General features: G+C 54.8%; 104 protein-coding genes, 1 tRNA gene and 7 pseudogenes (1 of these 112 running past the window's edge). 35 read left to right on the top strand and 77 right to left on the bottom strand.

What is annotated here, in order from left to right; all coding sequences use genetic code 11:
• The 8 genes and pseudogenes from nuoI to AC07U6_RS03730 all read right to left on the bottom strand — a co-directional run.
• A protein-coding gene (gene nuoI, locus AC07U6_RS03765) for an NADH-quinone oxidoreductase subunit NuoI (protein ID WP_494763210.1) crosses the window boundary here: on the bottom strand, positions 1-199 show its 5' portion. 344 nt of this gene lie to the left of the window's left edge; only the first 199 of its 543 coding nucleotides appear in the window; its start codon is at positions 197-199; its stop codon lies off the left edge, out of view.
• A gap of 12 nt (positions 200-211) precedes the next feature.
• A complete protein-coding gene (gene nuoH, locus AC07U6_RS03760; protein ID WP_123335192.1) occupies positions 212-1,189 on the bottom strand; it encodes an NADH-quinone oxidoreductase subunit NuoH in 978 nt (325 codons plus the stop codon).
• On the bottom strand, positions 1,186-3,912 hold the full coding sequence (gene nuoG, locus AC07U6_RS03755) for an NADH-quinone oxidoreductase subunit NuoG (RefSeq protein ID WP_494763211.1): 2,727 nt from the start codon (positions 3,910-3,912) through the stop codon (positions 1,186-1,188). The genes nuoH and nuoG overlap by 4 nt, the downstream gene beginning before the upstream one ends.
• Positions 3,913-3,963: 51 nt before the next feature.
• Complete coding sequence (gene nuoF, locus AC07U6_RS03750; protein ID WP_494763212.1) at positions 3,964-5,304, bottom strand: NADH-quinone oxidoreductase subunit NuoF; 1,341 nt, start codon at positions 5,302-5,304, stop codon at positions 3,964-3,966.
• Positions 5,301-5,816: an NADH-quinone oxidoreductase subunit NuoE gene (gene nuoE / locus AC07U6_RS03745; protein WP_494763213.1), complete on the bottom strand. Its 516-nt coding sequence runs from the start codon at positions 5,814-5,816 to the stop codon at positions 5,301-5,303. Before nuoE ends, nuoF begins: the two co-directional genes overlap by 4 nt.
• Positions 5,817-5,818: 2 nt before the next feature.
• Positions 5,819-7,632, bottom strand: a pseudogene (gene nuoC, locus AC07U6_RS03740) (NADH-quinone oxidoreductase subunit C/D).
• Between the two features lie 105 nt (positions 7,633-7,737).
• Positions 7,738-8,412 carry a NuoB/complex I 20 kDa subunit family protein gene (locus tag AC07U6_RS03735; protein ID WP_105591271.1) on the bottom strand — a complete coding sequence of 225 codons (675 nt, stop codon included), beginning with the start codon at positions 8,410-8,412 and terminating at the stop codon, positions 7,738-7,740.
• Positions 8,413-8,429: 17 nt separating this feature from the next.
• Entirely contained in the window at positions 8,430-8,867 is a 438-nt protein-coding gene (locus AC07U6_RS03730; protein WP_494763214.1) for an NADH-quinone oxidoreductase subunit A, read from the bottom strand.
• A 425-nt stretch (positions 8,868-9,292) separates the two neighbouring features.
• On the opposite strand from AC07U6_RS03730, the gene AC07U6_RS03725 reads away from it, so the two are divergent.
• On the top strand, positions 9,293-9,451 hold the full coding sequence (locus tag AC07U6_RS03725; RefSeq protein WP_494763215.1) for a hypothetical protein: 159 nt from the start codon (positions 9,293-9,295) through the stop codon (positions 9,449-9,451).
• Positions 9,452-9,533: 82 nt separating this feature from the next.
• Here AC07U6_RS03725 and lrhA read toward each other — a convergent pair whose 3' ends face one another.
• Complete coding sequence (gene lrhA, locus AC07U6_RS03720; RefSeq protein WP_494763216.1) at positions 9,534-10,460, bottom strand: transcriptional regulator LrhA; 927 nt, start codon at positions 10,458-10,460, stop codon at positions 9,534-9,536.
• Between the two features lie 1,024 nt (positions 10,461-11,484).
• On the opposite strand from lrhA, the gene AC07U6_RS03715 reads away from it, so the two are divergent.
• Both AC07U6_RS03715 and yfbR read left to right on the top strand, forming a co-directional pair.
• The gene (locus tag AC07U6_RS03715) at positions 11,485-12,699 is read left to right on the top strand and encodes a pyridoxal phosphate-dependent aminotransferase (RefSeq protein WP_494763217.1); all 1,215 of its coding nucleotides are present in this window, start codon (positions 11,485-11,487) and stop codon (positions 12,697-12,699) included.
• A gap of 68 nt (positions 12,700-12,767) precedes the next feature.
• Entirely contained in the window at positions 12,768-13,364 is a 597-nt protein-coding gene (gene yfbR / locus AC07U6_RS03710) for a 5'-deoxynucleotidase (protein ID WP_494763218.1), read from the top strand.
• 147 nt (positions 13,365-13,511) lie between these two features.
• Here the strand turns inward: yfbR and AC07U6_RS03705 are convergent.
• The 8 genes and pseudogenes from AC07U6_RS03705 to yfbV form a co-directional block, all read right to left on the bottom strand.
• Positions 13,512-13,832 (bottom strand): annotated as a pseudogene (locus AC07U6_RS03705) (surface lipoprotein assembly modifier); the annotation flags it as partial.
• 128 nt (positions 13,833-13,960) lie between these two features.
• Positions 13,961-14,272: a hypothetical protein gene (locus AC07U6_RS03700; protein WP_494763219.1), complete on the bottom strand. Its 312-nt coding sequence runs from the start codon at positions 14,270-14,272 to the stop codon at positions 13,961-13,963.
• Positions 14,273-14,515: 243 nt separating this feature from the next.
• Complete coding sequence (locus AC07U6_RS03695; RefSeq protein ID WP_494763220.1) at positions 14,516-15,046, bottom strand: HupA family protein; 531 nt, start codon at positions 15,044-15,046, stop codon at positions 14,516-14,518.
• Positions 15,047-15,123: 77 nt separating this feature from the next.
• A complete protein-coding gene (locus AC07U6_RS03690; RefSeq protein ID WP_494763221.1) occupies positions 15,124-15,285 on the bottom strand; it encodes a hypothetical protein in 162 nt (53 codons plus the stop codon).
• A 709-nt stretch (positions 15,286-15,994) separates the two neighbouring features.
• Positions 15,995-17,827 (bottom strand): SLC13 family permease, encoded by a 1,833-nt coding sequence (locus AC07U6_RS03685; protein ID WP_494763222.1) that lies wholly within the window; start codon positions 17,825-17,827, stop codon positions 15,995-15,997.
• Between the two features lie 80 nt (positions 17,828-17,907).
• Entirely contained in the window at positions 17,908-18,564 is a 657-nt protein-coding gene (locus AC07U6_RS03680) for a sugar phosphatase (protein WP_494763223.1), read from the bottom strand.
• 13 nt (positions 18,565-18,577) lie between these two features.
• The gene (locus AC07U6_RS03675; protein ID WP_494763224.1) at positions 18,578-19,072 is read right to left on the bottom strand and encodes a YfbU family protein; all 495 of its coding nucleotides are present in this window, start codon (positions 19,070-19,072) and stop codon (positions 18,578-18,580) included.
• A 145-nt stretch (positions 19,073-19,217) separates the two neighbouring features.
• The gene (gene yfbV / locus AC07U6_RS03670; protein WP_105591260.1) at positions 19,218-19,670 is read right to left on the bottom strand and encodes a terminus macrodomain insulation protein YfbV; all 453 of its coding nucleotides are present in this window, start codon (positions 19,668-19,670) and stop codon (positions 19,218-19,220) included.
• 338 nt (positions 19,671-20,008) lie between these two features.
• Here yfbV and ackA point away from each other — a divergent pair, with 338 nt between their 5' ends.
• On the top strand, positions 20,009-21,211 hold the full coding sequence (gene ackA / locus AC07U6_RS03665; protein ID WP_494763225.1) for an acetate kinase: 1,203 nt from the start codon (positions 20,009-20,011) through the stop codon (positions 21,209-21,211).
• Between the two features lie 137 nt (positions 21,212-21,348).
• Positions 21,349-23,493: a phosphate acetyltransferase gene (pta, locus tag AC07U6_RS03660; RefSeq protein WP_494763226.1), complete on the top strand. Its 2,145-nt coding sequence runs from the start codon at positions 21,349-21,351 to the stop codon at positions 23,491-23,493.
• A gap of 132 nt (positions 23,494-23,625) precedes the next feature.
• Here the strand turns inward: pta and AC07U6_RS03655 are convergent, their stop codons facing one another.
• From AC07U6_RS03655 to AC07U6_RS03635, 5 genes are all read right to left on the bottom strand, one after another.
• Entirely contained in the window at positions 23,626-24,582 is a 957-nt protein-coding gene (locus tag AC07U6_RS03655; protein WP_494763227.1) for a transketolase family protein, read from the bottom strand.
• Positions 24,575-25,405, bottom strand: a complete 831-nt coding sequence (locus tag AC07U6_RS03650; protein ID WP_494763228.1) for a transketolase — start codon at positions 25,403-25,405, stop codon at positions 24,575-24,577. Before AC07U6_RS03650 ends, AC07U6_RS03655 begins: the two co-directional genes overlap by 8 nt.
• Positions 25,402-26,793 carry a PTS ascorbate transporter subunit IIC gene (locus AC07U6_RS03645; RefSeq protein ID WP_205066282.1) on the bottom strand — a complete coding sequence of 464 codons (1,392 nt, stop codon included), beginning with the start codon at positions 26,791-26,793 and terminating at the stop codon, positions 25,402-25,404. Before AC07U6_RS03645 ends, AC07U6_RS03650 begins: the two co-directional genes overlap by 4 nt.
• 20 nt (positions 26,794-26,813) lie before the next feature.
• Positions 26,814-27,086 (bottom strand): PTS sugar transporter subunit IIB, encoded by a 273-nt coding sequence (locus tag AC07U6_RS03640; protein ID WP_105591255.1) that lies wholly within the window; start codon positions 27,084-27,086, stop codon positions 26,814-26,816.
• Positions 27,087-27,157: 71 nt separating this feature from the next.
• On the bottom strand, positions 27,158-27,601 hold the full coding sequence (locus AC07U6_RS03635; RefSeq protein WP_494763229.1) for a PTS sugar transporter subunit IIA: 444 nt from the start codon (positions 27,599-27,601) through the stop codon (positions 27,158-27,160).
• Between the two features lie 241 nt (positions 27,602-27,842).
• Here AC07U6_RS03635 and AC07U6_RS03630 point away from each other — a divergent pair, with 241 nt between their 5' ends.
• A complete protein-coding gene (locus tag AC07U6_RS03630) occupies positions 27,843-28,859 on the top strand; it encodes a LacI family DNA-binding transcriptional regulator (protein WP_494763230.1) in 1,017 nt (338 codons plus the stop codon).
• A gap of 58 nt (positions 28,860-28,917) precedes the next feature.
• On the opposite strand, the gene yfcD is transcribed toward AC07U6_RS03630, so the two are convergent.
• Both yfcD and yfcF read right to left on the bottom strand, forming a co-directional pair.
• Complete coding sequence (gene yfcD / locus AC07U6_RS03625) at positions 28,918-29,433, bottom strand: NUDIX hydrolase YfcD (RefSeq protein ID WP_494763231.1); 516 nt, start codon at positions 29,431-29,433, stop codon at positions 28,918-28,920.
• Between the two features lie 123 nt (positions 29,434-29,556).
• The gene (gene yfcF, locus AC07U6_RS03620) at positions 29,557-30,198 is read right to left on the bottom strand and encodes a glutathione transferase (protein WP_494763232.1); all 642 of its coding nucleotides are present in this window, start codon (positions 30,196-30,198) and stop codon (positions 29,557-29,559) included.
• Positions 30,199-30,443: 245 nt separating this feature from the next.
• Between yfcF and AC07U6_RS03615 the strand changes: the two genes are divergently transcribed.
• The gene (locus tag AC07U6_RS03615) at positions 30,444-31,349 is read left to right on the top strand and encodes a TIGR01777 family oxidoreductase (protein ID WP_494763233.1); all 906 of its coding nucleotides are present in this window, start codon (positions 30,444-30,446) and stop codon (positions 31,347-31,349) included.
• A 168-nt stretch (positions 31,350-31,517) separates the two neighbouring features.
• Here AC07U6_RS03615 and hisP read toward each other — a convergent pair whose 3' ends face one another.
• The 15 genes from hisP to AC07U6_RS03540 form a co-directional block, all read right to left on the bottom strand.
• On the bottom strand, positions 31,518-32,291 hold the full coding sequence (gene hisP, locus AC07U6_RS03610) for a histidine ABC transporter ATP-binding protein HisP (RefSeq protein ID WP_494763234.1): 774 nt from the start codon (positions 32,289-32,291) through the stop codon (positions 31,518-31,520).
• 8 nt (positions 32,292-32,299) lie between these two features.
• Entirely contained in the window at positions 32,300-33,016 is a 717-nt protein-coding gene (locus AC07U6_RS03605; RefSeq protein ID WP_494763235.1) for an ABC transporter permease, read from the bottom strand.
• A complete protein-coding gene (locus AC07U6_RS03600; RefSeq protein ID WP_494763236.1) occupies positions 33,013-33,699 on the bottom strand; it encodes a histidine ABC transporter permease HisQ in 687 nt (228 codons plus the stop codon). Before AC07U6_RS03600 ends, AC07U6_RS03605 begins: the two co-directional genes overlap by 4 nt.
• A 74-nt stretch (positions 33,700-33,773) precedes the next feature.
• Positions 33,774-34,556 (bottom strand): lysine/arginine/ornithine ABC transporter substrate-binding protein ArgT, encoded by a 783-nt coding sequence (argT, locus tag AC07U6_RS03595; RefSeq protein ID WP_494763237.1) that lies wholly within the window; start codon positions 34,554-34,556, stop codon positions 33,774-33,776.
• Between the two features lie 261 nt (positions 34,557-34,817).
• On the bottom strand, positions 34,818-35,387 hold the full coding sequence (locus AC07U6_RS03590) for a UbiX family flavin prenyltransferase (protein ID WP_494763238.1): 570 nt from the start codon (positions 35,385-35,387) through the stop codon (positions 34,818-34,820).
• Positions 35,388-35,456: 69 nt separating this feature from the next.
• On the bottom strand, positions 35,457-36,974 hold the full coding sequence (gene purF / locus AC07U6_RS03585) for an amidophosphoribosyltransferase (protein WP_494763239.1): 1,518 nt from the start codon (positions 36,972-36,974) through the stop codon (positions 35,457-35,459).
• 35 nt (positions 36,975-37,009) lie between these two features.
• Complete coding sequence (gene cvpA, locus AC07U6_RS03580; RefSeq protein ID WP_105591244.1) at positions 37,010-37,495, bottom strand: colicin V production protein; 486 nt, start codon at positions 37,493-37,495, stop codon at positions 37,010-37,012.
• Between the two features lie 294 nt (positions 37,496-37,789).
• Positions 37,790-38,590 (bottom strand): cell division protein DedD, encoded by an 801-nt coding sequence (gene dedD, locus AC07U6_RS03575; RefSeq protein WP_494763240.1) that lies wholly within the window; start codon positions 38,588-38,590, stop codon positions 37,790-37,792.
• Positions 38,580-39,842, bottom strand: coding sequence for a bifunctional tetrahydrofolate synthase/dihydrofolate synthase (gene folC, locus AC07U6_RS03570; protein ID WP_494763241.1), 1,263 nt, complete (start codon positions 39,840-39,842; stop codon positions 38,580-38,582). Before folC ends, dedD begins: the two co-directional genes overlap by 11 nt.
• A gap of 66 nt (positions 39,843-39,908) precedes the next feature.
• On the bottom strand, positions 39,909-40,820 hold the full coding sequence (gene accD / locus AC07U6_RS03565; RefSeq protein ID WP_494763242.1) for an acetyl-CoA carboxylase, carboxyltransferase subunit beta: 912 nt from the start codon (positions 40,818-40,820) through the stop codon (positions 39,909-39,911).
• Positions 40,821-40,989: 169 nt separating this feature from the next.
• Positions 40,990-41,652, bottom strand: coding sequence for a DedA family protein (locus tag AC07U6_RS03560; protein WP_494763243.1), 663 nt, complete (start codon positions 41,650-41,652; stop codon positions 40,990-40,992).
• Between the two features lie 29 nt (positions 41,653-41,681).
• Complete coding sequence (gene truA, locus AC07U6_RS03555; RefSeq protein ID WP_494763244.1) at positions 41,682-42,497, bottom strand: tRNA pseudouridine(38-40) synthase TruA; 816 nt, start codon at positions 42,495-42,497, stop codon at positions 41,682-41,684.
• On the bottom strand, positions 42,497-43,507 hold the full coding sequence (locus tag AC07U6_RS03550) for an aspartate-semialdehyde dehydrogenase (protein WP_494763245.1): 1,011 nt from the start codon (positions 43,505-43,507) through the stop codon (positions 42,497-42,499). Before AC07U6_RS03550 ends, truA begins: the two co-directional genes overlap by 1 nt.
• Before the next feature lie 107 nt (positions 43,508-43,614).
• On the bottom strand, positions 43,615-44,742 hold the full coding sequence (gene pdxB, locus AC07U6_RS03545; RefSeq protein ID WP_494763246.1) for a 4-phosphoerythronate dehydrogenase PdxB: 1,128 nt from the start codon (positions 44,740-44,742) through the stop codon (positions 43,615-43,617).
• A 90-nt stretch (positions 44,743-44,832) separates the two neighbouring features.
• Positions 44,833-45,609: an AraC family transcriptional regulator gene (locus AC07U6_RS03540; protein WP_494763247.1), complete on the bottom strand. Its 777-nt coding sequence runs from the start codon at positions 45,607-45,609 to the stop codon at positions 44,833-44,835.
• Positions 45,610-45,715: 106 nt separating this feature from the next.
• Between AC07U6_RS03540 and AC07U6_RS03535 the strand changes: the two genes are divergently transcribed.
• Both AC07U6_RS03535 and flk read left to right on the top strand, forming a co-directional pair.
• Positions 45,716-46,612: a DMT family transporter gene (locus tag AC07U6_RS03535; RefSeq protein WP_494763248.1), complete on the top strand. Its 897-nt coding sequence runs from the start codon at positions 45,716-45,718 to the stop codon at positions 46,610-46,612.
• A gap of 110 nt (positions 46,613-46,722) precedes the next feature.
• Positions 46,723-47,736, top strand: a complete 1,014-nt coding sequence (gene flk / locus AC07U6_RS03530) for a flagella biosynthesis regulator Flk (protein WP_494763249.1) — start codon at positions 46,723-46,725, stop codon at positions 47,734-47,736.
• A 186-nt stretch (positions 47,737-47,922) separates the two neighbouring features.
• Here flk and AC07U6_RS03525 read toward each other — a convergent pair whose 3' ends face one another.
• A complete protein-coding gene (locus AC07U6_RS03525; protein WP_494763250.1) occupies positions 47,923-48,372 on the bottom strand; it encodes a rhodanese-like domain-containing protein in 450 nt (149 codons plus the stop codon).
• 90 nt (positions 48,373-48,462) lie between these two features.
• Here AC07U6_RS03525 and pdxR point away from each other — a divergent pair, with 90 nt between their 5' ends.
• Complete coding sequence (gene pdxR / locus AC07U6_RS03520; RefSeq protein WP_494763251.1) at positions 48,463-49,896, top strand: MocR-like pyridoxine biosynthesis transcription factor PdxR; 1,434 nt, start codon at positions 48,463-48,465, stop codon at positions 49,894-49,896.
• Here the strand turns inward: pdxR and AC07U6_RS03515 are convergent.
• On the bottom strand, positions 49,886-51,070 hold the full coding sequence (locus tag AC07U6_RS03515) for an MFS transporter (protein ID WP_494763252.1): 1,185 nt from the start codon (positions 51,068-51,070) through the stop codon (positions 49,886-49,888). The genes pdxR and AC07U6_RS03515 overlap by 11 nt on opposite strands.
• Positions 51,071-51,651: 581 nt before the next feature.
• Between AC07U6_RS03515 and AC07U6_RS03510 the strand changes: the two genes are divergently transcribed.
• The 8 genes and pseudogenes from AC07U6_RS03510 to AC07U6_RS03475 all read left to right on the top strand — a co-directional run bounded on the left by AC07U6_RS03510 (position 51,652) and on the right by AC07U6_RS03475 (position 59,186).
• Entirely contained in the window at positions 51,652-52,638 is a 987-nt protein-coding gene (locus AC07U6_RS03510) for an autoinducer 2 ABC transporter substrate-binding protein (RefSeq protein WP_494763253.1), read from the top strand.
• Positions 52,639-52,690: 52 nt separating this feature from the next.
• The gene (locus AC07U6_RS03505) at positions 52,691-54,190 is read left to right on the top strand and encodes a sugar ABC transporter ATP-binding protein (protein ID WP_494763254.1); all 1,500 of its coding nucleotides are present in this window, start codon (positions 52,691-52,693) and stop codon (positions 54,188-54,190) included.
• Positions 54,183-55,169, top strand: coding sequence for an ABC transporter permease (locus AC07U6_RS03500; RefSeq protein ID WP_494763255.1), 987 nt, complete (start codon positions 54,183-54,185; stop codon positions 55,167-55,169). The genes AC07U6_RS03505 and AC07U6_RS03500 overlap by 8 nt, the downstream gene beginning before the upstream one ends.
• Position 55,170: 1 nt before the next feature.
• Complete coding sequence (locus tag AC07U6_RS03495) at positions 55,171-56,124, top strand: ABC transporter permease (protein ID WP_494763256.1); 954 nt, start codon at positions 55,171-55,173, stop codon at positions 56,122-56,124.
• Positions 56,125-56,139: 15 nt separating this feature from the next.
• Entirely contained in the window at positions 56,140-57,777 is a 1,638-nt protein-coding gene (locus AC07U6_RS03490) for an FGGY-family carbohydrate kinase (protein ID WP_494763257.1), read from the top strand.
• The gene (locus AC07U6_RS03485) at positions 57,774-58,382 is read left to right on the top strand and encodes an SIS domain-containing protein (protein ID WP_494763258.1); all 609 of its coding nucleotides are present in this window, start codon (positions 57,774-57,776) and stop codon (positions 58,380-58,382) included. The genes AC07U6_RS03490 and AC07U6_RS03485 overlap by 4 nt, the downstream gene beginning before the upstream one ends.
• Before the next feature lie 56 nt (positions 58,383-58,438).
• Positions 58,439-58,621: pseudogene (locus tag AC07U6_RS03480) on the top strand (TetR/AcrR family transcriptional regulator); the annotation flags it as partial.
• Between the two features lie 298 nt (positions 58,622-58,919).
• The gene (locus tag AC07U6_RS03475) at positions 58,920-59,186 is read left to right on the top strand and encodes a YceK/YidQ family lipoprotein (protein ID WP_494763259.1); all 267 of its coding nucleotides are present in this window, start codon (positions 58,920-58,922) and stop codon (positions 59,184-59,186) included.
• Positions 59,187-59,221: 35 nt separating this feature from the next.
• On the opposite strand, the gene fabB is transcribed toward AC07U6_RS03475, so the two are convergent.
• Positions 59,222-60,445 carry a beta-ketoacyl-ACP synthase I gene (fabB, locus tag AC07U6_RS03470; protein WP_494763260.1) on the bottom strand — a complete coding sequence of 408 codons (1,224 nt, stop codon included), beginning with the start codon at positions 60,443-60,445 and terminating at the stop codon, positions 59,222-59,224.
• Between the two features lie 159 nt (positions 60,446-60,604).
• Between fabB and mnmC the strand changes: the two genes are divergently transcribed.
• The 6 genes from mnmC to AC07U6_RS03440 all read left to right on the top strand — a co-directional run bounded on the left by mnmC (position 60,605) and on the right by AC07U6_RS03440 (position 68,369).
• Positions 60,605-62,605, top strand: a complete 2,001-nt coding sequence (gene mnmC, locus AC07U6_RS03465) for a bifunctional tRNA (5-methylaminomethyl-2-thiouridine)(34)-methyltransferase MnmC2/FAD-dependent 5-carboxymethylaminomethyl-2-thiouridine(34) oxidoreductase MnmC1 (protein ID WP_494763261.1) — start codon at positions 60,605-60,607, stop codon at positions 62,603-62,605.
• A 164-nt stretch (positions 62,606-62,769) separates the two neighbouring features.
• Positions 62,770-63,243 carry a (2Fe-2S)-binding protein gene (locus AC07U6_RS03460; RefSeq protein ID WP_494763262.1) on the top strand — a complete coding sequence of 158 codons (474 nt, stop codon included), beginning with the start codon at positions 62,770-62,772 and terminating at the stop codon, positions 63,241-63,243.
• Entirely contained in the window at positions 63,240-65,492 is a 2,253-nt protein-coding gene (locus tag AC07U6_RS03455; RefSeq protein ID WP_494763263.1) for a xanthine dehydrogenase family protein molybdopterin-binding subunit, read from the top strand. Before AC07U6_RS03460 ends, AC07U6_RS03455 begins: the two co-directional genes overlap by 4 nt.
• Positions 65,489-66,784, top strand: a complete 1,296-nt coding sequence (locus tag AC07U6_RS03450) for a c-type cytochrome (protein WP_494763264.1) — start codon at positions 65,489-65,491, stop codon at positions 66,782-66,784. Before AC07U6_RS03455 ends, AC07U6_RS03450 begins: the two co-directional genes overlap by 4 nt.
• Complete coding sequence (locus AC07U6_RS03445; RefSeq protein ID WP_494763265.1) at positions 66,781-67,365, top strand: nucleotidyltransferase family protein; 585 nt, start codon at positions 66,781-66,783, stop codon at positions 67,363-67,365. The genes AC07U6_RS03450 and AC07U6_RS03445 overlap by 4 nt, the downstream gene beginning before the upstream one ends.
• Entirely contained in the window at positions 67,362-68,369 is a 1,008-nt protein-coding gene (locus tag AC07U6_RS03440) for an XdhC family protein (protein ID WP_494764786.1), read from the top strand. The genes AC07U6_RS03445 and AC07U6_RS03440 overlap by 4 nt, the downstream gene beginning before the upstream one ends.
• A gap of 126 nt (positions 68,370-68,495) precedes the next feature.
• On the opposite strand, the gene AC07U6_RS03435 is transcribed toward AC07U6_RS03440, so the two are convergent.
• Positions 68,496-68,774 (bottom strand): YfcL family protein, encoded by a 279-nt coding sequence (locus AC07U6_RS03435; protein WP_105591211.1) that lies wholly within the window; start codon positions 68,772-68,774, stop codon positions 68,496-68,498.
• Between the two features lie 34 nt (positions 68,775-68,808).
• Positions 68,809-69,354 (bottom strand): elongation factor P hydroxylase, encoded by a 546-nt coding sequence (locus AC07U6_RS03430; protein WP_494763267.1) that lies wholly within the window; start codon positions 69,352-69,354, stop codon positions 68,809-68,811.
• A 105-nt stretch (positions 69,355-69,459) separates the two neighbouring features.
• Between AC07U6_RS03430 and AC07U6_RS03425 the strand changes: the two genes are divergently transcribed.
• The gene (locus tag AC07U6_RS03425) at positions 69,460-69,978 is read left to right on the top strand and encodes a Gfo/Idh/MocA family oxidoreductase (protein ID WP_494763268.1); all 519 of its coding nucleotides are present in this window, start codon (positions 69,460-69,462) and stop codon (positions 69,976-69,978) included.
• Positions 69,979-70,020: 42 nt separating this feature from the next.
• Here AC07U6_RS03425 and AC07U6_RS03420 read toward each other — a convergent pair whose 3' ends face one another.
• The 5 genes from AC07U6_RS03420 to prmB form a co-directional block, all read right to left on the bottom strand.
• Positions 70,021-70,875 (bottom strand): MrpH family fimbial adhesin, encoded by an 855-nt coding sequence (locus AC07U6_RS03420; protein ID WP_494763269.1) that lies wholly within the window; start codon positions 70,873-70,875, stop codon positions 70,021-70,023.
• A gap of 276 nt (positions 70,876-71,151) precedes the next feature.
• Positions 71,152-71,949 carry a sulfite exporter TauE/SafE family protein gene (locus AC07U6_RS03415; protein ID WP_494763270.1) on the bottom strand — a complete coding sequence of 266 codons (798 nt, stop codon included), beginning with the start codon at positions 71,947-71,949 and terminating at the stop codon, positions 71,152-71,154.
• Between the two features lie 32 nt (positions 71,950-71,981).
• On the bottom strand, positions 71,982-72,806 hold the full coding sequence (mepA, locus tag AC07U6_RS03410) for a penicillin-insensitive murein endopeptidase (RefSeq protein WP_494763271.1): 825 nt from the start codon (positions 72,804-72,806) through the stop codon (positions 71,982-71,984).
• A 5-nt stretch (positions 72,807-72,811) separates the two neighbouring features.
• On the bottom strand, positions 72,812-73,897 hold the full coding sequence (gene aroC / locus AC07U6_RS03405; protein WP_494763272.1) for a chorismate synthase: 1,086 nt from the start codon (positions 73,895-73,897) through the stop codon (positions 72,812-72,814).
• 26 nt (positions 73,898-73,923) lie between these two features.
• Positions 73,924-74,856: a 50S ribosomal protein L3 N(5)-glutamine methyltransferase gene (prmB, locus tag AC07U6_RS03400; RefSeq protein ID WP_494763273.1), complete on the bottom strand. Its 933-nt coding sequence runs from the start codon at positions 74,854-74,856 to the stop codon at positions 73,924-73,926.
• Between the two features lie 201 nt (positions 74,857-75,057).
• Between prmB and smrB the strand changes: the two genes are divergently transcribed.
• The gene (gene smrB, locus AC07U6_RS03395; protein ID WP_494763274.1) at positions 75,058-75,609 is read left to right on the top strand and encodes an endonuclease SmrB; all 552 of its coding nucleotides are present in this window, start codon (positions 75,058-75,060) and stop codon (positions 75,607-75,609) included.
• 93 nt (positions 75,610-75,702) lie between these two features.
• On the opposite strand, the gene sixA is transcribed toward smrB, so the two are convergent.
• The 4 genes from sixA to AC07U6_RS03375 form a co-directional block, all read right to left on the bottom strand.
• Positions 75,703-76,185, bottom strand: coding sequence for a phosphohistidine phosphatase SixA (gene sixA / locus AC07U6_RS03390; protein WP_494763275.1), 483 nt, complete (start codon positions 76,183-76,185; stop codon positions 75,703-75,705).
• Positions 76,186-76,355: 170 nt separating this feature from the next.
• Complete coding sequence (fadJ, locus tag AC07U6_RS03385) at positions 76,356-78,512, bottom strand: fatty acid oxidation complex subunit alpha FadJ (protein ID WP_494763276.1); 2,157 nt, start codon at positions 78,510-78,512, stop codon at positions 76,356-76,358.
• Positions 78,512-79,822 (bottom strand): acetyl-CoA C-acyltransferase FadI, encoded by a 1,311-nt coding sequence (fadI, locus tag AC07U6_RS03380; RefSeq protein ID WP_494763277.1) that lies wholly within the window; start codon positions 79,820-79,822, stop codon positions 78,512-78,514. The genes fadJ and fadI overlap by 1 nt, the downstream gene beginning before the upstream one ends.
• A gap of 177 nt (positions 79,823-79,999) precedes the next feature.
• The gene (locus tag AC07U6_RS03375; protein WP_494763278.1) at positions 80,000-80,296 is read right to left on the bottom strand and encodes a YfcZ/YiiS family protein; all 297 of its coding nucleotides are present in this window, start codon (positions 80,294-80,296) and stop codon (positions 80,000-80,002) included.
• 372 nt (positions 80,297-80,668) lie between these two features.
• Here AC07U6_RS03375 and fadL point away from each other — a divergent pair, with 372 nt between their 5' ends.
• Entirely contained in the window at positions 80,669-81,952 is a 1,284-nt protein-coding gene (gene fadL, locus AC07U6_RS03370; protein ID WP_494763279.1) for a long-chain fatty acid transporter FadL, read from the top strand.
• Between the two features lie 85 nt (positions 81,953-82,037).
• Here fadL and mlaA read toward each other — a convergent pair whose 3' ends face one another.
• The 10 genes and pseudogenes from mlaA to ccmA form a co-directional block, all read right to left on the bottom strand.
• Positions 82,038-82,799, bottom strand: coding sequence for a phospholipid-binding lipoprotein MlaA (mlaA, locus tag AC07U6_RS03365; RefSeq protein WP_494763280.1), 762 nt, complete (start codon positions 82,797-82,799; stop codon positions 82,038-82,040).
• A 20-nt stretch (positions 82,800-82,819) separates the two neighbouring features.
• Positions 82,820-83,791: pseudogene (locus AC07U6_RS03360) on the bottom strand (tetratricopeptide repeat protein); the annotation flags it as partial.
• A 219-nt stretch (positions 83,792-84,010) separates the two neighbouring features.
• Positions 84,011-84,376: pseudogene (locus AC07U6_RS03355) on the bottom strand (cytochrome c-type biogenesis protein); the annotation flags it as partial.
• Between the two features lie 26 nt (positions 84,377-84,402).
• Complete coding sequence (locus AC07U6_RS03350) at positions 84,403-84,960, bottom strand: DsbE family thiol:disulfide interchange protein (protein WP_494763281.1); 558 nt, start codon at positions 84,958-84,960, stop codon at positions 84,403-84,405.
• On the bottom strand, positions 84,957-86,909 hold the full coding sequence (locus AC07U6_RS03345; protein WP_494763282.1) for a heme lyase CcmF/NrfE family subunit: 1,953 nt from the start codon (positions 86,907-86,909) through the stop codon (positions 84,957-84,959). The genes AC07U6_RS03350 and AC07U6_RS03345 overlap by 4 nt, the downstream gene beginning before the upstream one ends.
• Entirely contained in the window at positions 86,906-87,388 is a 483-nt protein-coding gene (gene ccmE / locus AC07U6_RS03340; protein WP_494763283.1) for a cytochrome c maturation protein CcmE, read from the bottom strand. The genes AC07U6_RS03345 and ccmE overlap by 4 nt, the downstream gene beginning before the upstream one ends.
• A complete protein-coding gene (gene ccmD, locus AC07U6_RS03335) occupies positions 87,385-87,618 on the bottom strand; it encodes a heme exporter protein CcmD (RefSeq protein WP_494763284.1) in 234 nt (77 codons plus the stop codon). Before ccmD ends, ccmE begins: the two co-directional genes overlap by 4 nt.
• Positions 87,615-88,358, bottom strand: a complete 744-nt coding sequence (locus AC07U6_RS03330; RefSeq protein ID WP_494763285.1) for a heme ABC transporter permease — start codon at positions 88,356-88,358, stop codon at positions 87,615-87,617. Before AC07U6_RS03330 ends, ccmD begins: the two co-directional genes overlap by 4 nt.
• An 81-nt stretch (positions 88,359-88,439) precedes the next feature.
• Entirely contained in the window at positions 88,440-89,099 is a 660-nt protein-coding gene (ccmB, locus tag AC07U6_RS03325) for a heme exporter protein CcmB (RefSeq protein ID WP_494763286.1), read from the bottom strand.
• A complete protein-coding gene (gene ccmA / locus AC07U6_RS03320) occupies positions 89,099-89,716 on the bottom strand; it encodes a cytochrome c biogenesis heme-transporting ATPase CcmA (protein ID WP_494763287.1) in 618 nt (205 codons plus the stop codon). The genes ccmB and ccmA overlap by 1 nt, the downstream gene beginning before the upstream one ends.
• A 271-nt stretch (positions 89,717-89,987) precedes the next feature.
• Between ccmA and AC07U6_RS03315 the strand changes: the two genes are divergently transcribed.
• From AC07U6_RS03315 to AC07U6_RS03290, 6 genes are all read left to right on the top strand, one after another.
• Positions 89,988-90,518, top strand: a complete 531-nt coding sequence (locus AC07U6_RS03315; RefSeq protein WP_494763288.1) for a formate/nitrite transporter family protein — start codon at positions 89,988-89,990, stop codon at positions 90,516-90,518.
• A gap of 69 nt (positions 90,519-90,587) precedes the next feature.
• Positions 90,588-90,662 (top strand) — tRNA-Arg (locus AC07U6_RS03310).
• Positions 90,663-90,847: 185 nt separating this feature from the next.
• On the top strand, positions 90,848-92,125 hold the full coding sequence (locus AC07U6_RS03305) for a tyrosine-type recombinase/integrase (protein ID WP_494763289.1): 1,278 nt from the start codon (positions 90,848-90,850) through the stop codon (positions 92,123-92,125).
• Between the two features lie 91 nt (positions 92,126-92,216).
• The gene (locus AC07U6_RS03300) at positions 92,217-93,086 is read left to right on the top strand and encodes a hypothetical protein (protein WP_494763290.1); all 870 of its coding nucleotides are present in this window, start codon (positions 92,217-92,219) and stop codon (positions 93,084-93,086) included.
• A gap of 108 nt (positions 93,087-93,194) precedes the next feature.
• Positions 93,195-93,395: a helix-turn-helix transcriptional regulator gene (locus AC07U6_RS03295; protein ID WP_494763291.1), complete on the top strand. Its 201-nt coding sequence runs from the start codon at positions 93,195-93,197 to the stop codon at positions 93,393-93,395.
• 111 nt (positions 93,396-93,506) lie between these two features.
• A complete protein-coding gene (locus AC07U6_RS03290; protein ID WP_494763292.1) occupies positions 93,507-95,870 on the top strand; it encodes a DUF5906 domain-containing protein in 2,364 nt (787 codons plus the stop codon).
• Positions 95,871-96,269: 399 nt separating this feature from the next.
• Here AC07U6_RS03290 and AC07U6_RS03285 read toward each other — a convergent pair whose 3' ends face one another.
• The 8 genes from AC07U6_RS03285 to AC07U6_RS03250 form a co-directional block, all read right to left on the bottom strand.
• Positions 96,270-96,674: a hypothetical protein gene (locus tag AC07U6_RS03285; RefSeq protein WP_494763293.1), complete on the bottom strand. Its 405-nt coding sequence runs from the start codon at positions 96,672-96,674 to the stop codon at positions 96,270-96,272.
• Positions 96,675-97,117: 443 nt separating this feature from the next.
• Positions 97,118-97,549, bottom strand: coding sequence for a hypothetical protein (locus tag AC07U6_RS03280; protein ID WP_494763294.1), 432 nt, complete (start codon positions 97,547-97,549; stop codon positions 97,118-97,120).
• A 179-nt stretch (positions 97,550-97,728) separates the two neighbouring features.
• Entirely contained in the window at positions 97,729-98,676 is a 948-nt protein-coding gene (locus AC07U6_RS03275; protein WP_494763295.1) for a hypothetical protein, read from the bottom strand.
• A 2-nt stretch (positions 98,677-98,678) separates the two neighbouring features.
• A complete protein-coding gene (locus tag AC07U6_RS03270) occupies positions 98,679-99,794 on the bottom strand; it encodes a DUF8606 domain-containing protein (protein WP_494763296.1) in 1,116 nt (371 codons plus the stop codon).
• Between the two features lie 10 nt (positions 99,795-99,804).
• Positions 99,805-101,571 carry a restriction endonuclease subunit S gene (locus AC07U6_RS03265; protein ID WP_494763297.1) on the bottom strand — a complete coding sequence of 589 codons (1,767 nt, stop codon included), beginning with the start codon at positions 101,569-101,571 and terminating at the stop codon, positions 99,805-99,807.
• Complete coding sequence (locus AC07U6_RS03260; protein WP_494763298.1) at positions 101,571-103,043, bottom strand: N-6 DNA methylase; 1,473 nt, start codon at positions 103,041-103,043, stop codon at positions 101,571-101,573. Before AC07U6_RS03260 ends, AC07U6_RS03265 begins: the two co-directional genes overlap by 1 nt.
• A gap of 71 nt (positions 103,044-103,114) precedes the next feature.
• Positions 103,115-105,556 (bottom strand): EcoAI/FtnUII family type I restriction enzme subunit R, encoded by a 2,442-nt coding sequence (gene hsdR, locus AC07U6_RS03255; RefSeq protein WP_494763299.1) that lies wholly within the window; start codon positions 105,554-105,556, stop codon positions 103,115-103,117.
• A gap of 100 nt (positions 105,557-105,656) precedes the next feature.
• Positions 105,657-106,865, bottom strand: coding sequence for a PDDEXK-like family protein (locus AC07U6_RS03250; protein WP_494763300.1), 1,209 nt, complete (start codon positions 106,863-106,865; stop codon positions 105,657-105,659).
• A gap of 446 nt (positions 106,866-107,311) precedes the next feature.
• Between AC07U6_RS03250 and AC07U6_RS03245 the strand changes: the two are divergent.
• Positions 107,312-107,431, top strand: a pseudogene (locus AC07U6_RS03245) (Arm DNA-binding domain-containing protein); the annotation flags it as partial.
• A gap of 6 nt (positions 107,432-107,437) precedes the next feature.
• Here AC07U6_RS03245 and AC07U6_RS03240 read toward each other — a convergent pair.
• Positions 107,438-107,611: pseudogene (locus AC07U6_RS03240) on the bottom strand (transposase); the annotation flags it as partial.
• 110 nt (positions 107,612-107,721) lie between these two features.
• On the opposite strand from AC07U6_RS03240, the gene AC07U6_RS03235 reads away from it, so the two are divergent.
• Positions 107,722-108,069 (top strand): SymE family type I addiction module toxin, encoded by a 348-nt coding sequence (locus AC07U6_RS03235; protein ID WP_494763301.1) that lies wholly within the window; start codon positions 107,722-107,724, stop codon positions 108,067-108,069.
• 44 nt (positions 108,070-108,113) lie between these two features.
• On the opposite strand, the gene AC07U6_RS03230 is transcribed toward AC07U6_RS03235, so the two are convergent.
• From AC07U6_RS03230 to AC07U6_RS03210, 5 genes are all read right to left on the bottom strand, one after another.
• A complete protein-coding gene (locus AC07U6_RS03230; protein WP_494763302.1) occupies positions 108,114-108,776 on the bottom strand; it encodes a hypothetical protein in 663 nt (220 codons plus the stop codon).
• Between the two features lie 8 nt (positions 108,777-108,784).
• On the bottom strand, positions 108,785-113,359 hold the full coding sequence (locus AC07U6_RS03225; RefSeq protein WP_494763303.1) for an RHS repeat-associated core domain-containing protein: 4,575 nt from the start codon (positions 113,357-113,359) through the stop codon (positions 108,785-108,787).
• A gap of 12 nt (positions 113,360-113,371) precedes the next feature.
• Positions 113,372-113,842: a DcrB-related protein gene (locus AC07U6_RS03220; RefSeq protein WP_494763304.1), complete on the bottom strand. Its 471-nt coding sequence runs from the start codon at positions 113,840-113,842 to the stop codon at positions 113,372-113,374.
• A gap of 72 nt (positions 113,843-113,914) precedes the next feature.
• Positions 113,915-114,292, bottom strand: a complete 378-nt coding sequence (locus AC07U6_RS03215) for a hypothetical protein (RefSeq protein WP_494763305.1) — start codon at positions 114,290-114,292, stop codon at positions 113,915-113,917.
• Between the two features lie 10 nt (positions 114,293-114,302).
• On the bottom strand, positions 114,303-115,343 hold a 1,041-nt coding region (locus AC07U6_RS03210; RefSeq protein ID WP_494764785.1), incomplete at its 5' end, for a glycoside hydrolase family 73 protein.

Genomic DNA, 115,343 nt, shown 5'->3' with positions numbered 1-115,343 from the left:
CACACAGGTTACAGGCAACGCAGCGCTCCTGGCCATCCGGGTCACGCGTCAGCACAATGCGCCCACGGAAGCGCGGCGGCAGATAAACCGGCTCTTCCGGGTACATCATGGTTTCGCGCTTGGCGAAGGCGTTCAGACCAATCAGCCAGATACTGCGTACTGTCGTACCGAAACCAACGGCAATGTCTTTTAATGTCATGTTCTTAACCCCTTACTGCGCCGTGTACAGAATCACTGCGGCTGTCGCCAGCAGGTTCAACAGCGTCAACGGCAGACAAACTTTCCAGCCGAACGACATCATCTGGTCATAGCGCGGACGCGGTAACGCAGCACGGATCAAAATGAACATCATCATGAAGAAGGCCGTTTTAATGGCAAACCAGAAAATTGGCGGCAGCCACGGACCGTTCCATCCACCGAAGAACAGCGTCACGATCAGTGAAGACACGGTAACAATACCGATGTACTCACCGACGAAGAACAGACCGAATTTCATACCGGCGTATTCGATGTGATAACCGTCCGACAGTTCCTGCTCTGCTTCCGGCTGGTCAAACGGGTGACGGTGACACACCGCTACGCCGCCGATGCAGAAGGTCAGGAAGCCGAAGAACTGCGGAATCACGTTCCACATATGTTCCTGGCTGTTGACGATATCCAGCATGTTGAACGAACCCGCTTGCGCCACCACGCCCATCAGCGACAGGCCGAGGAACACTTCGTAGCTCAGGGTCTGGGCCGAGGCGCGCATGGCACCCAGCAGCGAGTATTTGTTGTTACTCGACCAGCCCGCGAACAGCACGGCATACACGGCCAGACCCGCCATCATCAGGAAGAACAGCAGACCGATATTCAGGTCCGCCCCCATCCAGGTAGAGGTAACCGGCACAATCGCCATCGCCAGCAGCAACGAGGTAAAGGCAATCATCGGCGCAAGGGTGAAGATCACACGGTCGGTAAACGGCGGTATCCAGTCCTCTTTGAAGAACATTTTGATCATATCCGCCACCAGCTGCAGCGATCCGCCCCAGCCGACGCGGTTAGGACCGTAGCGGTTCTGGAACAGGCCGAGAATTCGGCGTTCACCAAAGCTCATCAGCGCACCGCAGGCCACCACCACCATCAGGATGACCAGTGCTTTGCCAACGGCAATCAAAATGTCGATAACTTCCGGTGTCAACCAGCTCATTGTGCCGCCTCCTGCAGATTGTCGATTTCAGCGCCCGACAGGAACGGAGGGATACCCGGTAAGCCCAGCGGCAGACCGACCTGCCCTGCCTGCAGGTGGCTTGACAAGCGCACCGGCAAGCGCAGGGTTTCGCCCTGGCAGTTGAACTGAACGGCACTGTTGGCGTTAACGCCGAGTTTCGCCGCATCATCCGGGTTAACCATCACATAAACTTCCGGCATCCGCTTTTGCATAACCGGCGAACGTTGGGTCATTTCTTCACTGCCAAACAGATGGAAGTACGGCGCGACACGCCAGCGGTCTTCACTGCCCACAAACGCGGCAGGAATTTTTTCGAACCATCCCAGCTGCGACGGGCCCGCTTCGAACAGACGCACGCCCGGATCGCCGTTACGCAGATGACCGCCCACTTCGGCCTGAAATTTATTCCATGCCTGCGGTGAGTTCCAGCCCGGAGCCCAGGCAAATGGGATCTGCGAACGTGCCGCACCCGGCTGGTTGTTCCCTTCCATCGAGAAGGCAAACATCGTGTCTTTATCCTGCGGCTGACGCGGTTCATGCACGCTGATGTTGGCACGCATCGCGGTACGGCCACTGGAGCGAATCGGTGAGCGCGACAGTTTTTGGCCGCGAATACGGAAGCTGGCATCCGGTGCCGCATCTTTGATCGCCGCCAGCTGCGGTAGCGCAACAACGCAGGAATCAATAACGTGATCCAGCTGAGTCCAGTCCGGCTCGCGGCTGTTGATAGTGCTTTGCAGCGCGTGCAGCCAGCGCCAGCTTTCCAGCATCTCAACTTTGTTGTCGTAATAGGCCGGGTCATAAACCTGGAAGAAGCGCTGAGCGCGGCCCTCCTGGTTGATTACCGTTCCGTCACTCTCTGCAAAGCTGGCGGTGGAGAGAACCAGACCGGCTTTTTCCGTGGTTGCCGTACGCTGGTGATCGATAACAATCACGTTTGGCGTATTTTTCAGCGCCGCATCCACTCGGGCTTTCGGCAGCTGACGATAAAGATCGTTTTCCAGCACGATGACCGCATCCGCCGAACCGCTTTCCAGCTCCTGAAGCGCGGAATCCAGCGTGTTACCGCCGATCATGCCAAGACCAATGCTGTTGCTAGCGCTCGCCAGCAGGGTGATACCCACATCCTGACCGCGACCTTTCAGCGCTTTAGCGACGTTGGCGGCAGCCTGAATCACCGCTTCGCTGCCTGAGTTAGTGCCGGAAACGATCAGTGGCTTCTTCGCACCGGCCAGCGCCTGCACGATCACGTCGATTTTACCGTTGAGTGACTTATCCAGATCGCTGACCGCCGGTGCGCTGGCGTCCAGCTCATGGGCAATTGCGAAGCCGAGACGCGCCTGATCTTCAACCGGCGCACGGTAGCTCCACGCGGCGATATCATCAAGACGGGTCTGATCGACGTTGGTGACAAACAGCGGATGTTTGGCGTTCTGGCCGATATTGAGAATTGCTGCGATCTGCCAGTCGGCCACTTTCTGCGCCGCTGCCATCTCACGAGATTTACCCTTCACCGCCTGACGGACGGCAAGCGCTACGCGCGCACCGGTCTGGGTCAGATCTTCACCCAGCACCAGCACCGCATCGTAGCTTTCAATATCGTGCAGGGACGGAGTATGGATACCGCCGTCGCGCAGAATTTCCAGCATCAGATCAAGACGCGCCTGTTCCCCTGCCGGAATGCCGGTAGAGAAGTTTTCAGCGCCAACCAGTTCGCGCAGCGCAAAGTTGCTTTCTACACTGGCACGCGGGGAACCGATACCGATCACTTTGTTTGCCTGGCGCAGCACGTCGGCCGCCCCCTGCATTGCCTGCTCGGCGTTCAGGGTGATCCAGTCATCGCCACGACGCTGCACAGGCTGGCGCGGACGGTCTTTCAGATTCACGTAGCCATAGCCGAAGCGACCACGGTCACAGAGGAAGTAGCTGTTAACGGTACCGTTATAGCGGTTTTCGATACGGCGCAGCTCGCCATAGCGCTCGCCCGGACTGGTGTTACAGCCGATGCTGCACTGCTGGCAGATGCTTGGCGCGTACTGCATATCCCACTTACGGTTGTAGCGCTCGGAGTGGGTTTTATCGGTAAACACGCCGGTCGGGCAAATTTCAACCAGGTTGCCGGAGAATTCACTTTCCAGCACGCCGTCTTCCGGGCGACCGAAGTAGACGTTGTCGTGGGCACCGTACACGCCGAGATCGGTGCCGTCCGCATAATCCTTGTAGTAACGCACGCAGCGATAGCAGGCGATACAGCGGTTCATTTCATGAGAGATGAACGGGCCGAGATCCTGATTGCGGTGGGTACGTTTGGTGAAACGGTAGCGACGGAAGCTGTGGCCGGTCATGACCGTCATATCCTGAAGGTGGCAGTTACCGCCTTCTTCACATACAGGACAATCGTGCGGGTGGTTGGTCATCAACCACTCCACCACGCTTTCGCGGAACTCTTTTGCTTCGCCGTCATCAATAGAGATGAAGGTACCGTCGGAGGCTGGCGTCATGCAGGACATCACCAGACGACCACGGGTATCTTCGGCATTTTGGAACTGCTTCACCGCACACTGGCGGCAGGCACCGACGCTACCGAGCGCTGGGTGCCAGCAGAAATAAGGAATATCTAAGCCGAGGGACAAACAGGCCTGCAGCAGGTTGTTTGCGCCATCAACATCATATTCTTTACCGTCTACATGAATTGTAGCCATAGTGAACATGCTTCCGTAAGGCCCGGTAAAAAAACGGGCGTTAAACTTTGCTTACCAGCGAGCCTTTAACAGGTTCGGCTGGATGCCGCTAATCGCGTGCGCGTTGCTGTAAACCTGAGGTGCCATACCCGCTTCGAACTCTTCGCGGAAATATTTGATGGCACTTTGCAGTGGCTCTACTGCACCAGGCGCATGCGCACAGAAGGTTTTACCCGGGCCAAGCTGGCGGCAGAGCTGCAGCAGGGTTTCGATATCCCCCGGCTGCCCCTGTTTGCGTTCCAGCGCGCGCAGAATTTTCACACTCCACGGCAGGCCATCGCGGCACGGCGTACACCAGCCGCAGGATTCGCGGGCAAAGAACTCTTCCAGATTGCGTACCAGCGACACCATATTGATCTCATGGTCCACGGCCATGGCCAGCGCGGTTCCCAGACGACTACCGGCTTTACCAATGCTGGCAAACTCCATCGGCAGGTCGAGGTGCTGTTCGGTCAGGAAGTCCGTGCCTGCCCCACCCGGCTGCCAGGCCTTGAATTTCAGGCCGTCACGCATGCCGCCGGCATAATCTTCCAGAATTTCGCGAGCGGTCGTACCAAACGGCAGCTCCCACACGCCCGGATTCTTAACGCGACCGGAGAAGCCCATCATCTTGGTACCGGCGTCTTCACTGGTGGAAATGTTTTTGTACCAGTCAACGCCGTTAGCAATGATCGCCGGAACATTAGAGATGGTTTCCACGTTGTTAACGCAGGTCGGCTTACCCCATACACCTGCAGAAGCAGGGAAAGGCGGCTTGGAGCGCGGGTTAGCACGGCGGCCTTCCAGCGAGTTGATCAGCGCCGTTTCTTCACCACAGATATAGCGGCCTGCACCGGTGTGGACGATCAGTTCGAAATCAAAACCGGTTCCGAGGATATTCTTACCCAGCAGACCCGCTTCGGTCGCTTCAGCAATCGCACGGCGCAGGTTCGCCGCCGCCTCGACGTATTCACCACGCAGGAAGATGTAGCCACGATAGGCTTTCAGCGCGAAAGCACCGATTAACATGCCCTCAACCAGCTGGTGCGGCATCTGCTCCATCAGCAGGCGGTCTTTATAGGTGCCCGGCTCCATTTCATCGGCGTTACACAGCAGGTAACGGATGTTCATGGATTCATCTTTCGGCATCAGGCTCCACTTCAAACCGGTAGAGAAGCCTGCGCCGCCGCGGCCTTTCAGACCGGAATCCTTCACCTGGCCTACGATCTCTTCCGGCGACATGAACTTCAGCGCTTTTTCAGCACCGGCATAGCCATTCTTACTGCGGTACTCATCGAAGAATACCGGCTGCTTATCGTCACGCATGCGCCACGTTAGCGGATGCGTTTCGGCAGTACGAATAATCGTTTTCATTGATACTGCTCCAGTAAGTTGGCAAGACCTTCCGGCGTCAGATGAACGTGGGTATCTTCATCCACCATCATGACCGGTCCCTTGTCGCAGTTGCCGAGGCAGCAGGTTGGCAGCAGCGTAAAGCGGCCGTCAGCCGTCGTCTGACCGGGCTTAATATTAAGTTTGCTTTCCAGCTCGGCCTGAATACCCTGGAAGCCGGTGATGTGGCACACCACGCTGTCGCAGTAGCGGATCACATGGCGGCCTACCGGCGTGCGGTAGATCTGGCTGTAAAACGTTGCCACGCCTTCCACATCGCTGGCTGGAATACCCAGCACGTCGGCAATCGCATGGATTGCGCCGTCCGGCACCCAGCCACGCTGTTTCTGAACGATTTTCAACGCTTCAATAGAGGCTGCGCGGGCATCTTCGTAGTGGTGCTTTTCATGCTCGATGGCATCGCGCTCTGCCGCACTCAGCATGAAGGCCCCGGATTCATCGATCGTTTCGATCGCAATTCTTTGATCGTGCATAATTAGCGGTCCACGTCTGACATAACAAAATCGATACTACCGAGGTATACGATCAGGTCGGATACCAGGCTGCCGTTGATCACCGAAGGGATCTGCTGCAGGTGCGGGAAGCTCGGCGTGCGCACGCGTGTGCGGTAGCTCATCGTGCTGCCATCGCTGGTCAGGTAGTAACTGTTAATCCCCTTCGTCGCTTCAATCATCTGGAAGGATTCGTTGGCAGGCATAATTGGCCCCCAGGAAACCTGCAGGAAGTGCGTGATCAGGGTTTCGATATGCTGCAGTGTGCGCTCTTTAGGCGGTGGCGTCGTCAGCGGATGATCGGCTTTAAATGGGCCGGCAGGCATGTTTTTCAGGCACTGTTCCAGGATACGCATACTCTGCCGCATCTCTTCCACCTTCAGCATCACGCGGGTGTAAGCACAGCTCACTCCCCCACCGATTGGCACTTCGAAATCAAAGTTTTCGTAACCGGAGTAAGGGCGCCATTTACGCACGTCAAAGTCCAGACCGGTTCCGCGCAGGCCGGCGCCGGTGGTGCCCCAGGTCAGCGCTTCTTCCATGTTATAGGCAGATACACCCTTGGCACGGCCAATCAGGACGGTATTTTTTAACGCGGTCTGTTCGTAGGCTTTCAGACGTTTTGGCAGCCAGTCCAGGAACTCGCGCAGCAGGCGTTCCCAGCCGTTCGGCAGGTCATGCGCTACGCCGCCGATGCGGAACCAGGCTGGATGCATACGGAAGCCGGTAATCGCTTCCACCACGTCATAAATTTTCTGGCGGTCGGTAAAGGCAAAGAACACCGGAGACATAGCGCCGACGTCCTGAATAAAAGTAGAGATGTACAACAGGTGACTGTTAATACGGAACAGTTCTGACAGCATGACGCGAATCACTTCTACGCGCTCTGGCACTTTTATTCCGGCCAGTTTTTCTACTGCCAGTACGTACGGCATTTCGTTAACGCAGCCGCCAAGGTACTCGATACGGTCGGTATATGGGATATAGCTGTGCCAGGATTGGCGCTCACCCATTTTCTCAGCACCACGGTGGTGGTAGCCGATATCCGGCACGCAGTCCACGATCTCTTCGCCATCCAGCTGCAGAATGATGCGGAACGCACCGTGCGCAGACGGGTGGTTAGGACCGAGGTTGAGGAACATATAGTCCTCGTTATTGGTCCCACGCTTCATGCCCCAGTCTTCCGGCTTGAAGGTCATGTTTTCCATTTCCAGATCTTCTTTTTGCTTGGTCAGCTCAAAGGGATCGAATTCGGTCGCACGTGCCGGATAGTCTTTACGAAGCGGGTGCCCTTCCCAGCTCTGCGGCATCATAATGCGCGTCAGGTGTGGGTGGCCCACGATATTAATCCCGAACATCTCCCAGGTTTCACGCTCATACCAGTTGGCATTGGCAAAAATTTTGGTGATGGTCGGCACATTCAGATCGTTTTCAGACAACGCCACCTTGAGCATAATGTCGCGATTACGTTCAATAGAGATGAAGTGATAGAAAACGGAAAAATCCGCCGCCGGTAAACCGGCACGGTGGGTACGCAGGCGCTCATCCATGCCATGCAGATCATACAGCATGACATAGGGTTTAGGCAGCTTGCGCAGGAACTCAATTACTACTAACAACTGCTCACGTTTCACCCAGACAACCGGTATCCCGGTACGGGTTGGTTGTACGGTAAAGGCATCTGGCCCAAAACGGTTACGCAGCTCGCCGATCACCGGGTCATCCAGGTGGTCGCGGGTTTGCCATAAAGGCTGTGCGAGATCTTGCGTGGTTAAGTCTGTCATAAGTTGTTCACCATTCTGGCCTGTCCGACAGGCACTCAGTGTTGGCGTAAGGCGGGTCGGCGCACGTTGCTTTGTAGTCTTGTTGTGCTGTTGCTGACCTCATCCATAAACTGCCTGGCTTAAATCTCGTCAGGGCTGCGCAGGTTTGTTACCGCGATACGTTCAGCGTGTTTACGCTCGCGTTCGGATTGCATATTGGCGCGATAGACACCCTGATCGCCGACCACCCACGACAGCGGACGGCGCTCTTTACCAATCGATTCCTGCAGCAGCAGCAGCGCCTGCATATAGGCTTCGGGGCGCGGCGGGCAGCCTGGAATATACACATCGACCGGCAGGAACTTATCAACGCCCTGAACCACGGAGTAGATGTCGTACATACCACCGGAGTTGGCGCAGGCACCCATGCAAATCACCCACTTAGGTTCCAGCATCTGGTCGTACAGGCGCTGAATAACGGGTGCCATTTTGGTAAAGCAGGTTCCTGCAACCACCATGAAGTCGGCCTGGCGAGGCGAAGCACGAATAACTTCCGAGCCAAAACGCGCAACGTCGTGTACCGAAGTAAACGACGTCGTCATTTCGACATAACAACAGGAAAGACCGAAGTTAAACGGCCAGAGGGAGTTCTTGCGTCCCCAGTTCACCAGGTCATGCATGGCATGCTCAAGCTTGCCCATATAGACGTTTTGATGAACATGCTTTTCCAGGGGATCAGAGACGATCTCCTGTTTTTGCAGGGGGTAACGGTCATTCTCACCGTTCGGGTCTATGCGGGTGAGCGTATAGTCCATGTCTATTTGCCTCGCTGTTACTGCGTATTACGGTTGGAGTGCGAGATGGTGGTTGGTTTCACGTCAAAGCGACGGCGGGCAGGAGCCCAGTCCAGCGCGCCGATGCGAACCAGATAAACCAGACCAGCAAGCAATACCAAGATGAAAATGGCGGCTTCCACAAAACCGACCCATCCGCTTTCGCGAATCGCTGTCGACCATGCGTAGAGATAGAGGGCTTCAACGTCGAAGATTACGAAGAACATTGCCACCAGATAGAACTTGGCAGACAGGCGCAGTTTTGCGCTACCGACGGAAGGAGCTCCTGACTCAAAAGGCGTATTTTTGTGCCTTCCCCGGCCTTTTCCGCCCAGGAACCACGCTCCGGCCAACATCAGGCAACACAGACCGACTGAAACGATCAGAAAAACAGCGAATGCCCAGTGATGGGCGACGACTTCCGTGGTTGTTGACATACTCTTGCTTACTCACCAAAAGTGGTGTTTCGCGTCCTGCTCTAATCTGGCAGTTAACACACCACAACGATTCAAGGGAAAAATAAGAAACCTTATAAATTTTACTGCCTCTATTATGATTAGACAGCTATTTTATGGGGTTTTTTACTCCTTTCAATAACCTTTTGTCAACTTTGACAAAAGTGTCCGCATGCTAATTTACAGGTGCAACATTATATTAACAATTAATGCGTAAAAAATAAGCTAAATCGTGTCAGTGGTAGGACCTGACAAGAATGTTGCAGCTAAAACCATGATCGGCTCGCGTATTTAACAATCTCTATTTTGGCAGGAATAATCATATTTTCCTGCCCCTTAATAGGGTTATTTTTTTGATCGAGGACACACTTCTGTGTTTTATGGCCAAATTTTAGCCAGCAAGGATTGTGCAAAATCAATTCATCGCACGAATGATACTGGCGTATCCAGCAGTAGAACGAGCGATTTTAGGTCGTTATGGACAAGGGCAGCAGGAACACTTTTTTCTGATGAATAAAGTGCATTCAGATAATAGAAAAATTTCAAAAAAAAGCCTTTCAGGTTAAAAAAACGCTGAAAGACTTTTATTTATAGTTTTAATGCAATTTAGCTATGAAAATGATAAACATCAGCGTTTAAACTGACAGATTACTCATCCTCATCCAGCAGCGCGGCACCATCAGGATTTGCGTTGACCAGGGCATAAGGATCGTTGCTGGACTCCATGGCATTGAAGATCGCCAGCGCCAGTTCGTTGTCGCTATCCGGGTTGCGACACAGCAGATATTCGGTATCCGGCAGAACCGGTAAGCCTTCCGCGGCACCCATAACGCGCAACTCCGGGCTCATCATCTCCACCGGGCGAGCGGTCACACCAAGGCCCGCTTTCACCGCCGCGCGCACCGCAGCCAGCGTAGAAGCAACATAGGAGATACGCCATGGGATACTGGCTTCGTTAAGGTGATCAATGGCCATATCACGATAAGGGCTTGGCTCATCCAGCAGTACCAGAGGAATAGCCTCCCCGCGCTGGAAGATATAATCCGCAGCGCAATACCACAGCGTCGGCGACGTACGAAGTACCTGCCAGGCAAAGTTCATCGGGCTGGAGGTCGTTACAACCAGATCAACCTCGCCCTGATTCAGCATTTCCATCATAAACGGGTTACGCTTGACGCGTACGTCGATGGCCAGCTTCGGATATACCGACGTCACACGGTTTAGCAGGAAAGGCAAAATAGTATCGGATGTATCGTCAGATGCGCCGATGGTCAGCACGCCCTGAACGTTGCTGTACATGAGTGACGTGCAGGCTTCATCATTAAAGCGCAGGATTTTTCGCGCATAGCCCAACAGCTGAATACCATGTTCAGTCAGTAACTTGTTACGTCCATGCCTGGCAAAGAGTTCTTTGCCAACCAGTTGTTCCAGACGCTGCATCTGCTGGCTAACTGCTGACTGGGTTCTGCACACAGCGGCAGCAGCGGCGGCAAAAGTATTCAGATCGGCTACGGCTACAAAAGTTCTCAGCAGATCGAGGTCGAGATTAAGTATCGGACGATTTGCATTAGTCATGTTTTTCTTCACTTTATAAGTTTTTTACGAACAGCTACCCTGGTGTTATCACTTTCTTATCAAAAAGATAAGTCGATAATCAATGCATAATTCTATCAGCGGGAAACCGGTACTCCCGGCTGAAGTATGACTTAAACTTTCACTGTAAGACCCTGTACGGCACTCCCATCGGCTAAGCCTGCGCCCAACACGAACGGTAAAAAGGTGTCTGACTCTGATTAATCACGATTGCACACTGGACCAACCCATAAGCGGTAATCAGATACAGAATTACTGCTCACCACGACAAACTTTAGGTACACAATGAGGTCGGTTTTGGATCTAAAAGTGCAGATTCAAACTGGAAAGTCTGTGGCAATCATTCATCGTCAATGCCGGAGGAATATTAAGAATTCCTTACCCTTTCAGGGTATAAAAACCATTTTTTTATTACCAGAAGACCTCTGCAAACCGGCGTAAAGTCTCCTGAAAGTTATCCTGACATACTGTCGCCTACTTTTTAAGCCTAAATACGATTATTCTTATCTCTAAAGTAAGATTTTATCAGCGACAGCACTCCAATGAGACTTGCATATACTAAAATTAAACTTCGCTTTAAGAATCGGACTCGTTCAGTCTTTTGACAGGCACAGCGCCTGCGCAAACGATTGAGCTTAGTGTGACAGGTGCAAGCAATTGAAAAGCAATCAAATAATAATTTTATTTAGACTGTTTCAACAATCATTAATCCACTTTTCGTTAACGAATTGTGCAATCTTTCCCAACAATTTTCTTTCAAAAGGAGAATCGACATTCAGTATTACAAGAACGATTCCAGTCTTAAGTAGTGATTACACTCAGTTTTACAGTATTTAATACTGCAAAATGTACAACCTCTACGCTGTCGTTTGAGCCGCATGAAAAAAGCGCGATTAACGCGCCAAACGCAGTGGCTACCCTTCAAAAGCATTAAGGAGAGGAGTACATTGTGTAACGTTTAGTTTTCCACGGCAGGAAAACCCTCCTGCCAGTCAAGGTGACCGAGATGACCCAAATTGATAAATCCAGCAAACTGGATAATGTGTGTTACGACATTCGCGGCCCGGTGTTGAAAGAAGCCAAGCGCCTCGAGGAAGAAGGTAATAAAGTTCTCAAACTCAACATCGGTAACCCTGCCCCTTTCGGCTTTGAAGCCCCGGACGAAATTCTGGTCGATGTGATCCGTAATCTGCCCAGCGCACAGGGCTACTGCGACTCTAAAGGCCTGTATTCCGCGCGTAAAGCCATCATGCAGCATTATCAGGCTTTAGACGTCCGTGATACTACCGTTGAAGATATTTATATTGGTAACGGCGTCTCCGAACTGATCGTTCAGTCAATGCAGGCGCTGCTGAACAGCGGCGATGAAATGCTGGTTCCGGCCCCGGATTACCCACTGTGGACCGCTGCCGTGTCCCTCTCCGGCGGTAAGGCCGTGCATTACCTTTGTGACGAGTCCGCAGGCTGGTTCCCGGACCTTGACGATATTCGCAGCAAAATCACCCCGCGCACCCGCGGCATTGTGATCATCAACCCGAACAACCCGACGGGCGCGGTATACAGCAAAGAACTGCTGCTGGAAGTGGTTGAGATCGCCCGCCAGCACAACCTGATTATTTTTGCTGACGAAATCTACGACAAAATTCTTTACGATGCCGCCCGTCATCATTCGATCGCAGCGCTGGCACCGGACCTGCTGACCATTACTTTTAACGGCCTGTCAAAAACCTACCGCGTTGCCGGTTTCCGTCAGGGCTGGATGGTGCTGAGCGGGCCGAAGAAGCACGCAAAAGGCTATATTGAAGGCCTGGAAATGCTGGCGTCGATGCGCCTGTGCGCCAACGTTCCGGCGCAGCACGCCATTCAGACCGCGCTGGGCGGCTATCAGAGCATCAGCGAGTTTATTCAGCCGGGTGGCCGTCTGTATGAGCAGCGTAATCGGGCCTGGGAGCTGATCAACGACATCCCTGGCGTCAGCTGCGTGAAGCCGGAAGGCGCGCTGTATATGTTCCCGAAAATCGACGCAAAAAAATTCAACATCCACGATGACCAGAAGATGGTTCTCGACTTCCTGCTGCAGGAAAAAGTCCTGCTGGTTCAGGGCAGCGCCTTTAACTGGCCGTGGCCAGACCATGTGCGCATCGTTACTCTGCCGCGCGTAGACGATCTGGAAATGGCCATCACCAAGTTTGGCCGTTTCCTCGGCGGCTACCACCAGTAAGTCTCCTCTCTTCAGATATCAGTCCCGGTTAGCGGCAATGCGGCTATCCGGGCAAGCGGAAAGACCTGATGAATCAAAGCCACTTTTTTGCCCACCTCTCACGTCTGAAACTGATTAACCGCTGGCCGCTGATGCGCAACGTGCGCACGGAAAATGTGTCAGAGCACAGCCTGCAGGTGGCGATGGTTGCCCATGCGCTGGCGGTGATTAAAAACAAGAAATTTAACGGCAATCTCGACCCCGGGCGTATCGCCCTGATGGCGATGTATCACGACGCCAGCGAAGTGCTGACCGGCGATCTGCCAACGCCTGTGAAGTACTACAATGCGCAAATTGCCCATGAGTACAAAAAAATCGAGAAGATCGCGCAGAAGAAGCTGATTGAAATGCTGCCGGAAGAGTTGCGCTCTGCCTGGGCTCCGCTGATTGACGAGCACCTGCACAGCGAGGCGGAAACCGCGATCGTTAAGCAGGCGGATGCGCTTTGCGCCTACCTGAAATGTCTGGAAGAGCTGTCGGCGGGCAATAACGAATTCCTGCTGGCGAAAGCCCGCCTGGAGAGAACCCTCTCCCAGCGGCATAGCCCGGAAATGGACTATTTTGTTGAGGTGTTCATCCCCAGCTTTAGCCTGTCGCTGGATGAAATTAGCCAGGAGTCGCTGTAGCGCTTGATTGCTGATTGCTGATTGCTGATTGCTGATTGCTGATTGCTGATCAAATTAAAAACAGGGGTGACGTCTGTTAACCCCTTACAGCTGCGTAATAATCTCTATAACCCGGTTCTACATCACGCACGATGATTTGCTGGATGTTTAAAACGCATACTCCAGCTTAAAGCCGATATCATTTCGGTCGTAGCTGTAAAGCCAGTCAACGCTACTTTTCACCTTGTTATGCCGCGCAATCAACATCGGGACAAAACCTGCGATTTTCCACTCCTGTGCCTTCACCACCAGCACGTAGTTTTGTTCTCTGTCGAGGCATTGCTCCTCGATTAACGGATTGCAAACGTCGTAGTCGCGCTTGCGCAAAGCGGTAAACAGCGTTGCCTGGCCCCCCGCCGGCAACTCGGCCGAAACGCCAAGCCTGACTCCCTTTTGCCGATAGCCGTTGTATTCACTGCGGGCATCCGAATCGGTAAAATCCTACACCGCCGAACAGCGTTATGCCTTCAGCGACGCTGTGATAATAGGTGGCCCAGTATGAGGTTTGCCCACCATTCTGATTCTCCGCATAACTCTGCTGACGAAAATGACGGGCTTTATGCAACGCTCCATTCGTGAGCCTGCAGGGCCATATAAAGCGCCCGTCCCAGCGCCGGGGCCGTTCGCTCCACCTGCCAGGTCTGACCATTCACGTTGAAGGTACCTGCCGCCGCAGGCTGCTGTTCTCTTAGCAGATCGCGTTCACACCCAACCGCCTGGCGCTGCACGTTCATCTCCAGCAGCAGACGCGTATCTTCACGATCCTCGCCCCGGGAAATTGAGCTGTTAAAGGTGATGAACGATGAAAAAGATAAGAGTATTAAGTACGGAAAGAAGCGGGTGAAGGCAGCTGGCTGATCAATTTGCATAGCGGAACGCTCCATCTAAGACAGTGCTCCTGGCCCCCGGCTGCGATCCCGGATTTATGCGCCACGAGCAGCAGGATAAAGCAGGGGCGATTTGGGCAACCCCCTGCTTTGGAAAAATCGGGATTATTTATGGTGTGGTCTGTGGCGGTGGTGTAAATGCTGCGCCACCGAATGCAGTATTCTTACCGCGATCGCTAAAAGTGACGATACCTGCGACCATGCCTGGTGAGGATACATAGGTCTCTAAGCTCGAGTGTAGAGTTGCCCTGTCATCACCCCCACGGTACCGCCAGCGCTGGCAACGCTAACATTTTCAGCAGATATTCCCCCGGCTGCGCGAGTAGCAGTGCGCTGTTTAGTTAATAATCCGTTAGTAAATGAGATATCACCGGTTAAACTAACCTCAGCAGTAGTGAAGTTAACCGTGAGTTCACTGGTTGGCGCAGCAGTACCATTACTGTAATTATTATTCGATTTAATATGATAGGTCAGCGGCGTAGCGGAATTCACAATATAAGCCGACCGTATATTTCCAATATAAAAAACATTGTGCGTTCCGGGAACCTTGGTTCCTGTAGGTCCAGAAGCCTGCTCAGCGTTCCACTCGCCAAACCATACTTCCTGCTCTGCTACCTGACCAAATGTCCAGATACCTTCAATTTTATTTACCAACGAAGGATTAGTTACGTTTCGGCCGTTAATCTGAAAAATATTAACTGTATTTAGTCTATTAATTCCAAACCCTACTTCGCGAGGGGAAGAAAGAGCTGTCACTCCCTCGAGGAGTACATCTCCATTACTCGACTTAACTACGGGGTAACGATCAAGAAGTATTCCATTTCCACGTCCTACTAAGGGCTTGCACCCGGGTTACTTTCTTCGGCGAAAGGACCTGTTAGTTTATGTTCAGGTAATACATCATCCAGTAAATCTGAGACTAAGGCCGCCTGTGCCGCACTCGCGCCGGACAAAATCGCAAGAGCCAGAACCATCTGATGAGTTTTTAACAACATAGATACTCTCCTTAACGATTTAATTTAATTGCTGTTTTTTACATGAGCCAATGGCCTGAGATTCAACCTCAGGCAGTCAGCCATGTCTGGAATAAGTTCAAACAATTGAATTTAAATAAATTAATCGAATAAAAATCAAACGGTCATAATTCTTACTTTTATACATATGAAATATTTTATTACACCAATTGATAATATTTACAAAATCCTGACTTACAAGGTCGGCTGGATAATATTTATACAAGACAAGAGTGCCGTTGATTTTAATGGAGATTCAGGCGGCGGTCGCAGGTGATATCAGTATGGGACTTACGGAAGGAGTGATTTTAACGAGGTAAGGACAACAGTACAGAACGGCTGCGATAACCTCCCTCAGCAATCTGACGCAGGCTATCGCGAATATCACAGGGCGGTTTTCAGGCTATCTCAGCCCCGCTTAGGGAAATGGGATTTTTTTGTGTTTATGAAAATAAATAGGGTTTTATTTTAGAAATTTTGGATAGCTCTCAGTTATTTACGCACTGATTTTAGGTGTAATGCAGGGATAAGTGGTTGCCAGGGACCGAGACGCCCGCTCCACGCCGATCCGAAAGACCCGATACCGAAGCTGAGAGAACCGCAAAGCGGCGCGAGGACCGCCCGACAGCCACAGAGACTGGCCCCAAGGCACTATCCCCAGTACCAAAGCATCCTGACCAGCAGCGAAGAATCAGAACGGAAACAGCCGTGGAATCAACAGCACGCTGACCACCATCACAATCAGCGTAAACGGTACCCCAACCTTCACAAAATCAAAGAAACGATATCCGCCCGGCGCACAAACCAGCGTATTCACCGGGGAGGAAACCGGCGTCATAAACGCTGCTGACGCCGCCACGGCCACGACCATGGTAAACGGATAAGGCGACACGCCCATCTGATGCGCGGCCGCCACGCCAATCGGTGCCATCAGCACCGCCGTAGCGGTATTGGAAATAAACAGCCCAATGGTGGCACAGAGCACAAACAGACAGACCAGCATCACCTGCGGGCTGCGCCCACCCGCCAGCTGCATCAAGCCGTCAACGATTAGCGCCACACCGCCGGTCTTCTGTAGCGCCAGCGCGAAAGGCATCATCCCGATAATCAGGATCAGCCCCGGCCAGTGAATCGATCGCCATGCGCTTTCCGCGTCAATACAGCGGAACTTTCCCATCAGCAGGCAGGCAACGATCGCGGCAATCGGATTAGGGATCTCCTCGGTCAGCATCATCGCCACCATCAGCGCCAGGCAGAACAGCGCATGCGGTGCCTGGCTGCTAGCCGGAGCAACCTCATCCACCTCGGCAGGCAGGTTAAGCACCATAAAATCACGCTGGGTCTGCTGTTGGATCTGGGCGATTTTTTTCCAGTCACCCATCACCAGCAAAATATCCCCCAGCGCCAGCGGCTCGTCGGTAAAGGCGCTTTCCAGCACCTCGCTGCCGCGCCGCATGCCAACAACGCTGATGCCGTAACGAGAGCGGAACGCAATTTCGCGCAGGCTTTTTCCCTGTAGCGGTGAGTCGGCCAGCAGCGACACTTCAGCCATGCCGACGTCACGGGCGCGATCGGAAAAATATTCCCCGCGTAGTACCATTGGCTCCAGCTGCTGGCTGGTACAAAACTCCCGCAGATCGATCTCGGCTGCAGACATATCGATCAGCAGCACGTCGCCGCTACGAAACTCGGTCGTACCGGTCACCGGTACCATCACCCGGCGAAACTTCCGCCAGCGTTCCAGGCCCACCACGCTGGCACCGAAGCGCTCACGCAGCTGCAGATCGTCCAGCCGATGGCCAATCAGCGGCGAATCCGGGCGGATCGCCAGACGACGGGCACGGCCGCTCAACCGGTATTGATGAATCAGTTCACGAAAGGTGCGTCGGGCCTGCCCCGGGCGGTCGGCGGCGGTCGGCGTCACCAGCCAGAAACGCACCAGCAGCATATAGCCGATGCCCAGCAGCAGCACCACCAGCCCAATTGGCGTAACGGCGAAAAAGCCGAAACCGTTCAGCCCTTCACGCACCAGCTCGCTGTTAACCACCAGGTTTGGCGGCGTGGCGACCAGCGTCATCATCCCGCTGATCAATCCGGCGAAACTCAGCGGCATCATCAGACGGCCGGGAGAACTGTTAATTTTGGCGGCCACGCTCAGCACCACCGGAATAAAAATCGCCACCACGCCGGTCGAGCTCATTATTGCGCCAAGCCCGGCGACGGTAAGCATCAGCAGCACCACCACGCGGCTTTCACTGCTGCCGGCCACCTTAATCAACCACTCTCCCAGCTGTAACGCCACGCCGGTGCGCACCAGCCCTTCACCGACTACAAACAGCGCGGCGATCAGGATCACGTTAGGGTCGCTGAAGCCAAGCGTTGCCTCCTGCAGCGTCAGCGTGCCGCTTAATACAAAGGCGATAATGGCCAGCAGCGCAACGACCTCCATGCGCAGCTTGCCGGTAATAAACAGCATCACCACAAAAGCCAGCAGGCACAGTACCCAGAGCAGTTGATTGTTCACGGCGTATTCCCGTCAGGCGGCTACAGTTGCCAACAGCATGACATAAAAAAACCCCGCAATAGCGGGGTTAAATCAAGGGATTAGTGCTTACGATGGACATTTACCGTGCCGTCAGGATCGCGGTGAACGATCAGTTCTTCCAGCGAGGCCAGCGCCATAACCTCGTTCAGGCGCGGTGCATCGGCAGGCGCGTTAACCGCCACCACGTGGCAGCCTGCCGCCAGGCCGGAGAGAATGCCCGCAGCGGCATCTTCTACCACCACGCACTCTTCCGGCTCCAGGCCCAGCAGATGCGCCCCCAGCAGATAGGCATCAGGTTCCGGTTTTCCACGCTCAACGCGCTCGGCGGTGACAAATGCATGCGGCTCCGGCAGCCCGGTTGCGCCATGACGAGCGCTGGCCACCGGTACAGAACCGGAGGTGACGATCGCCCAGGGGATTTCCAGCTCGTCCAGCGTCGCCAGCAGGGAAAGTGCCCCCGGCAGCGCAACGATGCCGTCCGTGTCTTCCGCCTCTAACTGCTCAAGGGCCAGAAACTCCTGCTGAACCTCTTCAGCCGAGGCGCCCTGCATAAAGTGACGCAGTGAGGTGATGGCCTGCTTACCGTGGATAAAAGCCAGGATCTCTTCGGTATCAATCCCCCGACGACGCCCCCAGTTACTCCAGGCCCGCTCCACAACCATCAGGGAATCTACCAGCGTGCCATCCAGATCGAACAGAAAACCTTTACACTTCACTACGACGTCCTCATCAGGCGTTAATAATTTGTACGATTTCATTCGCACTCAAATGATACTGTCGCGGACAATTGTGCCATACAGCAAGCATTCGCTGATACTTTTCCCACATCGGAACCTGCGCATCAAATCGATGGCTGCCGACAGGGAAATGCGTATAGCGCCCTTCGCACTCGACCATAAAGCGCGTGTAGCCCAGGTAACGCCCTTCGCTGTTAGCATCGAAGCCGAGAAATTGCAGCCTGCGCGGATCGATATCCTGCGCATCTTTCAGATTACTCCAGGATATATGCAGCGCATGATGCATCTCCATCATTGCCAGCAGCGTGCGGCATTCAGCTTCGGGTAGCTGACTCAGTTCGCTGTCCAGCTCGCGCATCTGCAAACCATAGCCGCGCTTGATGATCGTCTGGCAGCGATGGTAGTGCGCGGCGTTTTCGGCATCAAGCATAGCCATAATCTGGTACTGATTGGAAAGAATTAAACGTTGGGCTGGGGTCATGTCCATCGAGGGGCTCCCTGGTTACGGAAATTAAGTTGTGGATAAGGATCTCACAGCCGCGCGGGGAGCTTCTTTGATTCAAAACGGGTTTCCAGATGAAAACCCGCTAAGGAATAACCTAACGTGTTAATCGATGGACAATCGTGACAGATCAGAGATCGTCGAGGAAAGTTTTATCCAGCTGCTTGAACGCGCGCTTCAGCACGTCTGCCAGAGACTGATAGGTCGGTTTGCCTTCCACCGGTGCAATCGCCTGTCCCGCCGCCTGCAGCTTTTCACGCACGTCGTGGAACCAGGTTAATAATGTCGGCGGCAGCGGCGTGATCGATCGCTTACCCAGCCACCACAGTCCCTGCATCGGCAGGCTGCAGGCAAACAGCGCCGTGGCAACCGCCGGGCCAAGCTGACCGCCCAGTGCGATCTGCCAGGTCAGAGTAAACACCGCCAGCGGTGGCATAAATGCAATTGCAAAACGCGTGGCGCGTGTGACCCTGTTTTCAGGAAACACCGGCGCAAGACGCTTATCGACAGGCCAGGTTTTCATGTAATGCTGCCCATTTTGGAACAGCTTGAACCACCCTACGGAGCCGGATTCATTCGCCATAGCGGACCTCAACTTCAGAGATAAAAATTAAAAAAAAACCGCAACACACCAACTTTAAATGACATTATTCAAAATATTTTGTCTTTGTGAGCCACTCTGGTTATCCTGAGCGCGTTTTCGCCCCTGGACAGCGAGCAGCTGCGGTCAACAACTGGTCGGGCCATGAAAGATCGAACAGGATTTAAAAAAATCCCGTAAAATATCCAAAATTTCTTACTGCCGATCTCTGTAAAGTTCTCGCCAGTATGACATGTGTCATTAATGTACCAGCTTTCATGCGCTACGCTGATAGTCTGTTTGACTTTTATTTCGCCACTTTTATATAAATAGGACCTTCCATGTCGAGTAAGTTAGTACTGGTTCTGAACTGCGGTAGTTCTTCCCTTAAGTTTGCCATCATCGATCCGGCAAACGGTGACGAATTCCTGTCAGGTTTAGCTGAATGCTTCCACCTGCCGGAAGCCCGTATCAAATGGAAGCTGGACGGCGCTAAACAGGAAGCGGCTCTGGGTGCCGGCGCGGCACACAGTGAAGCACTAAACTTCATGGTTAAAACTATTCTGGCACAAAAACCAGAACTTTCAGAACAAATCGCGGCAATCGGCCACCGTATCGTTCATGGCGGCGAGAAGCTGACCCAGTCCGTGCTGATTGACGATTCTGTTATCCAGGGCATCAAAGACGCTTCTGATTTTGCACCGCTACACAACCCGGCACACCTGATCGGTATTGATGAAGCGCTGAAAAACTTCCCGCACCTGGCTGATAAAAACGTGGCCGTTTTCGACACCGCTTTCCATCAGACCATGCCGGAAGAGTCTTACCTCTACGCCCTGCCGTACAAACTGTATAAAGAACATGGCGTTCGTCGCTACGGCGCGCACGGCACCAGCCACTACTATGTGACTCAGGAAGCGGCGAAAGTTCTGAACAAACCGGTTGAAGACGTGAACATTATCACCTGCCACCTTGGTAACGGCGGTTCAGTTTCTGCCATCCGTAACGGCGTGTGCGTTGACACCTCTATGGGCCTGACCCCACTGGAAGGCCTGGTAATGGGCACCCGCAGTGGTGACATCGACCCGGCTGTGGTGTTCTTCCTGCACGACACGCTGGGCATGAACGTTGACGCCATCAACAAGCTGCTGACCAAAGAGTCTGGCCTGCTGGGTCTGACCGAAGTGACCAGCGACTGCCGCTATGTAGAAGATAACTACGAAACCAAAGCCGATGCAAAACGTGCGATGGACGTATACTGCCACCGTCTGGCCAAGTATATCGGAGCCTACGCGGCGCTGATGGATGGCCGCCTGGATGCGGTTATCTTCACCGGCGGTATCGGTGAAAATGCCGCGATGGTGCGTGAACTGTCGCTGGGCAAACTGGCGCTGCTGGGCTTCGAGGTTGACCACGAGCGTAACCTGGCTGCCCGCTTCGGCAAATCAGGTTTCATCAACAAAGAAGGTACCCGTCCAGCCATCGTGATCCCAACCAATGAAGAGTTGGTTATCGCGCAGGACGCAGCCCGCCTGACCGCTTAATATACTAATATCCGTCAGCTCAGGCTGACGGAGTTGTTTCCAGAGAGCAGAAGTAACGATATAGCCCTGGTTTGCGCTGCAAAAATGCCATCGGTACTGATGCAGGCGGAAAAATGCAGGCTATTAGAGAGGTTATCGTGTCTCGTACTATTATGTTAATCCCTACCGGCACCAGCGTCGGCCTGACCAGCGTCAGTCTGGGCGTAATTCGTGCTATGGAACGTAAAGGCGTTCGTTTGAGCGTGTTCAAACCGATCGCTCAGCCGCGTACCGGCGGCAATGCGCCCGATCAAACCACCACCATCATCCGCAAAAACTCCAGCATCCCGGCCGCCGAGCCGATGGCAATGAGCCGCGTGGAATCTCTGCTGGGTTCCAACCAGCAGGACGTGCTGATGGAAGAGATCATCGCCCGCTACCACGAAAACACCCGCGATGCGGAAGTGGTGCTGGTGGAAGGTCTGGTGCCAACGCGCAAGCATCAGTTCGCGCAGTCGCTGAACTATGAAATTGCGAAAACGCTGAATGCTGAAATTGTGTTCGTCATGGCGCTGGGCAACGATTCTCCGGCGCAGCTGAAAGAGCGCATCGAGCTGACCCAAAGCAGCTTCGGCGGCGGAAAAAATAAAAACATTACCGGCGTGATCATCAACAAACTGAACGCACCGGTGGACGAACAGGGCCGCACCCGCCCGGATCTGTCCGAAATCTTTGATGATTCCACCAAGGCCAACGTCGCCAATATCGATCCGAAACAGCTATTTGCTAACAGCCCGCTGCCGGTTCTGGGCTGCGTGCCGTGGAGCTTCGATCTGATTGCCACCCGTGCTATCGACATGAGCCGCCACCTTAATGCACGTATCATTAACGAAGGTGATATTCAGACCCGTCGCATCAAGTCAGTGACCTTCTGCGCACGTAGCCTGCCGCATATGCTGGAGCATTTCCGCCCGGGCTCGCTGCTGGTGACCTCTGCGGACCGTCCTGACGTGCTGGTTGCCGCCTGCCTGGCCGCCATGAACGGCGTGGAAATTGGTGCGATCCTGCTGACCGGTGGCTATGCGATTGATGCCCCTATCCAGAAGCTGTGCGAGCGTGCCTTCCAGACTGGCCTGCCGGTATTTATGGTGGATACCAACACCTGGCAGACTTCCCTGAGCCTGCAGAGCTTCAACCTGGAAGTGCCAACCGACGATACTCAGCGCATTGAGCGCGTGCAGGAATACGTTGCCAGCCATATCGACGCCGAGTGGGTTGAGTCGCTGACTGCGGCTTCCGAGCGCAGCCGTCGTCTGTCTCCGCCAGCCTTCCGCTACCAGCTGACCGAGCTGGCGCGTAAAGCCGGTAAGCGTATCGTTCTGCCGGAAGGCGACGAGCCGCGTACCGTGAAAGCGGCAGCGATCTGTGCCGAGCGAGGCATCGCCACCTGTATTCTTCTGGGTAATCCGGATGAAATCCAGCGCGTAGCGGCTGCGCAGGGCGTTGAACTGGGCAAAGGTATCGAGATTGTTGACCCGGCGGTGGTGCGTGAAAACTACGTGGCTCGCCTGGTTGAACTGCGTAAGAGCAAGGGCATGACCGAAGTGGTTGCTCAGGAGCAGCTGGAAGACAACGTGATGCTCGGCACCATGATGTTGGAAGGTGGCGAAGTTGACGGTCTGGTTTCCGGTGCGGTGCACACCACGGCGAATACCATCCGTCCACCGCTGCAGCTGATCAAGACCGCACCAAACAGTTCGCTGGTTTCTTCCGTGTTCTTCATGCTGCTGCCTGAGCAGGTTCTGGTTTACGGCGACTGCGCCATTAACCCGGACCCGAACCCGGAACAGCTGGCAGAGATCGCCATTCAGTCAGCGGATTCCGCGACTGCCTTCGGCATCGAGCCGCGCGTTGCGATGATCTCCTACTCTACCGGTAACTCCGGTGCCGGTAGCGACGTTGAGAAAGTGCGTGAAGCGACACGTATCGCGCAGGAAAAACGCCCCGATCTGGTTATCGATGGTCCACTGCAGTATGACGCCGCGATCATGGACGATGTTGCCAAGTCTAAGGCGCCAAACTCCCCGGTTGCCGGCCGTGCTACCGTGTTCATCTTCCCGGATCTGAACACCGGTAACACTACGTACAAAGCGGTACAGCGTTCTGCGGATCTGATTTCCATCGGTCCAATGCTGCAGGGTATGCGTAAGCCGGTGAACGACCTGTCTCGCGGTGCACTGGTGGATGATATTGTCTACACCATCGCCCTGACGGCGATTCAGTCCAGGCAGGCTGAGGGTTGATTTAAGCCCTGATGCAGTAGCAGGTCTTACGGCCTGATGCCGATCGATTAAAGCCGTTATCTTTTGGGATAGCGGCTTTTTTATGGCTGAGCACAGGGCTGTGGATTGCCTGCAATCCACAAATAATCCCTCCTACAGCAATTCACGCGCCGCGGCCACAATCTCATCCGCCGTCAGCCCATACTCCTGCTGAAGCCACTCCTGGGTTCCCACCTGACCATAGCGCTCCTTCACGCCAACCCGACGCATCGGCACCGGGCAGCTTTCCACCAGCACCTCCGCCACCGCCGACCCCAGCCCGTTATGAATACTGTGATTTTCACAGGTCACGATCCGTCCAGTTTTCTCCGCATAGTTTTTAACCAGCATGCGGTCGATCGGCTTGAGGGTAAACATATCGATCACCGCTGCGCTAACGCCCTGCTCCGCCAGCCGATCGGCGGCCATCAGCGCTTCAGCCACCATGATGCCGTTGGCGATAAGCGTAATATCACTGCCGTCGCGCAGCACATTGCCCTTGCCAATGGTAAAACGCGTGCCTTCCGGATAAATTTTTGCCGCCTGCTTACGGATGGTACGCACCCAGTAAAAACCGCGCAGCGTCGCCAGCTGCTGCAAAATATCGCGGAACATCGTCGCATCGGTGACTTCCATCACCACGGAGTTTGCCAGGCCGCGCACAATACCCATATCTTCAAACGACATATGCGTGCCGCCGTTGTGGCAGGCCGTCACGCCCGCATCGGAGGCAATCACCTTAACGTTGTTCTTTTGATAATCGAGCGCCATAAACAGCTGATCGAAACAGCGGCGGCTGGCAAAAGCGGTGAAGGTATGCACAAACGGTGTGCGCCCGGTCAGCGACAGACCGGCCGAAACGCCAATCACGTTAGCCTCCATAATGCCGCAGTTGATAACGTGCTGCGGCCAGTCCCGCTGCACGCCGTCCATCGCCATCGAACTCATCAGATCGGCTTCCAGCGCAATCACCGGCGTTCCGGCGGAAACCTGCTCACGAATGAAGTTGGCGTAAACTTTACGCATTTCAGTGGTATCACGCTCAAGCGCTACAGCAGATATCTCAGTCATGGGTGGCCTCCAGGGCGGCAATTTCAGCATCAATAGCCTGCCGCTGCTCCGGCGTCAGGCGCAGGTGGTGGCTGTTACTTAACTGCTCAAGCCACGGCACCCCCTGCCCTTTAATACTGTCGAGGACAATAGCCAGCGGCCGCTCCTGCGCCTCCCTGACCGGTTTCAGCGCATCGTACAGCGCGGGGATATCGGCACCGGGTACGGTCTGCGCCTCAAAACCAAAGGCAGTGAATTTTTCCGCCAGATCGAACGGCTGAATCACTTCATCGAGCGTGCCGTCCAGCTGCTGCTTGTTCCAGTCCACCAGCACGGTCAGGTTGTTCAGCTTGTGGTGAGCAATAAACTGAAACGCTTCCCAGCACTGCCCCTCATTCAGCTCGCCATCACCGACAATGCAGAAAACGCGGTTGCTGCGGCCAGCCAGCTTGTGGGAGAGCGCCATACCCGCAGCAATCGAGATCCCCTGTCCCAGTGAACCGGTGGTCGCATCCACGCCGCGTGTTTTCAACCGGTCCGGGTGGCTTGGCAGCAGCGTTCCGTTTTCATTCAGCGTGGATAGCTGCTCGCGCGGAAAATATCCTTTTATCGCCAGCGTGCTGTACAGCGCCGGTCCGGCATGCCCCTTCGACAACACAAAATAGTCGCGTTCAGGCCAGTCCGGATCGCCCGGATCGATACGCATCACATCACCGTAAAGTACCGCCAGGGTTTCCACCACTGACATGCTGCCACCGTAGTGACCAAAACCCAGATGGGTTAGCGCCTTAAGGGTTTCCAGGCGGATGTCTTTGGCTAACTGCGTCAGTTCTCGGATATTCATGGATTGACCTCCGTATCATTTTTGCTGCCATCGTTAGCGGGTTTAGGTTTGCGGAACAGGTTATGCAGCACCAGCAGCGCGAAGATGCCGACAATCACCACGGTAATCATCTCTTTCGACAGATACTGCGCCAGGTTACCCAGGATGATGCCCACCACGCCGAAGTCGGCATCCGAGAAGGTGGTATTGGCAAAGCCAAGCGCGCCCAGCACCGGCAGCAGCAGTACCGGCAGGAAGGTGATCAGCAGGCCGTTGGCAAATGCCCCACACATCGCACCGCGCCGGCCGCCAGTGGCATTGCCAAAGACGCCTGCGGTGGCACCGGTAAAGAAGTGCGGCACCACGCCGGGCAGGATCAGCACCAGCTTAAGCTGGCCCAGCAGGAACAGCCCCACCAGCCCGCCAAGGAAGCTGAACAGGAAGCCAATCAGCACCGCGTTGGGCGCATAAGGGTAAACCACCGGACAGTCGAGGGCGGGACGCGCGTTGGGCACCAGTTTTTCCGAGAAGCCGGTAAAAGCGGGGACAATCTCTGCCAGAATCAGCCTCACGCCCTGCAGAATGATAAACACCCCGGCGGCGAAGGTAATAGCCTGGATGATGGCGTACACCAGGAAGTTCTGGCCGCCGCTGAGCTGCGATTCTACGTATTCACTCCCGGCGCAGAAGGCCATAATCATATAAATAACGATCATGGTCAGGGAGATGGAGATAGAACTGTCGCGCAGGAAGCTCAGATTTTTCGGGAGGTTCATCTCTTCGGTAGAGCGCGAGCTTTTACCGGTTTTACTGCCGATCCAGCCGGCCAGTACATAACCAATCGTGCCGAAATGGCCGAAACCGATATCATCATTGCCGGTGATCTGCCGCATATAGCGCTGAGCGATGGCCGGGAAAATCGCCATTATCAGCCCCAGCGTCAGCGCGCCGGTAAATACCAGCAGCACGCCATCAAAGCCCGCCACGCTGAGAATAACCGCGATCATGCAGGCCATATAAAACGTATGATGCCCGGTGAGAAAGATATATTTAAGGCGGGTAAATCGGGCAACAATGATATTCGCCACCATCCCGAATGCCATAATCAGCGCAGTAGAGGCTCCGTATTTTTCTAACGCAATAGAGACTATCGCTTCGTTATTTGGAATAATCCCCTGAATATTAAATGCGTGCTCAAACATTCCCCCTAAGGGATTGAGTGAGCTGACCAGCACGGTGGCACCACCGCCCAGAACAATAAAGCCGAGTATTGTTTTTACTGTGCCTTTTACCACATCAGTAAAAGGTTTTTTTTGAGCAATCAGGCCAATCATGGCGATCAGCCCCACCAGTACAGAGGGAACTTTTAATATATCTACCACAAACTTCAGCGTTTCCTGGATAATCATATCCGCCTCGCTTCGAAGGATTAATGGGAAGAGAAATATTCCTTGAGTTTTGTTTCCAGCTCCGTCATGTCGATAATACTTTTCAGCACCACCAGCCTGTCGGGCGGCACATTGGCGCTTTCCGCGATATCCCGCGCCATCACAAACAGATCCGCCGCGCCGGGCGTCGCCGATGAGAGGTCAGAGTGCTCTACCTCCGCTTCAATATTAAGTTTCTTCAGCACTTTTTTGATATTCATTTCAACCATAAAGCTGCTGCCAAGACCTGAACCGCATACGGCCATAATTCTCATAACGCCACCTTATTTACAGTCGAACGGAACCATGCCGATAAAAGCACAGCGTCATTATTTTTCGAAATTATTCAGAATGGAGCGATAACTTTTTTTATTTCCTCCCGCGTTGTAGCGCAGTGCAGGTCTTCCAGCGCCTTGTCATTGGAAAATAACTCACTGAGGCTCGATAACATCGTAATATGCGAATGACTGTCTTTCGCTGCCAGCATCACAATAAGATTCACCGGGTCAAATTCTCCTGCACCAAAATTAATGCCGCGCCGCAGTTTAAGCAGCGACAGCCCCATTTTGCAGGCCCCTTCCTCCGGTCGTGCATGCGGCATAGCCAGTCCGGGCGCTAACACATAATAAGGCCCCAACTGCTGATGGCTGCGAATAATCGCCGGAACGTAGTCGCTATTAATCACGCCTGCTTTCAGCAAGGGTCCGGCACATAATTGCAGTGCCTGCTGCCAGTCGGATATTTCATCAGCCAGCTGGATGGTGCCATCGTGCAACCAGTGATTTAACACGCCCCCTCCTGTTTTCATTTTGCGCTGGGTGAACAAACTGTAATCAACGGATAAATAATCATCCGTGACTATTCTCACAAAGATAGCGCTATCAAAAGTTATTCAGTAGATTTGTGATAGCGCTATCATAAAGAGCAGGACGTTAGCCGATTTTTCACTAAACCAATAACCTGACGACTAACATGTTCTTTGCAGATGCTGGTAAATTGACAGCTAAACGGACGCAAAAACGGAAACAGCCATGTCAGTTAATCGAAAACGACGCGGTACGGGGCGGGTAACACTGACCGATGTCGCCAATCTTGCCGGGGTGGGAACGATGACCGTTTCACGCGCGTTGCGCACCCCTGGCCAGGTTTCCGACAAGCTGAGAGAAAAAATTGAAGCTGCGGTAAATGAACTGGGCTATCTGCCTAATCTTGCCGCCAGCGCTCTGGCTTCCGCCTCTTCGCGAACCATCGCCATGGTGGTTCCCGGCCTGGCCGAGGCCGGATGCTCAGCGATGTTTGCCGGGCTGCAGCAGGTTCTGCAACCCGCTGGCTATCAGATTATGCTTACCGAATCGCATCATCGTCTGGAAAATGAGGAAGCGCTGCTGGAAACACTGCTGTCGTGGAACCTGGCAGCGGTGATCCTGCTCAGCGTTGAACATGGCCCGAATCTGCGCCAGTGGCTCAGTTCCGCCCGCATACCGGTGATGGAAATCGGCTCAATTCGCACCGATCCGCTGGATATGAATATCGGTATTGATAACGTTGAAGGGATGTTTCAACTGACCTGCCTGCTGGCCGAGCGCGGCTATCAGAATATCGGGCTGCTGTGCGCCAGCCAGGAGCAGCGTCTGTTTCAGCAGCACCTGCGCGGTTGGCATAAGGCGATGCTGCGCCATCATATGTCGCCGCATCGGGTGATCAACGCCGCCACGCCCGCCAGCTTTTCCGCCGGGGCGCGGCAGCTGCCGGAATTTATCCTCAACTGGCCGGAGCTGGATGCGCTGGTCTGTGTTTCCGACGAACTGGCCTGCGGCGTGATGTACGAGTGCCAGCGGCGACGTATCAAGGTGCCGGGTGATTTAGCCGTTGTCGGCTACGGCAACAGCGACGTCAGCCAGGTTTGCCAACCTCCCCTGACCACCGTCGCCATCCCCCATCTACAGATCGGCATCAACGCAGGTAAAGCGCTGCTGGCAAGGTTGGAAGAGGAACCATGGGAGGGGAAACCGCTGGCGCCCAGGCTGTGCCTGCGCGACAGCTGCTAGCGAGGAAAAGAAATGGGGCGCAGCCTGCGCTGCGCCCCGATATCCGCAAAATCAGCGATTACTCACCTTCGCTGTTGCGGGTCAGCCACAGCGACAGGGCTTTCAGCGAGTCGGCGGTAAACTCATCGCAGCGTGAGGTAATTTCTTCCGGCGTCATCCAGAAAATTTCATCCACTTCCTCTTCCTGCATAGCGAACGGGCCGTGAGAAACGCAGCTGAACAGACCGCCCCAGACGCGGCAGTGTTCATCTTCGTAGTAAAACAGGCCGTGCTCAGCGAAAGGTACGGCAGCGATACCCAGTTCTTCTTCCGCTTCACGCCGTGCAGATTCCAGCATCACTTCGCCGCTCTGCACCACGCCGCCAGCCGTAGCGTCCAGCATGCCCGGCATAAAATCTTTAATCTCGGTACGACGCTGTACCAGAATTTTACCCATGCCATCGTGAACCACGATATAGGTAGCCCGGTGTCGTAAACACTGGGCACGCATCTGTGCTCGGCTGGATTGGGCGATGACCTCGTTATCTTCATTAACGATATCGACCCACTCAATGCCTGGCTCTTGCTCCACCATCCGTATCCCTTTTTGTTCTGGCGCTATGCGCCGTTTGGTCATTATTATTCGCGGCGCAGCGCGATCCGCCTAAATTAATGATTAACGCCCCGTGACGCAATCATCCATTTGTGCGCATTCAGCTCAGGCCAGTTTAGCCGATTCCGCCAGCCACAGCTGCACGGAGGCGCGCTGCCACTGGAAATTTGCATAGTCGGCAATCCGCTGCGGCAAAGCGTCGCCGTGCAGTGCCAGACGATTCAGCATCACGGCAAAATCAGTGTCGGCAATGGTCCATTCGCCAAACAGATTTTGCTGGCCAGCAGGAAGTAAACGCTCGGCGGCTGCAATCAATCTTTCGGCACTGGCCTGCCCGGCCTCGTCCAGCGGTGCCAGACGCGCGCCGGCAAACAGCACTTCCGTTGGGCGCTGCTGGCGGATAGGCATCAAATCACTGCGCAGCCAGGCCTGCAGCTCACGTGCTCTGGCGCGTTTTTCGCGATCGCGGGGATAAAGGCGCTCATATTCGGGTGGAGGAAAGCGATCTTCAAGGTACTCAGCGATCGCCGATGATTCGGAAAGCAGAAAATCATCAACCTGAAGTGTCGGAACGCGGCGTGTAAGCGATATATCACCGTAGGCCCGCTGATGGTGTTCTTCGCGGGCCAGGTCGATGCGCTTCAGCGCAAAGGGCAGACCTTTCTCACTGAGTGCAACGTAAACTGACATCACATACGGACTAAAATAGTTAGCATCTGACCACAGAATAATATTCGGGTGACTCATCAGGCGTCCTTCGACGGTTACGGATTGAAACACCTGTTTAGCTGGTTTTTCGGCCGAAGGCAAACATCTCTTGTGAGTTAGCTGGCAAATCAGAATGGCAGCAATCATCGGTACGGTTTGCCTGCCCTGAATGGGTTAAAAATCTATTGTTATCAGCCACCGTGCGCATCGTCACAGGTAGCAAAGCTATCTTCACCTATGCTGAAAGTGACCGTAACAGCGAACCACTGAAAAGGATAAACAGCATGCATATTCTGCTCACCGGCGGTACCGGGCTAATCGGCCAGCCGCTCGTTGCCCGTCTGCTTCAGGCCGGTCACGAAGTCAGCGTGGTGACCCGCGATGTGGCTGGCGCAAGGGAAAAACTCGGCGAGAAAGTCCGGCTGTGGTCAGGGCTGGAGAAGCAGCGCGATCTCAACGGCATTGATGCAGTGATTAATCTGGCCGGAGAGCCGATTGCCGCCAAACGCTGGAGCGAGGCGCAGAAACAGCTGCTGTGCCGCAGCCGCTGGCAGATCACCGAACGGCTGGCCGCATTAATTTCTGCCAGCAGCTCGCCGCCTGCCGTGCTGATATCGGGTTCCGCCACCGGTTTTTACGGTAATACCGGCGAGCTGGTGGTGACCGAAGACGATCCTGGCCACGATGAGTTTACCCATCGCCTGTGCGATACCTGGGAAAAACTGGCGATGCTGGCGGCGAGCGAACGGACCCGCGTCTGTCTGCTGCGTACCGGCGTGGTGCTGAGTCGCTCCGGCGGTGCGCTGGAGAAGATGAAGCTGCCGTTTAAAATGGGCATTGGCGGGCCACTCGGCAGCGGCAAGCAGTTTTTGCCGTGGCTCCATATCGACGATATGCTGAACGGCATTCTCTGGCTGCTGGAGCATCCGACGCTAAGCGGGCCATTTAATCTTGTCGCCCCCTATGCGGTACGCAATGAGCAGTTTGCCGCAGCGCTGGGCGAAGCCATGCATCGGCCTGCATTTGTACGTACCCCAGCCAGCGCGATTCGCCTGTTGATGGGGGAATCCGCGGTGCTGGTACTCGGCGGGCAGCACGTGCTGCCGCAACGGCTGGAGGCGTCCGGCTTTCGTTTCCGCTGGTATGAGTTAGATGAGGCGCTGGCTGATGTGATCGACAGTAAAAAATAAACCCCTGACGTATTACCATCGGGTTTAGGTCAGCCAACGCACCCTACAGGCATCCTGCCCGTCGCTTCACATGCCAGAGCAGGATTGCACGGTGAATAATACGCCGTTAAGCAGATAACAGGCGGTTAGCAGGGGAAGCGCCGCACGGGCCTTCCCCCTGGGGGTATCTTACTTCAGAGCACCGGATAAAAACTGCTGCAGGCGGGTGCTTTTCGGGTTATTAAACAGCTCGCCCGGCGCGCCTTCCTCTTCAATTTTTCCCTGATGCAGGAAAATCACGTGGCTGGAGACATGACGGGCAAACTCCATCTCATGCGTCACTACCACCATGGTTTTCCCCTCTTCGGCCAGTTTCTGCATAATGCGCAGCACTTCGCCAACCAGTTCCGGGTCCAGCGCCGAGGTCGGTTCATCAAACAGCAGTACCTCCGGCTCCATCGCCAGCGCGCGGGCAATGGATACGCGCTGCTGCTGGCCGCCGGAGAGATGCACCGGGTATTTAGCCCGTGCGCGTTCGTCGATGCCGACCTTATCCAGGTAGCGAATAGCCCGCTCCCGCGCTTCGCTTCTGGCCAGCCCCAGCACCTGAATCGGCGCTTCCATCACGTTCTCCAGCACCGTCATGTGGCTCCACAGGTTGAAGTGCTGGAACACCATTGTCAGCCGGGTACGCAGCGTACGCAGCTGTTCTTTGTTTAACACTTTCAGCTGGCCGTCTTTATCACGCACCAGATGAATGTTTTCATTGTTAACCGAGATAGTGCCTTCGCTTGGCTTCTCCAGAAAGTTAATGCAGCGCAGGAAGGTACTTTTCCCCGAACCGGAAGAGCCGATAATACTGATGACATCGCCGGCATTGGCCCGTAGCGAAACGCCCTTCAGCACCTCATGTTCACCATAGCGTTTGTGCAGTTCGGCAACGCTTAATTTATTTTCAGCCATAGTTTTACTCAGTGTGACAATGAAGGTTTAACGTGTGCCAGCCAGCGTTTTTCCGCTTTGCGGAACAGGCTGATGAGCACATAGGAAATAATCAGATACAGCACCGCCGCCAGTCCGAAGGCGATAAACGGCTGGTAGGTTGCCGAGTTAATATCGCGCGCCACCTTTAGCAGGTCCGGCACGGTGGCGGTAAACGCCAGCGCCGTAGAGTGCAGCATCAGGATCACTTCATTACTGTAGGCCGGCAGCGCGGTGCGCAGCGCCGACGGCATGATAATGCAGCGGTAGAGCTTGAAGGTAGAGAAGCCGTAGGCGCGCGCGGCCTCGATCTCACCGTGCGGAACCGAGCGGATCGCCCCGGCAAAGATCTCCGTGGTATAGGCACAGGTGTTCAGCGTAAATGCCAGCAGCGTACAGTTTAGCCCGCTGCGGAAAAACGCATTCAGCATCTCGGTGCCTTTGACGATCTCCAGCGTATACATGCCGGAATAGAACACCAGCAGCTGCACGTAGAGCGGCGTGCCGCGAAACACATAGGTAAACAGCCACACCGGGAACCACACGGCTTTGTGCTGCGACACGCGGGCAATTGACAAAAACACCGCCATACAGCCGCCCAGCACCACCGAAATAATCAGCAACCACAGGGTCATTGCCACGCCGGTAAAGCGATAACCGTCGGTCCACAGCAGGGCTTTCCAGTATTCCTGAACAATCTCAATCATAAATCAGCCCTTTTCACACCCACGGTATAACGACGTTCCAGCCACCACAGCACGCCGTTCGACAACGAGGTAAAGATCAGATAAATCACCCCGGCGACGATAGCAAAGTAAAACGGTTGCCACGTGGTTTTTCCCGCCAGCTGCGTCGCTTTGACCACGTCCTCCAGCCCGAGGAGAGAAACCAGCGCTGTGGCTTTCAGAATAACCTGCCAGTTGTTACCGATACCCGGCAGCGCATAGCGCATCATGCCGGGAAACAGCACGCGGCGGAAGGTCTGCGAAGGCGTGAAACCGTAGGCAGTAGCCGCTTCTGTCTGTCCTTTCGGCACCGCCATATAGGCACCGCGGAAGGTTTCAGTGAAGTAGGCTCCGTAGATAAAGCCGAGGGTAATGATCCCCGCGACCATCGGATCGATATCAAACTGCCCGATGCCCATCAGGTCGGTAAGGTTGTTAAGGATGATTTGCAGGCCGTAGAAGATCAACAGCATCAAAACGAGGTCGGGCACGCCACGGATCAGCGTGGTATAACCTTCGAAAATCATCACCAGCGGACGGTGATTAGAGAGTTTTGCCCCGGCACCAATTAAACCCAGCACCACGGCGAGGATCACCGAACTCAGCGCCAGCTCCAGCGTCACCAGAGCACCTTTAAAAATGACTTCAGAATAGCCATAGAGCATAAATATTATCCTGTCGTTATGGTCAAAAATGCAGCCTCACCGCAAGCACCGTGAGGCTGACAGACAGGGACGGCTTAATCGCCGTATACATTAAAGTCGAAATATTTTTTTGCCAGCTTATCGTAGGTACCATCTTTGCGAATTTCATCGAATGCTTTATCGATCGCCACTTTCAGCTCGGGATCGTCTTTACGCATGCCCATACCGGTACCGATACCGAAGATTTTTTCATCTTTCACTGACGGACCGGCAAACGCGTAACCCTTACCGGCTGGCTGCTTGAGGAAGCCTTCGCTGGCCGCAACTTCATCCTGGAAGGCGGCATCGATACGGCCCGCGGTCAGATCCTGATACACCAGGTCCTGGTTAGCGTATGGCGTCACGGTTACACCCTTAGGACGCCAGTTATCGTTGGCGTAAGTTTCCTGAGTGGTGCCCTGCAGCAGGCCGATGGTTTTGCCCTTCAGGGATTCCAGCGTGGGCCTGATGTTAGAGCCTTTTGGCGCGATCAGACGGGAGTCGGCCGCGTACAGTTTTTCTGAGAAGGCGATCTCCTGCTGGCGTTTTTCGGTGATCGACAGCGAGGAGATGATAGCGTCAATTTTCTTCGCTTTCAGTGACGGGATCAGCGCATCAAAGTCGCTTTCCACGAAGGTACATTTAGTTTCCATACGCTTACAAATTTCGGTGGCCAGATCGATATCAAAGCCTACCAGCTGCCCCTGGGCATTTTTCATTTCAAACGGTGCATAGGTTGGATCGGTGCCGATGCGCAGCGTTTTTGGACCGGCAGCAAATGCGCTGCCTGCAGAGGTGATTGCCAGCAACAGGGAAAGAGCCAGGACCTGCTTTTTCATAGAGTACCCTCGAGTCGTCTTATTATAGGATTCGTGATGTTTGTCCACGCAGTTTGTTTTGCAGATTTCATGCCACATTTTGTGGCAATGTCCGCTTTTTTCAGCGTGTTGAACAAGGCAGCGTAACTGCCCGGTTTACAGGGAGATTTATAACAGGTTTGAAAGCACTTGGCGGCAACAATGTTTCACAATGGTGCAACATCTGCACAAAATGCGATTCAGCACCAACATTTGAACCATCATAGTGCAGTGCACCAGCCGCTATGCACCCCGCCACCGCGTAAACAGATCTTCGTCCAGAGTCATGTCAAACTGGTCAAGCACCCGGTTTACCGTCTGGTCAACAATCTGCATCACGTTTTCCGGACGGTGATAAAACGCCGGAACCGGCGGCATGATAATCGCCCCCAGCTCCGCTGCGGTGGTCATCATCCGCAGATGGCCGAGATGCAGCGGCGTTTCGCGCACGCAGAGCACCAGCCGGCGGCGCTCTTTCAGCACCACGTCCGCCGCGCGGGTCAGCAGCCCGTCGCTGTAGCTGTGTACGATACCGGAGAGAGTTTTCATTGAGCACGGCAGGATCGCCATGCCCTCGGTTTTGAACGACCCGGAGGAGATACTGGCGGCGATATCGCGCACGTCATGAACCACATCGGCCAGCGCCTGCACCTCGCGCAGCGTATAGTCGCTTTCCAGCGCCAGCGTTTGCCGAGCGGCCTGACTCATTATCAGATGGGTTTCTACGTCGCTGACCTGCTGTAACACCTGCAGCATGCGAATGCCATAGATCACACCGCTGGCACCGGAAATGCCAATAATCAGTCTTTTCATACCAAATCCTTAAAAAAAACGGGCCGGAATTGCTTCCGGCCCATCTTACCTGCTTATACCCCGAAGCGCTTACCCTTCGTTATGGATTTCCAGGTTTTCAACTTCGTTCTGACGCGCCATCGCTTTGGCATCATCGTTACGCAGCGACTGCAGATACTCAAGGTACTGCTGGTCAACGTCTTTGGTCACGTAAATGCCGTTAAACACCGAACATTCGAACTGGGCGATATCCGGGTTCTCTTCCTTCACCGCGTCGATCAGATCGTCAAGGTCCTGGAAAATCAACGCATCGGCACCGATCAGCTGGCGGATCTCTTCCACTTCACGGCCGTGAGCGATCAGCTCGGTGGCGCTGGGCATATCAATACCGTAGACGTTCGGGAAGCGGATTTCCGGTGCCGCCGACGCCAGGTAGACTTTTTTCGCCCCGGCTTCACGGGCCATTTCGATAATCTGCTCGGAGGTGGTGCCGCGCACGATGGAATCATCCACCAGCAGCACGTTCTTACCGCGAAACTCGGCGCGGTTGGCGTTCAGCTTGCGGCGAACCGCGCTGCGGCGCAGCTGCTGGCCCGGCATGATAAAGGTACGGCCAACGTAACGGTTTTTCACAAAACCCTGACGGTATGGCTTATCAAGAATACGTGCCATCTCCAGCGCGATATCGCAGGAGGTTTCCGGGATGGGGATCACCACGTCAATATCCAGATCTTCCCACTCGCGGGCAATTTTTTCACCCAGCTTGGTGCCCATGCGCACGCGTGCGCTGTACACCGAAATTTTGTCGAGGAAAGAGTCCGGGCGAGCGAAGTAGACGTACTCGAACAGACACGGGTTAACCTTTGGATTTTCCGCGCACTGGCGGGTAAACAGCTGGCCTTTTTCCGTCACGTAGACCGCTTCGCCCGGCGCTACGTCGCGCAGGAATTCAAAGCCCAGCGTATCCAGCGCCACGCTTTCAGAGGCCACCATATACTCGGTGCGGCCATCGACCAGCGCACGCTTGCCGATCACCAGCGGGCGAATGCCGTTAGGATCGCGGAAGGCAACCAGACCGTGACCGATAATCATCGCCACGCAGGCATAGGCACCGCGAACGCGCTGATGCACGGCGGCAACGGCGGAGAAGATATTTTCGGCTTCCAGCGGGTCCTGTTGGAAACGATCCACTTCCTGCGCAAAGATGTTCAGCAGGATTTCAGAATCCGACGTGGTGTTGACATGACGGCGACCGGTTTCAAACAGCTCTTTACGCAGCTCGTGCGCATTGGTCAGGTTGCCGTTATGGGCCAGTGTAATCCCGTAAGGAGAGTTCACATAGAAGGGCTGGGCTTCAGAAGCGCTGGAGCTTCCTGCGGTTGGGTAACGCACGTGGCCGATACCCATATTACCCTGCATACGTTGCATGTGGCGGGCTTCAAATACATCGCTGACCAGACCGTTTGCTTTACGCAGGCGGAAGCAATTTAATGCATCAATGGTAACGATGCCTGCGGCATCCTGCCCACGGTGCTGAAGCACCGTTAACGCGTCATAAATCGACTGGTTGACCGGCATAAAACCGGCGATCCCGACAATACCGCACATATTGACATTTCCTCATAGCCGCAACCCCGGTGCGATTACCGGGGCAAAAAACTCGACGTGCTCTTCAGGTAGTCAAAGAACCACCCGATGATGTAACTGAACTGAGGGATTAACTTCGACTGCTGCCAGTCGAGGCTTTTGGAAAAGCCGGTGAATGTATCGAGGAAAAACAGCATAGCGGCCACAATCAGTACGCCACGCAGTGCCCCAAAACAGACGCCCAGTACTCTGTCGGTACCCGACAGGCCAGTTTTCTCAACCAGCGAACCAATTACATAGTTAACGATGGCGCCAACGATTAGCGTGGCAACAAATAACACTGCAATGGCGATTCCATTCCGAATCAGCTCGTCTTCAAATCCTGTGAACCAGACGGCAAGGTAAGAGAAGTAATGACTGGCGACAAAGAATGCGCATCCCCAGGTTACGAGAGAAAGTGCTTCCCGAATAAACCCACGGATCAGGCTAACCAGAGCCGAAAAAGCTATAACCGCAATAATGACGTTATCTATCCAGACCATGAACTCTTCCAGTGACAGTAATCGTGAAAACGCCCCTGCATCCAGTTCGGGGCGAATTCTAACAGAAAAAGAAAACGTTTGCGTAGGGTTTTCCTGCGTCGTTTTAAATAAACGGAAACGCTGAAAAAACCGGCAGGTGGGCGACATTCCTGCCGCTCACGACGCCAGAATGCAATTCGTTGATTTGCTTTAAATCACGCGGCCTTCGGCCAAACGCAACCAGGTGCCACGCCGTTCTTCAACGGGTGGCACCTGTCACAGCCATTGCTGTGGCCGCACAATCTACCGCGACGGTTAGCGTGCGCCCCAGGCTTTGACGACGCCGCCAAGACCAGTGATGCCCTGCAGCTCACCAACCGCCGCCTGCATTTTGGCTTTTGACGCATCCGGCCCAACGTAGATACGGGTGATCTGTCCGGCAACCGGCGTCGCTGGCACCGTGAAAGCACGATAGCCGGAAAGCCGCAGCTGCGCGACGATTTCGTTTACCTTGGCCGCATTTTTCAGCGCGCCCAGCTGGACTACATACGCCTGGCCGGTCGGTGCTGTTTCAGCGGCCGCCGGTTTCTCAGCAGGCGTTTCCACCTTAGGCTGAGTTTGAGGTTGCTGCTGAACAGGAGGCTTTTCAACCGGCTTCGGTTTTTCCACCGGTTTCACTTTCTCTACCGGCTTCGGCTTTTCAACCACTTTCGGCGGCGGCTGTACCGGTTGCTGGACCGGCTGTTGCTGCACCGGCGGCGGCGGCTGTACCGGTTGCTGGACCGGCTGTTGCTGCACCGGCGGCGGCGAAACCAGCGTGGGCTGATTGTTCGACTTCGGCGCGGTCGATCCGCTGTCGGCCTGCGAGGAATTTTCCCCGCCGGCACGGCTGATCGCTTCGCTTGCCCCTTCCGGCGGCTGCGCCGGCAGCGACTGTGTTACCGGCGGCGCCAGTTCGGTTTCCTGCTGGTCGCCTGGTTTCGGCACCAGCGGGATCGCCGCGAACTCTTCCTTATAGTGTTTCTTTTTACCATCCAGCAGACCGGGCAGCACGATCACGCCCAGTGCAACAATAATAACGGTGCCGACTAAACGGTTTTGAAACTTACTTGCCACTGCCGTTCTCCGCTGTCATCGTTTCCATTACGTGTGCGACGGTGTGGAATGACCCACACACCAGCACAATGTCCTGTTCCGCCGCCTGCTGCATCGCCTGATGCCACGCATCAGCCACGGAATCAAACGCCTGCGCCCCGCTAAGATGGGCGATCAGCTGCTCGGCAGAAGCACCGCGCGGGCCTTCCAGCGGCGCACAATACCAGTAATCGACCTGCGGGCTGAGGCAGGCCAGCGTCCCGGCGATATCTTTGTCGTGCAGCATCCCAACTACCGCATGCACCTTCCCGCGCTGCGGCAGCTCTGCCAGTCGCCCGGCAAGATAGGCCGCCGCGTGCGGGTTATGCGCCACGTCCAGAATCACCTGCGGGTTATGCGCCACGATCTGGAAGCGACCGGGCAGGATCGCCTGATGCAAGCTGGCACGAATAGTGGCCTCATCAACCAACAGCCCCGACGCCCGCAGTGCGGCCAGCGCGGTGGCTGCGTTCGGTAACGGCACCTGCGGCAGCGGCAGGTTGTCAATGCTGCCGCAGGCATCGCGGAACGACCAGCCGCCTTCGGTCAGGCTGTAAGACCAGTCGCGACCGCGCTGCTGCAGCTGCGCGCCAACCTCGCGCGCTACGTCGGCAATGGTTGACGGCATATCCGGTTCCCCGACGATGGCCGGTTTCCCCTGGCGAAACACACCGGCCTTTTCACGGCCGATGCTTTCGCGGTCCGGGCCAAGCCAGTCAACGTGGTCCAGCGCAATGCTGGTGATCGCCGCAACGTCCGCATCAACGATATTGGTCGCATCCAGCCGCCCACCCAAACCGACTTCGAGAATGACCACGTCCAGCTGCGCCTGCTTAAACAGCCACAGCGCCGACAGCGTGCCGTATTCGAAATAGGTCAACGAGGTCTCTCCGCGCCCGGCTTCAATGGCCGCAAACGACGCGGTATGCGCCGACTCGGCCAGCTCTTCACCCTGAATGCGCACACGTTCAGTGTAGCGGATTAAATGTGGAGAGCTGTACACGCCAACGCGGTAGCCGGCAGCCATCAGTACGGTTTCCAGCGTGCGGCAGGTGGTGCCCTTGCCGTTCGTACCGGCAACGGTAAAGACCTTCGGGGCGGGTGTTAACAGATCGAGTGAAGTGGCAACCCGACGGATACGATCCAGCCCGAGTTCAATAGCCTGAGAGTGTAAATGCTCAAGATAATAAAGCCACGTGGCAAGAGGCGACGCGGCTTGAAGAAGATTATCCATGTGTCCCGTTCACAAAGTTACGGTTCATTGGTGAAAGAGGCCCGAAGACCTCTTTCTCATCATCGGTCAGGCCTCTTGGCTCTGTGGGCCGGTCGCTTCGGCCTCTTTGATTTCTTCTTCCTGCGGGGCAGGCAGATTCATCATTTTAGCCAGCAGGCTGGCCAGTTTGAAGCGCATAACAGGGCGGCGAACGATCATATCGATCGCACCTTTTTCAATCAGGAACTCACTGCGCTGGAAGCCCGGTGGCAGTTTCTCACGAACCGTCTGTTCGATAACGCGCGGGCCGGCAAAGCCGATCAGCGCTTTTGGTTCAGCAATATTCAGATCGCCCAGCATCGCGAAGCTGGCAGAGACGCCACCCATGGTCGGGTCGGTCAGCACGGAGATGTACGGCAGACCGCGCTCCTGCATCTTAGCCAGCGCAGCACTGGTTTTCGCCATCTGCATCAGCGACATCAGTGCTTCCTGCATACGCGCACCGCCGGAAGCGGAGAAGCAGATCATCGGGCAGTTGTCTTCCAGCGCCCGCTCAACCGCACGCACGAAGCGCGCGCCAACCACAGAACCCATTGAGCCACCCATAAAGGAGAACTCAAATGCCGCAGCAACAACCGGCATCCCGTGCAGGGTACCTTTCATTACGATCAGCGCGTCGGTTTCGTCAGTCGCTTTCTGAGCAGCCGCAAGACGATCTTTATATTTTTTGGAATCCCGGAACTTGAGCACATCTTTTGGTTCCAGCTCGCTGCCCAGTTCAGTGGTTGAACCTTCATCCAGCAGGCTGTTCAGGCGTTCACGTCCATGCATACGCATATGATGATCGCATTTCGGGCAGACTTCCAGATTACGCTCCAGCTCGGCACGGTAAAGAACCTGTCCGCAGCTGTCACATTTGGTCCAGACACCTTCAGGAATGCTTGCCTTACGCGATGGGGTGATTGTGCTCTTATTGAGAATTCGTTCAATCCAGCTCATTGATGACCTTTCTGTTTGAACCTGGTTTCCCCGCAGGGTAAGCCAGTTTTTCTTTTTTGTGCCGCAAAAAAGCCGGCGGCACAAACCATAAATTGTCACTCATTAAACCATAACCGCCCGTGACTGTGGATAAAAATCTGGTCGGACGGGTATCGCCTGATGATTTCTGTTACTGCTGTTTCTGCTGACGCGCCGCGCGGCGATGACGCCACACTTCGATGACACCCGGCAGAATAGACAGCAGGATAATCGCCACAATCAGCAGCTTAAGGTTTTCCTGCACCATCGGCATGTTGCCAAACAGATAACCGGCATAGGTAAACAGCAGCACCCACAGCAGCGCGCCCGATACGTTGTAGATTGAAAAATGACGATAGGACATTTTACCCATTCCGGCCACAAACGGCGCGAAAGTACGAACGATTGGCACGAAGCGAGCAAGAATAATCGTTTTCCCACCGTGACGCTCGTAAAATGCGTGGGTCTTATCAAGATAGCTGCGACGGAAAATTTTCGAGTTCGGGTTACTGAACAGCTTATCGCCGAACAGCCGCCCGATAGTGTAGTTCACCGCATCGCCAATAATCGCCGCTACCACCATCAGTGCCACCATGGTGTGAACGTTAAGATCGTTACCCGGCAGTGCAGCCAGCGCGCCGGCCACGAACAGCAGCGAATCGCCAGGCAGGAATGGCGTCACCACCAGCCCGGTTTCGCAGAACAAGATCAGGAACAGGATGGCGTAAACCCACACGCCGTACTGCGCCACCAGCTCCGCGAGGTGGACGTCGATATGCAAAATGAAATCGACAATAAAACGAATCAGTTCCATAAAGGCTTCCTTTAGAAATCCAGGCCAGATTAATCCCCGAGGAACAAAGGTCCCATCGGTGGACGTGGTAAAGCAAAACGATCGGGGTAATCCACCGCGACCAGATACAACCCTTCCGCACGCGCCGTCGCGGCCGCCAGCGTCCGGTCTTTCGCCGCTAACAGCTCAGCCATCCAGCCTTCATGCTGATTTCCGCAGCCGATTTCCATCAGGCTGCCGACGATATTGCGCACCATGTGGTGAACAAAGGCGTTGGCTTTGATATCCACCACCACGTAAGCGCCGTGGCGGCTGACGTTCAGATGCATCACGTTACGCATCGGCGTGCGCGACTGGCACTGCACGGCACGGAACGAGGTGAAGTCGTTCTCGCCCAGCAGGCACTGACCGGCACGCTGCATTTTTTCCACATCCAGCGGATGATAAAAATGGGTCATGCCGCCGCCGAGGATCGCCGGGCGCAGCCGCTGGTTATAAATCACATAGCGGTAGCGCCGCGCGGTGGCGCTGAAGCGCGCGTGGAAGTCATCCGGCACCGCATGAACCCAGCGCACGGCGATATTGCCAGGCAGATTCGTATTGGCGCCGAGGGTCCACGCGGCGTCCTTGCGCTGCACGGTGGTTTCAAAATGCACCACCTGCCCCGTGCCGTGAACGCCCGCATCGGTGCGGCCAGCGCAGAACACCACCACCGGATGGTTGGCGACTTTTGACAGCGCCTTTTCCAGCTTTTCCTGCACGCTGCGCACTTCGTTCTGTCGCTGCCAGCCGTAGTACTGGCTGCCATCATATTCAATGCCCAGTGCCAGCTTATACACCGTCTGTGGCACGTTGATGTCCGACATCAGTACATATACTCCTGCACCAGCCTCTCGGCCGTTTTCACCGCCATCAGCGCGCCGCCGAAACGCACATTGTCCGCCACCGACCAGAACTGCAGCAGCTCCGGGATGCCGTAATCGTTACGCAGGCAGCCGATGCTCAGGTGCGCACTGCCGGAGGCATCGCCCACCGGCGTCGGATAATCCGTTTCATCGGTCACGTTGATATCTTCTGCTTCCAGCAGGATTTCACGCGCTTCTTCTGCCGAAACCGGGCGCAGATTTTCGATATGCACAATCTGGGCATTGCCGTAGAACACCGGCGCCTGCACGGTACTGACCGCAATAGGCAGACCTTCGTCCTGCAGCACTTTACGCACCTGCTCCACCAGCTGACGCTCCTGCGCCACGCTGCCTTCCGCATCGGCCAGCAGCGGCAGCAGGTTAAACGCCAGCTGGCGGCCAAAGTGGCTCTCTTCCACCGGCATACCGTTCAGCAAGCGGGCGCTCTCACCGGCCAGCGAATCCACCGCCACTTTGCCGTGGGAGGATACAGCCAGCAGATTGGTAACCTGCAAACGTCCCAGTCCGGCGTTATCTATCAGCGGCTTGATCGCGCTCAGCAGCTGGCTGGTTAAACCGTCCGCCACGGTCACGATATTGCGGTTGCGGTAGTCGGCCAGCACCTGCGGGTTAACATCCGGCACCACCAGCGGCACATCCGGCTCCAGCGCGAACAGATCGCTGCTGTCAATCACCAGGCATCCGGCGTTGGCGGCATCATCCGCATAGCGGGCGGAGGCTTCACGGCCGGCGGCAAAAAATGCCAGTTGCACCTGCGACCAGTCAAAGTCTGCCGCATCGGTTACCCGCACCGATTTACCCTCGAAGCGCAGCACTTCGCCCGCGCTGCGCTCGCTTGCCAGCAAATACAGCTCACCAACCGGGAACTGGCGTTCAGCCAGTAATTCCAGTAAAGCTCCCCCTACTGCGCCTGTCGCACCTAATAGCGCGATATTCCAGCCGTCAGACATGTTGGTTTACTCCAGATAATGACATAAAAAAAAGTGCGGTGTCGGAACACCGCAATGTTTCAGAATACTTCCCATAAAGGGAGGGGAATGCACGGTTTTACAAATACTTACTCACCGGTCGCATTAAAGCCCAGTTTCGCCAGCAGCGAGGCCGTTTCGGCGTTGTCGCACTGTACCCGCAGCGATGACCATTCACGACGTTCCAGATAGTTCTTCCGCAGGCGGTCAAACTCACCTGGAATCGCGGCCACATGGCGCAGCGGTGCGTCATCACGGCGCACATCATATACCAGATGTACCAGACGTTTCAGCGTTGGCTGATCCAGCTCGCCGCGCAGGGTAATGGTACCGAACTCCGGGGCGGGTAGCAGGGTGTCCAGCGGCACCTGCTGCGGCTGGCCGATAAACTGCGTCCAGGCTTCAAACACCTGAGTGGTACCGCGCGCCTTCCCTTCCAGCGTGTAACCGGCGATGTGGGCGGTAGCGATATCCACTTTATCCAGCAGCGGCAGCGACAGTTCCGGCTCCGGCTCCCAGACATCCAGCACTACACTCAGGTCGTCGCGCTGCTCTAATACGTTCAGCAGAGCTGCGTTATCTACCACCGGGCCACGGCAGGCGTTGATCAGGATAGTGCCGGGTTTTAACGCTCGCAGCAGCGCCTCGTCGGCGATATGCAGTGTCTGGTAGGGTCCCTGCTTGAATAGTGGAGTATGGAAGGTGAGCACATCGGCCTCGGCCACCAGCCTTTCCAGCGGCAGGAATTCGCCCGCATCACCACGATCCGCACGCGGCGGATCGCACAGCAGCGTGCGTATGCCCAGCGCTTCAAGCCGCGCCTGCAGGCGCCCGCCAACGTTACCAACGCCAACAATACCGACGGTGCGATCTTTCAGCAGGAAGCCGTCGCGCTCGGCCAGCAGCAGCAGCGCGGAAAAAACGTATTCCACCACGGCAATGGCGTTACAGCCGGGGGCCGCAGAGAAGGCGATATTCTGCTGGTTGAGGTAGTCCTCGTCGATATGATCGGTACCCGCCGTTGCCGTACCGACAAACTTAACCGACTTACCGTCCAGCAGCGCGGCATTCACTTTGGTGACGGAACGCACCATCAGGCCGTCGGCATCATCCAGCTCCGCCGCCGGGATTGGGCGCCCGGGAACAGCGACCACGGTGCCGGTGCGGCTGAACAGTTCGCGCGCATACGGCATATTTTCATCAACGAGGATTTTCACTAGCGGTATCCAGTCTGGCTCAATAAGGAGCGCTATTCTGCCATAAAGCCCCCTGCCGAATAACCCCCCGTTTGCCCGAAAGCCGCCCCCTCAGATACGCTGGCGATAGCGCTCCGGCGTGGTGCCTGACTGCTGATGGAACATCACGATCAGCGCCGAAGCTGAACTGTAGCCCAGCTCCAGCGCCACCTCCTGCACGCTTTTACCCTGCTCCAGCAGCGCCACGGCATGCAGAAAACGCAGGCGCTGCCGCCATTCGCTGAACGACATTCCGAGCAGCGCCTGGCAGCGGCGCGACAGTGTGCGTTCGGTGGTGTACACGCGGCTGGCCCACTGCGCCAGCGTGGTGTTATCGGCCGGATTCAGCTCCAGCGCCTGTAACACCGGGGCCAGATATTTATCGCTGGTCGAGGGCAGGTAGCTGGGGCCGATCTGTGCCTGACGTAGCTGATCGAGCAGCACCTCCCCCAGACGGCGATCTTCTGCCGTTTCCGGCACCAGCAGTTCGCGCGCGGCAATATCATCCATAATGGCGTGCACAATCGGGCTGACTCTGAGCAGGCAGGCACGATCGGGCAGCTGATGGCAAAGCGAACCGGCGACGTTCAGCGTGCGGAAAAACGCCTGCTTGTGGTTGTAGCTGGCGTGAATCTTTCCGGGGGGTATCCAGATGGGAATATTGGCCGGAGTCAATAGGCGCTCGCCCTCTACCTGCATCTCCAGCACGTTGCATTTTACAAAAATCGCCTGGCCCCAGCTGTGGCTATGGGGCAGATACTCCGTCTGGGCATTGGTCTGCTCATAGCGGAAAAACAGCGTCATCTCGGCAGCATTCTCCGGCGGGGTGTAAGTCAGTTGCTGAATCATCTTGTCCGGTCCCAGAGCAATGATGTCTGATTATCATTATTTGTTTTCAATGAGACAATATTACACTGGCCTCCCTGGACTGTGAAGACAACAACGCGAGAACCTGATGAATTTTATGTTTCCCCTGCTGGCCGTACTAATCTGGTCAATTAATGCCATCGTCAGCAAAATGTCGGCCAGCGCGATCGATCCTGCGGCTATCTCCTTTTATCGCTGGCTGATTGCCCTCGTCGTGCTGGCTCCCTTCGCGCTGCCCGGCGTCTGGCGGCATCGGCAGCAAATCGCCCGGGTCTGGTGGAAACTGCTGATCCTCGGCCTGTTGGGCATGGTGCTCTATCAGAGCCTGGCGTACTTCGCCGCGCACAGCGTCAGCGCGCTGTTTATGGGCATTCTTAACGCGCTGATCCCGCTGCTGACGGTACTGCTAAGCATTTTTATCCTGCGGCTGTCACCCACCGTGGGCATAATGCTGGGCAGCGTGCTATCGTTCGGTGGGCTGGTGTGGCTGGTGAGCCAGGGCAATCCGGCGCAGCTGCTGACGCACGGCATGGGCAAAGGCGAGCTGATGATGTTTGCGGCGTCCACCTCTTATGCGCTGTACGGTGTATTAACCAAACGCTGGGCGATCCCTCTGCCGAACTGGCAGAGCCTGTGGATGCAAATCCTGTTTGGCGTTCTGCTGCTGACGCCCGGTTTCCTGATGGCACCGGATGTGTCGCTGAATATGCAAAATATTCCGCTGGTCCTTTTTGCCGCTATCCCAGCCTCGATCGTCGCGCCATTTGTCTGGATTCAGGGCGTGATGCGCCTCGGGGCCAGTACCGCCAGCATATTTATGAACCTGGCACCGATTTTTACCGCGATTATCGCCGTGGGCTTCCTGCACGAAAGCCTGCACGCATACCACTTTATCGGCGGCGGAGTGACCCTGCTTGGTGTGATCCTCGCCCAACAGCTGAGAATGCCGCTCAAGCGCAGCAGCAATGATAAAAAACAGGGATAATGCGCCTTATTCCCGCCCGGTGGCCTTTCGATCCCCGGGGGGGATTGTTATCATATGGCATTATTTCTCTGTTACGGCACGCCCCGGAACCCGACTGAAGGATTTTCGCCATGCAACCGTTAAGTGGCCCCGGAGCGCCATCTCCTGGCGATCGTCCGACGCTCGCCCCTCTGTCCGATACACCGCGCAGCGCCACCGGCGATCAGCCGCTCTCCCCAGCCCAACGCACCACGCTGGAGCGCCTGATCGTCAAGATCATGTCTCTCAGTTCGCTGAAATCCGTAGAACTGTGGGCCGGGTTGCGTCATGAGGTGGGCGTTAAGAACGATGCCGGACTGCTGGCTCGCCATTTTCCGCTGGCCGAACAGTTCCTGAATACCCGTCTGGCTCAGGTACAGAACACTCACGCTACCCGACAGCTCCAGCAGCAGCTGACCGGACTGCTGCCCGCCGGAAACAATCGCCAGGCAGTAAGCGACTTCATCCGTCAGCAGTTTGGCCAGACCGTGCTCAGCTCGCTGAATCCCGATCAGCTGCGTCAGGTGCTGACCATGCTGCAGAACGGGCAGATGACCATTCCGCAGCCGCAGCAAAGCCGGGTGACCGATCGCTCCCTGCTGCCGGCCGAGCATCAGGCGCTGAATCTGCAAATCGCCCGCCTTGCGGCCGCAACCGGCGAGTCGCCGGTGAAGCTGTGGGCGGCGCTGATGAAGGTGGTGAACCTGCACAGTGGCGATCCGATCCCATCACGATTCTTCCCGCTGCTGACCCAGTATCTGCAGGTCAGCCACACGCTGAGCCAGCCCGGCAGCCCGACCCTGAGCCAGCTAATCGCGGCACTGAAGCAGCCGCCGGATGCCGCCGAACTGCGCCTGCTGGAGGATCACTGCCAGCAGCGCTTTAACGCGCAGCCACTCACGCTGTTGAGCACTGCACAGGTGCAGGATCTGCTCAATGCGCTGTTTAAGCACCGCGCCGCGCAGCTGCGTGCCGGGGAAGATGTGACGCCGCAGCCGCTGTGGAGCACGCTGCCGCCCGTGCTGCAACCCTTTACCCGCCGCCCGGTGTTTACCGCATTTTCCCTGCTGCTGCTGGTTGTGCTGCTGCTGTGGGCTTTGCTGTAACGGCACCCGAAAACCTTCAGCAACTGGTCTGAAACACGCATTCAGCTGCTGTTACCAGGCAGCCAGGCGTTAATTTTCGACGCCCAACAACAGCGGCTCTTCGGTTCTGTCAGCGCAGTGCAGCAATGGCAGTCACCGGCAGCGGTTTAGCCGTCAGCGTTATGAAATGCGGTCGTTTGCCCTTGTTTAGCAGCCGCAGTCGGCTAGCGCTGCCGAATCCGGCCAGCTGCCCGGCACGTCACCAGTGACTACCGGATGGCCGTCCCGCAGCCAGAAGTCCAGCCCGCCGATCAACTCTTTGACCTGAAATCCCGCCGCCGCCAGTTTCCACGCGCCCTTTGTGGAGCCGTTGCAGCCGATACCGTCGCAATAGGTCACGTAGACCTTGCTGCGATCGAGCGCCGCCAGGGTTTCGGCGGTCATGTTGCGATGTGGAAAACTGACAGCCCCACAGATATGCCCGGCCTGATACTGCTCCGGGGAGCGTGTATCGATTACCACAATCTCTTCGATCTCCTGCAATAAATCCTGCGCCAGATCCCAGGCATCCGCATACCAGGCCAGCTTTTGCCGCAGATGGGCTTCGCTCTGCTCCGGTGACAGCGGCGGGAACTGTAAAACGGCGGATGACGTCATAATAAATATCCTCTTGAAGTCAGTGCTGCCATGATAGGACCGGATTGGCCTTAATAGTAAGACCAGTAATCAACAGGGAATAAGACCCATATGCCGCATAACGCCGTACCGTACCTGGCACTGTTGGGGCAGCAGCAGGCGGCCACACTGCGCGAACGCGTCTGCGCGATGCTGCGTAAAGCCATCCGCAGTGGTGCACTTGGCCATGCTGCACGTCTGCCCTCTTCCCGCCTGCTGGCGCAGGATCTGGCGATATCCCGCGTAACGGTTGAGGCGGCCTATGCCCAGCTGGAGAGCGAAGGTTATCTGACCCGGCAAACCGGACGCGGCACCTTTGTGGCACAGGGCCTGCCTGGCGCTCCCGTCCGGCCGCTGACTTCCCCACCGGTGCAGCTTTCCACCCGCGGTCAGCTGATTTATCGCGGCGGCGGCTGCGAAGATCCGCAGTTTCCCCAGGCCTTTGCCGCCGGTTCCCCCGATCTGCGCGCCTTTCCGCACCGCACCTGGCGACGGTTAATGCAGCAGCGGCAGCGGCTTGAAGGCGAAAAGCTGATGCGCTACGGCGATCCGCAGGGATTACCGCAGCTGCGAGAAGCGGTGGCGGACTACCTTGGCCAGTCGCGCGGCGTAAGATGCAGCGCCAGCCGGGTGATGATCCTCACCAGTTCACAGCAGGCGCTACAGATGATTGCGCTGCTACTGTGCGACAGCGGCGATCCGGTGTGGCTGGAAGAGCCGGGCTACTCCGGTGCGTGGCACGCTTTTCGCAGCGCGGGCGCGCGGATTGCCGGTATCAGGGTGGATGAGCGCGGCGCAATCCCGGAGGACGAAGGCACACCGAAGCTGGTGTACCTGACGCCTTCACATCAGTATCCCACCGGGGTGACACTCGGCCTACCGCGTCGGCTGGCGTGGCTGGAGTTTGCCCGCCGCAGCGGCTGCTGGCTCATTGAAGACGACTACGACAGCGAATTTCACTACGACAGCAACCCCCAGCCTGCGCTACAGGGCCTGGAGGATAATGCGCGGGTGCTGTACCTCGGTACCTTCTCCAAGGTGCTGTTCCCCTCTCTTCGGCTGGCGTATCTGGTGGTACCCGATGCACTGATCGCGCCGCTTTGCCGCCTGCGCAGCATGATGGACGGCCACAGCGCGCAGCTGATGCAGGCGGTGACCGCCGATTTTATTCAGCACGGCCACTTTGCTGCCCATCTGCGGTTAATGCGCCAGCTGTACGGCAGCCGCCGCGATCTGCTGTGCCGGGAGCTGGCGGAAAAACTGGGTGACAGGCTGACGCCGCTGGTCCATCAGGGAGGATTGCAGCTCACCGTGCAGTTAAACCACGGCGGTGAACAGCGGCTGACGCAGCAGGCCACAGCGCAGGGGCTGCTGCTGCCGCGCCTGTCGCCGCTCTATCATCAGCAGAGCAGCGAGGCGCATGAGGGATGGATACTGGGATACTCGGCGCTCCAGCCGAATGAAATTACCCGGGCGGTCGATAAGCTGGCTCGTCTCAGCTACTGACCGCGCTGCGGGCGAAGCTCAAGGTAACGACGATGCCCAAGGCGGCGCAGGCGGCTCCGGCAAGAAACACCGAACCGTAGCCGAAAGTGGTGGCCAGAATACCGGTCAGCGGGCCGCTGGCACCGTAGGCGATATCCTGGAAGGCGGAAAATCCGCCCAGCGCGGTGCCGCGCACCTGGGGTGCGACTCGCTTCAGTACCTCAACGCCCAGCGACGGGAATACCAGCGAACAGCCGCAGCCGGTCAATGCGGCCCCGGCCAGCGCCACCCAGCCGTTCGGCGTAATGCCCAGCAGCAGCAGGCCCAGCGCCTCAACGCCCAGCGAGACCAGCGCAACCCGCGCGCCGCCCAGCCGGTCCGGCAGACCACCGAAGAAAATTCGCACCATCACAAACGCCACACCAAACGCGGTGAGCGCAAATCCGGCATTGCCCCACAGGCGGTCGGCAAAATAGAGCGAGGTAAACGTACCAATTACCGCAAACCCGGTGCCCTGCAGCGCCAGCGCACAGCCGGGCTGCATAATCTGCCCCACCACTTTCCACAGCGAGGGGCGCTCCCCGCCCAGCACCGGTACCGGCCTGATGCTGACGTTAATCAGCAGCGCCACCAGCGGCAGCAGGATCGTCGCCGCGCCCAGCGCCATAAAACCCCACTGGCTGTGCAGCATCAGGCCCAGCGGTGCCCCGGCGGCCAGCGAGCCGTAAATCGCCATGCCGTTCCACGACATCACCTGACCGGAGCGTTTCGCCCCCACCAGCCCCATTCCCCAGGTCAGGTTGCCGGTCAGCAGCAGGCTTTCTCCAAAGCCGAGCAGCAGCCTGCCCGCCACCAGCAGCGCAAACTTTCCGGCCACCGGCAGCGGCAGAAAAGCCGCCAGCAGATAAGCTACACCGACCAGTGCCAGTGAGAGGATACCCTGCACGGTGGTACGTTTAGCACCGCGCTGGTCCGCCAGCCTGCCGGCATAGCCGCGCGTCAGCAGCGTGGCGAAAAACTGAATGCCGACCGCGACGCCCACCATCACGTTGCTGAGGCCCAGCTCCTGATGGACATAAAGCGGGATCACCGGCAACGCCAGTCCGGCGGTCAGATAGGTGAGAAAAACGGCAAACGAAATCCGCGCCAGCTCGCGGGTAGCCTGCGCGGGGCGCGCTTCAACACTGACCGACATGCTTACTTCTCCTGAGGAAAACCCGTGCTGTCCGCTGAAGATGCGGTGACATCATGGAATTTTTTTTTCAAATATAAAAATATTGGCTTTTAAATTTCATTACGTCAATAAATGAAAACAGAGTTCGTGAGATGCTTCGCATTCACCATTTTTGCCGGGTTATCTGCATTTTGTATTAAAATAACGTAATTATTTCTAACTTTAATTGCGCTCTGCGCGCGGCAGCAGAGGAGTGAAATGCGATGATTCTCGCAGTTTCGATAATAAAATCGCCTGATAAATACGCTAAATGACCATTTCTGCCCGAGAAAGAGGATAACAGAAGAAAAATGATAATTAATTGTTAATGAAAAAATAATAATTAACAAAATATCAACTTTAATTTGGTGTAAAATTACCACAAAACCATAATTATTAACAATTACTTAACCAAATAAATTACAAAAATAAACACAAAAAGTTACCGATCACATAATTCTCTTCTGCTCAGATCCTCTGCAAATCGTTCTTGCTATCCTGGTGCCGTTGTTAAAACCCCCGTTACCTGACAAAAACACGCCCTACAAAACAAAGGTACTGCTATGAAATTCAATCTCGCATTACTGAATGCATGTGTCGTTTCCGCCTGCATGCTGTTAACCACCCCGCTGATGGCGGCGGAAAAACATGATATTGCGCTGGTCGCCAAAGTGACCGGCATTCCCTGGTTCACCCGCATGGCCGTAGGCGTGGATGAAGCGGCGAAAAAACTTGACGTCAACGCCTATCAGGTGGGGGGCTCCACCGCCGATCCGGCACAGCAGGTCAAAGTGATTGAAGACCTGATCGCGAAAAAAGTCGATGCGATTATCGTGGTGCCAAACGACGCCAAGGTACTGGAGCCGGTGCTGAAAAAAGCACGCGATCAGGGCATTGTGGTGCTGACCCACGAATCTCCGGACCAGCAGATTGGCCAGTGGGATGTGGAAACCATCGACAGCGTGAAGTACGCACAAAAAAATATGGATGAGCTGGCCAGCGCGATGGGCGGCCAGGGCGGCTATGCCATTTACGTTGGCTCGCTGACCGTGCCGCTGCACAACGCATGGGCCGATGCAGCGATTAAATATCAGAAAGAAAAGTATCCTGACATGCACGAAGTCACCTCCCGCCTGCCGGTGGCAGAAAGCATTGATAAATCCTACGCCACCACGCTTGACCTGATGCGCACCTACCCGGACCTGAAAGGTATTATCGGCTTTGGCTCCCTCGGCCCAATCGGTGCCGGTCAGGCCGTGAAGAGCAAGCGTGCGAAAAACAAAATTGCCGTGGTCGGCATTGCAATGCCAGCTCAGGCAGCGCCATATCTGGCCTCGGGCGATATCAAAAAAGCGCTGCTGTGGGACCCGAAAGATGCCGGATTCGCGCTGGTCAGCCTGGCAGATCAGCTGCTGGACGGCAAACAAGTCACGCCGGACCTGACCATCGACGGCATCGGCAAGGCGGATGTGGATATGGAGCATCACGTGATCCGCTTCAACCGCATTCTGGAAGTCACCAAAGACAACGCAGCATCCCTCGGCTTTTGATTGATTCGGGCCAGCGCTTGCTGGCCCCTCCCCAACACCAGGGCACTAACTTATGGCCACGCAAAATACCTTTATTTCGCTGGAAAATATCAGCAAATCGTTCCCGGGCGTACGCGCGCTGGACAACGTCTCGCTGACGCTGAATCGTGGTGAAGTCCACTGCCTGGCCGGGCAAAACGGCTGCGGCAAAAGCACGCTGATCAAAGTGATCTCCGGCGTTTATCAGCCCGATAAAGGCTCGCATATCAGCGTTGACGGCAAGCGTTTCCCGCGTCTGACTCCGGCGCTCTCCTCATTCTACGGCGTGCAGGTGATTTATCAGGATCTGTCGCTGTTCCCGAATCTGACGGTGATGGAAAACATCGCCATCCACCGCATGCTGCCGGGCGGCGATCTGCTGGTCAATCGCCGCGCCATGCGCCAGCTGGCGGTGGACACCATGAACCGCATCGGGGTTAACCTCGATCCGTCACGCAAAGTGGAAAAGCTGTCGATAGCCGATCGTCAGCTGGTCGCCATCTGCCGGGCGCTGGCGGCTAAAGCCAGCCTGGTGATTATGGATGAGCCAACCGCCTCCCTGACTCGCCATGAAGTTAACGGCCTGCTGCGGGTGGTCAACGAGCTGAAGGCCGCCGGGATTTGCGTGGTGTTCGTCAGCCACAAGCTGGATGAGGTGATAGAAGTCTCCGACCGCATCAGCGTGATCCGCGACGGTAAGCTGGTCGGCACCTGGCAGGCCAGCGAGCTGGACAGCGATGAGCTGGCGTTTCTGATGACCGGCCAGCGCTTCAGCTTCAGCCACCTGCCGCAGCGCGCCGACGGCGACGAAACGCCGCTGCTGGAGGTACGCAACCTCAGCCGCCGCAACGAATATCAGAATATCAATTTACAGCTGCGGCGGGGGGAGATCGTCTCAATTGTCGGCCTGCTGGGTGCCGGGCGCACCGAGCTGTGCCTGTCGCTGTTTGGCATCAGCAAACCGGACAGCGGTGAGCTGATCGTTGACGGTCAGCCGGTGAAGCTGCGCCACAACCGCGACGCCATCCGCCACGGCATTGCCTACGTTTCGGAAGATCGCCAGAGCGAAGGGCTGATCATGCCGCAGTCGATTTTCGACAACCTGCTGGTGTCGATCTTCGATCGCCTGCGCGGCGGGCTGGGTCTGATGGATCGCCAGAAAGCGCGGCGGCAGGCGGCCGATCTGATCCGCGAACTGAATATCAAAGTCTCCGACAGCCAGTTGCCGGTGCAGACGCTCTCCGGCGGTAACGCCCAGCGCGTAGCGATCGGTAAATGGATGGCGACGCAGCCGAAAGTGCTGATCCTCGACTCGCCGACCGTCGGCGTGGATATCGCCAATAAAGAAGGGATCTATCGCATTGCACGCCAGCTGGCCGAATCGGGCATGGCGGTACTGATGATCTGCGATGAGATCCCGGAAGCTTACTACAACAGCCATCGGATACTGGTGATGCGCAAAGGCGAGCTGGTTGCCAGCTTCGCACCACACCAGTGCCGCGAAGAAGAGATCGCCGGGGTGGTCAATGAATAATAAATTACGCCAGCTTATTGGCTATCACGAGTTCTGGCTGAGCATGCTGATCCTGCTGCTGGCGGTGGGCCTCAGCCTGCGCACCAGCGAATTCTTAACCCTCGGCAATCTGACCGATGTTGCCACCAGCTATGCCATTCTCGGCATTCTGGCCTGTGGCCTGTTTGTGGTGCTGATTGCCGGCGGGATTGATATCTCCTTCCCGGCGATGACCGCCATCGCCCAGTACGTGACGGCCAGCACCATGCTGGCACACGGCGGCAATCTGATCAGCGTGTTTGCCGTGGCAATGGCCGTCGGCCTGCTGCTGGGCATGGTCAACGGGCTGCTGGTTTATCTGCTGCGGGTTCCAGCGATTATTATCACCATCGCCACGCTGAATCTGTTCTACGGTCTGCTGGTGTGGTTCACCGGCGGGACCTGGCTGTACGGCTTCCCGGACTGGTTCATGAACGGCATTAACTGGTTCTCCTTCACCGCCGCCGACGGTTATGAATACGGCTTGACGCTGCCGCTGCTCTGCCTGCTGGGCACCTTTATTGTGACCGGATTCCTGATGAACTATACCCGCCTGGGTCGGCAGATCTTCGCCATGGGCGGCAACCGCGAATCGGCGGCACGCCTCGGCATTAATCTGCGCGGCCTGCACTTACGGGTCTATGGCTATATGGGCCTGCTGGCGGGCGTGGCGGCGGTCGTTCAGGCCCAGACCACCCAGTCGGTGGCGCCTAACTCGCTGGTCGGCTACGAGCTGACGGTGCTGGCGGCGGTGGTGCTGGGCGGTACCAGCATGAGCGGCGGACGCGGCTCGCTGACCGGGACGCTGCTTGGCGTGCTGCTGCTGGCCTTCCTGCAAAACGGACTGACGCTGCTGGCCGTCTCTTCCTACTGGCACATGGTTATCAGCGGCGCGATTATTCTGTTCAGCGTCAGCGCAACGGCGTGGAATGAGAAACGCAAACAGGTTAAGGGGAATTAAGATGCAAAGTCTGCTGAAGGTTCTGCCAGGCGACCGGATTATTCGCCTGCAGCTGTTGATGATCGCCATCGTGCTGGGACTGTTTTCCCTGACGCTGGGTTCACGCTTTTTTAGTTTAGGTAACTTCCAGTCTATCGCCGGGCAATTGCCGGTGCTGGGACTGCTGGCGCTGGGCATGGGCGTCACCATGCTGACGGGCGGCATCAACCTGTCGATTATTGCCAGCGCCAACGCCTGCTCACTGGTGATGGCGGCGATTATCGTTGCCCATCCCGATCAGCCAGCCTGGCTGGCGATTGCCCTGCTGGCCGGACTGCTGCTGGCAGTGGCCATCGGCGTACTGAACGGCGTGCTGATCGCGGTTATTGGCGTTTCACCGATTCTGGCCACGCTCGGTACCATGACGCTGATTGCCGGGCTGAATATTCTGCTGACCAACGGTGCGGTGATCTCCGGCTTCCCACCGCTCATCCAGGCGATCGGCAACAGTTCGCTGGCGGGCATCCCGCTGTCGCTGCTGCTGTTTCTGGCCATCGCCGCCCTGCTGTGGCTGCTGCTGGAGCGCACCACGCTGGGCCGCAGCATCCTGCTGCTGGGTTCAAATTTACATGCAACTCGCTTTAGCGGCGTGAATACCACCCGCGTGCTGATTACCGTTTACGTTCTGTCAGCCCTGATGAGCTGGGGCGCGGCGCTGCTGATGATGTCGATGTTTAACTCGGCCAAGGCGGGCTACGGCGAGTCCTGGCTGCTGGTCACTATTCTGGCCTCGGTGCTGGGCGGCATTAACCCGGACGGCGGATTTGGCCGGGTTATCGGGCTGGTGCTGGCGCTGATTGTCTTACAAATGCTGGAAAGCGGACTGAATCTGCTGGGAGTCAGTAGCTATCTGACCATGGCGCTCTGGGGCGGTGTACTTATCCTGTTTATTGCGCTACAGAATCGCAAAAACTGATTATCGAGGGAAAAAATGAGCAGCTATTACATTGGTGTGGATGTAGGGACCGGTAGCGCACGCGCGGGCATTTTTGATATTACCGGCCGAATGATGGGCCAGGCCAGCCGCGAAATCGCGCTGTATCGCCCGCAGGCGGACTTCGTTGAACAGTCTTCGGATAATATCTGGCAGGCGGTGTGCCAGTCGGTGCGCGATGCGCTTAACCAGTGCAATATCAATCCGGTACAAATTAAGGGCCTGGGATTTGATGCGACCTGTTCACTCGTCGTGCTGGATAAAGAGGGGCAGCCGCTGACGGTCAGCCCGTCCGGCCGCAATGAGCAGAATGTGGTGGTGTGGATGGATCACCGCGCCATTGTGCAGGCCGAGCGCATCAACGCCATGCAGCATGAAGTGCTGGACTACGTGGGCGGGGTGATCTCCCCGGAGATGCAAACGCCGAAACTGATGTGGCTGAAACAGCATATGCCGGGCAGCTGGAATAATATCGGCCACCTGTTCGACCTGCCGGACTTTCTGACCTGGCGCGCCACCGGCGATACCACCCGCTCGCTCTGTTCGCTGGTCTGTAAGTGGACCTATCTGGCACACAAAGAGGGCTGGGATGCCAGCTACTTCCGCGAAATTGGCCTGGACGATCTGCTTGAGCACGATATGGCGAAGATCGGCAGCGAAGTGAAAAGCATGGGCGAACCGCTGGGCCGTGGCCTGACCCAGCGCGCCGCGCTGGAGCTGGGGCTGCTACCCGGCACCGCGGTCAGCGCCTCAATCATCGATGCCCACGCCGGGAGCCTGGGCACGCTGGGCGCCTCCGGCCCTTCCGGCGAGCTGGCCGATTTTGACCGCCGCATCGCGCTGATTGGCGGCACCTCAACCGGGCATATGGCGATCTCCCGCGAGCCGCGTTTTATCAAGGGCGTGTGGGGGCCGTACTTCTCGGCGGTGCTGCCAGATTTCTGGCTGAATGAAGGCGGCCAGTCGGCCACCGGTGCGCTGATTGACCATATTATCCAGTCCCACCCGTGCTACACCACGCTGCGTGAACAGGGCAAAAGCCAGGGGAAAACCATCTACGAGGTGCTAAACGAGCTGCTGCGTAAGATGGCTGGAGAGGTTGACCAGATCGCTTTTCTCACCCGCGATATCCATATGCTGCCCTACTTCCACGGCAACCGTTCACCGCGCGCTAACCCGCATCTGACCGGCATGCTGACCGGGCTGAAGCTCTCCCGCACGCCGGAAGATATGGCGCTGCAGTATCTGGCGACCATTCAGGCGATTGCGCTGGGCACTCGCCACATCGTTGAAACGATGAATCAGAGCGGCTACAGCATTGATACCATTATGGCGAGCGGCGGCGGCACCAAGAATCCAATCTTCGTGCAGGAGCATGCCAACGCAACCGGCTGCACCATGCTGCTGGCCGAAGAGAGCGAGGCTATGCTGCTGGGCGGCGCGATCATGGGCACCGTAGCCGCTGGCGTGTACGACACACTGCCGGAAGCGATGAACGCCATGAGCCGCATCGGCAAGACCGTGACGCCGCAGACCAACGAAATAAAACGCTACTACGATCGCAAGTACCAGGTGTTCCGCGAGATGTATCACGACCAGATGAAATATCGCCAGATGATGCAGGAGGGATCATGAGTTCCCTGCCCGACTGGCAGCAGGCTACGGCGGCCTGGCAGACCTATCGCCAGGCGCTGGCATCCCTGGAAACCGAGCTCGATCGCACGCAGTGGCAGGCGGTACTCGACGCACTGGCCAGCTGTCGCGGCAAAATTGCGGTCACCGGCATCGGCACGTCAGGCATCGCCGCGCGCAAAATCGCCCATATGCTGGCCTGCATTGAGCATCCGGCGATCTGGCTGAGCGCGGCCGACGCCGCCCACGGTGATATCGGCTTTCTGCGCGAAGAAGATGTACTAATTATGCTGTCGCGCGGCGGCAACTCGGACGAGCTGACGCGGCTGCTGCCGACGGTGAAGGCGAAAGGCACCACGCTGATTGCTGTCACCGAAAACGGCGCGTCGGCCATCGCGCAGCAGGCCGATCTGCTGCTGCTGGTGCCGAAGAGCCAGGAGGTTGACCCGCTGCAAATGCTGGCTACTACCTCGATTATCAGCGTGCTGGCGGTTTTCGACGCGATGGTGGCCGCACTGATGAGCCGCAGCGGCTTCAATAAAGAAACGCTGCTCGCCGTACATCCCGGTGGCAACGTCGGTAAAGTCCTGCGTGAAGCGCAGGATTAAGCGTTAAAAATGATAAATAGGTCAACCAATGAAAGATAATTGGTTGACTTCAATTCCTGACGTCGGGCGAACAGCATGGAACCCGAAACCACTCCCCCTTCCCCGACCCGGCTGCGCGTGCCTGTTTTTCCCGCGATGGCTTCCACGGTGCATCAATGAAAAACATCTGCAAAGCCAGCGAGATCAGCCCCGGCACGCTCTATCATCATTTCCCCAGCAAAGAGGGGCAGGTGATGGCCAAAGGCGCACGCTGGCACAGGGCGGGCTGTTTAAGGGCGCGAAGGCGCTGCTGGTGCTGAATAAGGCCCGGGAACATCGCAACGGCAGTGCCTTTGGCGAGCGGCTGGACTATTACGATATTACGATGAACCTGCAGTATGATTTTATTCTGTAAACCCGCGATGGCGTCAGTAGTGAGTGGTGGACGCCGGACAAACCTTCACAGAAAAACTACACTGCGCCCCCGCACTAATCGCCCAACTCCGTATCGCAATCCTCCGTAAGTTGTTTACGCCCAACGCACACAGGGAACAGACTATGTTACGGACACTAACGCTGATGATTTGCCTGACGGCCCTCGCCAGCTGCGCCACCATGGACAGCAGAACCCCGGAAAACTATCAGAGAAACTCATTTTATTCAGGAACGCAGCAGGACTATCACTGCTTTTTTGATTCGGCGCTGTGCGCGCTCGATCTGCCGCTGTCGGCAGTAGGGGATACGCTGATGGCCCCGTTTGACGGCTGGTACTACTATCAGACGCCCGATGACGGCGGGAAGGGAAACAGCAAGGTCGCGGATTAAGTGAACGGGGGTGAGAACTCACCCCCGCTGAAATCTTACTTCAGCTTGCGCATCACCAGGGTGGCGTTGGTACCGCCGAAACCGAAGCTGTTGGACATGACGGTGGTCAGTTCACGCTCGGTAGGTACGGTGATGATATCCAGGCCTTCAGCCGCCGGGTCCAGCTCGTCGATGTTGATGCTTGGCGCGATAAAGCCGTGCTCCAGCATCAGCAGCGAGTAGATAGCTTCCTGCACGCCTGCGGCACCCAGAGAGTGGCCGGTCATCGCTTTAGTCGCCGACATTGCCGGGGTCTTGTCCGGGAAGACTGCACGGATTGCGCCCAGCTCTTTCACATCGCCTACCGGAGTAGAGGTGCCGTGAGTGTTGAGGTAATCAACCGGCGTATCCACGCCCTCCATTGCCATACGCATGCAGCGCATTGCGCCTTCGCCCGATGGCGCAACCATGTCCGCACCGTCAGAGGTCGCACCGTAGCCGACGATTTCAGCATAGATGTGAGCGCCACGCGCCAGCGCGTGCTCCAGCTCTTCAACCACGACCATGCCGCCGCCGCCGGCGATAACGAAGCCGTCACGGCTGGTATCGTAGGTACGGGAGGCTTTTTCCGGGGTTTCGTTGTATTTGGTAGAGAGTGCGCCCATGGCATCAAACTCACAAGACATTTCCCAGCACAGCTCTTCGCCGCCGCCGGCAAACACGATGTCCTGCTTGCCCAACTGGATCTGCTCAACCGCATTACCGATGCAGTGGGCAGAGGTCGCACAGGCGGAGCTGATCGAGTAGTTCACACCGTGAATTTTGAACGGGGTCGCCAGGCAGGCAGAAACGCCGGAAGCCATTGCCTTGGTCACCATGTAGGGACCGACGCCGCGCAGGCCTTTCGCACGCATACCGTCAACGCTGGCCGCCTGATAGAACGGGGAACCGCCGCCGGAACCGGCAACCAGACCCACACGCGGATTATTCTGATACTGCTCAACACTCAGGCCGGAATCCTTTACGGCATCCTGCATAGCAAGGAAAGCATAGATAGAAGCGTCGCTCATAAAGCGCAGCATTTTGCGATCGATACGCGCGGAGATATCGTCCTTAGACAGTTTGACGTTACCCCAGACGTGACTACGCATGCCCGAATCTTTCAGCTCCTGCGAGAAGGTAATACCGGAACGTCCTTCGCGTAATGACGCCAGAACTTCTTCCTGGTTGTTACCGATACTGGATACGATTCCAAGGCCAGTAATCACAGCACGTTTCATTCAATACCTCTTCTACTTCTCTATTATTAGGATTCGACACGCACTCTAGCTTACAGATGTACGCCGAACAAGTCCGATCAGCGTTTTCCCTGTGTAAATTTGCGTAACCTGGCTCACATAGTTAGAATCCCGCCACTGCCTGAGCAATGAGCCTTTGCCGTGAAAACCGCCCCAATTGAGCATGCTGCGCTAAGCTGGAACGAACAGGGTACACCTGTATCCCGAGCGTTTGATGACGTCTATTTCTCCAACCAGAATGGTCTGAAAGAGACCGAATATGTCTTTCTGGACGGCAACGGCCTGCCCGATCGTTTTGCTCAGCATCCGCGCGATCTGTTTATCGTCGCCGAAACCGGGTTTGGCACCGGCTTAAATTTTCTCACTCTGTGGCGGGCGTTCGATCGCTTCCGTCAACAGCAGCCCGATGCCCCGCTCCAGCGGCTGCATTTCATCAGCTGTGAGAAATTCCCACTTAATCCTGACGATTTAGCCGCCGCGCACGCCAGCTGGCCGGAGCTGGAAACCTGGGCACGCGCCCTGCGTCAACAGTGGCCTTCCGCGCTGGCGGGCTGCCATCGCCTGTTGCTGGACGGCGGACGAGTTACCCTGGACCTGTGGTTTGGCGATATTAACCAGCTTATTCACACTTTTGATGACACGCTGAACCAGCAGGTCGATGCCTGGTTCCTGGACGGCTTCGCCCCGTCGAAAAATCCGGACATGTGGACCGATGCGCTGTTCGTCTGCATGGCGCGGCTGGCCCGCCCGGGCGCAACGCTGGCTACCTTTACCTGCGCCGGATTCGTCCGCCGCGGGCTGCTGGCAGCAGGGTTTAGCGTCAGCAAGCGCAAAGGCTACGGGCAAAAGCGTGAGATGCTGGTGGGCCATCTGCCCGCCGCCGTTGAGGCTCCCCTGCAGGCACCATGGTATGCCCGCCCTGCCGCCGGCGGTGACGATTTCGCCCTGATTGGCGGTGGTGTTGCCAGCGCGCTGCTGGCCCTCGCGCTGCTGCGTCGCGGCAAGCGCGTCACGCTCTACAGCGAGGCATTCGCGCCCGCCGAAGGGGCTTCCGGCAATCGTCAGGGGGCGCTTTATCCTTTACTGACTCATCATGATCCGGCACTGGCCACGTTCTTCCCCACCGCCTTTACCTTTGCTCGGCGCCTGTACGATGCGCTGACGCTCCCTTTTGAACACGACTGGTGCGGTGTAACCCAGCTCGGCTGGGATCAAAAAAGCCAGGATAAGATTGCCGATATGCTGGGCATGAACCTGCCGACGGATATCGCTCGTGCAGTGGATGCCGCCGAGGTTCAGAGCATTACCGGTGTGGCAACCGACTGCGGCGGCATTACCTATCCTGCGGGCGGCTGGCTTTCCCCCGCCGAACTGACCGCCGGACTGATCCGTCAGGCCTGCGAGCAGGGAATGATCGTGCAGTGGCAGCACGAACTAATCGGATTAAACCGCCAGCAGCAGGGGTGGCAGCTGAGCTTCAGCCAGCAGGAACCGGTGCAGCATCGCAACGTCGTGCTGTGCAGCGGCCACCGTATTGCCGATCTCACTCAGAGCGAAAAACTGCCGGTTTATGCCGTGGGCGGCCAGGTCAGCCACGTCACCGGCGGCAGCGGGCTGGCGGCGCTTAAGCAGGTATTGTGCTATGACGGTTACCTGACTCCGGTCAGTCCGCAGTATCAGCAGCACTGCATCGGGGCCAGCTACCGCCGCGGCGACAGCAATATTGATTATCGCAATGAGGATCAGCGGGAAAACCGTGACCGCCTGCTGCGCTGCCTGCCGCAGGCTGAGTGGGCGAAAGAGATTGATATCAGCTCGGAGTCCGCACGCTGCGGCGTGCGCTGTGCCTCGCGCGATCATCTGCCGATCATTGGCGCGCTGCCTGACTACGATCGACTGGTTGCGCAGTATGCACAGCTTTCACAGCGTCCGGAGCAGGCCGAGCCGGCACCGGTGCACGAGGGAATATTTGTGCTGGGTGCGCTGGGTTCCCGCGGCCTGTGCAGCGGCCCGCTGGCGGCCGAAGTGCTTGCCGCGCAGATGTGTGGCGAACCAATACCGCTGGACCACGCCACGCTGGCCGCAACCAATCCCAATCGCTACTGGGTGCGTAAGCTGCTAAAAGGCAAAATGCTGCGATAATCGCCCCGTTCTAATGTAATCGTGCGCCAGCCGGGAAATCCGCTTAACAACTGGCACAAAAATCGCCTAAAATTTTAAAACCCATGTTTATTTCATGGTTTTTATTATATCTGGACAGGCACTTTTATGATGGACGTGCCTGGCCATCAACGGACGATTCAGCTATGCACTTCACGCTTAACGGTAAGCACGTCGAGATCGACGATGCGCTGTCTGATACCCCCCTGCTCTATATTTTGCGAAATGATTTCCAGCTGAACGGCCCTAAATACGGCTGCGGCATTGGTGAATGCGGTGCCTGTACCATTCATATCGACGGTCTCGCCGCACGCTCCTGTAGTATTCCTGCGGGCAGCGCGGCAGGTAAGTCGATCGTCACGCTGGAGGGGCTGTCAGACGGCCCGCAGCTACATCCAGTCCAGCAGGGATTTATTGATGAACAGGCCGCACAATGCGGCTACTGTACCAACGGCATGATTATGACACTGGTGGCGCTGTTCACCCGTCAGCCCGATGCTTCCGAACAGCAGATCAAAAGCGAGCTGGCGTTTAATCTCTGCCGTTGCGGTACCCATATGGAAATCGTGCGCGCGGCGGAAAGAGCGCGGGCGATTATTGCCGGAGGCCAGCAGCCATGAACCTGTTCGCCCTTACCCGACGCCAGCTACTGCAGGCCGGTGGCATTCTCAGCGTCAGCGCCATGCTGCCGCACTCCGCGCTGGCATCCGGCCTGACCGATGCCGTTTTTCCTGTCAGCGAGCGTTCGATGGGTCAGTTAGACAGCTTTATTGCGCTTTCTGCCGACGGCAGCGTGACCGCGTTTAACGGCCATGTCGATCTGGGGACCGGCGTGCGTACTGCGCTGGCCCAGTACGTGGCCGATGCGCTGGACGTGGAGTTCAGCTCGGTGAAAATGATCCTCGGTGATACCTCACTCACGCCCGATCAGGGACCGACTATTGCCAGTTCTACGCTCCAGGTGACGGCCATTCCGCTGCGAAAAGCCGCCAGCCAGCTTCGTCTTCAGCTGATCCAACTGGCCGCTACGGCAATGAACGTCCCCACGGCACAGTTACAAACGGAAGCCGGATGGGTTGTTGATAGCCGTAACCCGTCTCGGCGGTTGAGTTACGCCCAGCTTGCGACTAATAAGGACGGCCATCAGCCTCTCAATCCCAATACCCCGCTGAACAACGCTAATCAGCGCTATGTCGGCCAGTCGGTCGCTCGCGTGGATATTCCGGCCAAAGTCACCGGCGGGCTTAGCTGGGTTCACGATTTACGTCTGCCCGGCATGCTACATGGCCGCGTCATCCGCCCTCCATATCCGGGAGCCGACAGCAGCGCCCCACTGGGCCACAGCCTGATTTCCGTAGATGAAAGCTCCATCGCGCATCTGCCGGGTATTGTCAAAATCGTGGTTAAGCATGATTTCGTTGGTATCGTCGCCCGCCGTGAAGAGCAGGCCATCGCCGCCATGCGCATGCTGAAAGTCACGTGGCAGCCCTGGGCGAAGATCCCGGCGCTCGATCCTGAGAATCTGGCGATAGCGCTGGCTGACTGCGAGAAAACACCGCGTGTATTGCGTGAGGATGCCGGGGTCGATGCGGCCCTGAGCACGCGGCATATCGCCATCGACGCCGATTACGTCTGGCCCTACCAGATGCATGGTTCTATCGGGCCTTCATGTGCGGTTGCCAATGTGACTGCCAGCCAGGCTGTGGTCTGGTCCGGCACGCAGAATCCCCACGATTTGCGTCGCGACCTGTCGCTGCTGCTGGGAATGGATAGCAGCTGGATTGAGGTTAAGCGTATGGAAGCCTCAGGGTGCTATGGCCGCAACTGCGCAGATGATGTTTCGGCAGATGCCGCACTGCTGTCGCAGGCAACCGGCTACCCGGTACGCGTACAGCTGATGCGCGAGCAGGAAGCCGCATGGGAACCCAAAGGTAGCGGACAGCTGATGCGCGTGCGCGGTGGGCTGGACGAGGCGTTAAATGTGTCCTGCTATGAGATGCATATCTGCTATCCCTCGAATAATGCTACGACCCTGCCGCTACTGCTGACGCGCAAGGTGGACAACAAACCCGACGTGCAAACCATGGGCGATCGCTCCGCAATTCCCCAGTACAGTTTCCCGCAGATGCGGGTGGTTTGTGAAGATGCTGCCCCGCTGGTGCGTGCCTCGTGGATGCGCGGCGTGTCGGCTCTGCCCAATGTGTTTGCTCATGAGAGCTGGCTGGATGAGGTGGCCTTCCGTGCCGAACAGGACCCCATCGCATTCCGTCTGCGTTCGATAGAGGATGAACGCGCCATCGCGTTGATTAATGAAGTGAAGAAACTGGCAGACTGGCAGGAAGGACTGGCTCATCGTCACCAGCAGCAGGGAGATATCCTGCACGGGCGCGGATTCGCCTGGGCGCGTTATTTTCACAGTAAGTTTCCCGGCTTCGGCGCGGCCTGGGCAGCATGGGTCTGCGATCTGACCGTGAACAGCCGCACCGGGGAAGTGCGGATTGATAAGGTGTTTGTTACCCATGACTGTGGGCAGATGGTTAATCCGGCGGGCGTTCGCCACCAGGTACACGGCAATATTATCCAGTGCTGTAGCCGGGTATTAAAAGAGACCGTCACCTTTGACGATCGCGGTACCACCTCAGTGGAATGGGGCAGCTATCCGCTGCTGCGTTTTGATGAACTGCCGGGAGTGAAAATCCAGCTGATGGATTATCCCGAACAGCCCGCGATGGGAGCAGGAGAATCAGCCTCCGTTCCCGGCGCTGCGGCGATTGCCAATGCGCTATTTGACGCCACAGGAAGGCGATTCCGCGCTCCTCCGTTTACCCCGGAGCGGGTACTACAGGTTTTACAGGGAGCAAAAAAATGAACCGCTGGAAAAAAAGAGCACTCTCGCTGTCCGCACTGGTACTGGCCGCCGGTGCTGTGCTGCTGGTATTCAGCCTGCAGCCTGAGATCGCTCCGGTTGCGCCACCTCAGGCCAGCCAGTTTAGCGCCGAGCAAATTTCACGCGGAAAAAACCTGGCTGCGCTGGGTGACTGTAAGGTTTGTCATACCCGTGCTGGCGGCCAGGTCGGTGCCGGGGGAATGGCGTTCAAAACGCAGTTCGGCACCATCTACAGCAGTAATATTACGCCTGACGTCGCGACCGGCATTGGTAATTGGTCCTATCCCGCGTTCAAGCGTGCAATGCGTTACGGCATTAATCGCGAGGGCCATTACCTCTATCCGGCATTCCCCTACACCTCATTTACCCTCACCCGCGATGACGATTTGCAGGATCTTTATGCCTGGCTGATGGTTCAGCCGGCCGTAAGCTATCGTCCACCGAGGACCGAATTGCACTTTCCCTTCAATATTCGCCAGGGAATGTTCGCCTGGAACTGGCTTTTTCTTACTCCCGGACCGTTGCCGGTAAACCCGCAGCACAGTGAGGAGTGGAACCGTGGGGCCTATCTGGGTGAAAGCCTGGGTCACTGCAGCGCCTGCCATTCACCACGCAATCTGGCGGGGGCAGAAAAAGGCGGCAGCCACCATCTCAGCGGCGGCATCGTCGATGGCTGGAGTGTTCCGGCACTAAACTCCCACTCCCCTGCCCCGATCGCCTGGAACCATCAGCAGCTGATGCAATTTATGCGTAAAGGTTTTGCCACGTCTCACGGGGTAGCGGCCGGCCCGATGGCCCCGGTGATTGCTGAAGGACTGTCGCAGCTGCCGGAAAACGATCTGAAAGCGATGGCCACCTGGCTTGCCAGCTTCCAGCCGCCGTGGCCGGACCAGGGAAAGGAAATAAACATTCAGGCCGAACAGCAAATGATGCTGGCAAATTCACCGGGAGCCCGCCAGTTTGCGGGCTCCTGCATGGCCTGCCATGCGCAAAATACCGGTCCGAAACTGTACGGCGTGCGCCCTTCGCTGATGCTGAACAGCAATCTGTATAGCGACAGCCCAGATAATCTGATCCGTATCGTGCTGGATGGCATTCAGCATCCGGCGACCTCAGATCTGGGCAGCATGCCGGGATTTCGTTATCAGTTGAACAATCAGCAAATCGCCGTTTTACTGAATTATCTGAGAACCGACCTGGCTCAACGCGCTTCCTGGCCCGATCTGCTGAATCGCATTGAGGAGATTCGCCAGCAAACGGAGGATAAATCGTGATTGCCAGTACCGGGATACTGCTGATGGCGGCGGGTTTAAGCAGCCGCTACCGTCAGCTGAGCGGTGAACACAAACTTCAGGTCGCCCCCGCCGATGGTAATCCGCTCCCTTTACTGGAACGTAACCTGCAGCTGGCGACCAACATAGCAGGTCGCCAGGTCAATGTGATACTCCGGCCGGAAGATCGCGAATTAATCGCCCTGGCGCGCCGCTACCACTGCGCGGTCACGCTGCTGGCCAGTAACGGTTTAGGCAGTTCAATTGCCACAGGCGTGGCAAATCGTCCATGGTGGACCGGCTGGCTGGTGATGCTGGCCGATATGCCGTGGCTACAGCAGAATACGGTGATGCGGGTGTTTCAGGCCCTTCAGTTCGCCGATACCGTGCGCCCGATGTGGAAAAATCAACCGGGACATCCGGTTGGCTTCGGTCGCACGCTGCGCCAGTCGCTGCTGACACTGAAGGGGGATGAAGGTGCAAACACCATTTTAGTCCGGCATCCGCCCCTGCTGATTGACGTCGGCGATCCCGGCTGCGTGCGGGACATCGACGTGCCAGCCGACTGGCGGCAAGAGCAATGACCATGCATTCACCAGATATCAGAGTGCTGGAATTTGCACTGAGCGAGGCAGGACAGCACAGGGATCTTTGGCTGTGTACCGTTCTACACACGTGGGGATCGTCACCCCGTTCCCCCGGAGCGCTAATGGCGGTCAGCCAGACGAATACGTCGTGCGGATCGCTGTCCGGCGGCTGCATTGAAGAACATTTTATGCAGCGGCTGGCGCAGGGCGCTTACCGCAACCCAAGCCAGCTGGTGCGATACGGGGCGGGAAGTGATATCCCTGAAATTTCACTCCCCTGCGGCGGTAGCCTGGAGATACTGGTGGAATATCTGCCGGCCACAGCTGAAACGTTAGATTATCTGCACCGCATGCTGCTGGCTCTGCGCGGTGAGTTTCCGCAGGAAAAAACGCTGGAACCCGGCGAACCCGCGATTCTTACCCCCTGCCCACATCCGCCACCCGGCCCCGTCGTCCATCTACAGGACACGGCGCTTCGCCTGCGGCTGGCTCCGGCGGTGCAAATTATTATCGCCGGGATGTCGCCGGTAGCGGAGTACTGTATTGAATTTTCTCGCGCGGTAGGTTTCACTGTACTGATATGCGAACACCGTGAGGCGGTGCGGGCAACATTCAGTTCGCACAAGATACGGCCGGATTTCCCCGCCCGCTATCTTGAGCAGTACGGATGCGGTCCGAACAGCGCCATACTCTGTCTGACCCATGATGCACGCATTGACGATTTGACGCTGATGGAAGCCTGCCGGACTCCGGCTTTTTACATTGGGGCCCTGGGTTCGCGGCGAAACAGTGAAAAACGTCTGGAGAGGCTGAGGAAAATTGCCGACCTGGACGAACGTCAGCTGGCGCGAATTCACGGCCCGGTTGGCCTGGCCATCGGCAGTAAAACCCCTGCTGAAATCGCGCTGGCGATTATCGCTGATATCGTCCGGGTTAAAAACGGCGCGGCGAGTATGGACAACTCACGGGGCGATGGCTCGGAATTCGCAGAGATAAACTGAAGTCTTTCCGCTGAGGTTTAATTCGGGAAACATTAAGCCAGATGGTGTAAGGAACAGAACGTGATACTGAAAAGCCACAGCGGGAAGTCATACGACCCACCGCAGTGGCTCTTATTTCTCAGGCCGTTAAGAAGGCTGGCGTGCCTGACGGAACAGATTTTCCCACATGCCGATCACCAGCGCCTGATCGCGCGGCGACAGTTCGGACTGAATGGTACTTTCCAGGCTGCGCTGAACATGAGCCTGTAGCGCTTCCGGCGTATGATCGCCGGAGAGTTCAATCTCAGCCACCGCCACGGTCAGATGCCCGCGCAGATAGCCGCTGGCAAACAGCTCGTCGTCACTGGCGTGTTCTACCATGTCATCAATCAGACCCAGAATACGCGCCTCGAATTCATCGATCATATCATTCCTCTGTAGGCAATTCGTTCCACACGCATTACAAATCTTCCGGCCAGGGAAACAGTTCCGCAGTCAGCGGTGGAGTAGTATAAAACGAGCGAAGTTCAGCAATCAGACGCGCCGGGCGGGCGGGGATACCCTGCTCCAGATACGTCATAACCTGCGCATGAACCTTGCGCTGAAAAGCAATGCGATCTGGCTCACAATCGCCTTCAAGATTGTCACAGCTTACGTTGAACGGAAAGCCCGCGGCAACAGAAAACAGCCACTCCAGCGCCTGCGGTTTAATCTCCGCCGCTTCAAACTGACTCTGGGTGTTAGCATCACGTCCGTCCGGGCAATACCAGTAGCCGAAATCCACCAGCTTGCGGCGCTCGGCACCGGCAATGCACCAGTGCGAAATCTCGTGCAGCCCGCTGGCGTAGTAGCCATGGGCAAACACCACCCGATTCCACGGGGATGTATCGTCTGCCGGCAGATAGATCGGCTCATCGTCGCCTTTAATCAGGCGGGTTTGAAAATCATCAGCAAAGCAGCGATCGAAGATCTCAATCAGCTGCTGATAGTGGTGTTGCGTGCTCATAGCTGTTTGTCGTCAAAGTAAAAAAACGCGCAATTGTCGCATTATGTCAGCCCGGTTACGAGCACTATTACAACGTCTGCGACTGGCGGCGAAAGGCCAGCGGGAGTGCTCTTTAAAGGCGCGGAAAAAATGGAACGGGGAAACAAATCCGCACTGTTCAGCAACCATCGCCACCGGCAGTTCGCTGTGGATCAGATGCAGTGCCTGGTTAACTTCAACAGCGGTGCCGCCGGAGTGATTGAATCCTCGCGTATTTCTGCCGGGCGCATTTTCGGCGTCTACTGGGAAGTTTCCGGCACCGAAGGCACGCTCTATATGGATGGCGAACGTTTTAACGAACTGCAGGTGTTCCGCTTTAACGATGATAAGCGCGACCGGGGCTTCAAAACCCTGTATGCAGGCAGCCAGATCCCATCCTACTCCGCCTTCTTTGGCTTTGATTTTGGCGGCGGCGGCCTGGGCTACTTCGACGTAAAGGTGTTGGAAGTACACGACCTGGTACAGGGCATCTGCCGCGATGACGACTGCTATCCAAACTTTGCCTTTGGCTGGGAGAACCAGCGAATACTGCAGGCGATTGAGAATTCGATGGATGAACGCCGCTGGGTCAACGTAAATAATTAAAATGGCAAAAGGGAACATCGCTTAGCGATGTTCCCTACTGGCTTACATATAGGCTATTTGCACAACCGCCGATCCGGCAAAATCTCCCAGGTCGCTGCTGGTAAACCCTACCAGCCGCGTTTTTAACTGCAGCGTAACGTTGTCCTTTAATGGGGTATGGAAGGCTTTACCATATCCGCCACCCCAGTCCAGTTCGGCGTAGGTACGGCTGGAACCATTCATTGGGACTTGTTCGTCCCCTCCCGTTGAAATAGTGACACTACGCTCGACACCAGGCGAACACTGCAAAGTGAAAGGCGTGATCATCACGCGAGTACCGGCCTCTTCAGGCGCAATCGTACCGAATGAAACCTCCAGATTAGTTGGATTGAGCTTGCAATCCGAAGCGGGTACATAGCCATAAGCACAGTTCGATGCAGGTGGCAGTCCGTTAATCGGCTCGTTGATCCCCGGCCAGCCTTTGTTTGATGTTGCCGCAATATATACGCATGGAGTCCGAGCGGGAATGCCTTGACCATAGGGTACCGTATAGCTCACCTGATACTGGCGATTTATGTTTTTCCGGTTCTCCGCTGCGCTGGCAAAGGCTCCGAGAGTAGGATATATATAATCATCGTAGGTTGACCATCCCGGATCGTCTGTATAAGCCCCGGAGAAGGCAAAACGCAGCTTGCAGCCTGTTCGTGCATAACACGGATTCGGGGTCGGATCGTTGAAATCCACGCCAGTAATTTGTACATAGGCCCAAATGGTATAGGAGGATTGTCCGCCGGGTAAAGTTGTCGATGATACCCAGGCAGAAGACGCTGATACTTGAAACAATGCGTTTGCAGTTAAGGGAAAAATCCCGCCACCCAGTGTTATAACAACACAAAAAAACCAGACTTTCGCTTTCATAAAACAACACTCTCTAAATCAATCCTTTAATTCGAGATTATACTTCAATGTAATTACTATCAAATGGCAATAATTGCCAGGCACTACATTCGATATTTTTCCCTGAGGTTGTTAGAAAAAAAGCCGCTTTGCCAGTAATAAGACTTTTTATCGGGGGGGGATCAGGTAACAGGTAAAAGGAAATATGAATTAATGATGGCGTGCGCAGTACGCCCGAAAAGGGCACGTACTGCATAACAACAAATGGAATACAGGCTATGCCTTTTGAAAAGACGCTTACAGCGCGTAGAACCAGGCGATGATTTCCGCACCGTGACTGTCAAACAGCAGCTTAGCGCTCATCACCGCGGAAACAATCACGATCATCGGGCGGATCAGCTTCTGGCCTTTGCTCAGTACCATTCTGGCCCCCAGACGCGCACCGCACACCTGCCCCGCCAGCATCACCACGCCCACGCCCCACACCACCTTGCCACCAAGCATAAACAGCAGCAGGCCGCCGAGATTCGAGGTGAAGTTCAGCACTTTGGCATGTGCAGTCGATTTCGCCAGGTTGTAGCCGCACAGCGTGACGAACGCCAGCGCATAAAACGATCCCGCCCCCGGCCCGAAGAAGCCATCATAGAAACCAACGCAGCCCCCGGCGACCAGCGCAAACGGCAGGCCGTGCAGGCGACGGTGGCGATCCTCTTCGCCGATGCGCGGCATCAGCAGGAAGTACAGGCCAATGGTAATCACCAGCAGCGGCAGCAGCTGGCGCAGAATATCACCCTTAACGTGCTGCACCAGCAGCGCGCCGCAGATCGACCCTAAAAAGGTCAGGGCGATATTCAGCTTCTGCTCGCGCAGATCCACCGCCTTGCGGCGAATAAAATAGAGACTGGCGGAGAACGATCCGCCAACTGACTGTAGCTTGTTGGTAGCCAGCGCCTGCGCCGGGGAAAGCCCGGCGGCCAGCAGCGCCGGAACGGTCAGTAACCCACCGCCTCCCGCGATTGAGTCAATAAAACCGGCAAGTAATGCCACCAGAAACAGTACCCCCAGTAACCACGGGGCAACGGCAAACCACTCCATCTGAGTTCCTTAAATCCTGAATGTAACGGCGATCAGAGCAAATGCCGATCCAGCAGCGCCTGACAGGCCTGCGGCAGTGGAGGCGGCTCGCGTTTGACCGGCGGAGTTGTTCCCGGTTTTGGCGGGGCAAACCAGCTTTGCAGCTCGGCTCCGCAGCCATCGCCAGCAGGCGGCAGCAGCTGATCCTCACACTGCAGGCTGCCCGCCGGGCAGCGGAGGCGTACGTGCATATGCGCCCGGTGCTGGAACCACGGACGCACCTTGCGCAGCCAGTCACGGTCGGCACCGGCATCGGCACACAGCTGCTTTTTGATCGCCGGATTGACGAAGATACGCGTCACGTTATTATCCTTCGCCGCCAGCTTGATCAGGCTGTCGATTTGCGGCTGCCAGTGACGGGCAACGACGTTTTTACCGTCGGCGCTGACCAGATCCAGCGGCTGCGGCTTCAGCAACATTTGCTGAGACCAGCGCTGCTTCGGCAGCTGTAGCCAGATATCCACGTCCAGACCGGACTGGTGACTGGCATGGCCGCTGTTGAAGCGCCCGCCGGCCGCCATGCCCATATCCCCCACCAGCACTTCGCCCAGACCCAACTGGGTGGTGCGGGTGCTGAGGCGCTGAATAAAGGCAATCAGATCGGGATGACCAAAATAACGACGCTGATCGGTGCGCATCACCTGATAGCCAGGTGCTTCCAGCGGCAGCGCCTGAGCGCCGATAATACAGCCGTTAGAGAACGCGCCAATCGACTGCGGTGCTCCGCTTATCGGTTGACGGATGGTCTGCCAGGGCGTTGCGGCCTGAGAGGCCACGGAGATCAGCAGAGCACACAGCAGAAGCAGCGTCTTTTTCATCGTCGTTACCAGCGTGGGATATCGGTGTGAACATCGGCGTTCTGCGCGCGATGGCGCAGCAGGTGGTCCATCAGCACAATCGCCATCATCGCTTCGGCAATCGGCACCGCACGAATGCCCACGCAGGGATCGTGGCGACCCTTGGTGATCATCTCTACTTCTTCACCGCTGCGGGTGATGGTCTGACCCGGTACGGTAATGCTGGAAGTCGGCTTCATCGCCAGGTGCGCAATAATCGTCTGGCCGCTGCTGATGCCGCCGAGAATACCGCCCGCGTGGTTGCTCTGGAAACCGTTAGCACGGATTTCATCACGGTGCTGGCTGCCGCGCTGGTTAACCACCGCGAAACCGTCACCGATTTCAATGCCCTTCACCGCGTTGATGCTCATCAGCGCGTGTGCCAGGTCGGCGTCCAGGCGATCGAAAACCGGCTCGCCGAGGCCCACCGGAACGCGCTCCGCCATGACCGACACTTTTGCGCCTATCGAGTCGCCCTCTTTTTTCAGGCCGCGCATCAGTTCATCCAGCGCTTCGATTTTGTCCGGGTCCGGGCAGAAGAACGGGTTCTGTTCAACCTGATCCCAGTCCTTCAGCTCGCAGGCCACGTCGCCGATCTGCGCCAGGTAACCGCGCACTTTAATACCGTGCTTCATTTCCAGGTATTTTTTAGCAATTGCTCCCGCCGCGACGCGCATGGCGGTTTCACGGGCGGATGAACGGCCCCCGCCGCGATAGTCGCGGAAGCCGTATTTTTGATCGTAGGTGTAATCGGCATGGCCAGGACGGAACAGATCTTTGATCGTGCCGTAATCCTGTGAACGCTGGTCAGTGTTTTCGATCAGCAGGCCGATGCTGGTACCGGTGGTGCGGCCTTCAAACACGCCGGAAAGGATTTTGACCCGATCCGGTTCGCGGCGCTGGGTGGTATAGCGCGAGGTGCCAGGGCGGCGACGGTCGAGGTCGTGCTGCAAATCGGCTTCGGTCAGTGGAATGCCCGGCGGAACGCCGTCAACGATACAGCCGAGGGCGATACCGTGTGATTCGCCAAACGTCGTTACCCGAAATACTTGTCCAATGGTATTACCCGCCATGCTGGCTCCTCGCTCTGTTTTTCTAATTAGTCTTTGTAAATTTTGAAGTGATGCTGAGCATCGATAATCTGTTGTTTAGTCAGCATAAACACGCCGTCACCGCCGTTATCGAACTCCAGCCAGGTGAAGGGAACATCCGGGTACTGTTCAATCATGTGCACCATGCTGTTGCCCACTTCGCAAATCAGCACGCCGTTATCGCTTAGATAGTTTGGCGCACAGGCCAGAATGCGGCGCACCAGCTTCAGGCCGTCGCGCCCTGCGGCCAGGCCCAGCTCCGGTTCATGGCGATATTCATCAGGCAGATCGTCCATATCGTCCGCATCGACGTAAGGCGGATTGGTGACGATCAGATCGTATTGCGTTTCCGGCAGTCCGCGGAACAGATCGGCGCGGATCGGCGTAACGTGCTGGTCAAGACCATGAGCGCTGATATTCTGCTCGGTTACCGCCAGCGCATCGGTTGAGATGTCTACCGCATCCACTTCCGCTTCCGGGAAGGCGTAGGCACAGGCAATGGCGATACAGCCGCTGCCGGTGCACATATCCAGAATGTGGCGCGGCTCATCGTTGATGATGCCGGAGAAACGGTTGTTGATCAGCTCACCCACCGGCGAACGCGGCACCAGCACCCGCTCATCAACGTAAAATTCATGGCCGCAGAACCAGGCTTTATTGGTCAGATAGGCCACCGGAATGCGCTCGTTAACGCGGCGAATCACCCGCTCAACGATGCGGTGACGCTCGCTGGAGGTCAGACGCGCGGTGCGCATATCTTCCGGGATATCCAGCGGCAGGTAGAGCGTTGGCAGCACCAGCTGAACGGCTTCGTCCCAGGGATTGTCGGTGCCGTGGCCGTACCAGATATCAGCAGCAGAAAAGCGGCTGACCGACCAGCGCAACATATCCTGAATGGTGTGCAGTTCATTCACTGCTTCATCGACGAAAATTTTGTCCAAAGTGCCCTCCGCAGGCCGTTCGTTAAACCCGGGCGCTAGTTTGCCACGAAGACGCAGATAATTCAGCGCGAGGGGGTGAAAAAGCTGAGATTTGTTTAGTCCCCGACGGAAGAAAAGGTAGACTAGCGGCTGAAAACCGTATGATGATGCTGAATGCTGGCCTGATGCCCGCGCTATTCTGAGAACAAGCAGTGAGTTGAGATGAGTAAAAAAGAGAAACTGAGCGAGGAGGACAAGGCGCTGTTTCGCGGGCTGATGAGCGGGACGCGTAAGCTGGCGCAGGACACCATTGTGCACAAACCGCCGCGTAAAAAAATCAGCGAAGTGCCGCAAAAACGCCTGCTGTCCGAGCAGATGGATGCAAGCCACTACTTTTCCGATGAATTCCAGCCGTTGCTGGCCAACGAAGGGCCGGTTCGCTATGTGCGATCCGACGTCAGCCACTACGAGTTAAAAAAACTGCGGCGCGGCGACTATACGCCGGAGATTTTTCTCGATCTGCACGGTTTGACCCAGCAGCAGGCCAAGCAGGAGCTCGGTGCGCTGATTGCCGCCTGTCGGCGCGAGCATATTTTTTGCGCCAGCGTGATGCACGGTCACGGCAAACATATTCTGAAGCAGCAGACGCCGCTGTGGCTGGCCCAGCATCCGTGGGTCACGGCGTTTCATCAGGCACCCAAGCTGTTCGGTAGCGATGCGGCCCTGCTGGTGCTGATTGAAGTGGAAGAGTGGGCGCCGCCGGAACTGCCGTAAAGGCCTCAGCTCTTACGCAAGACGTCGGGACTAAAAAGGTGGTCGGTACAAGATGGGCCGACCGCAGAACGAGGCCGACCCCGGAGCCAGAGGTTAGATCGCTTTAGCGAGTTTGGCCGGTGAAACCTGCCACTCAAGTTTGCCCAGGGCGCTTTCCAGATCGAAATCGACGCAGGCAATGGCTGAAGTGGAAAACATCGGCGGCGCTTCCTGTGGGCACAGTTCTGAAACCAGATACCCCACCAGCGGCAGGTGCGAAATCACCAGCACCGATTTTACGCCTTTATCAGCCAGCACCTGCAGGTAGCACGCCACCTGGGCGGGATCGCCACCGGGCGTCAGTTCCGGCAACACCTCCTCACCAGCCGGCAACGCCAGCGCTTCACGCACGGTGTTAAGGGTCTGCTTTGCACGCAGGTAAGGACTCACCAGCACACGTTCGATATCCACAGACTGACCGTTAAGCCAGGCCGCCATTTGACGGGACTCATCACAGCCGCAGTGGGTCAGAGGTCTTACTGAATCACTGGCTGCATCCAGAGCCGCATCACCGTGACGCATTATAAAAACTTGCATATAGCACCGCTGTTGTTAAACAAAAACGCCGGAGGTACAACGCCACCGACTCTTCATTCAGAGAATGAACGGTGTGTTGTACCTAATGCCTTTAGTATAGTCAACCGATTGTTTACTTAGTGAGCGACCGGTATAACACCCCGACAGAGCAACCTACTTACTGGTCAGAATTAACTCGCTGAATCGCCGCCGCTATCCAGCGTAACATCCTGTCCGTAGAAGGTTTTCTGTTCTTCCATCATTTTTTTCAGCCGTTCGCAGGGCGCGAAGCGAGAGCCAAAACGCTGCCCCAGCTGCTCAAGGGTGTTGACCACCTGAGTGATGCCCATTCGGTCCATATAGCGGAACGGCCCACCGAGAAACGGTGGGAAACCAATGCCAAATACCGCACCGATATCGCCATCCCGCGGGCTGCGCACCACCTGCTCATCCAGTGTGCGGGCAGCCTCGTTCAGCATCATCATCACACAACGCGTAGCAATATCTTGTGCGCTAAGACAAGGTTTTGGCGACAGCTTCAGCAGACGATAGATCTCCGCATCGGCCTTTTTCTTCCCGCCCGGGCGTTTGCCGTAAACATAAAAACCCCGGCCATTCTTACGGCCCTTACGGTTGTCACTCAGCACCGCGCCCAGCGCCGAAGGCAGCGCGAAGCGTTCGCCCCAGGCTTTTTCCAGTACCGGCATAATATGCGTGCCGACATCAATGCCGACTTCATCCAGCAGCTGCACGGGGCCAACGGGGAAGCCAAACTGCACCAGCGCATCGTCTATTGCTTCTATCGGTTCCCCGGCCAGAAGGCAGTGCATCGCCTCAATCACGTAGGGAGCAAGGATACGGTTAACGTAAAAACCGGCTTTATCCGCCACCACGATCGCCGTCTTGCCCTGTTTTTTCGCCAGCGCCACCGCCGTTGCTACGGTCACATCGCTACTACCCGCGTGCGGGATGACCTCAACCAGCGGCATTTTTTCCGGCGGGCTGAAATAGTGCAGGCCGATGACGTTTTCCGGCCGTTGCGCCTCGGCGGCGATATCGGCAATCGGTAGCGAAGAGGTATTGGAGGCAAAGATCGTCTGCCGCCCACAGTGGGCTTCGACTTCCGCCACCATTTTTTGCTTGAGCGCCAGATCTTCAAACACCGCTTCAATAATCACATCGCGCTGGCTGAAGCCTTGATAATCCGTGCCGCCGGTAATCAGCGCCATCTGCTGCTGTCGCCCGGCTTCCGTCAGGTGCCGACGTTTCACCGCTTTGCTTAATACCTGCCAGCTGGTTTTCAGCGCGTGGTTGATGCCCTGCGCATTAATATCCTTGATGCGTACCGGCAGCCCGGCGCGCGTGGCGGTCACGCAGGCAATACCGCCGCCCATCAATCCCCCACCCAGTACGCCAATGCTGCGCAGCGTACGCGCTTCAACCTTCGCTCCCGTCTCTTTTTTCAGCGCGGTGGTGGCAAAAAACAGCCCACGTAGTGCCGCCGATTCCGGCGTCATCGCCAGCTCGCCAAAAGCTCTGGCTTCCGCTTCGTAGCCGCTGCTGCTGCCCTGTTCCAGCCCCTGGCGCACTACCGTCAGAATTTTATCCACTGCCGGATAGTTGCCGTGAGTCTTCGCCTGCGCACGGCGTTTCGCCATGTTAAACAGCAGCGCCCTGCCCGCCGGTCCGCTCAGCAGCCGCTCGCGCAGCGGCAGCGGTTTCCTCGCCTCGCGCGCTTTCAGCACGGTCTTTACCGCCGTTTCCAGCAGGATAGCGTGCGGCACGGCCTCATCCACCAGCCCGCATTTCAATGCCTGCCGCGGGCGCAGAGTTTTCCCTGACAGAATCATATCCAGCGCCACCGAAGCACCGATTAACCGCGGCAGGCGCTGTGTGCCGCCGGAACCCGGTAGCAATCCCAGCTGCACCTCCGGTAATCCCAGCCGAGTTTTATCATCCAGCGTGCAGACGCGGTGGTGGCAGGCGAGCGCCAGCTCAAGACCGCCACCGAGGCAGGCCCCGTGGATCGCCGCGACCACCGGTACCGGCAATCCTGCAATTTCGGCCATCACCTTCTGCCCCTGCTGCGCCAGCTTTTCCGCCTGCTGCACACTGTCGCACGCGGCAATCATCGCGATGTCCGCACCGGCAATAAACGAGTCCGCCTTGCCGGAGACGATCACCAATCCGGCCAGCTGCGGATTGGCGCAGGCGCGCTTGAGTACGCTGCGGATTTCTACGGCAAACTCCGCCTTGAGGGTATTCATCTTCTCGCCCGGCACGTCGATGGTAATCACCCCGACGTTATCCAGCCGCATCGTCAGAGTAAATGCTGATGACTGTTCCATTATTCCGCCTCCAGAACCATTGCCGCGCCAAGACCACCCGCCGCGCAGGCGGTCACCAGCCCCAGACCGCCACCACGACGCCGCAGCTCGTTCAACGTCTGGGTGATCATCCTTGCTCCGGTCGCCGCAAACGGATGGCCATAGGCGATGGACCCGCCCAGCACGTTAAAGATCTCTTCATTGACTTCGCCCAGCGCGTGCGGGCGATTCAGCACATCGCGGGCGAAGCGCTCGTCGGCGAACATTTTAAGATTGGCGAGGGTCTGCGCAGCAAACGCCTCGTGCATATCGATCAGCGTCAGATCGCTGAGGGTGATACCCGCTCGCTCCAGCGCCAGCGGCGAGGACCACGCCGGTCCCAGCAGCATATCTTCACGAACGCCAATGGCGGTGAAGGCATAGCTACGCAGATAGCCCAGCGGGGTGATGCCGAGTTCACGCGCGCGGGATTCGGTCATCAGGATCACCGCCGCCGCGCCGTCGGTGAGCGGCGTGCTATTGGCGGCGGTCACTGTGCCGTGGCGGCGATCGAACGCCGGCCGCAGGCGGGCATAGTCTTCCGGCTTTGAGTCAGGGCGAACATTGTTGTCCTGTTCCAGCGCGGCCTGCCACGGGGGTGTAAAGGCGGTCATCACCTCCTGATTCAGCAGCCCCTGCTGCCAGGCGCGCGCCGCGCGCTGGTGCGAACGGTGCGCCAGCGCGTCCTGCTGCCCGCGACTGATACCGTAGCTTTTTGCCATCTGCTCTGCGGTATCACCCATGCGCAGCCCGGTGGAATATTCGGCTACCGCCGGCGGCACCGGCAGTAAATCGCGCGGGCGCAGCTGGCTGAACAGCTTGAGTTTTTGCGACAGGGTACGCGCCTTGTTGAGATCGACCAGCGTTCTTGCCAGTTTGCGGCTGACGCCAATCGGCAATACGGAAGAGGAGTCGGCACCGCCGGCGATCCCCACCTGAATACTGCCCGCCATCAGGCTTTCCGCCACGTTTGCCACCGCCTGAAAGCTGGTGGCGCAGGCGCGGCTGACGCTGTAGGCATCGGTGTGAATGTTCATGCCGCTGGCCAGTACGATTTCACGGGCAATGTTCGGCGCTTCCGGCATCTGCACCACCTGGCCAAAGACCAGCTGATCGATGATGTCGGCGGGAATGTCGCTGCGGGCCAGCAGTTCACTGACCACCATTCTGCCCAGCTCCAGCGCCGGGATGCCGTGGAAGGCCGTCGCCTGCTTAGCAAATGGGGTGCGCAGCCCGTGGGTAATGGCGATGCGGTCGCCCTGGCGCGTCAGCAAAGGTAGCGCTTTGCTCATTATTATCACCTGTTTCGTGTCGATGGACGGCATCACTGCCAAAGAGGTCTGACCTCCTCAGTGTTAACCAGAATAGGATGGGGCGCTACGGTGGGAAGAAAAAAATGCGAGAGCAAACACGGTTTAAGGGGAGCATGGCCGCTCCCCATAGCCTGTCAGCACAGGCAAGAGCGTGGTTTAGCGCAGACCAAGCTGGAATATCAACGTTTCGGCCTGGCAGCTAAAGGTAAAGCTACAGTCGAGCACCACGCCTTCCGGCGTTTCGGTAAACGTACCCTCGATCACGCAGGGATCGGACTCAACCTCACGCGCTTTCGTTGTCAGCGATGTCAGCATCGCTTCGGCTTCACTGCGGTTGGCAAAAGTACGATTGTAAGCCGCGGTGCAGTCGGTGTTATCCATCACGGTGCCCACATCAACGCAGCAACAGGCTGCCGTTTCGCTGGCGCTGCAGCGGTTAATTGCGTCGGTCATTTCATCCTCCGGCATGCCGCAACAGGAACGCGGCAGGTTAATTTAAGACTAAATCCATTTTACGCCTGACGCTTTTCCCGCTCCAGTAGACGCGCGAAATGAGTCCGTGAAGTGATGAAAATCACACTATTAATTGATCCACCGCAATCAGCGGCGTGGTTCGAAATTTCTACCTGTAAGTTTTTGTTAGGCAGATCTCTTTTCTTGCATCATTTTGGAAATAAGTCGAAAACATTATTGCAACACCTGTACAGGTCGGACCTATACTTGGGCCACTGGTCTGATTTGTTGCCCGTCAGTCAGTCCCTACAATCCGCGATCCCTTGTTACCTCAGGTAACAGAGTTTAATAAAATCTAATGAGGTTGTGGTTATGAACCATAAAAACCTGTTTACGAAATCTACCCTTGCCGTGGCAGTGGCCCTTGTTTCTTCAAATGTGTTTGCGGCTGGCTTTCAACTGAATGAATTTTCCTCTATTGGCTTAGGCCGTGCTTACTCCGGTGAAGGTGCGATGGGCGATACCGCCGCGTCCGCCAGCCGTAACCCTGCAACTATGGCGCTGATGGATCGCCCGATGTTCTCCGTCGGCGCGGTGTTTATCGATCCCGGTGTTGATATCGACGGCCAGTCCGCCAGCGGTAACAGCCTGGATGCCAGCAATATCGCCCCTACCGCCTGGGTGCCGAATATTCACTATGTGCAACCGCTGAACGATCAGTGGTGGTTAGGGGCCAGCGCGACCTCTAACTACGGTCTGGCTACCGAGTTCAACGACAGCTATACAGCAGGTCCGTACGCCGGTAAAACCGACCTGACTACCATGAACTTTAACCTCAGCACCGCCTACCGCCTGAATCAGCACTTCAGCTTCGGCGTAGGTTTTGATGCGGTTTATGCACGTGCCAAAATTGAGCGCTACGCCGGTGAATCCCTTGGATCGCTGGGTATTCCGGCAAACACCCAGATTGCCCATCTGAAAGGTGATGAGTGGGGCTACGGCTGGAACGCCGGTATTCTGTACGAAGTGGATGACAACAACCGCTTCGGCCTGACCTATCGTTCAGAAGTGAAGATCGATTTTGAGGGCGACTACCGCAGCAGCCTGCCAAGTTCGATTAACCCGCTGAATCAGGCAATGGGCCTGGGCCTGCCGTTTGGTACCGACGGTAATACTATTCCTGGTGCACTGACGCTGAATCTGCCGGAAATGTGGGAAGTGTCCGGCTTCCATAAAGTGGCGCCACAGTGGGCGGTGCACTACAGCCTGGCCTACACCAGCTGGAGCCAGTTCCAGGAGCTGAAAGCCACCGGCAACAACGGCCAGCAGCTGTTCTACAAAGATGAGAGTTTTAGAGATGCTTACCGCATCGCGCTGGGTACCACCTACTATCATGACGATCACTGGACATTCCGTACCGGTATCGCCTTCGATGACAGCCCGGTTCCGGCACAGACCCGCTCGATTTCTATTCCCGATCAGGACCGTCTGTGGCTGAGCGCCGGTACATCTTATGCCTTCAATGAAGATGCCTCGGTTGACGTCGGCGTTTCCTATATGCACGGCCAGCACGTGACGGTGAAAGAAGGTCCTTATACCTTTAACTCTACCGGTAAAGCGTGGCTGTACGGCGCAAGCTTTAACTACAAGTTCTGATTACCATTCAGCATGAAAAAAGGCCCGCTGGTTTTCCGGCGGGCCTTTTACTATGCAGTGCGAAAACGGTTATGCGGCGCGAGAATTATGGCGCATCAATATCGTTAAGTTCGTCTTTAATCGCCGCTGCATTCGGATTTTCCTGCGGGATCAGCTTGCCGTCGCTGGCAAGGAAATCATGATGCTGGAAGTAAGCCGAACGCATAAAGGCATAAGGATCTTTCGAATTGCTCAGAATGGAGTCGGAATCCAGCAGCTGCGCACGGGTCTCAATGCCTTCCAGAGCCCATTTACCGGCGGACATCCACCATGTCAGCCATGACAGCGGTGGATAGAGATCGTCAACAATGCCACCGACATCCTCACGAGGCGTAAAGCCGCCGTAGCCCGGTACAACCACATATGTGCCGTAACCCACGCCGTAATGGCCCAACGTGCTACCGAAGGCCCGCGGCTCTTCTTTCGCCAGTTTCGGGTTAGCCATGCTGGCCACATCAATCAGACCGCCCATCCCCAACAGGGTGTTCAGGAAGAAACGGTTAAAGTGGATCATCGCCTTATACGGGTTGCCCTCAACGAAGTAGTTGATCATCGAGGCCGGTTCATCAAGGTTACTGAAGAAGTTACCCAGGCCGTTTCGCGCCGGCACCGGCACGTAGTCGCGCCATGCTACCGCAACGGGCCGCAGGACGTACGGGTCCAGCACGTTGTAGTTAAAGTTGAACATTGACCGGTTGAAGCCTTCCAGCGGATCGGAACGTCCCTGAGGATCATCGGCGTTCTTAGAGCTGGCACAGCCCACCATCATTACGCTTGCCAGCACTAAGCCCGTCAGGCGATAGTTCATTTTTTTCTCCCTGTACTGGTTTATGGATTATCGCCTGCCACCTGCTGATCGATTGTGACCGCAAGCTGCTGTTGACCGTTGAATGGCGTAACCTCACTCAGCCCGAACCAGTCACCGGGTTGAGGATTGGCGCTGCCGTCGCGCGAAATACGTACGCGAACCCGCACCTGATGCAGCGCTGATAGCAAGCGCTCCGGCATCATTGCGTTACTGTCATCCAGCGTGAGCGATAGAGGAAAATGGCTCAGCGGCAACTGTTTCACCGCAACGGGAACTGGAGTGGTTCCGTCAGAAACAGAAATATACAACACTCCACCTTCCGGTAACATTTTTTCTGCCTCCGACGACAAATTTACCTGAATCGCCAGATGGCTGCTTTGCTGACCCGATGCGCTTCTGGCCTGCTCAATACTGCGGCGAATGACCTCAACACGCGCATCTTTAGCCGGTAAAAGCGCCAACATCTTATCCCAGGCTTCGATGGCTGCGGTGTAATCCTGCTGGCCAAAGGCATTAAATGCCAATAACCCCAGCAGGCGCAGATTGTTACCGTCGTGTTTCAGCATATCACGCAGCATCGTCTCTGCCTGGCGGTTGTCCTGCGGATCGTCGGAACGCGTCAGAACCTCGGCGTAGCTCAGCCTGACTTCGGGATTATCCGGTGCCAGCTGCAGGGCACGGGCGAAAGACTGCGTGGCGATGGCGGCATTGTTAAGCACCATACCCAGCCGCCCGAGCATCATCCAGTCGTGCAGATTATGCGGTTCCTGCTGCAGCTCGCTGCGAATCCCCAGAGCAAGTTGCGCCAGCTGTTCCCTGTTCAGCGGCGCGGCCTGCGGGTCCATCACCTGCCTGCGCAGCACGGGCAGATCGCTTTTTACCTGCAGCCAGGCCAGCACCTGCGACAGACCGCCGGTTTTCAGATAAAACCCCACGCTGATCACCGCCAGCAGCACGCCACCGGGAAGCAGAGCCCAGAGGCTAAGTGAACGGGCGGGCGGCGGCTTTGTCAGGACACGGTTCCGGCTGGCAGGATCTAATTGAGTGGGCGACATAAGCCCGTCATCCGCCAGGCCTGACGCGCCCGGCAGGGACAACGTTAGCGCGAACCCCGGCGCCTGGCTTTCGGCATTCGGCTCCAGCTGACCAACGTCGTAACAGTGTCTGTCTCCCACGCGTTGACTCGCGGTTCCGGTTCCTGCTTCGGCTTCATCTGCACTTAAACGCTGCCTGCCGCGCAGCACAATAATCAGCGCCCCCATGGCAACAAAGAGCGCCGGCCCCGCCCACAGAATGAGCGTGGAGAGCTGTACCGGCGGCTGATACGAAACAAAGTTACCGTAGCGGTCGATCATCCACACCTTAATCTGCTCCGGGGTATGCCCCTGCCGCAGCAGTTCGTAGACTTTAAGGCGCATATCCGCCGCGATGATCGAGTTAGAGTCGGCGATGCTGTTATTCTGGCATTTGGGACAACGCAGTGATTCAGTCAGGTGGCGGTACTGCTGCTCCTGGTTGACTGAATCAAACTGATAAGTATCGATGCTGTCCGCCAGCGCACTGGCACTCAACAGCATCAGTGCCAGCGCAATCAGAAATGGCTTCACTGACCGCCCTCCCGGCTGTACTGCTGCCAGAGCGGCTTCAGTTCATCCCGCCAGACCTGTTCGTTCATATCCCCGGCGTGGCGATAGCGGATAATCCCCCTGCCATCGATCAGAAACGTTTCCGGTGCGCCATACACGCCCAGATCCAGCCCCAGCATACCGTCACCGTCATACAGACTCAGGGTGTAGGGATTTCCAAGGGTATTCAGCCAGTTCATCGCCTTCAGGCGATCGTCCTTATAGTTCAGCCCCACCACACGCACTCCCTGCGCTGCCAGCGTATTTAAATATTGATGTTCCGCCCTGCAGGTCGGGCACCAGGTCGCCCAGACGTTTAGCAGAAGCGGCTGACCGGTCAACAGCACCGATCTGTCGTACACTTTCCCCGGCAGTTCCAGAGACTCCAGCCGGAATTCCGGCACCGGTTTACCCACCAGCGCGGATTCAAGACGGGTGGGATCGTCGCCGCTGGCGTTGCGGCTTAACTGCCACAGCAGCGCGCCCGCCAGCAGCAGAAACAGGAACAGTGGGATAAACAGTATTTTCCTGCTCATACCGCCTCCGGCGCTTTTTTGCGCGAACGGTAGCGGGGGTCCAGCAGGCACAGCACGCCACCTGCGGCCATCAGCAGGCCACCAAACCAGATCCAGCGCACAAAAGGTTTGTAATAAATACGTACCGCCCAGGTATTTCCCTCCAGCTCTTCCCCCAGCGCGGCATAAAGATCGCGGGTGAAACCGCCATCAATCGCGGCTTCAGTCATCATCATGCGGGCCACGCTGTAATAGCGTTTTTCCGCATACAGCGTCGCTTCCCGCTCGCCGTTGCGGGTAACATCGATAATGCCAACGCCGCCAGAATAGTTCGGGCCCTGCAGGCTGTGTAGCGCGCGAAATGTGAAATGATAATTATGGATATCCACCGACTCTCCCGCCTTCATCCTGACGTCACGCTCCACGCTGTAGTTCTGGCTGAAGGCGATGCCTATCACCGTGATCGCCACACCGAGATGTCCAAACACCATGCCCCAGTGACTGCGCGACAGATGCAGCAGTCCCCTGAAGAAACCATGGCGATGGGCTGCGCGCTCGTGCAGCTCCATCAGCGTCAGAACAATCACCCAGATCGCCATCAGCAGGCCAACGACGGTCATCGCCTCAATCCGGTCCTGCATCAGCCACGGCAGCAGAATCGACAGCACGCAGGTCGTCAACGCGGCAACAAGCAGCCTTTTCCACAGCGTTTTCGGATTGTCACGCCGCCAGCGCACCAGCGGCCCAATACCCAGCATCAGCGCCAGTGGCGCCATCAGCCAGGTAAACAGCGTATTAAAGAAAGGCTCGCCGATGGAGATACTGCCCAGCCCCAACTGCTTATGCACCAGCGGCAGCATGGTACCCAGTAGCACCACCAGCATGGCGGCGATCAGCAGCACGTTATTACCCAGCAGAAACGATTCGCGCGACCAGAGTTCGTTTTGCACTCTGCCTCGCATCCGCCCACCCTTGATGGCATACAGCAGCAGCGAACCGCCGATGGCAATCACCAGGAAGGCGAGGATAAACATACCGCGTGCCGGATCGGAAGCGAAGGAGTGCACCGAAACCAACACGCCGGAGCGCACAAGGAACGTCCCCAGCAGGCTGAGCGAAAAGGCAGCAATCGCCAACAGTATCGTCCACGCCTTAAATGCGCCGCGCTTTTCGGTTACCGCCAGCGAATGCAGCAGCGCCGTTCCGGCCAGCCACGGCATCAGCGAGGCGTTTTCTACCGGGTCCCAGAACCACCAGCCTCCCCAGCCCAGCTCGTAATAGGCCCAGGCCGATCCCAGCACGATGCCGATGGTCAGAAATACCCAGGCGGCGAGGGTCCACGTTCGCGACCAGCGGGCCCACGCTGTATCCAGCCGACCGGCCAGCAGCGACGCGATGGCAAACGCGAAGGCCACCGAGAAGCCCACGTAGCCCATATACAGCAGCGGCGGATGGAAGATCAGCCCGATATCCTGCAGCATCGGGTTCAGATCGTTACCGTCAATCGGCAGGTCCGGCAGCGTGCGGATAAACGGGTTAGAGGTCAGGATAATAAACGTCAGAAACGCCAGATTGATCATCCCCATCACTGCCAGTACTCGGGCGATAGCCTCCTGCGGCATGCTGCGGCTAAACAGAGCGACCGCCAGCGTCCAGCCGCTAAGCAGCAGCACCCACAGCAGCAGCGATCCCTCATGCGCTCCCCAGGTCGCCGCTACGCGATACCAGACCGGCAGCAGGCTGTTGGAGTTAGCCGCCACGTATGCCACGCTGAAATCGTTGACCACAAAGGCATGTACCAGAATCAGAAAAGCACCGGCAACGCAGGCAAACAGCGCACCGGCCAAAGGCCGCGCCAGCGACATCAGGCGCGCCTCCCGGCGGGCAACGCCCCATAGCGGATAGATAATCAGCAACAGGGAGACGCCCAGCGCCAGGCACAGCAGGAAACTGCCGATTTCCGGGATCATGGCTGGCCTCCCTGGCGCGTAGCAGAAACAGAGGGCAGGTGATTTTTCTTCATCGCTTCGGTAATCTCCGGCGGCGTATATTTCTCATCGTGCTTCGCCAGCACCTCTTTCGCCAGCACGTGGCGGCTGTTCTCCAGCACGCCCTGTGCCACCACGCCCTGCCCCTCACGGAACAGATCCGGCAAAATGCCCTCATAGCTGACGTTAATCACTCCGCTGTTGTCATACAGCTGGAACGATACTTTTAGCGTATGGGGATCGCGCTTCACGCTACCCGGCATCACCATGCCGCCAACCCGCAGCCGCTGGCCCGGTTCAGGTTTCAGCTGCGCTTCCCCTTTGCCGTAGATAATTTCACTGGGGGTATAGAACAGGTCGATATTGGCGCGCAGCGCGTACATCACCAGCGCCGTGGCAATGCCAAGACCGGCGAGCACCACCAGCGTCAGGATCAGGCGGCTTTTACGACGTTGATTCATGATGGTTCCCCTGTCGATGCGGGGCGGTTTTTATTGCTTTTTGCCGCACGAATACGTTCTTCACGTGCTTCACGCTGGCGGATCGCCGTCAGCAGGCGATGATGCTGAATCGCGGTATTGAGGATCAGGGCACCGAGGCTCAGCAGCGCGCAGGCCACCGCCAGCCAGACATAGCTGGCATAGCCGCCCATGGCGAAGAAGTCCTGCCAGTTGGAGAATGCCGGGATCATACTCTGCGTCCTCCTTTCATCGCGATCGCTACGGCCCACGGCCGGTGGCTTTCACTCAACAGCAGAAGGTTGCGCAGACGCATCAGCGTGAGAGTGACAAAGACCAGCAGCATACCGAGAATTGACCAGCGCAGCGGCGTGCGCATACTCGGATCGATGGCCTGCTGCATCACGCCGGAAGAGCCCTGATGCAGGGTGTTCCACCAATCGACCGAGTAGTGAATAATCGGCAAATTCACCACACCAACGAGGATCAGCAGCCCGGCGGCTCGCCCACCGGCGCGGCTGCCGTCAAATGCATGCCGCAGAGCGATAGCCCCCATATACAGGAACAGCAGCACCAGCTCTGAAGTCAGTCGCGCATCCCAGATCCACCAGGTGCCCCACATCGGTTTTCCCCACGCCGCGCCGGTAACCAGAGCGATAAAAGTAAATACGGCACCGGTCGGAGCCATAGCAGCGGCAGCGAGATCGGCCGTTTTCCACTGCCACACCAGACCAACAAACGCGGCGACGGCCATAGCGGCGTAGACGCCCATCGACCACATCGCGGCGGGCACATGGATATAAATGATGCGATAACTGTCGCCCTGTTGATAGTCCGCCGGGGCAAAACCGAACCCCCACGCCCACCCCAGCAGCAACGTTATCGCACCGGCGACCGCAAACCAGGGAATAAAACGGCCGCAGATTTGATACAGCCGCTCCGGCTTGCTAAGTTGATGAATCCATTTCAACATAATTAACCTGCTAATAATAAAAGAAAATTCCCCCACCCTTCATCCCGGACACGCCGCGCCATCGTTTAACTTATCCCCCTGTTACTGCACGCTGATCCGCAGCGCGGCGGCGGTGGCAAACGGTGCAAGAGCAGAGCTGACGGCCAGCAGCGCGCCCAGGATCGCCAGATAGCCGCTAATCGGCAGCCCCTGCCCTGCGGCATCCATCGCACTGCTGGCAAAAATCAGTACCGGGATGGCCAGCGGCAGAACCAGCAGGCTTAACAACACGCCGCCGCGCCGCAGTCCGACGGTCAACCCAACGCCGATAGCCCCGAGAAAACTCAGCGTTGGCGTGCCCAACAGCAGGGTTAATGCCATTGCCCGCCAGCTGGCATAATCCAGTGACAACAACAGCGCCGCCAGCGGTGAGAGCAGCAACAGCGGCAGGCCGGTGATCATCCAGTGCGCAGCCACCTTGCCCAGCACGGTCAGCGGCAGCGGCGCGGGCATCAGCAGCAGCTGCTCCAGTGAACCATCAATGAAATCATCGCGAAACAGCCTCTCCAGCGCCAGCAGTGACGATAACAGCGCGGCCACCCACACTATGCCCGGCGCAATTCGCGCCAGCAGCTGAGGTTCCGGCCCGATCCCCAGCGGAAACAGGGTGATGACAATCAAAAAGAACCACAGCGGATTCATCACTTCCGATCCGCTACGGAACGCAATCTGCAGCTCCCGTTTCAGCACGCGCCAGAACATCAGATCACCTCCGGTGGAGTCAGCCGTACGGTGCCGATCCGTTGCATGCCGGTTGGCAGCGGCTGGTGAGTGGTCAGAATTACCGCACCGCCTTCTGCCGTGTGGCGGGTAAACCGTGTCATCAGCGTCTCGACCCCGGATCGATCGATTGCGGTCAGCGGCTCATCGAGTATCCACAACGGGGCCCGGGTCAGCCACAGCCGCGCCAGCGCCACGCGCCGCTGCTGGCCTGCCGACAGCTGTGACGCCGGAACGTCTTCATAACCGGTGAGTTCCACCTGCTCCAGCGCCTGCCACAGCAGCGCCTGCGGGCAATCCGCATGGTAGAAGCGGAGGTTTTCCAGCGGGGTTAAGATCGCCTTCACCCCCGGCTGATGCCCGAGGTACAGCAGGCCGGCATGGTAAGCCTCACGCTGCCGGCAAATACTCTGCTGCTGCCAGAGCACTTCTCCCTCATCTGCCCGACTCAGCCCGGCAAGAATACGCAGCAGAGAGGTTTTCCCCGCACCGTTGTCCCCTTCAATCTGCACAATTTCCCCCGCAGAAACGGTAAAGTTCAGCCCGCTAAACAGCGTTCGATTGTCGCGCATACAGGTCAGATTTCTGGCAGACAGCATGGGAAATTCACACATCAAATACAGGGCGATGGATCATATCACAGGCCTGATGGCTGCCGGGAAGCACACAGGGAAAATATCCATACTAACTCCAGGTTAATTCACTATTACTGCCTCGGTTTACATCTGAAAACGTCGCAGTTAAAGCTTTGTTACTCTTCTGATTAGATGACATCGTACTGTTCCCTGCTTTCTCTTCATCTCCTGCGCCTCTGCCAGATAAAAAACGCCACTACGCTTAACAGAATGTAACCTTACCTCCGGGGGAAATATGACCAATAAGCAAAATGATGGAACCGCTGAAAATGAAGTTGAAAGCGAAGAGAGCGAACAGGGAAAGGAAATTGAAGTCGATGATGAGGTGCTGCCTTCCCGCGCCGCCGCGGTTCACGAGCAGATGCCAGGAGGGGGAAAAGAGCTGGAGCGCGACGGCCTGGCGCTGCTGTTTTCAGCCATCGCCGCCGGGATTTCGATGGGGACTTCACTGATGGCGAAGGGCATTTTCCAGGTTAATCTGCACGACGTGCCGGGCGGTTTTCTGCTGGAGAACCTCGGCTACACCTTCGGCTTTATTATCGTGATTATGGCACGCCAGCAGCTGTTTACCGGGAATACCGTGACGGCGGTGCTGCCGGTAATACATAAGCCGACGCTGGCCGGCAATATCATCGGTGGCACCTTTATTTTTGCCCTGCTCAGCCACGCGCAAATCCGCAACGATATGCGTAACAAAGCCAAAGCCGAGGCGGAAGCAAAGGCGAAGCGCGAGAGGGAAAGGCAGCGCGGCGACACGGCAAATTGATGGTAAAATGCGCAGTCAGTTCGGTAAGTAGTTAATCTGCGGCAGGAATTGCGCTATACTCCCGCCGCTGTCTCCTTAGTTAAATGGATATAACGAGCCCCTCCTAAGGGCTAGTTGCAGGTTCGATTCCTGCAGGGGACACCATTGAGATATTTCACACCACTTCAGTTCATTTCACAACGCCAGCAATACCAAGGCTTTCATCACCCATTACCATTGCACAGCTTTCAATTACCTTCATGACATTACAGCACTCTGATGGTATAAGTGATGGTATCTGCCAGTTCGATATCCAGATACCATCAATTACCTCTTGAGGGATGCCACTTATGGCTATAAATGAGCTTTCACCCAAACAGATTGAGAATGCCAAGCCACAAGATGCCGATTACAAATTAACCGATGGCGGCAGTCTGTACCTGTTGGTCAAAAAGACCGGTGGCAAATACTGGCGCATGAATTATCGCTTTGCTGGTAAGCAGGCGACATTAGCACTGGGCGTGTATCCGGATGTTCCACTGACAACAGCACGTAAACGCAGAGATGAAGCCAGACAGCTTCTTGCCGACGGCAAAGATCCACGTGAAGTAAAAAAAGCTGAAAGCACTGAACCAACGTCGCCGAATTTCGAAGCTATAGCCCGTGAGTGGCACGGTGGAACTATGGGGCATCCTGAGTGGAAAGAGATCACCCGTAATAAGATATTGAGGGAGATGGAAAACCACATCTTTCCTCTCATAGGTAAAAAACCCATCGACAGCTTAAAAACAAGGGATCTGTTACCTTTGCTTATCAGCATGAACGAACAAGGCATCGGTGCTACAACGGGCAGAGTTAAGACAACGATGAGCAGCGTTTTCCGCTATGCAGTGCAACGTGGCATTGTCGAATATAATCCAGCCCATGACCTGAAAGGTGCTTTAACGAGCCCCAAAACTAAGCATCGCCCTGCCCTTGCGTTAGATCGCCTACCAGAGCTGATGGATAAAACTGTAACGTATACGGGCAGACCACTTACCAAGCTCGCTGTGTTACTCTCGCTTCATACGTTTGTCCGTTCGAGTGAACTTCGCCATGCTCGCTGGGATGAGGTAAATTTTGAAACTGCAACATGGACCATCCCTGGGCAGCGAGAGGCCATTGAGGGTGTGAAATTCTCTGAACGCGGCGCAAAAATGGGCGGCGGACACTCTGTTCCGCTGTCCTCTCAAGCAATTGAAGTATTGGAATCGATCAAGAGCATCAGTGGGGAATACACGTTAATTTTTCCCGGTGATAGCAACCCTTATAAACCAATGAGTGAAAATACAGTTAACAAAGCACTTCGTACTATGGGCTATGATACCCAAACTGACGTTTGCCTACATGGCTTCCGGGCAATGGCTTGTTCTGCACTGACTGAATCAGGGTTATGGTCACGGGATGCTGTTGAGCGGCAAATGAGCCACCAGGAACGTAACGAAGTACGGGCGGCGTATGTTCATTTGGCGCAGCACATGCAGGAACGTCGTCGAATGATGCAATGGTGGTCAGACTATCTGGAAGCAAACGCTGATAAACATGTTGCGCCATACGACATGAAGAAATTACGTGTTGTTGGTAGTTAACCAGAAAAACTGAAGCTAGCCCAAACAGGCGAAAAACAGTAACACCTGCTGTCTGCTTCAGTTTTCATCAGGTGCGCACGAAGGTAACTTGATGGATAGCAACGTTTGGAAAGAAAATAGAATTGCGCCTTTAGAATACTGCTCATTCGAAAGAGCTGCTAAGTTGCTCAATTGCGAATGTGAAGACCTAATTCATTGGAATAAAATAGGTGCTATATCAATAGCATTTAAGCCAGAAAATATGGCAGGTTCTTTTTCTGTTCAATTACGTGAACAAATAGATAGCACTGAAATAGAAAAATACAATAAATCTCAATATATCATGCACGATCTTGGAGTTTATGGCTCTCAATTTCTACGCAATTTGGGCGATGTAAATGACAAGGGCTATATTGCATCAATTGATGAATTTCGATTTCATGGAAACATTAGTGACTTATGGATTATAACCAATGGGTCAGTGGATGAAAAAAACAGCATAACCATAACAAAATCATTCAGCACCGGATATAAAACATTAAACCCTGCAAACATTCCAAATAACCTAACCTACGCGTTATTTTTTTACCAAGGAACGAAAGATGTCACCCTTGAGTTAAAAGATCTCCTAATTACGAGGAGCGATATCGAAAAAATATGGACATCGGCTATCTCAGGTAAACCAATGGAGAGTTATTTTACAAGCAAGACGCGTGAAATTAAGGTTATTCCTGTCAGCTCAGTTTCAATAGCACAAACTGACAGACACGAACGCAACCGACAAGAAGTTGAACAGGTTGCCATGAAAGTTCGTGAACATTATCCGGATGAATGCACTAAAAATGGGAAATTACTACTCAATAAATGGGTAAAAGCCACCCTAGCGCGTAAAAATGATTATGGCGGTTTGAAACTTAGATCCGAGAGAAAAATTTCCACAATACTTAGCGGAATAATCAAAGCAGAAAAAGCTACTGAGTAAGCTTACTCGACTGCTGAGTAAACTTACTCAGCATTTCACTCTATCCGGCTGTTATCTACCATCTGCCATGTTGATTACACAAGCGACATAACATGGCAGGTGAAACCTATGATTACACAAATCTATCCCCACTCAGGACACGCTCGCCCACGAGCTACAGCTGACTTTTTAAAAGTTAGCACTGTTACCCTATGGCGCTGGGAAACAAGCAAACCTGATTTCCCGAAATCAATTCGCCTCTCTGAACGCGTCACTGTTTACGATGCAGCAGAGATCCGCGCCTGGCTGGAAGCTAAGAAACATAACTAATCCCCTGGAGTAAAACCATGAAATTAAAAAATTCTGGCTTAATCGCCAGCGGCCAAACTCACGCTAAAAACAGTAGTGCCCTAATTTTCAAACACAGCAAAGGAGCATCCGATGCGTAACATTGATCTCATCCGAGAAGTAGCTCGCATCGCTGCTGGGCAATGGCCTTTTGTGCTGGCAGGTCTAAATATTAACGTTCCAGATTCACCTCGCAGGCACTCTGCTTGCCCGGCATGTGGTGGTAAGGATCGCTTCCGTTTCGATGATGAAGGGCGCGGTAGCTTTATCTGTAACCAGTGCGGCGCAGGGGATGGTTTAGACCTAATTATGAGGGTGAATAACTGCGACACCATAGAGGCTGCAAGAATGGCTGCTGATGTGCTGGGAATTGATTTCCGAACAACAAAATCAGATTCGACAACATCTAGCCAGATACGGACGCTATTGGAGGGAAGTCGCCAGCCAAGTGAGTTGGAGCGCCAGCAGCAGGCGCTAGCAGATACAGCTCAGAGGCGGGCTACGTTCTCCAGCCTATACGCCAGAATGTGTAAAAAGACAGTTATGGGCAAGTCAGACTATCTGATGGTTAAAGGTTTGACCGACATTTCGTTTCCTCTCCTCAACGATGGATCACTACTTATGTCGCTGGTGGATGAATCCGGCACCGTCGTAGCTGCGCAGACCATCTCAGTTAATGGAAAAAAGCGACTGTTGACTGGTTCAGCCAAGCGAGGGGCATATCACGTCATCAACCCACAAGATAAGCCTCAGAAAGTGACCATTGCCGAAGGACTGGCAACATCACTGTCCATTCACTTGATGTGTCCTGATGCACTAGCGGTATGTGCAATCGACGCGGGTAACCTTTTACCTGTTGCAGTAAGCATGCGTAAAAAACACCCACAGGCGCAAATCATCATCGCCGCCGATAACGATCTGCAGAGCGGCAAGAGCAATACAGGAATAGTTTTCGCAGATAAGGCGGCTTGTAAAGTGAATGGTTGGGTATCTATACCTCCGACACACCATAAAGCCGACTGGAACGACTACCACCAACAATACGGACTGGTTGAAGCAAGACTCGCATTCATCAGTTCGATGTACCAGACACAGGAGAAAAGCATGAGATCAAAGCAGCAAGATATTGAGCACAACAATTTTACCGTCAGCGGTGCGGAGTCAGTTTCAGAACTGGGCAACGGAGAGGCACTGACCTCTGAAGAACTACAAGCCCTTAACGAAATTAACCGTTCTTATACGCATGTCACCATTGGAGGTAAACATAGGGTGGTATCACTTAAACCTTGTCAGGTAAATGGAATGACTCATGCATTTGAGGATCTATCTCAATTTCGAAATTATTTCTTCCACACTCCGAAAATTGCGAAAAAGTCCGCCGGATCAGCTTGGCTAAGCTGGCCGGGGAAAAATTACAAACCAGGTGGGGTAGGATTTTATCCTAATGTTAAAAAATGTCCGCCCGATGTATTTAATCTTTTTTCCGGGTTGCCAGTTTCACCTACTGATGGTGACTGCTCCCCCTACACAGAACATCTTAAACATGTTATTTGCGCAGGGGATAGCATTGCATATCAATATCTTTTAGGTTGGCTAGCGCATCTAATTCAAAAACCTGACGAGAAACCGTCGGTAGCTATCGTAATGAAGTCAGTTCCGGGAACCGGTAAAGGAACGACCGTCAAGCCATTGCTTGCAATAATGGGGCAGTATGCGGCCCACATCAACGGAGCCGGGCAAATTGCAGGCCGTTTTAACTCCACAATGGCGAACAAGCTTCTAATATTTGCAGATGAGGTGACGGTGCGCAATCGGGTAGAAGCGGACAGATTAAAGGGAATTATCAGTGAGACATCATTGAACCTTGAGCGTAAGGGGATAGATGCTGAACCTATGCCTAACTTTGCTCGGCTAATATTTGCGAGCAATAGCACGCAGACGTTGGTGGCCGGAATAGGTGAAAGGCGCTACCTGGTCCTGGAACCTGACCCAACAAAAGTGCAGGTCAAAGACTACTTTGACCGTCTTCATAATTGGGTGAATGATGGCGGAGCCGGGAAATTACTTTACCTTTTGCAGCATTATGACTTGCAAGCATTTGACCGTCACCGAGCCCCACAAACCAGCGCATTACGAGAAGAGATATTGCAGGGTTTAACCGGCGTGAATCTGTTTCTTTATACAGAAATAATGAAGGACAGGCCCTTTGGCGGGGCGGCCCGTATACCAGTATCAAGCCTGGTTGAAAAATTTATGAGCTGGTCTCAGGAACAGGGAGATGCACGCCAAGCCGCAGCGGCCAGAACACTAGTAGGGAAAGCAATGGTCGGTATGAAGTTAAAGAGCTCAGGTCGCCGTGGTCGTGGCGACGGTATTGTCTATGAACTTCCCAATAGTGATGCGCTTCAGGAAGCATTCGCGCAGCATATTGGAATGGGTGGATACAACGTTTTTTAAAAGACCTTTTCATAATGAAACCGTATTGTAGCTGTACCACCTGTACTACTCAGAGAAAAATCCTTTTTAATCATTAAAATATGCTGACATAGCTTTTCCATCACCTGTACCAAAGATGTACCAAATTTACCCAAGAAAGTGTTCTTCTGATTGAATTGAAGTAGAAACATCATCGGGGCAATGCAGCTCATCTTAGCTTACGCGCCCCGTATGAGTTGGCGAAAGCTATGTAGAAAAAATCATGGTGGCATATGAGATGCTATACACGAGTGGTAGTGGTGATGTGGAGGTAGAAATATGACATGTACCGTCTGCAAGCCGCGCCACATCTTGATTTCCCCGTATGCGGTACACGTGGTACGGCTTTCCCATTGAAAACCCTGTTTCTCACCTACTTATTTATTCTTGTGAGAAATGAGATTCAGAAGGTGTGTTATTTTTGAATGTCACATCAAATACGATTTTTTCGATATGCTGGAAACCAATACTTTGAGCATTCCAAAGCTGTGATTTCACCTGCTGGCAAAACTCTTTGTCACCCCTTTTGATATCAAAACGTGTCAGATAATAGTTACCGTCACTTTTCGACTCAAAGAATACTTTCACACTACAGGTTAATCCTGCCTGGAGATTATTTTGAGCACTGTTAAAGCTGACCACACTGGTTAATAACTGGCGTGATACCAATAAATTAATATCATCATTCATCTGTTTTTCAGCATGATTTTTGTAGATCCCGTATCCACCTGCGCTTATAGCAGCGGTGGCTGCAGTAATAATGAGAGCTATCACAGTATTTTTCATAGATTAGTCTTTGTAAATTATACGTTCAATTAGAGGATCGCTATCCAATAGAATGAAATTAATTTTTAAAAACATCATATCGTTTATTTCGATCGAAAACCCTATTTTGATATATTGCAACTATCAAATGCAATTTATCGATCGATTAAACAAATCATAAAAACGATCAATATCAGTAATTTGATCGTTTAAAACTATCAATAAAAATCACTGGATCTGACATTTTCGACTCAAAGATGAACCTACAGATTGCATGGTATGAGTTTTGGGAAGTCGCGGGATCGACCATTTCGGCGGGGAGGATATCCATTTGAGTTTTTGAGGATACCTTGGCTACGGTAGGAAGGTCAGTGAAAACCCAGCGTTGTACCACTAGGGGTGTATTAGCAACGCCCCGACGCTGGAACTTCATCATTTAATAAGAAATAACAAACTCGATTTCCTTAAAATCCTATCTGCGCCCACTTACCTTCCCAGCCATTAATGCGCTTTACTGAAATGGAGTGATGAGTTGACTCATCGTTTTGAGCACGATGCCCGCCATGCTTTTCCAGATAGACCTGATGAGCTTCATAGATATCATTCCTGATCCAAGATAATGGCGCGATATAGAAAATATTTGGTTCTCGGCAAAGATCGATAAACACCCAGAATTCATTGTCATTTTTATCCAATGCACATGGGGCACCGTAGTTCGTGGTGGTTTGCCAGGTTCCTGATGTTTTTGCTCTGGTGGTCACTTTGTATGTTTTACCGTTCGGAGCATCAAATTTGATAAAAGACTTGCTGCCCTCTTTCTGGACGGCGACATTCCTAGCTCCAAGGCTCATTAGTTTCTCAAATACCTTTAACTGCCCTAATTCTGCTGTCGTCATACTGCCCCCGAAGTGATTAATAATATTTTCAATAATCACATCAAATTTGAAGTGAATGCACCGCCCCAACAGCAACTACGGGGATTTTAGATACTTAATCTGCTCACCTGTGACACACAATGAAAAGTAGTAAATCTGTGACAGCAGCTCATTAAAAAAAAGCATCATGTGTGGCGCGGTTAAATTAACCGGGCTGCCTTCAACCAGGACAGACGAGCTTGTAATTGTGGAATGAACTCGTTGAGCCAGTACAGCGAAGAAACATATCCCGAAGACATTCCACCACGGCTAAAGCGTTCAACAAAGAAATCGCTGTCACCGACACGGTTAACCAACGATTTTCCGGTTAATACCTGAAACGCTGCCGAAATAATACTCGCTAAATCATCTGTATCGTCTGGTAGGCTCACTAGGCATAAGGCTTGTCGCATCTCTAGCCACAAGAAGAGGTCGCCTCGCAATCCCCACTGAGTGGGGGAAGGTTCAAATAGATCGGATACAGTGGCCCACTCACTCCCCACAAGGCTATCTTCTACTTGAGCAGTACGGCAAATAAGCGGGAAAAATGTTTGCCTGAAAAATGCGGGATTAACTTCAAACGAAAAGCCTTGTGCTGCGCCAAAGTTAATGATTTCTGCGGCACTTATAGCTTGCCCAGTTAATGCAAAAAAGAGGTGGTGTAGTCTGTGTTCAAGCTCATCCACTTTATCTGGGCGAACTTCCACACCTAAAGCAACTATCAGCTTATCGACCAAAATCTGATTTCCGTCATACGCATCAAATAACTGTGGCTCAGCGGCCACCACTTTTCTGATAATTTGCGCAATCGTCACTTTTTGCGGGAAAAGAAGGTATTCCAGATCAGGCCGTTGGTGCTTTTCAACAACAACCTCATAAGCCGTCTGCCGCTTGGTGTTCGTTGTCACACCTCGGTCTGCGCCAAGTATTAGCAATTCGCCAATAACCGATAAATTAGCCCCATGCCATGCAGCCTGATGAAGCGGTGTATAACCTTTCGATTCGCTGGGAATATTAATCAGATGAGGATAATCACGGAGAATCGGTAACAGAGCGTACCATTCGCCCCGGAAGGCGAGCCTCAACACTTTATCGTTAACTGACATCATGCTTACCCTTCTTGTTCAGGCCGTTCCGTATTCCAGTTTGGGAAGTAACGCTTCAACTTCTCAATAGTATGACGCCATCTCGGGGCCGTTGGCCTACACACCGTGTTCTGATTACCGAAGAAGCCGACCTCGCTCACTGCCTCTTGTTCGCTGCGGGTTTCAAGCCATTTAACAGAGACAAAATATTCTGATTTATCGGGATCATCGCCGTTGTCGCGATACCAGGCGCCAAACTTGAGCACGTCCATTGCGAGTTTTTCACCATCGTCAGTGTTAACCATAAAACTGCTGGCCGGTTCAACGGCACTCTGTACCAGCCCTACGCCCACATAACCTGTTTTAGGAATGTTGACCCAGACGCGGTCGCCCGGCTGAAGCTGTTTTAAGGTCTGGCTATACCAGCTTCCACCACCCGCGCTGATAAACCCGTAGCGACGAGCTTCTTCCCAGACTCGGCTTTGCGGATCGCCAAACGAAACGTAAAACTCACCGTTCCAGGGTTCTTTTGCATTAGCACTGGTGGCCGTAGCCTGAGCAGCATTGGTTTGCGTTTCGCTCGGATCGATAAGCCAGGCGCGGCTCAGGAACTGTTCGTCACCATGCTGGAACACTTTGAAGAACAGCACGTTAATTGAGATACCATTCTTACTCAAGTAGTCGACGATACGTTCGGTGGAGGGATCCAGCTCCGCCGCCACGATAATGATTTGATGCGACTGGTTGAGCGACTCTTCTTCCAATTCAGCATTAAAGCGCTGCTTAAATGCTTCCCCCAGATTTCCGCCACCAGAGAATTTTTCGTAAATCTGCGACAATCGATCGGCGGTTAAGTCATCCACCCAGGAGGCGTAATCCAGCGCCTGGGCAACCACTTCACGCGGCGTACGGTCGCGTTTAAGCTCAATCAGGATGAGCGAGGCATCCGGCGCAATCGCCAGCAGATCGATACGCCCTTTATCGAGGGTATTTTCCTGATGCCCGATAATCATCCACTGGTCGGAGAGAATGGTAGGATCGTTTAAAATCATCTTCTCCAGCAGTTGCTCGCTGGCGAGTTTGCTGATGGCCAGCGGTTGAGGATTCTCTCCAACCCGCCAGATAGCATGATGAACTGGCATCGTCTGTTCCTTAGTTTAATGCTGCGTCTGTGAGCGCATCCGCCAGGTGGAGTTGGGTTTGCTGGGCGGATTGGAGGCGGGATTTGAGAGATTCGCAGAAACTCAAAAGAAGACTACTTTTTTCTACTATTACCTTCTGCATTGATAAAGGTGGAAAGGCTAGTTTTAAATTTGACAATTCAGATGAATTAATATTCTTAACACCCGTAGTTGTTCTGATCGGTTTCTCGATTTGATCGCGAATAAAAACAGCTTTCATCATTAATGATATAAATTCAGCACACACAAAGTTATTGTGCATTCTTGCTCGAATTAAATAGCCAGCATAAGCATAGTTAATTAAATCTCGTCGTAGTAAAGTACATTGACCAACAATACTAAGACTTCCATTAGAGCGAATAAAAATTAAATCATCCTTTTCTAAAGACAACTCCTTCACTTCATGCTCTGATAGCTTTCCAAATTTCATATCTTCTAAAGAAATTTCGCCCCCAACCACATTGGGAATTCTCAGTACAGGATACCCATTAGTTAAATAATCACATTTCTGAGAAGTTCCATACTTTAACTCTTCTAAAATATCCCCGAACCGAATCCACTCCCATCCCTGCGGTAATTCAAACGGTTTCTCATCATCACTAATTGGTGGCAACGGTTTTTGTTTTTTAATTTTACCTTCTTTCACCAGTTGTGCTTTTTCCTGCTCAATACGTTTAAGCAGTTCAGAAGCCGGTTCGTCGTTTGGATCTTGTGGCACAAGTTTACCCATTACCGCCAGTTGCAGAATGGTTTGCTTAAGCGTGTCGATACTCGCTTCGGTGGTAAACAGTGTGTCGAAATACTGGCTGATTCGCGCCCAGTTTTCGGTGAGTTCTTCGGCATTTTGGCTATCGGTCAGCATCGCCAAAAGCGTTTCAACCAGTTGCTGATGCGCTTCTAAACTGGTCAGGGATTGCTGTTCCAGTTGGTCGCAGAGGGACATTAAACTAATAACCTTCTCTACGATTTTATTTTGTTCATTGGCCGGCGCTAACGGAAAACATTTAGAAAGATAATCACCTTGCGCGAGATGCCCATGGGTTGAGTGTGTAACATTTAGCTGATTTGTATTTATAAATTTCAAACCATAGATAAAAAAATCATGGTAAAGACTCTCGGTCTTAACCATTTTCCACATATTTTGATTCAACAGGGCTGGTAAGCATTCATGATCAACAATACCTATTTTACCTAAACTCCCTCCTACCATAACGAGAAGTATATCTCCTTGTTCTAGAGAGAAATTTTCGTATTTAGTTACCGCTAGTTTCTTTGGGATGAATTTTTTATCTGCTAAATTTATTGTCCCATCTGGGTTAATATTTGTAACACGTAAAACAAAAACACCTGCATCTGTATATTCTGATGTCTTGAAAGCATTACCTGTAACTGCATCAGAAAGCTCTCCAAGCCTTACCCACTTCCACCCCACCGGCAACTCAAAAGGCTTCTCCTCTTCACTAATTTCCGGCAGCGGCTTCTGCTTTTTAATCTTCCCCTGCTTCACCAGCTCCGCTTTCTCAGCGGCAATACGCTTCAGTAACTCAGACGCCGGTTCATCATTCGGGTCCTGTGGCACCAGTTTGCCGCGTACCGCCAGTTCCAGAATCAGCTCGCGCAGTTTCTTAATGCCGTAGAGGTCGATTTTACCGTTACTACCCCGCCCGGCAGTGGAGCGGGTTTGCACTGCAGAAGACCAAATATCGATATGGTCGGTGATCAGTTTCTCAACGGTCATCAGTTCGCTCCCTTATTACCTGCCAGCGCGGCACCAAGAATATCGCGTAGCTGGTTACGCAGCTCGCTGATTTCCGCCTGCTGTTTCTGGTACTGTGCCAGCAGCTCATCCGGATCGTGGCTGATGGTTTCACCCTGGTACGGGTTCTTAATATCAAGGTTGAAGTTACGGGTGATGATGTCTTTGATGCTGACTTTCCACGCCTGATTGTTCTCTTCACGGCTGGCAAAACCGTCGGCTTCGTTACCCCACCAGTCGATTTCCGCCTGAAACTCTTCAAACTTCATCGGTTTGGTTTTGCTGTAGTTCTTCACCCCATCCGGGTACGGGTGCTCGTAGAACCACACCTCTTTAGTTGGCTGGCCTTTGGTGAAGAACAGAATGTTGGTTTTGATACCGGTATAGGGATTAAACACGCCGTTCGGTAACCGCACGATGGTGTGCAGGTTGCATTCTTCGGTGAGCAGCTTTTTGATTTTAGTTTTTACACCTTCACCAAACAGCGTACCGTCCGGTAACACCACCGCCGCGCGGCCTTTGTCTGCCAGCACTTCGATAATCAGTTGCAGGAACAAGTCAGCGGTTTCACGAGTCTGCATCTCTGCCGGGAAGTTTTTCTCAATGCCGTCTTCTTCTGTGCCGCCAAACGGTGGGTTGGTAACAATCACATCAACCTGCTCATCCCACGAGGAAAGCGGCTTGTTGAGCGTGTTGTCGTGGCGGATTTGCACCGGCACTTCAATGCCGTGCAGCAGCATATTGGTGGTACACAGCAGATGCGGAAGCTGCTTTTTCTCGACGCCATAGATCTGCTTTTGTAGGGTTTTGTGGTCTTCAGTGGTGTTGACGTAATGCTCTTTCACATGATCAAACGCACAGGCGAGGAAGCCGCCGGTGCCGCACGCCGGGTCCATGATCGACTCGCCCAGTTTCGGGTCAATACGGTTGACCATAAAGCGCGTCACGGCACGCGGGGTATAGAATTCGCCCGCATTACCGGCGCTTTGCAGGTCGCGCAGGATCTGTTCGTAAATATCACCAAACAGATGGCGCTCCTGACTGCTGCTGAAGTCGATTTCATTGAGCTTGTTGATCACCTGGCGCAGCAGCGTACCGTTTTTCATGTAGTTGTAGGCATCGCTAAACGCCTGTTTGACCACAAACCCACGCGGGTTCTTATCGATCGGCGCGGTGAGGTTTTTCAGCGTTGGGAACAGATCGTCATTCACAAATTCCAGCAACGCATCACCGGTGATGCCTTCGCTGTTTGCCGCCCAGCTACGCCATAAGTAGCGTTGTGGGATCGGGAACTGGTAGTCATCCTGCTCCAGTTCCAGCTCTTCTTCCTGGGTATCAAAAATCTTCAAAAACAGCAGCCATGAAAGCTGCCCCAGACGCTGGGCATCGCCGTCCACGCCGGCGTCTTTACGCATAATGTCCTGAAGGGATTTAATGACTGAGCTAATCGACATGTTGTTATTCCATTCTTAAAAAGGATGCCACCGGCAGCAAACGCGACCAGTGGCAATAAATTTATGCTGTATCAGGCGAAGCGTGAAGGTAACTGGTAGATTTCGTTTTCCAGTTCATTCACTGCCTGCTCATAGGCCTGCTTGTCACCAAAGCGGGTTTTGATGATTTCAATCGGACGTCCCAGTGAGTCAAAGGGTTTCAGCTTCAACACCTGCACGTCTTCGATTTCCCGCACGCCTTCATCGGCATATTTATCCAGCAACGTGTTCAGCACCTGCTGCGCGGGTTCCGCATATTTGGTGAAGTAATTACGCTTACGCACGTTGGCGGCACGCTCATGGCGCGTCAGCGGCGGCTGACCGTACACTACGTGGCAGAGCAGATCAAACGGATCGAGATCTTTTCCGACTTCTTCGGCCAGCACATCCCACAGAATGCCGAGTTGCTCCAACTCTTCAATGATGACCTGCTTGCGGGGAGCTTCTCGCCATTTGCGCACGAAGTTATCCAGAGAGGCGTATTCGCTGTCTTTGAGCATCGTTTTGCGGGTGTAATCCTGGAAGGATTCAGTCACCAGTTTGCCGTCGGCATCGTAGTACTGAACGCGCTTAGCCAGCACTTTCACATCCACGCCGTTCACATAGAATTTGCGGACTTTGTTTTCGTTATCGTCATGGAATTCACCGTTTCCATTTAGCGGGTCACGATTAACTTTGTATTCCGCGCCTTCTTCCCTCGCTTCATTGACGACGTTATCATCACCATCCGCGCTATCTTCCGCATCGAGTTGGTCATTAAAATCAGACGCCGGGTCCGAAATGTCGTCAGGTTTTACCACCAGCACTTTTTCTGGCAAGCCGTCAAAACGTGGGTCGGCAAACAGCTCAGTCGCTTTTTTGAAGTCGAGGATGGTGAACCACAGCTTGCCGTGTTTTTCGTTGATACGCGTGCCGCGCCCGATGATTTGTTTGAATTTAGTCATTGACTGAATGTTCTGGTCTAACACCACCAGCTTACAGGTTTGCGCGTCGACGCCGGTGCTCATCAGTTCAGAGGTAGTCGCAATAACCGGGTAGGCTTTTTTGGGGTCAATGAAGTTATCCAGCTGCGCCTTGCCGATATCGTCATCACCGGTGATTTTCATCACGTACTTTTCGTTCTTCAGCACCTGTTCGGGGTTGAGTACCACCAGGGCCTGACGCATACGGGCTGCGTGATCGATGTCGTTGCAGAAGACGATGGTTTTATCCATCGGGTTGGTGCGTTTCAAATAATCGGTGATAGTTTGCGCCACCAGCATGGTACGTTCATCAATCACCATCGTGCGGTCAAAATCTTTCAGGTTGTAGATTCGGTCTTCAATCTCTTCGCCGTATTTATCTAACTGACCCTTAACCGGTCGCCAGCCCTGCACATCAACGTCGATATCGACGCGCACCACTTTGTACGGTGCCAGGAAGCCATCTTCAATGCCTTCTTTCAGAGAATAGGTATAAACCGGTTCACCAAAGTAATCGGTGCTGGAGACTTCTTCAGTTTCTTTCGGCGTTGCCGTCAGGCCGATCTGAGTGGCGCTGCCAAAATATTCCAGGATCTCCCGCCAGGCAGAATTTTCAGAGGCACTGCCACGATGACATTCGTCGATGACAATCAGGTCAAAGAAATCCGGTGCAACCTGCTTATAGGCTTTTTGATGTTCTTCTGGCCCGGTGATCGCCTGGTATAGCGCCAGATGCACTTCATAAGCGGGGTCAACGGTACGCCCCGTAACTTTGGTCATCGCAGAGCCAAATGGCTTGAAGTCATTGCGTTTGGTCTGATCGACCAGAATATTTCGGTCAGCAAGGAACAGAATGCGTTTTTTGTTTTTCGCTTTCCACAGCCGCCAGATTATCTGGAATGCGGTGTAGGTTTTCCCTGTCCCGGTAGCCATTACCAGCAGAATGCGGTTCTTCCCTGCTGATACAGCATCTACCGTTCGGTTTATCGCCTGCATCTGATAGTAACGAGGGGATTTCCCGCTGGCATCATCGTAGTAGTCCTGGCTGATGACGGGCAGCTGTTCCTGAGTAAACCCTTTCCAGACACAGTATTTTTGCCAGAGCTGTTCAGGGGTTGGAAAATCACTGAGAGTGATTTCTGATTCAAGCTGCTGCAGGTTGGTTTTATCATGGAAAACAAAACCGTCGCCATTGGTCGCAAACACAAAGGGAACATCAAGCAGGCTGGCGTAGTCCAGACCTTGCTGCATCCCTTTGCTGATGGCGTGCTGATTGGCTTTGGCTTCTATCACCGCCAGCGGCAAATTCGGCTTGTGGTAGAGCACAATGTCAGCAGACTTAACTTTGATACGCGAGGCCAGTTTGCCACGAACCACAATCTTACCATCGCGGAGTTTCACTTCTTGACGGACCTGCGACATCATGTCCCAGCCAGCATCTTTAACCGCTGGCAGGATGAATTTGGTAATGATGTCCGTTTCAGTTAAATGAGCCTTGTTTACGCCAGCCATAGCAGAGTACTCCACGATATTGGGTTAGCTCTGATTTTACACAGATTAGTGCGTTACGTAATGACCTGAAACGAGGTTTTGGGCAACGACTGGAAAACCATTATTCGTTAGAACCACTTCTACTACTAACCGACTCATGTAACCGAACAAACAAATCGACACAGCGCCTGGAGAACTCACCATTGTTCATTTCAAGCCATGCACGATTACTCGAGAGCCAATCCCTGTATTCAATGGGGTCAAGGTCATGCGACAAATATCCATTAAAGCTGCGCCACCATGGCCACCAGGCACTCGCTTTCGCCCCTGTAGGGAAATCTATTTTGAGCTGTTGTGCTGCCAGCAAAGCTGATTCGGTAGCATTCGAAGCATCATCCAGCTTGATACCGTAACTCCAATCCTGATAACTCCCTTTGGCAGGTTCGATACAGTAGTGCCAACCAATGGCCTCAGGTGGCCGCAATCCAATCCCGTAATCTGGATATAATTTTCGACATACCTCCCAGCCTGCTGGTGGTATCAAAGCCGAAGTCGCTTTTTTAGTCAGGGTTTGATAAATGCTATTTTGCAGGCTTAGTAGACTTAACGTGGTATCCAGCGTTGATTCGTCAGTAAAGATCTTGTCTAGCAAAACATCCACAACCTTCCCCTCCCTACAATTCAGCACATTCACCGAAATAAAACGCTGCAAATCGAATAGAAAGACTCGCAAGCGGTAAGGAATATCATCATTTTTGCACAGCCCTTCAAGCCAAACGACGAGCCTTTGATACGACAGGAGGACAAGTTCACCTGACTGAAGCGCAGCATCACATTGGTGCTCATCAATACTAAACAGACTTGGTCTGCTCCCTTCGGGTGTCAGGTAAATCAGCAGCGTTTCGTTTAGTACGCTGCGGCGCTTCCTTAGCTCGTGAAGATAGTCCAAAACCTGATTGGGTTGATCGGCGGCACTGGGTTTGTTCTCTATACCAAGTGTCCATCGACCCCCTTGTACGACGATATCAATTCGACGTTTAGTCCCCAGGGCATCAGTCTGCTGTTCACACTCAACAAACCGACAAGATGTTGCATTCCATAAGCTTTTCCCAATCAAATCCAGAAAGGTGCTGAGAAAGAGAGCTTGCTGACCATGAACACCGCGCACGTCGAGCAAGTCAGCCAGGATGCGTGAAAGACCATTTTCGTCAGCAGTGATATACCGAAAGACATTAAACTCAACAGCATCTTTTTTGTTGCGATTTTGGTGCGTCTGTCGGGCTTCGTTGAGCCACTCTGTCATTTGGTCCAGCCAATGATTACTAGTCATATCACTCCATCACACGCAGCTTTCATGCTCGGGACGGCTATATTAACAGCTCAATGCCTCATACAGCATAGTGTCGGCCATATGATGCCTTGCCATTCCCGGATTACATTCCTACTTTGCCCAGAATCATCATTCGGACGGCCCTTGATGGTATTTTTGCTGGTACCAGACATTTACGATAAAAATAAAACCATCAATATCATAAAATTAGACAGTTATACGATTCCTGCAGGGACACCATTAGCACGTCTCAGAACATCCCAGAATGTCCATAAAATTCATTAAAAACAAATACATTAGCTTATCCCGCGTCTAATGACATCCAAGGATGTTTACTGGAATCTACGTATGTTTGTGTATAACTCCAGGTTCGAAGTTTAGGTTATACACATCTACTCACAGACGTACAGCTCCGCCGCTCTAAGCCCCAAGACAAGCCCTATACGTTGAATGATGGCAATGGTCTTTCGCTTCTTATCGATCCCTCTGGCACCAAGGGCTGGCGCTTCCGTTACCGCTTTGCTGGTAAGGCAAAGATGATCTCCTTTGGGGTATATGGTCAAATCCACACTGGGTGATTTTCCCGCTCGCTCTTCTTTCAGTTGTCGAACCCATTTGTCCATTGTGGATTTGCCGACGTTCATTACCGTAGCAGCGGCGGCAACGGTGTAATGCTGATCGAGTACAAGCTGGGCAGCTTCGAGGCGAAACTCGGGGCTAAAATTGCATCTGTTACGTCCGGTCATAATGTCCCCTGTTTTGACTGTGAGGTGATGATATCACCTCTATTCAGGTGGCCAAATTTACTGTGCCACTACAAACAAGGAAGATTGATTATTCAGGCAGAGGGGAATGTATGAACGGAACTCATATTATACAGGCAACTACAGGTGGATTTATTCCTGAGCTGAATATCGACAGCAGGGATATTATTAAAGCAGAGTTTATGGCGGGAGCGGTATTTAAGATAGAACCGTATAACGATAGGCTGATAATAACGCTAGTTTCTGATGAGGGAGAGATTGAGCGGTTATTATTGGAGGTGGATACTCACCCGCATATCGGCATGAACTGGATACGGGATAACGGCGAGCTGTATCTGGCGGGGGACTGGTTGACGCAGTGCGGCCTTACCGGGCAACCACTGGCGATCAGCGTAATGCCCGGTAAGGTGGTGACTCGGTTACAGCAAGGTAGTGTGTAGGCATAACAGCAGATAAAAGGCCGAATAGTTTTTCCGGCCTTTTATCAATCGCATGTTAACCCATGATCTGTAAAGTTGATGAGTTTAAATTTAACTAACTCTTCATTTACTGTATTCTTAAGTTTCTCAATATCCATTTGAAGTCTAACATCACTCTCCCAACCATCCTCACCATTAAAACGGCGCTTAGCTCCTTCTGGCCACTGGCTTATTACTCCCTTATATTTGGTTATTTTATCTTCAACTAAACTTTCTTTTCCACACCATTTTAATATCAATATATCATCTTTCATAACATTTACAGGATATATTGAAGATGTGTCAACATCCTGACCATATATAAAACCAAGCATGGAACAAGTTAGCTTATCAATAAACGCATAAGGACTTTGTTTTTTAAATTCAGAGACAATGCCTTGTAATTCTTGAGTATGCCTTAAAAAACTAATTGATTCATTAGCTCCTTTCCGATTCAATAGTGTGGTTGCCGCACTCAATGAAATCGTAGGAAATGAACTCATTAGTGAATGCGTATGAAAGACAGGGACATAATGTTCACCACTATAAACCGGTTTTAAATAAACACCTGATAGAACAGGTCCATTTCTCTTAATTAAATGCATGGGCTTATATATTTCATAGTCGCCCAATACATCCTTCCAATCTTGAGTTATTTTCTTTTTTTCAGTGGCTTTCATGGGTTTCATAATATATCTCAAGGGTGTATTGCTACCTGTGTTGAGGTAACGGGTAAATTATTAGTATTGTGCGTTTGTTGACGCTGACCTATTGGACTATTAGGATTTTTAGTAAATTTATAATCAAATACTTCACCTGTATTGGGATTGTAAACATCAGGTCTTGCACTTCCTGCTGTACCTCTCGAAACCGGCACCCCATTTAAATAAGACTGTTCAGTTACTAAGTGGGTTTTCTTCCCTGTCATTCTCTGATACCGCTGCATTAAATCATCAGCATATTTATGTTTCTTTGATCCTTGCACCGGCCCTGTTCCCGCAGCCCCATGACCATTCTTCACTCCCCACCGTTCAGCCTTTTCCGCAATTTTTTGTACAAAGTCTCTATCGGAGAGTTTATAAGCAGGACATTTTGCTAATCCAAGCGGATCGATCCATGTTAATGGATTTGGTACATACCCGTACGGATTTAATCCCCCCGCCAGCCCTATCGGGTCCGGGCATAAATACTGCCCGGTGTCCGTATCATAATAACGAAAACGGTTGTAATGCAACCCGGATTCCTCATCGGCATACTGGCCTGCAAACCGCAGATTACAGCTGACCTTGTCTTCGTCATTGGCTGCTTGCCCCCAGTACTCGGCTTTCCCCCATGTGGTTAGCCGGTTCGCCCACACCACTTTCCCCTGTTCATTAAGTAACTCACGGGGGGTGCCCAGATGGTCTGCCACCACATAATGCAGTCTGCCCTTTTCATAACGGGCTACCGGGGTTAATGAACCGGGGGCATACAGCCAGTGGACCCTGTCCTCTCCGCCCACCGTCCCGTCCGCATAAACCGGCGCCTCTTCAATCAGCTGGTCACCGCTCCACAGGTACTCGTAACCGGACAGGACGCGCCGGGCAGATGACAGAGGCTGCTCATCCGGGCCGGAGGTCTGTGCCGGGGAGTCGATAATACGCCGCTTACGGATGCGCCGCCCGAAGGCATCATAGTCATAGCGCCAGCGTTCTCCTTTCGGCGTCATTAACTCTGTCAGCTGGTCCTGCCCGTTCCAGCGGTAACGCCATACCTGTGGCCGGAAACCTTCCTTCACTTCACGTTTTTCAGTCAGTCTTCCGGCTGTGTCATAACGGTATTGGCTATTCCCCCGGGATACCACCCGCCCCGCCTGTTGCTGTTGTGCCGCTTGCTGCACGGCGGCTTCTGCCCCACGAGGCAGGTGGGCATGCAATGTCAGGTTCTGACTGGCGTCGTAGCTGAACTGCTCCTGCAGCGGCAGGAAACCGCCGAAATTCGCACGTACTATCTGGTCATTCAGGTCGTATTGGTACTCTGTCCTGCCCCAGCGACCATCATCAATACCCACCACGTTACAGGCCCGGTCATACTGCCAGCTGCGGCTGACGGCGCTGCCATGCAAGGCCGGTGCCACTGCGCTTTCCGGGGCCATCAGCTGCTGCCGGAACAGGGCTGAGTTACGGCCTGCCGCCTGATTCGCCAGCAGCCCCGTCGCGGTATAGTTACAGGCCTGAATAAATCCCGCGCCACTTTCACGCACGGTTTCACGGCCCAGCCTGTCGTACCGGAAATGTAATGGCTGATGGCCCGCAAGCGTTAACTGCGTCAGTTCGCCCTGAAGACCGTAGTCAAACTCAAGCCCCAGTTCGCCGACCTGCCGCGCACGGGGCGTGCCGTTCAGCCTGTCCCACTGATGCCTGATTTCCCGGCCGTTCAGCCGTTCGGCTATCAGCCGCCCGGCCTCATCATAATCAAACTCAACAACGGCTTCTGCATTTTCAGCTTTCAGTAAGCGCCCCTGGTCGTCGTAGCTGTAACTCACCGTGGCAACCAGGGTGGAACTCACTTCACCACAGCGCCAGGTCTGTTGCGCCACGACCTGATCGCGTGGCGAATACTGCCAGCAGACAACACGTTCATCGGGATAACGCGCCCGGATGCGCCGCCCCGCGGCATCATACTGATACTGAATGGTTCGCCCGGTAAAATCGGTTTCCGCAATGACCTGCCCGGCTAAATCACGCGTATAGCGATAAGTTTCACCCAGTGCACTGGTGACGCCAGTGAGGCGGGTCAGCCTGTCATAGTGAAAGGTTAACCGCTGCCCGTCAGGGCGCACCAGACCGGTCAGTAAGTCAAAACCACCGTATTCGTAACGGGTGGTTTTTCCTGCGCCATCCGTCACCGCCGCGATGCGTTTTTCACTGTCATAGGTGACAGCCTGTTCAGCACCATCAGGCAGATAAACCCGGCTGATGCTGCCCTCCGGGCTGGCATGCTGCGGGCTGTAAACATAGCGGGTCGTGTGCCCCAGCGCATCCCGGGTTTCCTGCAACCGGCCAAAGATGTCCTGGCTGAGCAGCGTCACGCCACCGTCGGGGGCAATAACCTCACAGACCTGGTGCTGAGTGTTATAACGATAGCGCCACTCTGCCCCGTCAGGCAGGATCTGGCGTACCAGTTCGCCCTGTTCGCCATAACGGTATTCCTGCCGTAACCCCTGTGGGTCAACAGCATGACAAAGCTGTCCCTGTTCACCGTAAATAAACTGCCAGCCTTTGCCATCCGGCAACGTGCTTTCAGTGACCTGCCCAAAACCGTTGTATTTATAGCGGTATGTTTCTCCGGTAGGGGCGGTGATCTCTTCCAGTTCACCGAACTGATTGCGCTGAAAGACCACCCTGCGCCCCAGGGCATCGGTTTCAGAAAGTTTGTTGCTGAATTCCCATTCCGTCAGGCGCTCGCGCCCCAGCGGGTCAGTTTCACGGGTCACCTGACCGTCACTGTTATACCAGAAACGGGTGCGTCCTCCTTCCGCATCCTGATAGGTGGTGCAGCGGGCGGCATCATCATAGAAGAAACGGTCCTGATAATGCCCGCTCGCGGTACGTGTGGACAGCACCCGGCCAGACCGGTCATAAAGAATATAAGCGTCAGTCTTATCCGTATCATGCCAGCGGGTCATGTAACCGGCCGCGTTATATTCATGATAAAGGTGGGTGAACTGGAAGGTATCGCACTCCGCCAGCAGGCCGCTTTCGGCATAACGACACGTTACCAGCCACTGGCGCTGAGCGGGTGTCACCAGCTCTATCAGGGTTAACTGCTGCTGCTCATAACGGAGTTCCAGTGAATAGCCGTCGCTATGATCAATGCGTGAAAGCTGCCGTTCTTCAGAATAGCGAAAACGGATCTGATTACCAAAACGATCGCTGATGGCAGACAGGCGGCGAACCTTTCCCTGCGATTCGGCAAAACTCAGGTTCTGCTGAGTCTGTCGGTTAAAAACATGCAATACACCGCTGCGCTGGCCATAGAGCAGATAATGGCCTTCGTGCAGGTTGATGGCCTGAACGTCATCATCATCCTGCGGTGCATCGTAGGTCAGCAGGACACCTTCATGGTTTCGAAAACGAATCACCGCGTCTTCCACAATAAGCTGCTGTGCCCAGTCATCTGCCCATTTATCGCCAAAACTGCCCGTCAGGTGAGCGCCGGAACGATAGAGGCGGGTCAGCGTCAGCGGCAATATGCCCGGAATCGCAATCACCGGCCACACCTGGAGGAAATCCCCCGTTGCCGCATCGACCGGTTCACCGGGTTTGGTGCATTTGTTATTACTGCAACCTTCAGCTTCAGAAGAGGTTTTGGGTTTGCTGCCCTTTTTCTTCCCTCTGGGGATCGGGAGATAGCTGGCCACGATGGTCACCCAGCGCAGGGCTGAGCTGCGGCTGTCTTTAACTTTGAAAATCTCCGCCGTTTCTGTGGTTTCAGCAATGGTTGCCGCAGCGCTGTTGATGTTGGCGTCACAGGTGGTGCGGTGCCCCAGACGGGCAATCTGTTTACCGTTGGCATACACCGTTTTCGCTCCTTCGGCGATAACCGGCGGAGGACCCGGATGGTCACTGCATACGATGGGATCGCCAACGCGGGCCACCGGTTTTCCCTCAAAATACACGTTAGGGGAGCCCCTGAGAATGGTGCCCTTATTCTCACCATACTGCCCCATTGCCGCACCGGCAGCGGCAATTCCGCCACCGACCAGCCCTCCGGCGGCGGCGGCTGCTGCAACAACAACCAGCGCAGCACCCCCGGTGGCGACCACCAGAGCACCGACAGCGACGGCAGCAACCGCTCCGAGCAATATTCCGCCTAATGCCCCCCAGGTACCGAGGTCTTTCTTCTGGTGCGCGATAAAATCCCCTTCGCGCGCCGGCGCATCCCCCTCCGTTGCCACCTTTTCCCAGCCGAGAGACTCTGCAATGGCGTTACCCGCTTTATCTCCGAGATAGCTGCCCACCTGTGCGCCCACATAACCCGCCGCCAGACCGACGGCGAAAGGTACCCCGGCACCGCTTGCAACCGCATAGGCCCCCATTCCGGCGGTCACCGCATTGTTGACCCCTTCACTTTCCATAAAATTCAGGGCCTGCTCATTAAACGACTCAGCGCTCCCTTCACGGGTATCGGGTGGGGTTGCCGCACGCTGCTGCTCCATCGCCTCCTGGCGCACGGCCGAACGCCCGCCGGCAGCACCTGCGCCTGACCATACTCCCTGTGCAACACTCATCGTCCGCTCCTGTTACTTTGTAGCCGTTTTTTCTGGCGTGGCCGGTTCCCGCAACCGGAATGTGCTCATCAACGTGGTGATTTGTTGCCGCTGTTCATCCGTCATCTTTCCGGGTATTGTGGCAGTGAAAACCAGTACTTCAGGATTGAGATCAAGCAGCCTCATTAACTGATGAATCGGCCCTTGTGGTGATGACCAGCTGAATTCAGAGGTCACCGTGTCGCGTGCGTTCTGTTCCCCGCTTTCCTGACTGATTTGCTGATAATCCTTCAGCTGTTTTGACAGGCTGGCTATCTCGCGCTCAGCAAACTGACTGAATGACATGCCCCATGGAATAACGTCTCTGGAAATGGTAAAGCTGATGCCGCTCTGGTCGTTATCGGCTGCACTGAGTACCAGGACACTGAGATCACGCCAGGCGGTGGGTAATTCAATAGTGCCTTCGTTAAAGTGGAAGAGGGACAGTTCATCCGGTGTTATCATTTGTTACTCTCTCTTGAATATCATAAATTCTGAATTTTAAAATAAATCATAAGTCAATTTTTATATAAAACGTTATTTAACCGGAGTGAAAGTTCCATCTGTGCTATCTGCATCAGTACTAAGTTGCCAGTTTTTTTTATTTACATTAAAGTAAAACAAAACGGCCGATACATTAGGATCTCCGCCACACATGTTATAGCGACTACTTCCTCTAACAGCAATAACAAAATTATCTGAATCACTATCTCCATCAAAGTCATAATCCAGACAAGCATCTTTTAACTTTGTCATTTTATGATTAACAACATAATTACGAACCAGACTTATAGCTTTATTCTTATTACTTTTTTCATTTCCTATTATCGATGCATCGGGTTCTTTTGATTTCACTACTTCAGCTAGCGACTGCCATGAAGCAGCAAAACAAAAGAAACACACTAAAACCTTCATGAGAAAACTTTTACTTATCATATTCATTTAACCCTTGTGATTTGATTATTTTTACAAGTTTATCACCATAATCGGGATCTGTTGCATATCCGGCACCACCGATAGCTTTAGCAAATTCAGTCGGATCATTCATATGAGCAAACGCAGATTTGTAACGTTTATTTACGTTTAAAAATCGCCCATAATCATCGGCTGCTTCCTGATAATTTTGATAGCCTCTAAAATTATCAGTAATAGTAACTTTATTGCCGCCAATATATTCGCTTGTAGTAAAAGATGCCGTATTTCCAGATGGGGATTTCCCTTTTATCCCAAAATAAGCATTATTCTTGACATGCTTTCCCCAACCAGTCTCTTGAGCAGACTGAGCCAAAGTTACAGATACGGGTACGCCCCAGTCCTGTTGTACTTTCTTAGCGGCAGGAAGGGCTTGGTCAATAAATTTTTGTACATGTTTAGGTCTTTGTTTTACAGGAGGTTGGACAGTGGCCTTCTGCGTAGGCAATTTCGGAGGAGTTGCAGGACTAGCCCCCGTTGTTGCTGCTGCAACACCTGCCGCACTGGCAGCTGCCTCTTCGGCTTCAGACACCGCCGCAGCACCACCACCAGAACTGCCTTTATTCAAATGAACAACTGCCCCATCAACATATACCCCACCCGTATCCAACTGTATGCATGAACTACCAAAGGTAATTTTTATGCTGCTGGTCGTCATCTTTATCTCGCCCGCTCCCACCTTCAGGGTAATGTCATCTGAAGCTTCATAAAGCTGCGTGCCCGGGCCACTTTTACCGGCTTTAACTTTCACCTGTACCTGGTTGGCACTGGTACTGCGCATCGTACAGATGTCTTCTGACAGACCACCCTGCTTCACCGTCTTGGCTTCGTTGCCCACGAGAATCTTGAGTGTCCGGTTACCTGACTCAACGGTAAGGGACTGATCGTTTTTGACAACCGTGCTCATATCCTTCTGTGCATGCAGAAACAGCCCTTCGCTGCCCCTGGCATCTTCAAACCGCAGTTCGTTGTAGCCTTCTCCTTTGTGGGTCCT

The organism is Erwinia sp. GW821-FHT03D09 (assembly GCF_059420805.1).
Note: the sequence above shows the minus strand (reverse complement) of the source record. Positions and strands in the feature narration are given on the sequence as shown.

What these genes read in the sequence shown, in the direction of transcription:
- AC07U6_RS03315 (WP_494763288.1), top strand. Translation starts at nt 89,988, where the DNA reads ATGACCAATAAGCAAAATGATGGAACCGCTGAAAATGAAGTTGAAAGC.
- nuoG (WP_494763211.1), bottom strand. Translation starts at nt 3,912, where the DNA reads ATGGCTACAATTCATGTAGACGGTAAAGAATATGATGTTGATGGCGCA.
- ccmE (WP_494763283.1), bottom strand. Translation starts at nt 87,388, where the DNA reads ATGAATCAACGTCGTAAAAGCCGCCTGATCCTGACGCTGGTGGTGCTC.
- AC07U6_RS03330 (WP_494763285.1), bottom strand. Translation starts at nt 88,358, where the DNA reads ATGTTGAAATGGATTCATCAACTTAGCAAGCCGGAGCGGCTGTATCAA.
- AC07U6_RS03645 (WP_205066282.1), bottom strand. Translation starts at nt 26,793, where the DNA reads ATGATTATCCAGGAAACGCTGAAGTTTGTGGTAGATATATTAAAAGTT.
- AC07U6_RS03525 (WP_494763250.1), bottom strand. Translation starts at nt 48,372, where the DNA reads ATGACGTCATCCGCCGTTTTACAGTTCCCGCCGCTGTCACCGGAGCAG.
- fadL (WP_494763279.1), top strand. Translation starts at nt 80,669, where the DNA reads ATGAACCATAAAAACCTGTTTACGAAATCTACCCTTGCCGTGGCAGTG.
- AC07U6_RS03265 (WP_494763297.1), bottom strand. Translation starts at nt 101,571, where the DNA reads ATGACCGTTGAGAAACTGATCACCGACCATATCGATATTTGGTCTTCT.
- nuoE (WP_494763213.1), bottom strand. Translation starts at nt 5,816, where the DNA reads ATGCACGATCAAAGAATTGCGATCGAAACGATCGATGAATCCGGGGCC.
- argT (WP_494763237.1), bottom strand. Translation starts at nt 34,556, where the DNA reads ATGAAAAAGCAGGTCCTGGCTCTTTCCCTGTTGCTGGCAATCACCTCT.
- AC07U6_RS03535 (WP_494763248.1), top strand. Translation starts at nt 45,716, where the DNA reads ATGAATTTTATGTTTCCCCTGCTGGCCGTACTAATCTGGTCAATTAAT.
- purF (WP_494763239.1), bottom strand. Translation starts at nt 36,974, where the DNA reads ATGTGCGGTATTGTCGGGATCGCCGGTTTTATGCCGGTCAACCAGTCG.
- yfcD (WP_494763231.1), bottom strand. Translation starts at nt 29,433, where the DNA reads ATGGTGGAGCAAGAGCCAGGCATTGAGTGGGTCGATATCGTTAATGAA.
- ccmB (WP_494763286.1), bottom strand. Translation starts at nt 89,099, where the DNA reads ATGTTCTGGCGCGTGCTGAAACGGGAGCTGCAGATTGCGTTCCGTAGC.
- AC07U6_RS03220 (WP_494763304.1), bottom strand. Translation starts at nt 113,842, where the DNA reads ATGATAACACCGGATGAACTGTCCCTCTTCCACTTTAACGAAGGCACT.
- AC07U6_RS03235 (WP_494763301.1), top strand. Translation starts at nt 107,722, where the DNA reads ATGAACGGAACTCATATTATACAGGCAACTACAGGTGGATTTATTCCT.
- AC07U6_RS03735 (WP_105591271.1), bottom strand. Translation starts at nt 8,412, where the DNA reads ATGGACTATACGCTCACCCGCATAGACCCGAACGGTGAGAATGACCGT.
- AC07U6_RS03590 (WP_494763238.1), bottom strand. Translation starts at nt 35,387, where the DNA reads ATGAAAAGACTGATTATTGGCATTTCCGGTGCCAGCGGTGTGATCTAT.
- AC07U6_RS03540 (WP_494763247.1), bottom strand. Translation starts at nt 45,609, where the DNA reads ATGATTCAGCAACTGACTTACACCCCGCCGGAGAATGCTGCCGAGATG.
- ackA (WP_494763225.1), top strand. Translation starts at nt 20,009, where the DNA reads ATGTCGAGTAAGTTAGTACTGGTTCTGAACTGCGGTAGTTCTTCCCTT.
- ccmA (WP_494763287.1), bottom strand. Translation starts at nt 89,716, where the DNA reads ATGCTGTCTGCCAGAAATCTGACCTGTATGCGCGACAATCGAACGCTG.
- ccmD (WP_494763284.1), bottom strand. Translation starts at nt 87,618, where the DNA reads ATGATCCCGGCATTCTCCAACTGGCAGGACTTCTTCGCCATGGGCGGC.
- AC07U6_RS03700 (WP_494763219.1), bottom strand. Translation starts at nt 14,272, where the DNA reads ATGCAAATTGATCAGCCAGCTGCCTTCACCCGCTTCTTTCCGTACTTA.
- AC07U6_RS03500 (WP_494763255.1), top strand. Translation starts at nt 54,183, where the DNA reads ATGAATAATAAATTACGCCAGCTTATTGGCTATCACGAGTTCTGGCTG.
- AC07U6_RS03350 (WP_494763281.1), bottom strand. Translation starts at nt 84,960, where the DNA reads ATGAGCAGGAAAATACTGTTTATCCCACTGTTCCTGTTTCTGCTGCTG.
- flk (WP_494763249.1), top strand. Translation starts at nt 46,723, where the DNA reads ATGCAACCGTTAAGTGGCCCCGGAGCGCCATCTCCTGGCGATCGTCCG.
- AC07U6_RS03345 (WP_494763282.1), bottom strand. Translation starts at nt 86,909, where the DNA reads ATGATCCCGGAAATCGGCAGTTTCCTGCTGTGCCTGGCGCTGGGCGTC.
- lrhA (WP_494763216.1), bottom strand. Translation starts at nt 10,460, where the DNA reads ATGACTAATGCAAATCGTCCGATACTTAATCTCGACCTCGATCTGCTG.
- AC07U6_RS03280 (WP_494763294.1), bottom strand. Translation starts at nt 97,549, where the DNA reads ATGACGACAGCAGAATTAGGGCAGTTAAAGGTATTTGAGAAACTAATG.
- AC07U6_RS03460 (WP_494763262.1), top strand. Translation starts at nt 62,770, where the DNA reads ATGCACTTCACGCTTAACGGTAAGCACGTCGAGATCGACGATGCGCTG.
- AC07U6_RS03515 (WP_494763252.1), bottom strand. Translation starts at nt 51,070, where the DNA reads ATGTCGGTCAGTGTTGAAGCGCGCCCCGCGCAGGCTACCCGCGAGCTG.
- pdxR (WP_494763251.1), top strand. Translation starts at nt 48,463, where the DNA reads ATGCCGCATAACGCCGTACCGTACCTGGCACTGTTGGGGCAGCAGCAG.
- AC07U6_RS03230 (WP_494763302.1), bottom strand. Translation starts at nt 108,776, where the DNA reads ATGAAACCCATGAAAGCCACTGAAAAAAAGAAAATAACTCAAGATTGG.
- folC (WP_494763241.1), bottom strand. Translation starts at nt 39,842, where the DNA reads ATGGATAATCTTCTTCAAGCCGCGTCGCCTCTTGCCACGTGGCTTTAT.
- AC07U6_RS03260 (WP_494763298.1), bottom strand. Translation starts at nt 103,043, where the DNA reads ATGTCGATTAGCTCAGTCATTAAATCCCTTCAGGACATTATGCGTAAA.
- AC07U6_RS03225 (WP_494763303.1), bottom strand. Translation starts at nt 113,359, where the DNA reads ATGAGTGTTGCACAGGGAGTATGGTCAGGCGCAGGTGCTGCCGGCGGG.
- AC07U6_RS03305 (WP_494763289.1), top strand. Translation starts at nt 90,848, where the DNA reads ATGGCTATAAATGAGCTTTCACCCAAACAGATTGAGAATGCCAAGCCA.
- sixA (WP_494763275.1), bottom strand. Translation starts at nt 76,185, where the DNA reads ATGCAAGTTTTTATAATGCGTCACGGTGATGCGGCTCTGGATGCAGCC.
- fadJ (WP_494763276.1), bottom strand. Translation starts at nt 78,512, where the DNA reads ATGGAACAGTCATCAGCATTTACTCTGACGATGCGGCTGGATAACGTC.
- AC07U6_RS03285 (WP_494763293.1), bottom strand. Translation starts at nt 96,674, where the DNA reads ATGAAAAATACTGTGATAGCTCTCATTATTACTGCAGCCACCGCTGCT.
- AC07U6_RS03270 (WP_494763296.1), bottom strand. Translation starts at nt 99,794, where the DNA reads ATGCCAGTTCATCATGCTATCTGGCGGGTTGGAGAGAATCCTCAACCG.
- AC07U6_RS03550 (WP_494763245.1), bottom strand. Translation starts at nt 43,507, where the DNA reads ATGTCTGACGGCTGGAATATCGCGCTATTAGGTGCGACAGGCGCAGTA.
- AC07U6_RS03430 (WP_494763267.1), bottom strand. Translation starts at nt 69,354, where the DNA reads ATGAGCACGCAACACCACTATCAGCAGCTGATTGAGATCTTCGATCGC.
- AC07U6_RS03275 (WP_494763295.1), bottom strand. Translation starts at nt 98,676, where the DNA reads ATGATGTCAGTTAACGATAAAGTGTTGAGGCTCGCCTTCCGGGGCGAA.
- nuoH (WP_123335192.1), bottom strand. Translation starts at nt 1,189, where the DNA reads ATGAGCTGGTTGACACCGGAAGTTATCGACATTTTGATTGCCGTTGGC.
- yfcF (WP_494763232.1), bottom strand. Translation starts at nt 30,198, where the DNA reads ATGAGTCACCCGAATATTATTCTGTGGTCAGATGCTAACTATTTTAGT.
- AC07U6_RS03440 (WP_494764786.1), top strand. Translation starts at nt 67,362, where the DNA reads ATGACCATGCATTCACCAGATATCAGAGTGCTGGAATTTGCACTGAGC.
- AC07U6_RS03290 (WP_494763292.1), top strand. Translation starts at nt 93,507, where the DNA reads ATGCGTAACATTGATCTCATCCGAGAAGTAGCTCGCATCGCTGCTGGG.
- AC07U6_RS03655 (WP_494763227.1), bottom strand. Translation starts at nt 24,582, where the DNA reads ATGACTGAGATATCTGCTGTAGCGCTTGAGCGTGATACCACTGAAATG.
- fabB (WP_494763260.1), bottom strand. Translation starts at nt 60,445, where the DNA reads ATGAAACGTGCTGTGATTACTGGCCTTGGAATCGTATCCAGTATCGGT.
- AC07U6_RS03250 (WP_494763300.1), bottom strand. Translation starts at nt 106,865, where the DNA reads ATGACTAGTAATCATTGGCTGGACCAAATGACAGAGTGGCTCAACGAA.
- AC07U6_RS03455 (WP_494763263.1), top strand. Translation starts at nt 63,240, where the DNA reads ATGAACCTGTTCGCCCTTACCCGACGCCAGCTACTGCAGGCCGGTGGC.
- AC07U6_RS03300 (WP_494763290.1), top strand. Translation starts at nt 92,217, where the DNA reads ATGGATAGCAACGTTTGGAAAGAAAATAGAATTGCGCCTTTAGAATAC.
- AC07U6_RS03650 (WP_494763228.1), bottom strand. Translation starts at nt 25,405, where the DNA reads ATGAATATCCGAGAACTGACGCAGTTAGCCAAAGACATCCGCCTGGAA.
- AC07U6_RS03560 (WP_494763243.1), bottom strand. Translation starts at nt 41,652, where the DNA reads ATGGAACTGATTCGTTTTATTGTCGATTTCATTTTGCATATCGACGTC.
- AC07U6_RS03630 (WP_494763230.1), top strand. Translation starts at nt 27,843, where the DNA reads ATGTCAGTTAATCGAAAACGACGCGGTACGGGGCGGGTAACACTGACC.
- AC07U6_RS03420 (WP_494763269.1), bottom strand. Translation starts at nt 70,875, where the DNA reads ATGAAAGCGAAAGTCTGGTTTTTTTGTGTTGTTATAACACTGGGTGGC.
- yfbR (WP_494763218.1), top strand. Translation starts at nt 12,768, where the DNA reads ATGAATCAAAGCCACTTTTTTGCCCACCTCTCACGTCTGAAACTGATT.
- AC07U6_RS03640 (WP_105591255.1), bottom strand. Translation starts at nt 27,086, where the DNA reads ATGAGAATTATGGCCGTATGCGGTTCAGGTCTTGGCAGCAGCTTTATG.
- nuoF (WP_494763212.1), bottom strand. Translation starts at nt 5,304, where the DNA reads ATGAAAACGATTATTCGTACTGCCGAAACGCATCCGCTAACGTGGCGC.
- AC07U6_RS03675 (WP_494763224.1), bottom strand. Translation starts at nt 19,072, where the DNA reads ATGGACATGACCCCAGCCCAACGTTTAATTCTTTCCAATCAGTACCAG.
- hsdR (WP_494763299.1), bottom strand. Translation starts at nt 105,556, where the DNA reads ATGGCTGGCGTAAACAAGGCTCATTTAACTGAAACGGACATCATTACC.
- AC07U6_RS03215 (WP_494763305.1), bottom strand. Translation starts at nt 114,292, where the DNA reads ATGAAGGTTTTAGTGTGTTTCTTTTGTTTTGCTGCTTCATGGCAGTCG.
- mlaA (WP_494763280.1), bottom strand. Translation starts at nt 82,799, where the DNA reads ATGAACTATCGCCTGACGGGCTTAGTGCTGGCAAGCGTAATGATGGTG.
- AC07U6_RS03490 (WP_494763257.1), top strand. Translation starts at nt 56,140, where the DNA reads ATGAGCAGCTATTACATTGGTGTGGATGTAGGGACCGGTAGCGCACGC.
- AC07U6_RS03295 (WP_494763291.1), top strand. Translation starts at nt 93,195, where the DNA reads ATGATTACACAAATCTATCCCCACTCAGGACACGCTCGCCCACGAGCT.
- cvpA (WP_105591244.1), bottom strand. Translation starts at nt 37,495, where the DNA reads ATGGTCTGGATAGATAACGTCATTATTGCGGTTATAGCTTTTTCGGCT.
- AC07U6_RS03615 (WP_494763233.1), top strand. Translation starts at nt 30,444, where the DNA reads ATGCATATTCTGCTCACCGGCGGTACCGGGCTAATCGGCCAGCCGCTC.
- fadI (WP_494763277.1), bottom strand. Translation starts at nt 79,822, where the DNA reads ATGAGCAAAGCGCTACCTTTGCTGACGCGCCAGGGCGACCGCATCGCC.
- AC07U6_RS03730 (WP_494763214.1), bottom strand. Translation starts at nt 8,867, where the DNA reads ATGTCAACAACCACGGAAGTCGTCGCCCATCACTGGGCATTCGCTGTT.
- AC07U6_RS03600 (WP_494763236.1), bottom strand. Translation starts at nt 33,699, where the DNA reads ATGCTCTATGGCTATTCTGAAGTCATTTTTAAAGGTGCTCTGGTGACG.
- aroC (WP_494763272.1), bottom strand. Translation starts at nt 73,897, where the DNA reads ATGGCGGGTAATACCATTGGACAAGTATTTCGGGTAACGACGTTTGGC.
- AC07U6_RS03605 (WP_494763235.1), bottom strand. Translation starts at nt 33,016, where the DNA reads ATGATTGAGATTGTTCAGGAATACTGGAAAGCCCTGCTGTGGACCGAC.
- accD (WP_494763242.1), bottom strand. Translation starts at nt 40,820, where the DNA reads ATGAGCTGGATTGAACGAATTCTCAATAAGAGCACAATCACCCCATCG.
- AC07U6_RS03375 (WP_494763278.1), bottom strand. Translation starts at nt 80,296, where the DNA reads ATGACCGACGCAATTAACCGCTGCAGCGCCAGCGAAACGGCAGCCTGT.
- yfbV (WP_105591260.1), bottom strand. Translation starts at nt 19,670, where the DNA reads ATGGCGAATGAATCCGGCTCCGTAGGGTGGTTCAAGCTGTTCCAAAAT.
- AC07U6_RS03690 (WP_494763221.1), bottom strand. Translation starts at nt 15,285, where the DNA reads ATGTTGTTAAAAACTCATCAGATGGTTCTGGCTCTTGCGATTTTGTCC.
- AC07U6_RS03475 (WP_494763259.1), top strand. Translation starts at nt 58,920, where the DNA reads ATGTTACGGACACTAACGCTGATGATTTGCCTGACGGCCCTCGCCAGC.
- AC07U6_RS03505 (WP_494763254.1), top strand. Translation starts at nt 52,691, where the DNA reads ATGGCCACGCAAAATACCTTTATTTCGCTGGAAAATATCAGCAAATCG.
- AC07U6_RS03510 (WP_494763253.1), top strand. Translation starts at nt 51,652, where the DNA reads ATGAAATTCAATCTCGCATTACTGAATGCATGTGTCGTTTCCGCCTGC.
- mepA (WP_494763271.1), bottom strand. Translation starts at nt 72,806, where the DNA reads ATGAAAAAGACGCTGCTTCTGCTGTGTGCTCTGCTGATCTCCGTGGCC.
- AC07U6_RS03715 (WP_494763217.1), top strand. Translation starts at nt 11,485, where the DNA reads ATGACCCAAATTGATAAATCCAGCAAACTGGATAATGTGTGTTACGAC.
- AC07U6_RS03435 (WP_105591211.1), bottom strand. Translation starts at nt 68,774, where the DNA reads ATGATCGATGAATTCGAGGCGCGTATTCTGGGTCTGATTGATGACATG.
- truA (WP_494763244.1), bottom strand. Translation starts at nt 42,497, where the DNA reads ATGTCGGACATCAACGTGCCACAGACGGTGTATAAGCTGGCACTGGGC.
- AC07U6_RS03485 (WP_494763258.1), top strand. Translation starts at nt 57,774, where the DNA reads ATGAGTTCCCTGCCCGACTGGCAGCAGGCTACGGCGGCCTGGCAGACC.
- AC07U6_RS03450 (WP_494763264.1), top strand. Translation starts at nt 65,489, where the DNA reads ATGAACCGCTGGAAAAAAAGAGCACTCTCGCTGTCCGCACTGGTACTG.
- smrB (WP_494763274.1), top strand. Translation starts at nt 75,058, where the DNA reads ATGAGTAAAAAAGAGAAACTGAGCGAGGAGGACAAGGCGCTGTTTCGC.
- AC07U6_RS03495 (WP_494763256.1), top strand. Translation starts at nt 55,171, where the DNA reads ATGCAAAGTCTGCTGAAGGTTCTGCCAGGCGACCGGATTATTCGCCTG.
- hisP (WP_494763234.1), bottom strand. Translation starts at nt 32,291, where the DNA reads ATGGCTGAAAATAAATTAAGCGTTGCCGAACTGCACAAACGCTATGGT.
- AC07U6_RS03415 (WP_494763270.1), bottom strand. Translation starts at nt 71,949, where the DNA reads ATGGAGTGGTTTGCCGTTGCCCCGTGGTTACTGGGGGTACTGTTTCTG.